Genomic DNA, 115,343 nt, shown 5'->3' with positions numbered 1-115,343 from the left:
TCTTTGGGAATGGCTCCTTCCGGAACGTGGATATGAATGTCATGTTTCTCATGGAAAGACGGATCAATGTTCAATTCCTTGGCGCGGGAACGGATGTAACTGAATGCGGCTTGGGCCGATTCTTTCATCACGTCTCCCAATTTCCCCGTCAATGTGAGCTTTCCGTTTCCGGGCAACAAGGAGACTTCCACGGACAACGTGTCCCCGCCCGCTTCCGTCCAAGCCAGGCCGGTCGCAATCCCGACCTGATCCTTTTCTTCCGCCCGTCCGTAACGGAAACGCTCCGGTCCCAAATATTTTTCCAAATTATTGGATGTAATGACCACTTTCTTTTTCTTGCCGGAGACAATTTGTTTGGCCGCTTTCCGACACAAGGTTCCGATCGTTCTTTCCAGATTCCGGACGCCGGCTTCCCGCGTGTAGTTGCGGATCAATTTCAACAATGCCCCCGACTGGATTTGCATGTTTTCTTTGGTCAATCCGTGTTCTTTTAACTGTTTGGGGAACAGATGGTCTTTGGCGATATGCTCTTTTTCAATTTCTGTATAGCCCGAAATGTATAAGACCTCCATCCGGTCAAGCAACGGACGGGGAATATTGTGGATCACATTGGCCGTGGTGATAAACATCACTTTGGACAAATCATACGGAATCTCGATGTAGTGATCGCTGAATGCCTGGTTTTGGTTCGGATCCAAGACTTCCAAGAGCGCGGAAGCCGGATCACCTCTGAAATCCATGGACATCTTGTCAATCTCATCCAGCAAAAAGACCGGATTGGTGCTTTGTGCTTGTTTCATTCCCTGAATGATCCTGCCCGGCATGGCACCGACATAAGTGCGGCGATGTCCGCGAATCTCCGCCTCATCCCGCACGCCTCCCAATGAGACACGGACAAAATTCCGTCCCAGCGCACGGGCAATGGAACGTGCCAAGGAAGTTTTTCCGACTCCCGGCGGGCCGGCCAGACAAAGAATGGGGCCTTTCATTTTCTTGACAATTTGCTGCACAGCCAGGTACTCAAGCACCCGTTCCTTTACTTTTTCCAATCCGTAATGGTCCTCGTCCAGCACTTTTTCTGCTTTCTCCAGGCTGAGATCGTCTTCGGTTTCATGAAGCCACGGCAAATCCAATAACCAATCAATATAATTGCGAACCACACCGCCTTCAGCGGAACTGGTCGGGATTTTTTCCAAACGGTCAATTTCCTTGTCAATCTTTTCTTTGATCTCTTCAGGCGCTTTTAGCTCGGACAGTTTTTGCCTCAATTCTTCCACTTCGCCCATGCGCCCTTCTTTTTCTCCCAGTTCCTTTTGAATGGCTTTCATTTGCTCACGCAGATAATATTCTTTCTGCGTTTTTTCCATCTGTTTTTTGACCCGGGAGTTGATCTTTTTCTCCAACTCCAGAACTTCTTTTTCATTATGGATGAGTGACAACAATTTCTCGAGACGTGCTTGAACGTTCAACGTTTCCACAATCGTTTGCTTATCTGCAATCTTCAGCGGAAGATGCGATGCGATGATATCCGCCAGCCGTCCCGGTTCATCAATATCCGCCACGACCGAATACGTTTCCGGCGAAAGCTTTTTGGACAAGCGCAGGTATTGTTCAAAATGCTCCAACACAGCGCGCATCAGAGCCTCCGTATCCAGGCCGTCTTCTTCTTCTTCTGCCAATTCTTCATACCGGACGATGTAACAATCTTCATCATCCATGTATTCAATGATGCTTGCCCTTTTCAAACCTTCCACAAGCACCCGGATGGTGCCGTTTGGCAGCTTCAACATTTGACGAACCTTTGCAATCGTACCGGTCCGGTAGATATCGTCTTCGGTGGGTTCCTCTATTTGAAGCTCCTTTTGCGTTGCAAGCAAAATCAAATTTTGGTCGTCCACCATTGCCTTTTCCAATGCTTGAACCGACTTTTCTCTTCCTACATCCAAATGTAAAACCATGGTGGGAAATACAACCAAACCTCTCAATGGCAAAAGAGGCAATACATGTTGTTCCCCTTCTTTTACAGCCATACATGCACCTCCGTTGCTGTCAACACAAGGAACAGGATGCCAGCTTTGTACGATTTTATCTTATTCATTCTCTTTTGTCTACGACACGAGGGCAACCGCCGGAAGCCGCCCGCAGCCGGACAAAAACATTCTGCATTCCTTATTATACCGGAGCAGAAGTGGGTGAAAAGAGAACCGGCATCTCCACGGATTTTTCCCGGCCAAAAGCAAGTTCAAAAACCGTCTCAATGCGTTCAACAGGAATGACTTCAATCCCTTCCAACTGCATAAAAATCGACTGCATGTTTTCTTTGGGAATCAACACTCTCTCGGCTCCTGCCTGCTTGGCGGCTTCCACTTTGGCAATGATGCCTCCCACGGGCTTCACATATCCGTGAATGCTTAATTCTCCGGTCATGGCCATTTTGGGGTCCATCGGAATGCCTTGAATGGCGGAATAAATTGCCGTTGCCATGGCGATTCCCGCTGAAGGGCCATCCACCGGCACACCACCGGGAAAATTGATGTGCAAATGGTAATCATCCGGTTGCAACCTCATTTTTCGCAGAACCGTCATCACATTTTCCACCGAACCCCGGGCCATGCTTTTCCGCCGCAGTGTCCGCTGCCGGTTGGCCATTTCCTCTTCTTCAACCACTCCTGTAATCCGGACGGTTCCTTGATCTTTTGCTGCGCGGGTTGCCGACACTTCAATTTCCAAAGTCGCCCCCATGTGCGGTCCGAGAACGGCCAATCCGGTGACGAGCCCCACTTGTGCTTTTTCCGGCATTTTCAATTCCGGCCGCGGATTTAACTGACTGCTGTTTACAACCCATTCCACGTCACGGGCTTCCACCCGGTTGCGCTGTTCACTCAATGCCACGCCCACTGCGGTTTGGACAATATTCACCGCATCGCGCCCGTTCATCGCATAACGCATGATCACCTGAACGGCTTCCGGGCTGTAATCAAAATGAATCCTCTTCAAGGCGTCGGTGGCAATTTTCTCGATTTCATGCGCCAACAGCGGTCGAAAAAAAATCTCCATGCAGCGTGACCGGATGGCCGGAGGAATTTCTTCAGGAGGTCGTGTGGTTGCACCAATGAGGCGAAAATCAGCCGGCAAACCGTTTTGGAAAATGTCATGAATATGCCGGGGGGTATTGGTGTCTTCTTCATTGTAGTAGGCACTTTCCAAAAACACCTTGCGGTCTTCCAACACTTTTAACAGTTTGTTCATTTGCACGGGATGCAATTCCCCGATTTCATCAATAAACAACACCCCGCCATGCGCCTTGGTCACCGCTCCCGGTTTGGGTTGGGGAACCCCGGCGACTCCCATGGCTCCGGCTCCCTGATAAATCGGATCATGCACGGAGCCGATCAAAGGATCGGCAATGCCCCGTTCATCAAAGCGGGCCGTGGTCGCATCGATTTCAATGAACTTGGATTTTTCATTAAAGGGAGAGAAACGGTTCTTTTTCGCCTCCTCTAAAATCAAGCGCGCAGCCGCGGTTTTCCCGACTCCGGGCGGCCCGTAAATCAGGACATGCTGTGGATTCGGCCCGCACAACGCCGCCTTTAACGAACGAATGCCCTCTTCTTGTCCGACAATGTCCTCCAGTTTGGCCGGCCTGGTTTTTTCCGCCAGGGGTTCGGTCAAAGAGACCTCGCGCATCGACCGGAGCCTTTCCAATTCTTTCCGTGATTCTTTATTCACCGCACTGCGGCTGGATTGTTGGCTTTTTAACAAACTCCAGAAATAAATCCCGATAATGATGGAGAAAAACACTTGTAAAAACATAAGTAAAGAAGTCCAGCTCATAGGCCCCTTCCTTTCCTCCCTGCAATTTGGACAGACATCGTCCGCTTTTTCTGTATTATGACCGCAGGAGGAAAGGGATACTCATGCTTTTGCAATAGCCAAAAAGCACCAAAACCTTTGCATCAACGACTTTTCATGTACATGTCAAAAGCCCAGTGCAGCATCGGGATGACCGGGTAATCCCACTCTCCCATAAATTGACAGGCTTCTCCGCCAAAGCCCATTTTAAATTGCAGCAACTCAAATAACCGGTTGTTTTCATCCAAAACCGTGGAAATTCCCCGGAAATCAAAAATGGTGTCGCCATGCCGGTAAGCATCCTGAATCATCTTCCAACGCAACAAGTACGCGGACGGATCCTCGTACGAATCACTACGCCGTGCATTGTACAAATCCCATGTATGCCCGTCCACTCTCACAGCCAGCGAGGCGCTTAACAACTGATTGTCTTTTCGTGCCAAATAAAGCCGGATCCGGTAAGGATTTTCCAATATCAATGTTTCAAACATTTTTTCAAAATAAGAAACATCGCGGACATTGGATTGTTCCCTTTTGGCCGTCAACGAGAGCAACTTGTGAAACTCCGGCAAATCGTTTTCAGTTCCCAAGTTGACATGCACTCCGCTGTTTTCCGCTTCCCGGATCCTTTGTTGCCAATCCGGATGGAAACCCGAAAAAATCTGTTCCAACGATTTTCCTTTCATGTTCAGGCGAAAGACAAACTGTGGTTGCACGGTGTCGAAACTGTCTTCTCCGCCGTTTTGTCTCCATCCCATCTCCACCAGTTCCTGTTTTACATACTCCACCGCATTAAAGACCTGATCCGGCAAAATGTCGGTCAAACGTTTATTTTTCAATCCATGGGATTTAAATTCCTGAACAGCTTGGGAAATCCGGTTCGCAGACCACTTTTTGCTGACAAGCGGCGGATCCATTTTCACGGAGAATACATTACGGTTTTTCAAATGGTGAAACAAAGGATGGAACCAGTCGGTCAGGGAATAACTTGAAAACCAATCGATCATCGGTCCTCGGGGTATGTATGCCAAATATTTATTTAATCCGGGTACCTTCCTGTATAATACAACAGCTCCGCCCACCAATTTGCCGTCTTTTGTCACCCATCCCAAAAATTCATGTATCCATTTCCATTCGGATTTCAAGTCCGCCCAAGACGGGTACTGTAAGAAATTTCTGTAAGGTTGTGTCTCAACGAAATCCAGAAATTTTTCTCGCTCCACTGAAACGATTTGTAACAAATTTCCTCACCCCTTTGTTAATCGAAAAAGCAGCTCTACCCGCAACGTAGAACTGCTTCTAATTCGATCAGAAACTACTACATTTTAACATATCATGAACCATAGAAAAAAGCATCTGCTATTTCTTCAGCAGATGCCCAAATCCCATTGTTCCTCAAGCAGATTCTTCTTTTTTTGTCGTAATGACGCGCCCTTCACTGGTATAGAGTTTCGGGCTTCCTCCTTGCACCACCGTGTCCTTGGTGATGACACATTTGACGATATCATCGCGCGAAGGCAATTCAAACATGACATCCAACATGATGGACTCGATGATCGCCCTGAGTCCCCGGGCACCCGTTTTGCGCTTGATGGCCTCTTTGGCAATGGCCTCCAGCGCGTCTTGTTCAAAGGACAATTCGACATTGTCCATTTCCAACAGTTTTTTGTACTGTTTCACCAGTGCATTTTTGGGCTCGAGCAAGATGCGCACCAGCGCTTGCTCATCGAGCGGTTCCAATGTAGAAATGACCGGAAGCCTTCCCACAAATTCCGGAATGAGACCAAACTTCAAGAGGTCTTCAGGCAACACCAGCTTCAGATATTCGCCCGGTTTCATGTTGACGTTTTGCTGATCCATTCCAAAACCGATCACTTTCTTGCCGATCCGCCGTTTAATGATCGTTTCCAATCCGTCAAAAGCGCCCCCGCAAATAAACAAGATGTTGCTGGTGTCAATTTGGATGAACTCCTGATGCGGGTGTTTGCGCCCTCCTTGCGGTGGCACACTGGCAACGGTTCCTTCCAAAATCTTCAGCAACGCCTGTTGGACACCCTCACCGGACACGTCACGGGTGATCGACGGATTTTCAGATTTGCGGGCGACTTTGTCGATTTCATCAATGTAGATGATTCCGCGTTCCGCTTTTTCAATATCGTAATCCGCCGCTTGGATCAATTTGAGCAGGATGTTTTCCACGTCTTCCCCGACATAACCCGCTTCCGTCAGCGACGTCGCGTCCGCAATCGCAAACGGGACATTCAGGATGCGGGCCAATGTTTGGGCAAGGAGGGTTTTCCCGCTCCCCGTCGGCCCCACCATCATGATGTTGCTTTTTTGCAGTTCAACATCATCGGATTTCTGCGAAGAATTGATCCGTTTGTAGTGGTTGTAAACCGCAACGGACAATGCTTTCTTCGCTTCTTCCTGACCAATGACGTATTCCTCCAGAATGGAGCAGATCTCCTGTGGTTTGGGCAAGTTTTGCAAATCAATTTCTTCTTCATTGCCCAATTCTTCTTCCACGATTTCATTGCACAATTCAATGCATTCGTCACAGATATATACACCAGGTCCGGCGACCAGCTTGCGCACCTGATCCTGGGATTTTCCACAGAAAGAACATTTCAATTGTCCTTTTTCTTCATTGAACTTGAACATCTTCTCTCTCACCCCTTTCAACGATTGGTGGCCATCACCTGATCCACGATGCCGTATTCCTTGGCCTCTTCGGCACTCATGAAATAATCGCGGTCCGTGTCCCGGGCGATCTTGTCAATCGGTTGCCCCGTTCTTTCAGACAAGATCCGGTTGATTCTCTCTTTGGTCTTCAGGATCCAGTCTGCATGAATTTTTATGTCTGTCGCTTGTCCCCGGGCGCCTCCCAACGGTTGGTGAATCATCACTTCGCTGTTTGGCAGCGCCAAGCGTTTCCCTTTCGCACCGGCGGCCAGCAAAAAGGCTCCCATGCTGGCGGCAAGGCCGACGCAAATGGTGGAGACTTGCGGCTGAACATGATTCATGGTGTCGTAAATCGCCATTCCGGCGGTTACGGAACCACCTGGTGAATTTATGTACAAATAAATGTCTTTTTCCGGGTCTTCCGCACTCAAAAACAGCAATTGGGCAACAACCAAATTGGCCACATTATCATCGATGGGGCCTCCCAAAAAGATAATGCGGTCTTTCAACAGTCTGGAATAGATATCGTAGGAGCGCTCTCCCCGATTGGTCTGTTCTACCACCATTGGCACCAAAGGCATTAAAAACACCTCATTTCGGAGTGAAAAATTTGAAAAACAAGGCACGTTTTCACGTGCCTCACTTCATCTCCTATCATCATTATGCCTTATTTTTACTGTTCGATACAAGTAGATCGATCGTTTTCTTCATGCGAAGTTGATCCTTCACGGAATCAAGGGCACCTTGATTTTCCAGAATGCGGCGAACTTCATCCGCTTCGCGGCCCATTTCCTCAGCCATTTGTTTGATTTCTTCTTCTACTTCTTCATCTTTGACTTCAATTTGCTCTTCTTTGGCAATGGCTTCCAAAACGAGATCAGCGCGAACGCGTTTTTCCGCATCTTCTTTGAACTGGTCTTTTAACGCTTCTTGATCCTGGCCGGTGAATTGCGCATAGGTTTCCAGGTTCAAGCCTTGATACATCAAGCGTTGTTCAAATTGGCGCAACATGTTTTCCGTTTCGTTTTCAATCATCACTTCCGGAATTTCCACCGTTGCATTTTGCGCCGCTTTTTCCACCAGCTCATTGCGGATGAAGTTTTCTTTGTCTTTTTCCGCTTTTTCTTTCATGTTTTTCTCGATGTCGGCTTTCAATTCTTCCAGCGTGTCAAACTCGCTGACATCTTGAGCGAATTCGTCATCCAGCTCCGGCAGGTTCATGCGTTTAATTTCATGAAGTTTCACTTTGAATGTAGCCGGTTTTCCTTTCAAATCTTCAACATGGTATTCTTCCGGGAAGGTGACTTGAATTTCTTTTTCTTCTCCGGCTTTCATGCCGATCAGCTGGTCTTCAAAACCGGGGATAAACGTTCCGGAACCGACTTCCAGCGTGTATTGTTCCGCTTTACCGCCTTCAAAAGGTTCTCCGTCGACAAATCCTTCAAAGTCAATGATCACACGGTCGCCTTTTTCCACGGCTCCTTCTTCCACCGGTTCCAATTGACCTTGTTGTTTTTGCATGCGTTCGAGTTCTTTTTCCACATCTTCGGGTTTCACGGCGAATTTTTCTTCGTCCACTTCCACTTCCAACCCTTTATACTCGCCGAGTTCCACTTCCGGCTTTACGGTCACCGTCGCCTTGAAGATCAACGATTTGCCTTTTTCCAGTTGCTCAATGTCGATTTCCGGACGGTCCACCGGCACGATTCCCGTTTCTTCCACAGCTTCTTCATAAGCTTTGGGCAGCAGGATATCGAGGGCGTCCTGATACAACACTTCGACACCAAACCGCTTTTCGAAAATGGCACGCGGCACTTTCCCTTTGCGGAATCCGGGGACATTCACTTGTTTGACCACTTTTTTAAACGCTTGATCCAGTGCGTCTTGAACCGATTGCTCATCTGTTTCGACCGTAAGGATACCTTTGTTTTTTTCTGTTTTTTCCCAGCTTGCCTTCATTACACAGTTACCTCCTGCATCACAAATCTATCATATGGTATGATCAGTCCGATTCACTAGTATCGCTCCCCGCAATAACCACTTCATTATAACACAGTAAAGCAACTTTTCAATAAACATCCATGAACAGGAAAAAAGCCCCTATGAACCCGGGGAACTTACTATTCATCATTATGTATCCCATACCAACAGCCACTATGTTAAACCATGTGATCTCATCTTGTAAAGAAGATCAACAATTAACTATAAATATTCGTTTCATCTTTTCCATTTCCTCTTTTTATCCGTGATCCCGGGACAAAAAATGCCGGACAGCCCGGATGGCATCGAATGAACGACAACCCCCGCGGTTATCCGGGTCGGCCCGGACATAAAATACATCAGGTGGCTCTTGTGAAAAGAGCCACATTCCCTTTCTTTTTAAGAGATTTTTCCAACCGCTTCCTCGTATTCCCGCTTCAGCTCCGCCACCACTTCCTGAACGGTTTGGACTTTCCGGATCTGACCCACTCCGTGGCCGGCCGACCAAATGTCTTTCCATGCTTTGGGACCGGTTTCATTCATTTTGGAGAAATCGACGGTTCCCTTTTTCTCCAAGTGCTCCGGATCCAAACCGGCTCTTTCGATGCTCGGTTTCAAATAGTTGGCATTGACACCGCTGAATGCGTCGGTGTAGATGATATCATCCAAGTCTGACTCAATCAGCATGTTTTTGTAATCTTCACTGGCCAAACTTTCAACCGTCGGAATGAAACGCGTCCCCATGTAAGCGAGATCCGCTCCCATTACTTTGGCTGCCAGGATATCGCGGCCGTTGGAAATACTTCCGGCCAGAATCGTCTTTCCGTTCCAAAATTTGCGCACTTCACCAATGAACGCAAACGGGTTGATCGTCCCGCCATGCCCCCCTGCGCCGGAACAAACCAGAATCAATCCGTCAACACCGGCAGACGCGGCTTTTTTGGCATGAGGCAAAGTGCTCACATCCGAAAACACCAATCCGCCGTATTCGTGCACAACATCCACCACGGGCGCCGGATTGCCGAGGGACGTGATCACAATGGGCGGCTTGTATTTTTGGATCGCTTTCAAATCTTCCTCATATCTCCGGTTGGTCCGGTGCACCACCAGGTTGACCGCCCAAGGGGCCACGGTTTGGTTTTTTTCCAATTCTTCGATGGATTCCGTAATTTTTTTCATCCAAACATCCAAATCTTCGGACGTCCTTGCATTTAACAAAGGAAATGAACCGACGATTCCGGCTTTGCAACACTCGATCACCAATTCCGGGCCGGATACCAGAAACATCGGCGCTGCAACCACAGGCAAAGTTAATTGTTCCAAGTTTGGCATGTTTCATCGCCTCCTCTTCTACATCTTACCCGAATCTGAAAATATTTTCAGCCTAAACGTAAGGTTTTATTTTTTCTGTTAATTTTTTAATTTCCGTTTCCAAGTTTTTGATCTTTTCTTCCAACTGTAAAAGCTGTTGTTGCTTTTCTGAACGCCCCGTCCTCCACTTTTGAATCCGCTCAAACAAGAGCAACAGGCTGGGATCATGCATAACCGTCCAGATGACCGCATCCTCAAACGTTTCTTTCCTTCCCGGCATTCCGTGGTCTTTTCCGTTTCGCAAATGTTCATCCAAGAGCTTTTCGATTTTGCTGTTGTTTGGGCCGCCGGATTGCCGGAAGAAAGCTTCGATTCGCTCTTCCATGGTCATTTTGCGCTCTTTCAACGCCATCCCCCTTCCCGTCATCCCGTCAAGCTCTTTTGGAACGGAACACTCTCCATAACAGGTAAACACTCAGCGCCGATGCCCCCCACAGCATTCCTTGCATCAACCATTTGATCGACTGGACTGACTGCATCCATTCATTTCCAAAAGCAAGAAAAACTGCCGATCCCACGAATAAGCCGCTTGCCAGCCAAGCCAACGCCATCCGGTTGACCATCTTGTTCATTTGCCGGACCAAATGATCATCGGTCCGGTTTTCCACCACCACTTTCCAGTCATTCCACGCAAGCCGCTCCAGGATTTTGTTCAGCCTGCGCGGCAAAGTGCCGGTCAGCTTCGCCACTTCACTGATCCAACTGGCATTGGCCCGGTAGTTAAACCTCCGCGACAACCAGCTTTTCAAGATTTGCACATCGGCCGATTCCACAACCGTGTGGTAACTGATTTCCGGGCACAACCACCGTGCCGTCCCTTCTGCGGCCGTGAATCCTTTTGCCCACAAAGCCATGGCATTGGGAATGCGGCAATGGTTTTTCACCCCGATCACAATCGCCTGGATCAAGAGATTCCCCCAATTGTATTTGCCCGCCTGATCACTGTTCACATAGTGCACAAAATGGGAACGCAACTGATCTTTTAAGCGGATCGGATCGGTGTAAGGCGTCGGTTGGATAATATCCAAAACGGCTTCCGCCGCATCTTCCGCCTGATTCAAGCGGGTGTGAAGCAACATGCGGAAAATGGCTTCGGTATGGAGGGAATCCACCCGCCCAACCATTCCCCAGTCAATCACATACGCCTTTTTCGTGTGCTTATCGATCATGATGTTGGAACCGTGCGGATCACCATGATAATATCCTTCGGAAAACGTTTTGACATAATAATGGGCCAAATCGACCATCCGCATAAACCGTTCTTCAAACGTGAGAAAATCCACCGGAAATTCTTTGAGATTCCAACCGTCCACATACTCCATCACCAGGACATTTTTTGAAACCTTGTACACTTCGGGGACGGAAATGGTCTCAAAATCCTTCATCATCTCCCGGTGCTCTTTCATGGTCCGGGCTTCGGCCAGCATGTCCAGTTCGTTGGTCGAACTGCTGTAATAATCACGGACCAACCCGTTTAAATCCACTGAAGCTGCGTATGGGGGAGGGAGCCTTTTTTGCAACCGGCCGGCAAATTTTTGGATGATGGAAATATCGATTTCAAACAGTTTGTCCACGATGGGGCGGACCACTTTGACGGCACAAACCCGTCCATCCTTTAATTGTGCACGGTACACTTGGGCCAATGAAGCGGATCCGACCGGTTCCGGGTCAATCCACTCAAACTCCTTTAATCCTTCCGGAAGCCCGTCTTCCATCACCGCGGCCATATAGCGGAAAGGCATGGGAGGAACTTCGTTTAACAACTCCGAAAGTTCCGTCGTCACCGGCTCGGGAATGATTTCCTGCCGGGAAACAAGAACTTGTCCCAGTTTGATAAAAGTGGGACCCAGTTCCTCAAAAACCATCCGCAGCCGGCGTCCGAACCGGTGCAGTTTTTCTTCTTCTTCCCGGGTCCGCTTTTTAAAAAACAGCCGGAACAACCCGCGGTCTTCCAACAAGTGAAGCAACCCGTGCTTGGCAAAGATTCCGGCAATGGTGCGATACCGTTGACTTCTCGTGATTTTCAAACGCATTTCAAGAATTTCCCGCCTCGCCTGATCCAACTCCAAATCCGAAACCTCTTTCGCCGACACGACGGACACACCCATCCCCCCTTCCAAAGATTAAGACAGGCGGACACCGGGTCCGCCTGATCCAATGCAAAATTATTCATCCGTCAAGCCGACATCTTTTTCGCTGATGGAATAAATTTCATCCGGCGTTTTTCCGCGCGCCCGCCGGAGCACTTCCATGCGTGTTTGAAACTGTTTCATTGCAAAAGCAACAATGTCATCTTTTTTGAGATCAAACGGAAACGGATCCATCGTACCGAAGATTTCATCCACCACACCAATTGCATGCGGAAGCAGCAACTCCATCCGTTTGACAACCACATCCCATATGTGATCATGCTCTGAAATGAGCCGCTGCAAAAGATAGCTCCCGTAACTGATATGCCGGGCTTCGTCTCGTTTCAAATTCGTAACGGCTTCAAACATCCCGGGCATGGCCAGTTGTCCCTGGAGAGCGGTATAAAATGCATGATAACCGGATTCGGCCAGGATTCCTTCCACCACCATGTTATAAGTAACCGAAGCTTCCGCCTGCGCTTCCGGTGACGGATCATCAATCAGACGTTCCATCGCCTGCGGCAGGTACTCGTAAAAAATTTTCTTAAAGTGGCTCTGATGATAAATCGTCAAATCCCCGGCCCCGCCGACCACTTCATCCAAAAACCTCCGGAATACCTCGGTATGTTTCGCTTCTTCAAACAGAAATGTCGTCAAATACAATTCCTCTTCCAAACGTCCTTCCATGGAAATCACCCGGATGAGCGGAAGCAAATCCCGGGTTACTGCTTCTTCCCCCGCCTGAAACATCGCCCCCAAGCGCAGACTCGCTTCTTTTTCTTCATCCGTGAAAGTTTGCCATGTTTCCTTATCTTGGGTAAAATCAATGTCTTTCGGATCCCACACCCCCAGCTTCTTCGCTTTGTGGTATAACCGCATGGGCAAAAGCGAATGATCCAATCCCTTTTCACCGGTTGTTTTCAGTTCCCGCATGATCGATCCCCCCTCAATGAGTCAAACAAGATGTCACCGCTTACAACAAGCCTTCGCGCCCCTCCTTATCGCATCCAACCATTTCAATTAAATGTTATTTTATTTGAAATATTTGGACAATCCCTGATATTCTGGGTTATAATACCCCTAAAACCAAGGTTTTTAGGGGGTTGGCCATGAAAAAAGAGCAACTGCTCGATCTGATCTCCGGCAGATATCCGGAAGGTTTGGCACGTTGGCATTTGAAATTATCCAAGTGGAATGCCCCGGATGAAGAAAAAGCCGCTCTGTCCCGTCTTTTCTCTTTCCTGCTTGATCACCTGGATCTCGCACTTTCCGACGAAAGCGCTTTGATGAGCCGGTTGCAACAATGGATGATGGATGAAACGCCGGTCGCTGATCCGAACCATTGGTTTTTTGCCGTCGGATCCCTGGAACAAATCCTCATGGAATTCGTCATGGAATCGCAAGATTCTTCGTTTGTCCAACAGGCCTTTCACAAGATCCACACACTGTGCATGAACATCAACCAAGCCCTGATGCAATGGCCGTTTTTGACACTCCGCGCTTTCGATTCTCCCCGCATCCGGTCTTATTCCCCATTGGTTGAACTGCTGCAAGGATTAAAAATCCGGCCGGATGTCCGGTGGAACAAAATAGCGGTGCTCACTTCCGAAGGAAAAGTCCTGGACCTGGCCGTTCACCACCCGCGGAACAACCGTTGGGTTGCGGCATACCCCACGGACAGACAAACTTTATTTGTCCGCCGCATCCTCCAAGGAAAAGACCGGGGATTCACCGAACCCGTCAACCAACATCTCTCACTGGCCATTTCGGGCAGCAAAAATGCTTTGTCCCGGTCTTATGCCCGGGAAATTGCGGGTTGGATCCGGCACGCCCTGCGGTTTTCCCGACAATATACCAGCGGCCCGTTATATGACACCCTCCGGCAATATGAAGCGATTCTGGAATTTGATGACACGTTGCTTTCCACCAGCGGCGTCAAGGAAACCTTGCTCACCAGCATGAAACAAATCTGCCGCCTGACCGGCTTTCAACGCAGCGCCTTTTTTTGGTACTATCCCTTATTAAAAAAGGTGGAAGGCATCTGCTCGTATAATGTGCCATTGGAAGAAATCCAACGGATTCATGAGTCCGAACAAAATGTGCCCGGGATTTCCAAATTGTTCGATGTCAAACGCCCCGTGTATTTCCGGCAGGTACACCATCTGCTGCCAAAACATCACATCCGGCATTTCCGTTTGACTTCCCTTTTGGTCGCTCCTTTATATGAAGAACACCATCATGTCACCGGCGTGCTTTTGTTGGACCAGAACGGACAACAATTTGACGTTTCACAAACCACCATCGAAATCATCCGCTCCCTGTTGACCCGCGTGTCCCGGAATTTACGCACCAAACTTTATGCCAACGCGTCTCCCCTTCAACTCTCCTCCCCGCTCACCCACCGGGAAAAACAAATTCTCCGGTTCAGCGCCAACGGATTAAGCACCAAACAGATCGCCGCCAGACTGAAAATCAGCGAACACACCGTAAACGAATATATCCGGTCGGTCTTTAAAAAGTTGCACGCCAAAAACCGGGCCGAAGCGGTTGCCAAAGCCCTGCGCCAACGGTTGATCAAATAAAAAGGACGGTTGAGCTGCGGGTTCAACCGTCCTTTTCTCATATTCGCCCTTTTATTCATCCAGCCTTTCAATAATGGTTGCATTGGCCATGCCGTATCCCTCGCACATGGTTTGCAGTCCGTACCGGCCGCCGCTTCGTTCCAATTCATGCACCAGGGTCGTCATCAACCGGGCTCCCGAAGCTCCAAGCGGATGTCCAAGTGCAATCGCCCCGCCGTTGGGATTCAGCTTTTCCGGATCAGCGCCCGTTTCACAAAGCCAAGCAAGCGGCACCGGCGCAAAGGCTTCATTCACTTCAAAAAGATCGATCTCTTCCAATTGCAATCCCGCTTTTTTCAGCACCTTTTCCGTTGCAGGAATGGGTCCGGTCAGCATCAGGGTCGGATCGGACCCGGTCACCACACGGGACAAGATGCGAAAGCGGGGCTTTAACCCCAGCTGTTCCGCTTTTTCGCGGGACATCAACAAAATAGCCGCCGCGCCGTCACTGATTTGGCTGGAGTTGCCGGCATGAATTTTTCCGTTCTCCACAAAGGAAGGAGACAAAGCGGCCAGTTTTTCCATGGAAGTGTCTTCCCGCGGCCCTTCGTCCTGATCAATCACCTGTTCGCTTCCGTCGGGCAACCGGACGGCAACCGGCATGATCTCTTGCTTGAAACGCCCTTCTTTGCGTGCTTGTACCGCTTTTTCATGGCTGCGGAGGGAAAATTCGTCCAGCTGCTCCCGCGAAAACCCCCATTTGTCGGCAATGCGCTCCGCCGAAATGCCCTGATGGATCATCTCATACCGGGAAGTAAGCTTTTCACTGAAGACGGCGCCTTGAAAATTGGAAGACATCGGCACGCAGGACATGCTTTCCACGCCAGCCGCCACGACCACATCCATATCCCCGCTCAAAATCGCCTGGGCCGCAAAATGGACGGCTTGCTGGCTGGAACCGCATTGCCGGTCGATGGTGACCCCGGGCACTTCCACCGGAAATCCGGCGATCAATGCGGCCAATCTCCCGATATCTCTTGCTTGTTCGCCGGTTTGCGTCACACACCCCATCAACACATCTTCCACCAGTTCCGGAGGGATTCCGGCCCGCCGGACCACCTCTTTCAACACCATGGCCGCCAAATCGTCCGGGCGGATTCCGCTTAAAGTGCCGTTCCGCCGCCCAATCGGCGTACGAACTGCTTCGATGATAACTGCCTCCCGCATGGTCTATCTCTCCTTTGTTCTTTTTTCACGTTTCATCAGGCTTGGTTTTTGTGTTGGTTTCGCAAAAGAAACTTCTGAATTTTCCCGCTGGCGTTGCGGGGAAGCTGCTTGACAAACCGGTATTCTCTCGGCCGTTTGTAACGGGCCAGTTTTTCGCTTTGCCGGCAAAACCGTTCCAGTTCATCCGCCGTCACCCCCGGATCTTTTTTAACGACATACGCCACCACCCGCTCCCCCCAAGTTTCATCCGGTTCCCCCAACACCGCCACATCCAACACCCCGGGATGCTCATACAGCACGTCCTCCACTTCCCGCGGATAAATATTTTCCCCGCCACTGATAATCATATCATCCAAACGGTCGGCCACCCACAAATATCCGTCTTCGTCCAGATAACCCAGATCCCCTGTATGATACCACCCTTGATGCAGCGCTTTGCCGGTCTCCTCTTCTTTCCGGTAATATCCTTTCATCATGCAAGATCCCCGGACGAGAATCTCCCCGGTCTCACCGGGTTTGAGCACGTCCTCCGGATCCGACGGCACTCCTTCCTTCACACGCACCACCCGGACTTCATGGTTTAAACAAGGCTTTCCGGCGGAACCGGCTTTGGTGATCTGTTCCACTTCCAACAAGAAGGTGACCGCCGGCCCCATTTCCGTCATTCCGTAGGCTTGAACCAAACCGATGCCGAGCTTCTCCCGGCAACGTAGAATCAATGCCGGAGCCATGGGAGCCCCGCCATAGAATCCCAGCCGCAACGACGACAAACGGTACCGGGACAAATCTTCCTGCAACAACATGTTCCACATGGTGGGAGCGGCAAAGAAAACGGTGACCTTCTCCTCCTGCACCAGTTTTAAAACCCGTTTCGGATCAAATTGGCGCATGATCACCTGGCCGGCTCCGATATGCACTCTCGGCAAAAACGCACAATGCAGTTCGGCACAGTGAAACATGGGAGCGGTCACCAGCCCCCGGTCTTTCGGGGTCAAACGCATCATCGCCAAAATGATCAGACTTTGCTCAATCATGTCGCGGTGCCGGTGCATCACGCCTTTGGGCCGGCCGGTGGTCCCGCTGGTGTACATGATGCCGCAAAGGTCCTCTTCCGACACCTCCGCTTCCGGCCGGGTATCCGGAGCCATCCGGATCCGTTTTTGGTAGCTTTCCGCATAACAAGGAGGGTCCCCGTCCGTCATCCAAAACGAGATCCGGGGGAATCTCCCGTGAATCTTTGCGATATGACTTTCCAGCTCTTTTTCAAATAAAACGATTTTGGGTTCGGCATCATGCAAAATATAAGCCACTTCTTCGGCCGTCAAACGGAAATTGACCGGGTTGAAGACCGCGCCGATTTTGGCGCAGGCAAAAAAAGCAGTGGCCAACTCCACGGAGTTGTATAGGTATGTGGAAACCCGGTCCCCCTTTTTCACCCCGGCTGCCAAGAAAGCCCGGGCCAGCCGGTTCACTTCCCGGTCCCACATCCGGTAAGTCCAGCGCCGGTTCTTCTCCACATCAAACAGCGCTTCCTTTTCCGGATACTTTTGAACCGTTTGCTCCAGGATCTTCCCGATGGTTGGGTACATGAACGAAGCGGACCCCCTTTAAAAAAGTGAATCAACCTTTGATATATTTCTTCCGCAATTCCATTTTGAAAAATTTCCCTGCCGAGGTGCGCGGAATAGAGTCCGTGAAAACAAACTCATCCGGCAGCCACCATTTGCTGAACTTCGAAGCCAAAAACGCACGCAATTCCTCTTTGCCGGCTTTTTTTCCTTCTTTCAGCACGACGACCGCCAGCGGGCGCTCCTGCCATTTGGGATGCGGCATGGCAATCACCGCGGCTTCCTTGACCGAAGGATGGGCCATCAGTTCATTTTCCAAATCCACCGAACTGATCCACTCTCCCCCGGATTTAATCAGATCTTTCGTCCGGTCGGTAATCTTCATGTAACCTTCCGGATCAATCGTTGCAACATCCCCGGTTTGAAACCAGCCATCGTCTGTCAACACCTCTTTGGCATCCGGACGGTTATAATAACCGGCCGTCACCCAAGGCCCCCGGATTTGGAGCTCTCCCATCGTTTTCCCATCCCAAGGAACTTCCCGGTCCCCGTCCATCACCCGGATCTCGACAAACGGAACAGGAGTTCCCTGTTTCAATTTGTATGCCAATTGCTCCTCGGCAGGCCTTTCTTTTAAATGGGGCTTCAAATGGGATACAGTTGCCACCGGCGTGGTCTCGGTCATTCCCCATCCGTGCACCGCCTGCAGGCGATGCCGTTCCAATCCCCGGATCAACGATTCAGGCGGGGCAGCCCCTCCGATCAAAAGCTTGAGATCCGGATCCAGATCCCACCGGTCCGGCTTTTCGTCCAGCTTGTTCAACACATCAAACCAAATGGTGGGAACCCCGGCCGCAAAAGTCACTCTTTCTTTTTCCATCAAGTCCAGAAGGTTTTCGGCATCCAGGAACGGACCGGGAAAAACTTGCTTGGCGCCCAACATCACCGAAACAAAAGGAAGCCCCCAGGCATTGACATGAAACATGGGAACAATGGGCATCCCGGCATCCTCACTTGAAATCCCCAACCCGTCTTTGAGCCCCAACATAAAGGAATGCAGCACCAAAGCCCGGTGGGAATAAACCACGCCTTTCGGCTTTCCGGTCGTTCCGGAAGTATAGCACATCACCGCGGCGTCATTTTCGTCCAGCCCGGCATAAGAAAAGGTGTCGCCGGCGCTCCCGAGGAACTGTTCGTAATCTTCACCGAAAGAAGGAACCGGTTGGCCGGTGAGCGGGACAACAATGATTTTTTCCACGTCAATTTGATCCCGAAATTTTTCCAGAAGGGGCAAGAGGATATCATCGACGATCAGAAACCGGTCCCCCGCATGCCGGATGATATAAGCAACTTCCGTGGGATGAAGGCGCAAATTCAGCGTGTGCAAAACCCCGCCGGCAACCGGAACGCCAAGGTACGCTTCCAAATGAACATAATGATTCCACATCAAAGTGGCCACACGATCCCCTTTTTTCAAGCCGGCTTTTTCCAATGCTCCTGCCAACATCCGGGCACGCCGGTAAAAATCCGCGTAAGTATATCGATGCAATGATCGGTCCGGCATTCGGGAGACGATTTCAACAGAACCATACAAATCGTTAGCCCTTTCCAATAAATGCGAAAGCGTCAGCGGAAAAATCATCATGGTGGCACGCATTCCTTAAAATCCCCCCCAGATTCCTTGTAATCCATCATCCAAACAATAAGCAAATCCAATGCCAACGGTGTGCGGAAAAAAGGGCCGGAAAATCCTTTACTCCCTTTCTCCCGAAACGGGATGATTCCGAAAAACCGGACACTTGTCAAAGGTCGGTGTCCGGTTTCCGGACAGCAGGATGGTTCCCCCGGGACCGTTCGTTCAAAACGCATTCGGCAGTTGGTATTTTTTTAATTTTTCGTATAAGACGGAGCGGCTGATTCCCAACAAACGGGCCGCTTTCACTTTATTGCCTCCCGTCTCCAAAAGCGCCTGGCAAATTGCATTTTTTTCTGCTTGTTTCAGCAAACCATCCTCCTTTTGGCATGCGGTTTTTTTCAGGTCCCGCAGGGGAGAGGGGAGATCCTGCCACCGGATGCAACCGTGCCCGGCAAAAATCATCGCCCGTTCCAAAGTGTTTTTTAATTCACGGACATTGCCGGGCCAATGATAATTCAACAAAATTTGTTCTGCTTCGGGATCGATTCCGGTGATGGCGGTCATCAGCTTTTGATTCAGTTCTTTGACAAAGTGCCGGCACAACGGCAAAATATCCTGCTTCCGTTTCCTTAGCGGCGGGATGTGTAGTGCAATGACGTTCAACCGGTAAAAAAGATCCTCCCGGAACGTTCCCTTTCGGATCATCTCTTCCAGGCTTTGATTGGTCGCGGCGATGATCCGTACATCGGTTTCAATCCGTCTGGTGCCGCCGACCCGGTAAAATGATTTTTCCTCCAGCACCCGAAGCAGTTTGGCTTGCAGTTTCAAGGACATGTCGCCAATTTCATCCAAAAACAACGTTCCGCCATCCGCCAATTCCAATTTTCCGGGCTTTCCTTTCTTTCCGGCTCCGGTAAATGCCCCCTCATCGTATCCGAAAAATTCCGCTTCCATTAAATGTTCGGGAACGGCTGCACAGTTGACGGTGACAAACGGTCCGTTTCTGCGCGGACTGTCACCATGAATGGCATGGGCCACCAGCTCTTTCCCGGTTCCGCTTTCCCCGCGGATCAGGATGGTTGAATCCCCGGCGGCCGCTTTTCGGGCACACCGCTTTAACCGCTTCACTTCCGGATCGCTTCCAATCACCTGTTTCCAAGTAAAAAGGGACGGATTGGCCTGCCACTTTCTTCCGGTTTCCGCGTTTTGCCCCTCGTCCAGCTGTTCCAACCGCTTTTTGATTTGATTCCAATGCCGGTATATCACTTTCCCGGCCACCCCCGCCACCTTCCCGCTTTCAAAAACCGGGTAACAGTGAACCAGATACCGGATGCCGTTGGCTTCCAACCATCCGGACACCTCCTCCTTTCCCGTTTTCATCGTGTTTGTCAGCTTCAATCCGGGAAGCATTTGGCCGATCGGTTTTCCCAGCCATTCTTCCCCGGAACAAGCCATGAGTTCGAGCAGGCTTTGGTTGGCAAAAACCATTTTCTCCTCTTCATTCACCAAAAACCAGCCGTCACTTCCTTGTTCCAGGATCCTCTCCATCATCCGGCACCAGGAAAACGCCCTCCTGAGAAGGTCCGACCGGGAAAGCGAACCGGTGACTTGTCCTTCCCGGTTCAACACAAAAACCGTTTCCACCTGACTGTGAACCATTTTTTCCAAGATTTCTTCCCAAGCGGGATTGTAAACAGCAAACGAGTCATCCTGCGGAAAATGATCTTGGATCGGGGCATGAAGCGGCAGCTTTCGCAAAACCATTTGAAGCAAATGGTCCCGGGTGACGGCGCCCAGGAAGGTTCCGCGGGGATCCACCACGGGGATGGCCTCTGATGGGGAACAGAGCAATTTTTCGGCAGCATCCAACACGCTATCCTCCGGATAAAGAAAAACATCCACCTTCTTTAAGATTTCCTGCAGTCGAATCATACTCTCCTCCCGGTAAATTCAGAAAATACTAATTTCATTTTAACAAAAAACCGCTCCAGGCTGTGAAATCGGCTGATCTGCTTCATAAAATGAATTTTGTCCGGATCACAGAAAATAAAATCATAGTAAATCGATGAGAAATTATGAAAATAACAATTGACCCGGATCAAGATTTGTAATACATTAATTTCAAAAGAATATAATGAAACGAACAATTCTTTCAAAAACGGATTGTTTCACCCATTTCCATGCCTTTGCCGAATAGTCGACAAATTCACTCAAGATTGTCAAGAATTCTTTGGCTTGTTTTCAGCTGCAAAGGGGATTGAACAATGAAAGTTTCAACCCGTGGCGAATACGCCTTGCGCACCCTCATTCTTCTCGCACAGCATCCCGCGGTCATCCCCGGTGCCGAAATTTCCGAAAAAACCCGGGTGCCTCTCAATTATCTGGAACAGATCCTGCTTCAGCTGAAAAACCTTGGTTATGTCCAGAGCAAGCGGGGAGTCCGGGGCGGTTATTTTTTGCATAAACCGCCCGAGCAAATCATCATTGGAGAAGTGATCCGGCAGCTGGAAGGGCCATTGGCCCCCATGGGATGTGTCAGCGTGACCGCTTATGATCCCTGTCCACTGGAGGAAGGTTGTTTGTTGAAACCTTTATGGGCCTTCATCCGGGACACCGTTGCCCGGTGTTTGGAACAGACCACTTTAAAAGACTTGCTGGAAGGTCAAATTCCGAATGTCAAAGGGGCGTGAAAACCAAGATGAGACCGTCTGCTGTTTCGGATGAACAAATGCTGCGCATTCAAAAATCATTGGAAGGGCTCGAATACGGGACCGTCGTCATCACAGTCCATGATTCCAACATTGTGCAGATCGACCGCACGGAAAAACACCGTTTCTCGTTGAAAAAATCCCGTCCCTCCCCGGACCGGGCAAATCACAACCAAAAAAGCGTTTAACAGCCGACCAGAAAACTGGAGGCCCCACACCCTGTTTGGACTCAGGGATGTCGGGGCTTTTTTTCATTTTTTAAGCAAGAGGTGAAACGTTTCATGCGTCTGCGATTGATTCCTGTTGCTCTACTCATCACATTACTCTTTCTGACCGCCGGTTGCCGTCCCGGTGAAGCAAATAAAAACGAAATCCGGATCGGTTATCAAAAATTCGGGGTTTTAAGCATCTTGAAAGCCCGCGGATCCTTGGAAAAACGCTTCGAATCCCAAGGGGTCCGGGTAAAGTGGGTCCAATTCCCGGCCGGACCCCAACTTCTGGAAGCCCTTCATGCCGGAAGCATTGACATCGGGGAGACGGGAAACACCCCTCCCATCTTTGCGCAAGCGGCGGGCACCCCGCTGGTGTATATCGGAGCCGGAAAGCCGCGGCCCGAGGCTGAAGCGATTGTCGTCCATCATGACTCACCCATTCATGACATCGGGCAATTGAAAGGGAAGAAAATCGCTTTGAACAAGGGATCCAATGTTCACTATCTGTTGCTTAAAGTATTGGAAAAAGCCGGGCTTTCGTATTCGGATATCCGGCCGGTCTATTTGCCGCCAGCGGATGCCAAAGCGGCTTTTATCAGAAAAAGCGTGGATGCATGGGTCATTTGGGATCCTTATTTTGCCGATGCCCAGACGGATTTGAATGTCCGGATCCTCACGGACGCAAAGGGATACACATCCAACCGCTCCTACTATTTCTCGTCCAAAGACTTTGCACAAGAGAATCCGGACAAGATCCAAATCCTTTTGGATGAATTGCAAAAATCAGCCGAATGGTTTAACCAAAACCCCGATCAAACCGCCAAATTGCTCGCCGAACAAATCGGGATGGACTTGAAGCCGGTCGATATCGCCATCCGGCGGGCGAAATACGGGATTGAACCCGTCAGCCCGGACATTGTTCAGGACCAGCAACAAATTGCCCGGGCTTTCCATGAAACCGGCCTGATCCCCCAATCCGTCCAAGTCCGCGATGTGATTTGGTCACCTAAATAAAATGGAAGGATGAGATTGATGAAACTTTTTTGGTTTCTCCCGACCCATGGAGACGGACGTTATTTGGGAACATCGATCGGAGGGCGCGCCACCGAGTATCCTTATTTGCTCCAAGTGGCTCAAGCCGTGGATCATCTCGGATTCAGCGGGGCGCTCGTCCCCACCGGACGATCCTGTGAGGATGCATGGATTGTGGCGTCCTCTCTGCTTTCGGTCACCAAACGGATGAAATTTTTGGTCGCGGTTCGTCCGGGCATCATTTCCCCTTCAGCTTCTGCGCGCATGGCCGCCACTTTTGACCGTTTGTCCAACGGACGGTTGCTCTTAAATGTCGTCACCGGGGGGGATCCGGTGGAACTGGCCGGGGACGGCATTCATCTCGACCATGACACCCGCTATGAATTGACCGACGAATTTTTAACGGTCTTTCGCCGGATCATGCAAGGGGAAAAAGTTGATTTTCACGGGCGCCATCTCCATATCAAAGGCGGAAGCCTGCTGTTTCCCCCGGTTCAAAATCCGCATCCGCCTTTGTATTTCGGCGGCTCCTCTGCTGCGGGAATGCAAGTGGCCGCAAAACACGCGGATGTTTATCTCACATGGGGAGAACCCCCGTCCCAAGTTGCTTCCAAAATTGAGCAAGTCCGCAAGCTTGCCGCTCAACAAGGAAGAACCGTAACGTTTGGCATTCGCTTGCATGTCATCATCCGCGAAACCGAAAAAGAGGCGTGGAAAGCGGCCGAAGAAATGATCCGCCATTTGGATGAAAAGACCATCCGCAATGCCCAACGTATTTTTTCCCGCTTTGATTCCGTCGGCCAACAACGCATGACCCGGCTTCATCATGGCAAAAAATCCAATTTGGAAATCAGCCCCAATTTGTGGGCCGGAATCGGACTGGTCCGGGGCGGCGCCGGCACAGCGCTGGTCGGGGACCCGCAAACGGTTGCCAAGAGGATCCGGGAATACGCCGATTTGGGAATCGAAACCTTTATTTTGTCCGGCTACCCCCATCTGGAAGAGGCCTACCGGGTTGCGGAATGGCTGTTCCCGGAACTGTCCCTTCCGGCCGGTTCTCTTTACTCCCGGCCGCACGCCGTGAGCCCGTTCGGGGAAATTGTGGCCAATCATCATCTTCCGCAAAAGAAAGGAGAGGTGAAATGAACACCAAAACCATCAGGCCTCATGCACGCAAATTTCACTTTCTCCTGTCTTGGCTGGTTCCGGCCCTGCTGATTGTGCTCTGGCAACTATTCAGCAGCATCGGCTGGATTTCCGACCGGACCTTGCCGGCACCCCTTACGGTGATTGAAGCGGCTGTCCGCTTAACCCGGTCCGGGGAATTGCTGCAGCACATTGCCGACAGCACGGTCCGCGCTCTTTTGGGATTGGGTATCGGCGGCGGAATCGGGCTGCTGCTGGGATTTTTAAACGGAATCTCCCGGGTGGCTGAAAAGCTTCTGGATTCCACGGTGCAAATGTTGCGCAACATTCCTCATCTCGCTTTGATTCCGCTTGCCATCATGTGGTTTGGCATCGGGGAAGAATCCAAATTATTTCTGGTTGCCCTCGGGGTCTTCTTCCCCGTCTATTTAAACACGTTTCACGGCATCCGCCACATTGATCCCGGATTGATTGAAGTGGGCAAAATCTATCAACTCACCCCCGGGTATTTTTTCTGGCACATTCTTTTGCCCAATGCGTTGCCTTCCATCCTCATCGGGCTCCGCTATGCCCTGGGAATCATGTGGCTGACCCTGATCGTGGCCGAAACCATCTCCTTTGATTCCGGCATCGGCTACATGGCCATGAATGCCCGGGAATTTATGCAAATGGATGTCGTGGTGTTAAGCATTCTGCTCTATGCTCTGCTCGGAAAAGCGGCAGACCTTTTGGCGAAAATGTTGGAGAACCGTTGCCTGAAGTGGCGGGAAACCCAATAACCATATGCAATCGCAGGAGGTGTTTCACCTGAACCGTCAACCTTTCGGAACCCGGCTCAACTTGAAAGACTTGCAAAAACAATACGACGGCCGTTTGATTCTGGATCACATCAACCTTCAAATCACCCCGGGAGAATTCATCGCCGTGGTTGGCCGCTCCGGCACCGGAAAAAGCACATTGCTCCGATTGATTGCCGGAATCGAAAAAACCAGCGGGGGAAAAATCATTCAAGACGGAGAATTCCTGACCGGAATCAATTCAGCGGCCCGCATGATGTTTCAGGAATCCCGCCTGTTGCCTTGGAAAAAAGTTTTCCAAAATGTTGCCCTCGGCATCCGGGACAAGCGCCATCGAAAAGAAAAAACCGAATTGATGTTGGAAAAAGTGGGACTCGATCAGTATAAAGATGAATGGCCCCGTATTCTCTCCGGGGGACAACGGCAACGGGTGGCGCTGGCCCGTGCCCTGGTCAGCCGCCCCCGCCTTTTGTTGTTGGATGAACCCTTGGGCGCTTTGGATGCTTTCACCCGGATCGAAATGCAAAAATTGATTGAAGAACTGTGGCAAGAACAAAAATTTACTGCTCTGTTGGTGACGCACGACGTCGAAGAAGCGGTGACTCTGGCAGACCGGGTCATCTTGCTGAAAGACGGCAAAGTCGCAACGGACATTCCGGTGACTCTTCCCAGACCCCGCCAAAGGGACGATGCGCGTTTCTCTTCCCTGACGGGCCGTATCCTGAAGGAAGTCATGGACACTGCCCAACCCTGCCGGAACGAATCATCCGCATCTTCCCACTCCCCTGTGAATCCCGCAAACAAGCTTCCCGAGCCTTCGCGCTTATAATAAATATGCCAGACACAGCGTCTGGCATTTTTTATTTGCCAATCATTTACTTTTATTAACAATAAAAATAAAATTAGATTATCATTTTCATAAAGATTTTCTTTTAACAATATGTTATGATGCTAAAGGGTTTTTTGAGAATCCCTTCATAAAATGACCTGAAAGAAAGGAGGATCAACATGTCTCAACAAGAACAAGCCATATCCGCCAAGAAAATCCCTGAAACCAAAAAAGAGCATTCCATAGATTTTTCTTTACCGATTTGGAAGACGATGATCCCGTTTTTGATCCCGTTAATTTTTAGCAATGCATTGCAATCTTTAGGCGGAACGGTCAGCTCCGTTCTGATCGGAAAACAGTTGGGCGAAAATGCTCTGGCAGCCGCCAGTACGGTATTTCCGCTGACCTTCTTTTTGATCTCCTTTGTGATTGGCCTGGGAAGTGCCAGCTCCGTGCTCATCGGGCAAGCTTTCGGAAGCGGGAACACGGAGAAAATGAAAGAAACTGTCGGCACTTCACTCACTTTTAGTTTTATTTTGGGAGTCATATCTTTAATCATTGGTTGGTTATTTTCGGACCAATTGCTCTCCCTCATGGGAATCTCGGAGGAGATTAAAAACGATTCTTCCAAATTCATGCATGTTCTTTTTCTCGGATTGCCCTTTTTGTTTCCTTATGTGATTTACACCACCTTGTTGCGGGGAACCGGCGATTCGAAAACGCCCTTTTATTTTTTGATCATCAGCACATCCCTGACCATTTTGCTCACCCCCCTGTTTTTGTTCGGATGGGGCGTTCCGCAGATGGGGTTGGAAGGAGCGGCGCTGGCTCAAATCATCGCCAGCCTGGTGACGTTTATCCTGTTGATCCTTTATTTGTTCAAAGTGCGACACCCGCTTGCCTTGGACAGAGATACATTGAAAATGCTGAAATTGAACCCGCAAATTTTGCGATTGATGGTAAAAATCGGGTTGCCGACCAGTATCCAAATGGTTGTCATCTCCGTTTCGGAATTGGCCATTGTCACGTTTGTCAACCATTTCGGGGCAAAAGCCACGGCGGCCTACGGAGTCATTAACCAAGTCATCAACTATGTGCACATTCCGTCCATGAGCTTGTCGATCGCCGTGGGAATCTTCGGCGCCCAACTCATCGGGGCCAATCTTCAAGAAAAACTGACGGAATTAATCAAAACCACCGTATGGTTGAACTATGTGGTCGGCGGCTTTTTGACCATTCTCATCTATGTGTTCAGCCGCCCGATCCTGTCCATGTTCTTGACGGACCCGTCCACCATTGACATCACGCAAAAATCTCTGTTCTTCACCTTGTGGGCGTTCACCGTGCTCGGCCATGCGGTGATTTTATCCGGATTGATGCGCTCCAGCGGCACCGTTTTCTGGCCCACCACCATCATTATCGCAACCATCATTTTGGTGGAAATTCCATGTGCGTTTGTCTTCTCCCGGCTGTTTGGCTTATACGGGGTCTGGATGGCTTATCCCGTTTCCTATTTCGCCACACTCCTCGGACAATACATCTACTACCGGAAGTATTGGAAAGGGAAAAGACATCAACAATTCTTCGAACAGCCGGAACCGGCCAACGGATGACTTCTGCCAAAGAAGAGCCCGTGAATTCAAGATTCACGGGCTCTTTGTTTTTTATTTCATTTCGCTTTTAAAACGCGGGAACAAAATGTTGTTTTCCAAATGAATGTGCTGGAACAAATCCGCTTCCAACCTCTCAAGCATGTGAAAGGTCAGTGCATATGTCCGGCACGCCCCATCCGGCAGTGTGTACCCATTGGTAACCTCTCATTTTCTTGAGGAGCTCCCCGGCCTCACTGTGCTCCGATTCCAAAACAAACATGTGATCACCGTGCCGAAGGACATTTCCGAAAAGGCCAAACGGGCCATTGAAAGAATGGTTTCCATCGGATAAACCATAAGCTGTTTTCAAGAACATCCGTGAAGCGGAAGCCGCCCGGTAAAGACAGCCCCTTTTCCAGGCTGATTTCCGGCAAACAGATCCCCTTGGTGGGCATGAAGGATCCGTTTTGCAATCGTCAGTCCCAAGCCGGTTCCCCCGGTTTTGGGATTTCTTGATTTTTCCGCCCGGTAGAAGGGCTCAAAGACATGGGGCAAATCCTGCTCCGGAATCCCCGGTCCGGTATCGGCAACCGCAAAAACGACTTGATTTCCTTCCTTGCGCCATTGCACGCAGATTTCGCCCCCGGAAGGCGTGTAATAAAACGCATTGTCCATCAGATTGAGCACGGCCCGTTCCAGTAAGTGTTTGTCCCCCCGCACCAAACATTTTTCCGTTTGCCGCTGCACGCAAATCTCAATGTTTTTGGTTTGTGCGACCAGCCGGAATTGATCCACGATTTCTTCCATCCAATCTCCAAAATCAAACGTCTCGCCCCGAACCGCGGACGACGGTTCCTGAAATTCCGTCTTTGCATAAGCAAACAGATCGGATATCAACCGCTCCAGCTGTTCGGCTTTTTGCCTGCACACATGGATATACCTTTCCATTTTCTCCGGGGACCGGACCAACCCTTGCTCCATCCTCCATAAACTGCCCCGCAAAACAAACAGCGGCGTGCGCAGGTCATGGGCGATGGAGGAGATAAAAAAGCGGCGTTCCTCTTCCAATTTTGCCTGTCGGTTCAGCGACTCCCGGAGGCTGTCCCCCATCTTCTCAAATGCCGTCCGGACCTCGGCCACTTCCGTCAACCGGGAGGCAGGCAGCCGGAAATCCAAATTCCCTTTTGCAATTTGTTTGGCAGCTGCACTCATGCCCGAAAGGGGCTTCAGCACATATTTCCCCATCAGCCATCCAATGAGAAAAATCGTGGCAATGACCCCAAAAACAGCGGATAAAACCGCAAATACCTGCTGGTGGTTGTTCAAATACAGATGAACCACTCCCCGGACTTCTCCGTTTTCGATCACGGTCATTTGCCGGCTGTTCCATGGGTTGGGATGCGGACGGCCCGTTTGAAAGATTTTTTGGCCGGACGGATCGGTGATGAAAACGGGAATCCCGGAAGATGCATACTGTTTTTGGAAGGCTTGTTGCCACCCGGGATCTTTCCACTCATCCGCATGCTGCGTGATGTCCCGCATCATTTGGTCAGCCAAAGCCCTTTTGGACTCGGTTTGATGTGCCACGACCGGCTCAAGCACATAGTCCGTGAGGATGTAAAACAATCTCGGCAACAGCACCATGGCCAACAAACCGGCAAAAAGAAACTGGCGGATTCGCAATGTTTTCATGGCTCATGCCCCTTCAAAACGGTACCCGACTCCCCAAACATTGACAATCCATTTGGGATGATTGGGATCTTCTTCGATTTTTTCACGGATTCGGCTGATATGCACAACCACCGTATGTTTGTCCCCCACCCCGTCCCAAAATTTCTCAAGCAATTGATCGTAGGTGAACACTTGGCGGGGATGTTCGGCAAACAAGAGGAGAATGTCAAACTCTTTCGGCGTCAGGGAAACGGGTTTGCCATTTACGAAAACCTCATGCGCCCAGACATCCAAGCGGAGCGGGCCATACCGGAGAACCGCTTTTTGCGGGGAAGCTTGTTTCCGGTAACGGCGAAGAACCGCTTTGACCCGGGCCACCACTTCCACCGGCGTGGCTGACTTGACAATGTAATCGTCCCCGCCAATTCCGAGCCCCCTGATTTTATCCATGTCTCCGTTGCGGGCGCTTAAAAACAAAATGGGAACATCATTGTTTCTCCGGATTTCGCGGCACAGTTCAAAGCCGTCCTGCCCGGGCATCATCACATCCAAAAGGATGCAATCCACCGGCACCTGATTCAACAGTTTAAGCGCTTGTCCCGCATCGAAAGCCTTTTCCACCCGATAACCCTCATCTTCCAGAAAATCCTGCATCAATTCCACGATTTCTTTATCATCATCCACTACCAATATGGTCTCTTTCCTGTCCATGGCGAACCTCCATGCATCCAAAAATCAACTTCATCTTAACACAGCCACTCTGCCCGTTTGAAAAGACAAGCAATTCCTGATGGATTCGTGACCGGTCTGTGACTTTTTCACAAATTTATTTGTGATGAAAAAAATGTATCTTATACCCGTGCAAGGTAGTTTATCTGACCATTTCAATCAGAGAGGTGATCTTATGTTTTTAACCGTACACCCGGCAACCCATGCTCCCTTTTTTCCTTTTTTCATTTTTCCCATTGCATTCTTCTGCCTGCTGATCGCGGCGATTTTGATCTTCCGGTTCATGAACCGCCGTTCCGGTTGCCGCTCTCATTCCACCGGCATCCATCTGGAAGCCGAAGAAATTTTAAAACTCCGCTTGATCAATCATGAAATCAGCGAAGAAGAATACCTGAAAATGAAAGAACTGCTGAGGAAATAACCGACCGGCCGGCAGAACAAAAAAGGAGTCAGGAAACTTGCCCTGACTCCTTTTCTCATCAGAGAAACCATGCTACCGGTTCCCCGGTTCAAACGGAATTTCATTTTCAATGCCCCGTTTCATCTCTTCAATGGCTTTTTGTGATGATTCATCAAAGACAATGTCCCCGTCACCGGAGGCTGAAACCTCTTCCTTGACGGTCAAGGGAACATCCCCGGCATTGGGAACAAGGGTGTACCAATCGTGAACCGAATCGTAAACTGTGGCAAACAGGTAGATTTTCCCGGGGATCAACATCCGGTCCCCGTCAATAGTAAAGAAATCCCCGTTCTCATCATATCCGGCTTGTTGGTTCACCGTTACTTGGCCCACCGCTTTTCCTTTGAGGGTTTCGATCACTTGCACGTCAAACCGGGTTTCAGGAATGGCGCCCGTTGGGTTGCTCCCGGATTTTTCAACCACCTTGCCGATGAAAATATCGCTGGTAAACCCGGAAAGCTTTCGCGGGTCATCGATATCCGTCACATAAGAAGCGGCCGCATTGATCACTTCGGGCTCCTGTTTGGAAAAATGTTGATACGCGACGATCACACCGGTGAAAAGAAACAGCAGTGACGCCGCCACGAAGACATAGCGCTTTTTCATCTTAGTCCCTCCATTTGGCATAATAATCTTGCCGGTCATGGTGAGTCGGTGTGTTATAGGGGTTACAGGTGGAACATTTATACATTAAGATTTTCCGGTAGCTGTATTCTTCATGATCCCCCAAACCCAGAGCATGCCCCATTTCATGGGCGGCCACGCGGGCTTGAACGGGTGTCGTATACTTGTCCATGTAATAGATATTCAAATGAATGGTATCCGCTCCGGATTTCGGCGTGTACAGCCCGTCCCAGCTTGCCGTGGAGTAATTGGCATCATAAAAGATCAAATCCGGTGAGCTTGCCGGATAAATGGATATCGTCGTCAGCTGGTTCCAGGCATAATCCGCATGGTCGACCGCCTTCAGATACCGGGAAGAATTTTTATATCGAATCGCTCCATTTTTCACCGAATCCGAGTCAATGTAATGAGCTGCATATCCGCTCGGAAACAAGCCGAAAAACACCGTCAAAGCCAGAAGCAAAAGAAAGGTGATTTTTTTCAATCCATGAACCTCCTGCTTGTCCATCGATGATCTAATGTGATTTTATCATAAAAATATTCTAAATATAAATAAAAATATATCCACCTTCAATGATGTGTTCCTTTTCCTGTTCAAAATCCGGCTGTTTCCGGCTCATGGTTCATTTTTCTTCCTATAGCTCCATTTCATGATCTTCCGCAAACGCTCCCCATTTTCCTTTAAACAGTCCGTCCACCAATAAACATCGTCTTGACTCCGACGGCTCTTCATGTATCATACATGTATTCCAATCAAATCTTGGCAGAAAGGGAGAACAAGGATGTCCGATCACACCAACCCTAGAAGAATCCTTTTGGATTTGGCCGTGACGTTGGATGGTTTTATTGAAGGGAAAAATGGAGAAATTGATTGGTGCATCATGGAACCGGATATGGACTTCATTTCCTTCCTGAATCAAATCGACACGATTCTGTTTGGCAGAAAAAGTTATGAAATCTGGGAACAATACCGCCCGCACGCCGAAGCACCGGAGATGGAAAAAGAAATTTGGCAACAGATTCAACGCAAAAAGAAAGTTGTCTTCTCCCGGACACGGACGAAAACCGGCCCGCAAGCAACGTTCATCCATGGCCCTCTTTATAAAGAAGTCATGAAAATCAAAAACCAGCCCGGCAAAGACATTTGGCTGTATGGCGGCGCCGATCTCATCGCCTCGTTCATCGATTTGGGGCTGGTGGATGAATTCCGGTTGTCCGTTCACCCTGTTGTTTTGGGAGAAGGAAAACCGTTATTTACCGATTTGAAAAAGCGGCTGAATTTAAAACTGGTGCAAACCCGGACGTTTTCTTCCGGTGTGGTGCAACTGATCTATCATCCAAAAGACAAATAAAAACCATACGCTTAAAAGCGTATGGTTTGGATTGGGTTTTGTCATTTTTCCGCGTGAATGGTGATATGCCCGAACGTTTCGGTTTGGTTAAACAATTTAATCATAAAAGAGAGCCTTTCTTTGGCCTCCCCGGACTTCGCCGCATTTTGCAAAATCTCAATGGTTCGGTCCCACCCCTCGTCATACAGGAGACCATCCAGGGTTAACAGGGTCATCTCCCCTTCTTTGAATTCCACCTTGGAAAAGGGGGTTTGGGCATAGATGCCCTCCCATTTTTTCCGGTCCAATGGTCTGACGATCAAATTCAATGCATGATGCAACAGCTTGACAACAACCGGGTTGTCCGGCAAGGGAACATCCATGATATGTTTCACCATTTTCAACATTTCTTCGGTCGGCTGCCGTTTGATCAACAAATCGTGGGTTCCCAGTTTGCCGCCTTTTTTCAAAACCCGGTAATACTCATTCAAAGCTTTGATTTTATCCTGATCAGGCAGCATTGTCAGCATGGCCTCATTGATCACACCATCAAACGTTTCATCCGCAAACGGCAAATCTCTGGCATCGGCCCTTTGCAGGGTGATTAAATGCTCCACCCCCGCCTGTTTGATATTCTTTTCCGCCTTTTTCAAACTGTCTTGATGCAGGTCCACGCACACAATGCGGCAACCGTATGTTTTGGCCAGATGCACCGCCGTGGTCCCCATGTTTCCCGCGACTTCCAAAAGACAGGAATGTTCATCCGGTTGCAGATGATCAATGATTTTCTGCGTTCCTTTTCTTCCCCCGGGCCGGAGAACCGTTTTCCCCAGACTTGCCAGAAACAGATGCCCGGGCAATTTTGCTGTTGGTGCCGGCATTTTTTCACCTCGTTTTATTTCCTGAACCTTGATCAGGAGGTGTCCTTTGCCTTTATCTTAATTAAATGGATTGTGCCCTTCCGTTAAATCCATCACACTTGTCTTCCCGGGATTCCTCCGTCCGGGTTGACCCGAAGACCCGCTTTCTCTATGATGGGGAAAAAGAAAAACTCCCGCTTGGGATGGTGTGATCTTATGTGCGGACGCTTTTCGCTGGCCATGGATTTCAACCTTTTACAAGAAAAATTCGGGTTCACGTTTCCCGATGAGTGGAACCCGCGATACAACATTGCTCCCAGCCAACCCGTCCTCACAGTGACCCGACAGGGAAACCGCCGTGTCGGACAACCCATGCGATGGGGGCTGGTTCCCTTTTGGGCCAAGGATCCCAAAATCGGCTACAAAATGATCAATGCCCGCGCGGAAACCTTGGACGAAAGGCCTGCTTACAAGCATCCTTTCCGCAAACAACGCTGCTTGATCCCGGCGGACGGCTTTTATGAATGGAAAAGAAGCGGAAAAACCAAACAGCCTTACCGGTTTCAAATCAAGGGCGGGGAACCGTTTGCTTTTGCCGGGCTGTGGGACCAATGGAAACAAGGAACAGACTTTTTGTATACCTGCACCATTATCACCACCCGGCCCAATGCCCTCGTCAAAGAGGTGCACAACCGGATGCCAGTCATCCTGAGGGAAGACGACTATGAAACCTGGCTGGATCCGGAAATGAACAACCCCGTTGTTTTGCAGTCACTGCTTGAACCTTATCCGGAAGAACAAATGGAATCCTATCCCGTGTCACAACGGGTCAACTCCCCCAAAAACGATGATCCGTCCCTCATCGAACCGGCTGTTCAGGGATAAGCCCCAGCAAACATAAAAAACCAGGGATGGTTTCCCTGGTTTTCGTTCGCTTTGCAAGCAAACATTAATCTTTCTCTTCTTTGTCGTTACTGAATGCATAACCGGCTCCGCCCAAGCCGGCGCCAATGGCAACCCCGATCGCCATCCAAAGCCCCAGGTTATCCATGGCCAACCCAATGCCGACGCCGATGGCAACGCCAATCGCCATGCCGAAACCCATTGACTTTCCCATTTTGTTCTCTTGGTCCTTTTGATCTTTGGTCATGTTGTTACCTCCAATGGAAAATATACCAAACCATCATACCGCTATGTATATACCCGAAAAATAAGAACTTGAACCATATAAGCATCCATACCCTTAATCATCCCATTCATCCACCCATCCGCAAACCCAATTCCACGCATGGATGCGTTCATAAGCAACCAACAGGTCAAATGGAAGCGTTTCTCCTTTTTCATAAGCTTCGGCCTGTTGGTGGTAAATTTGCAAATGCCGCTCCAGCATTTGTACAATCTCTTCCACCGGGCGCAAACGGGCTTTCCTGATAAAGGCTTCCAGGGAATCTCCCGGCATCGGCAACACATCCTGCATCACGGTCCCGTCACACCGGTCGAACGGCGGTTCCAGGGATTCAACCAAATCGAGGCTCCATAACAACGCAAGCAAACCTTCGATACGCCACGTCAAAAGATGCGATTGCAGGGCTTGTTGCTTCCACCGGATTTCTTCCGGGGAGAGACCGGAAACCGGAATCCGGAAAATCTCTTTCTCCTGCTGGCTCAAATGTTCCCACAATCCCTCTTCGTGTGCCCATTTCACCACCTCTTCCGGCGCAGGATGAAAAATCACGCCCTGCAACAAATGGAGCGCCAAAGCCCGCCAGGCCACATCCTCCGCCGGACGCACGCTCACTTCCCTTCTCTTCGGCTCAACCGGAAAACCGAAGATCATCACCACACGCTCCCCGCCGGGATCCATCACGACTTGTTTCTGCATCTCCGCCATCGGCCAACACCTCTTATGTTCTAAAAATTCACCTGTGCCATTTTAACCAAAAACATTTTATTTTCTATTGATTTCATTATCCTTGAATAACAAAGACATATCAATTAATACATCATCCTCACCATGGCGGAAATACATCAATCGATAGAAACCCAAGAAAACAGCCCGCTCCTGTCAACCAAAGCGGGTTTCTTTAAACAAGACAAAAAATAATACAGCAAATATCTCATTGAATCCTTTTTACGCTATCAAATTCAATAATTCTTCTCTTTGGATCTTCTTGTCACTGTCCGGCGGATAATTTTTAAGCAGGTATTCCTTTAATCGCTCAGCCCATTCTTCTTGGTAGCCGTTTACTTTTCTTATTTCTTCCATAAACACCTCATCAATAAATTCGTCGTGTGCAATATTAACGGTTTGAGGACATTGATTTAACTCACCATCATAAACATAGGCTTGTCTTGTGGCGCAAGCTGCTGCATACAATACACAGTCAAACACTTGCTTTACTTGGGGATCACCTGATACCGGCATCTCACAGTCGATTTCTTCAATATAGAGAACAAATAACCCTTGATCTTCATCGTCTTCTAACTGGTCATACAATTCGTCACCACGATACTTCTTTCCCTCCACCCATTCCCAGCACATATTCATCGTTTCTCTGATTTGAGAATACCATCGGCAATTGACCAATTTATCAATTACTCTCTCTGTCAATGTTAATACGAATGCCACTTTTGCATCGTCATTTACATGATTGCACCAACGCATTCGTTAACCCTCCGTATCCATCAATGATAATATTTATACCATTTCTCCATCCTGTTTACTTCCAATTCAGAGCCATGCTGATCATCAATGATCAAGCCATATCACTGAGGACGGGAACCCTGCCATGGTGGAACAAGGATATATCAAAACCCAAGAAAACAGCCCGCTCCTTCAACCGGAGCGGGTTCTTTTCATCAGGCCGGAAACGGTGCCCCCATGACCCATTGAATCCTTTTTACGCTATCAAATTCAATAATTCTTCTCTTTGAATTTTCTTGTCACTGCCTGGCGGATAATTTTTAAGCAGGTATTCCTTTAATCGCTCAGCCCATTCTTCTTGGTAGCCGTTTACTTTTCTTATTTCTTCCATAAACCGGTGATCAATCATCTCATCATTTATACTTTCAATCGGTTGAGGAAGTTCATTTTCCATCTTATCAAATTTAAACCCTGACCATATCGTGTAACATACTGCATCAAAAACACACCAAAAAGCTGACTCTGCCTGTAAATCTCCCTGAAAAGGATCTGTTTCTATTATCCCGATAACAAATAACCCTTCATCTTCATCATCCACTTCCATATAAAGATCACATCCACTCACCTTTTTTTCCTCGACCCACATCCAACACAGATCCATCGTCTCTTTCACAATCTGATACCAATCATTATAAGGAGTTAAGTTATTCAATATTTTTTCTGACAGTGCTAAATAATAAGCCGCTTTCGCATCCATTTTTACTTTCTTATACCACTTCATCCCTGTTGCCTCCTCAAATGCAGATCAGCAAACCGGATTTGCCATCAACTTTTCTGCGGTCAATTGAGCTTTTTGTTTTTTATGACAGATATCATGCTTTCTCGATGAACCACCTTGTGATTCACCATTAAAAACTGAAGGAGTTTCTCTGAGATCTCTTTATACCGGGCTCCGATGGAATGAAATTGCTCAATAAAATACAAAATGAAATCTTCGTCAACTTCTTCTATAGGTGCCGGAAGATATTTTTCACCGCGCTCCTGATAAGCTTTCCAAGTCGTATATGAAATCGCACTGACCACACAAATCCAAACCCTCTGCTTTACAGCATCTTTTTCTAACTGCATCAAGATAAAAAGCCCGGTTTCATCAATGTTATCCAAAAATTCATAGAGACAATCTCCTGAAATCCTTTTGGTCTCCACCCAATCCCAACATGCTTTTAAAGCTTCCGAAGCTTTTTCATACCCGTCAGAACCAGACAGCTTTTGGATAATTGTTTCTGATAAGGTCAGTAAATAAGCGACTTGAGCATCAGAACGCAATTGAGTTACTTTGGTGAACATACCGGGTTGCTCCTTCATCTGAACCATTTCCCATTTTCTTTATGTAAATTTTTTCCGAATCCTGAGTATTTCATATTCTTCCGTTCCCTTCCCATCTCAATGTATCGTCAAGTTTCCCCTTCAATAAAGACCTCGCCATATTATTTATAGTGGGGAAAAATCTTTTAAAAGCCGCATTCATCTTTAACAACATTGATATAATAATTTTCTTTGGCATCCAGCTTTCGTAAAAAGTCTTCAAGGGATTCCGCAATGATCACCCCTGCATAGTCAATCGGATGGATTCCTTCTCTAGTCTCTTGACTCAAATCAAAAAAATCAAGTCATCATTACCCAAGAAAAAAAACGGGAACAAATGTGGATCCTCTGCAATTTCCTCAACCAAAAAGTAATCTTCCCAAATATCTTCACCCAAGATCAAATCTGCGATGGAATGGGGACCCATAATCAGGTTATCAAAAGTCTTCTGATGAAAGCACATAAAGCCATATCCAATCTGCGAGTAAAATTCCCGTAACTCTTTTGGAAACGTTCGATTCAGTCTTTTTTCTGCTTCTTCAACTTCACTTCTATCAAGAGGATAAAATTTATGTTTATACTCTGGTGGTGCTTGAACCTTTTCGGATGGAAGGGCATATTTTTTCAAAAAAGAGAAGTCACACATTGTTCTGATCACCTTTCAAGATATGAGATCAATCATAATTTCACCGCATCATTTAGTTATGGCCCATAAAAACATGGTATCCCTGTTGCCATCTTTTACAAAACCATGGTCCGCTCCTGTCTCACCGGAAACGGACATCCAAAGAACTTTTTATGAAATTATGTTCAACAACTCTTCTCTTTTGATCTTCTTGTCACTGCCTGACGGATAATGTTTCAGCAGGTATTCCTTTAAACGATCAGCCCATTCTTCTTGATATCCGACTGTTTTTACTATTTTTTCCATAAACTCATCTATCGTCCTGTCACTTTCACCTTCAAGAGATTGCGGCAGATATTCTTTTTCATATTGATAGGCTTGCCAGCACGTATAACACACTGCATCCAATACACATGCCCAGACTAATTTAACTTGGGGACTATATACTTTATCGCTCTCATATGCCACCCCTTCAATAAAAATCAATCCTTCCTCATCTTCGTTCTCCACATTCTCATAAAGATCATCACCATGATTCTTCTTCTCTTCCACCCATTCCCAACAAGCATCCATCGAAGTCCTCACTATTGCGTACCAATCATAATTTTCTATTGGATCAAGAACTCTCTCAGTCATTGTTAATAAAAATGCCGCTTTCGCATCCATATTTACTTTTTTATACCATTCCATCTCTTATCACCTCCGATTCATGGGGGTTGTCACATGGAGGGAAACATTATTCAAGAACCTATTCGTCATCAACGTATAAATAATAATTTTCTTTAGCATCTAATTTTCGTAAAAAGTCTTCAAGGGATTCCGCAATGATAATACCTGTATAGTCAACGGGATGGATTCCTTCTCTAGTCTCTTAACTCAAATCGAAAAAAATCATGGAATCATTTCCTACATCAAAAAAGGGGAATCGGTGTGGTTGCTCTGCTATTTCATCCACTAAATAGTAATCTTCCCAGATATCTTCACCCAAGATCAAATCTGCGATGAATGGGGACCCATAATCAGGTTATCAAAAGTCTTCTGATGAAAGCACATAAAGCCATATCCCATCCGCAAGTAAAATTCCCGTAACTCTTTTGGAAACGTTCGATTCAGTCTTTTTTCTGCTTCTTCAACTTCACTTCTATCAAGAGGATAAAATTTATGTTTATACTCTGGTGGTGCTTGAACCTTTTCGGATGGAAGGACATATTTTTTCAAAAAAGAGAAATCACACATTGTTCTGATCACCTTTCAAAATATGAGATCAATCATGATTTCACCGCATCATTATATAACCCATAAAAACATGGTACCCCTGCTGTCATCTTTAACAAAACCAAAGCCCGCTCCTGTCTCACCGGAAACGGACATCCAAACAACTTTTTATGAAATTATGTTCAACAACTCTTCTCTTTTAATCTTCTTGTCACTGTCTGGCGGATAATGTTTCAGCAGGTATTCCTTTAAACGCTCAGCCCATTCTTCTTGATATCCATCTACTTTTGCTATCTCTTTTGTAAATTCATCAATTATTTCATCATCAACGGTTTCAATTGGTTGTGGAACAGCTATCGCATTTTCATATTCATAAGCCTGCCAAATCGTATATTCCATCGCATAATTAAAACATAACCAAATCACCTCTTGCTGAGGATCTTCTGCAAACTCATAATACATGGCGACTCCCTGAGCTTCATCATTTACAAAAACTTCATAAATATCATCGGCATGATGCTTTTTTTCTTCCACCCATCCCCAGCACATGCTGATTGCCTTTCTTACATCTTTTTTCCCTTCAGCTACCTGATTAATGATTTTTTCAGTTAAACAGAGTAAATATGCCACTCCAGCCTCACTATTAATATTCATATACCATTGCATAAATCTTCCTCCAAGTAATTCCTCAAAAATCCCGCGCTCCATAAATAACGGAATAGAATTAATCCTCAACCTCTTATAAGTAAATCGTACATAATAATCTTGTTCGGCATCTAACTTTCTTAAAAACTCTTCCAATGAATTTGCAACCTTCAGACCTGTATAATCTACGGAGTGATTTCTGTTATCTGTTTCCAGACTCAAATCCAAGGAAATCATGATATCATCGCCAACCTCAAAAAAAGGAAATAAGTGTGATTCCTCTGCGAATTCATCTGACAGATAATAATCTTCATAGACATTTATACCCAAAAGCAGATCCGCCACGGAACCCGGATCCATAATCCGATTGATGGACATCCGATCTTTGATTGTCCACATAAAGCCGTAACCAATCTGCAAATAAAATTCCCTTAACTCTTTTGGGAACATTCAATTGAGTCTTTTTTCCGCTTCTTCCACTTCACTTATATCAAGAGGATAAAATTTATGTTTATACTCTGGTGGTGCTTGAACCTTTTCGGATGGAAGGACATATTTTTTCAAAAAAGAAAAGTCGCTCATTGCTCTGATCACCTTTCAAGATATGAGATCAATGATTTCACCGCATCATTAGATAACCCATTGAAACATGTTACCCCTGCTGCCATCTTTTACAAAACCAAAGCCCGCTCCTGTTTCAACGGAAACGGACTTCCAAACAACTTTTTATGTAATCAAGTTCAACAACTCTTCTCTTTGGATCTTCTTGTCACTGCCTGACGGATAATGTTTCAGCAGGTATTCCTTTAAACGCTCAGCCCACTCTTCTTGGTAGCTGTTTACTTTTTTTATTTCTTCCATAAATTCATTTGGCGTATTTTCATCATTGACCGGTTCAATAGGTTGCGGAACTTCATTTTGCTCACCAGCAAGGATATATGCTTGTTTTATGGTGTATGATACGGCATCCAGAACACACCAAAAAGCTGACTCTGCTTGAGAATTTCCTGAAAACGGATCTGTTAAAGTCGTGACAACAAACAATCCCTCGTCTTCATCGTCTATCTCCAAATACATGTCGAGTCCACTTAACTTTTTTTCCTCGATCCATTTCCAACACAAATCCATGGACTTTCTTATTGCCGGAAACCAATCAAATTTAGTTAATTTATCTAAAACTTTCTCAGATAAAGCTAAAAAATAAGCCGCTCTCGCATCCATATTTACCTTTTTGTACCACTCCACACTCTATTGCCTCCCAAGTTCGTTACATTGTTCCATAATATCGGCCGCAAAATCGGAATCAACTTTTCAGCATTTGATATTCTATCGTTCAATCAGGTGCCACTATATTTTTTATAATGGGGGAAAATCTTTCAAAAACCCGATTTATCATCAACAACATTGATATAATAATTTTCTTTAGCATCTAACTTACGTAAAAAATCTTCAAGGGATTCCGCAATGATCACCCTTCCATAGTCAGCCGGATGAATTCCTTCTCTTGTCTCTTGACTCAAATCGAAAAAAATCAAGTCATCATTACCCAAGAAAAAAAACGGGAATAAATGCGGTTCTCCGATCTCTTCCATCAGATCATAATCTTCCCAAATGTCTTCACCCAAGATCAAATCTGCAAGGGAATCGGAATCCATGATACGGTTATCAAAAGTCTTCTGATGAATACACATAAAGCCATATCCAATTTGCAAATAAAATTCCCTTAACTCTTTTGGAAACGTTCGATTGAGTCTATGTTCCGCTTCTTCCACTTCACATATATCCAGAGGATAAAATACATGTTTATACTCTGGTGGTGCTTGAACGTTTACGGATGGAAGGACATATTTTTTCAAAAAAGAAAAGTCGCTCATTGCTCTGATCACCTCCAAAAAATGAAATCGAATCATTCAATGATAACCTATGGAAACACGTTACTTTTCTTTCACCTTTAACAAAAACAAAACCCGCACCTTTTGACCGGGCGGGCTTTCAAAGAAATCCATGAAACCGATTTTTACGCAATCAAGCTCAACAATTCTTCTCTTTGGATCTTCTTGTCACTGCCTGCCGGGTGGTTTTTTATCAGGTATTGTTTTAACCGCTCAGCCCATTTTTCTTGGTAATCATGAATCTGGCAAATTTTTCTCATAAATTCGCCGTCTGTAAATTCATCATTTACAACTTCAATTGCTTGCGGAACATAGCCTTTCTCTTCATACTTACAGGCTTGCCAAACCGTGTAGGCCACTGCATCGATTACACAGAAAAACGCAAGTTCATCTTCATCGTCATCTAAACCAGCATCGACTTCATTTATGTGAATTGAAAATAACCCTGCTTCTGATTCTTCATCATCAAGCCTTTCATAAAGATCATGTCCACTCCATCCTTTTTCCTCAATCCAATCCCAACACATGTTCATGGTTTCTTTTACATGAGGAAACCATTCATAATGACTGATTTTATCCAATACTTTTTCTGTTAAAGATAAATAAAAAGCCGCCTTTGCATCTTCACTAACATGATCATACCATTTCATAACGACCCCTCGATCCAATCCGGATGATATTCAAAGGATTATGAATATATATACCATCCCCAGGATAATCCATCTTTTGTTGTAAAGAAATATCTCATAGTCCTCTTTTGTCTTTCTTTCATTGCTGATGATACAATCATCAAGAGATATTTTTAAACGACGTTTACTGACATCCCACTTTAACAGAGTGAGAAATTTTGAATAAAACGATTCGTGAGGTTCGTTTTTCTGTTTGGTTTGAAGAAGATGATTTTTTAGATCTCCAAAGTCAATCGTATCAGGACTTGGTTGGGTTCCATGAGAAATAATTGCAATTTGTCGGAAATCGGAAGGGAGTTGAATCCCAAAATTTTTTTCTATCTGATCAATTGATTGCTTATCAGCAGGCACCTTGCTTTTCTGCATTTCATAATGTGCATCTCTAAGCTTTCAAATTTGGATCAGAGGTTCTGCAGAAATCTGAATAGCAAGCTGTTTACACTGTTTTGTTAAAATAACTGTTTGACCTTTCTTTGTCCCTTTTTTCAGTTCGGATTTCCCGTGCAATTTTTTCTTACTTATTTCTCTCTTCCTGCCTTTTGATATTTTCCAGAAAACGATGCATTGCTTGTTTGCTCTTTAAGATGACAACCGTTTTGCCAGCACCGGATTTTTGAAAAGCTTCTAATCGCTCCATCATTTTTCTCCGGCGGGAATCATAAGTGGTAAATACATACTTTATGAAATCCTTATTCCATCTTTCCGGACACCCTTCTCCCATACGCCGCGCTTTCCCCATGTTCACCAAAAAGCGCCTGATCACACGCAACAGGCACAGATATCGGGGCAGTTCCAAATAGATTATTGTATCCGCATGTTCTGCCCGGATCTCAAACGTACGACTGTAATTCCCTTCCACAATCCATTGGCATTGGTTCACAATTTCTTGCTGAGCTGCGACGAACTCCTCCGGGGAAGACTCCACCCAGCCCGGTTTTCAATAGAAAGCATCCAAATGATAAACACGGATCTTTAAGATTTGCCCTAATTTCCGCGCAAACGTCGATTTCCCAACTCCGGATGAAACCCCGATCACCAACCACATGCCACCCCCTTTTCCCGTTTCCGGCCACAGAACCGGCCATTCCGGTTCAAGACCACACTTTGCAAGATACACGACAGCGCCACTTCCCTCCGCTTTGATCGTCGAAAAACCTCTCTAACAAAAATGATTCACTCTTTTCGGCACTTCTTTTCGTTTTTTATGTGCATAAAAGGTTACAAAAAAAGCACATTTTGTAAAGATGATTCGGCAAACAACGCTGTTTTACGCACAGACCATCTGAATCCGGCTGACAACAGCCAGGCTTTGCTTTGCATGCACACAAAAAAATAACAGCCTGAAAAGGCAGTTATACCAGCACCGCACCGCGTTTTTCCGTATGGATTCGTGAAACTCCGCCAATTGGCGGCAGCTTTCGGTTGGCACCCGTATTCTCTCTCCATCCAACCGTATGTACATTCCATCTTCTTTCGCTTCTTCATACGGATATTTGTCCAGCAACCAGAGTGCATTGATTTCGAAGTCTTCTATATCGGTGACAAAGCTGCATCCGCAATAAATCAACCCGATTTTCCGTCCTCTCATCCGCCGATATTCTTCAATGTTTCCTTTTCTCTCTTCTTCCATCATCCGTACGTAAAAATCCACGGCTTTCGGTGGAAAGCCCAAAATCGTCCCCAAAATCCGGTCGGCTTCTTTCGCGGATAGCGTTCCGCTGCGTTTCACTTCTGCGTGGAATAATCAGCTCGTTTTGAAAGAACAAGTAAAAAGGTCAAATCATAATCTTTATCCCCGACATACGGGTAATTGTCCAGCAAATACTCCATGTGTCCCGTTTTCCATCTTTCAAGGGGAATTTCCAAGAAGGCCGGTTTGTACCCTTATAAGAACGCATCCACCGCACGCAAGTTCATCGCTCCCCCGCTTACAATTGTGCGGGTATTTTATTCGTTATAGCCGCTATGATTCCTGCATGAAAAAACGCCCGTGACGGGCGCCAACCGTTCAACCGTCGTCTTCCCCGCATCCGTCGTATTCTTCGTATCCGCAGTTGCTGCAATACACGTAGCCGTCCCGGGACTTTCCCAATGTTTGTTCACCACAGCGAAGGCAAAGGGGTGCCATCTTTCAAGCCTCCTTCCGTTTGTGGCGGGTCTCGGATCGGCATTGTGAATAAAATTAATAATTTTCTTTATATTTTTATTATAACCCATTCAATACCGGATATTAAAAACCTGGAAATGTCAGCCGGGCCCGTTTTTCATCACAGTGGAGAAGTCTGTGCTTCGTGTTGGCAGGTTCCCCTTCACAGACACAAAAAAACGTTTGCCCCGTCCATATAGGGAAGGGGCAAACGTATTCCCTTGATCATTTTGGCGTCCCAGGAGAGATTCGAACTCCCGACCGACGGCTTAGAAGGCCGCTGCTCTATCCAGCTGAGCTACTGGGACATTTTTCTAATTCGCTGTGACGACACAAAATATTTTACAACAGATTATTCTTTCCGTCAACCACTTTTTTTATTTCAGCGAAAAAAACAGGCAAAAGGAAAAGGAATTATCGTTACGACAATTCCCCTTCAAATCCCCGCTCGGTAATCGGAGTTCCATCGGTTTGGTAGAATACCACTTTGATCTTCCCGTCTTTTTTCTCCAAAACAGCATAGGTCGGCACAGTAAAGCCCCGGGGTTGCGTGATGCTTCCGGGATTGATCAGCAAGACGCCGTCTTCTTCTTCACACACCGGGAAGTGGGAGTGGCCGAAACAAGCAATTTGTGCTCCCGCCTCCTGCGCCCGGTATTTGACGGGAAGCAAAGATTCTTTCACCCGGTACCGGTGGCCGTGCGTGACAAAAAAGCGAAGGGAATCCGCTTCAAAGACCTCTTCCTCGGAAACTTCTTCCCAATCGCAATTGCCTCTCACCACAGTCAACGGCACAGAGGGAAGTTCCGATCGGCCGGTGCAAAAATCTCCGCAATGGATCACATGATCGGCTTTCACCCGGTCCACGATTTCATTCAACCGCTTCGCCCGGCCGTGTGAATCGCTGATGATCAACACTTTCATCATCATTCCTCCCCTTATGAAAAATGATACATGTTCTTCATCTCTTCGATCAACAGACGAGTGGCTTTCCCGCGGTGACTGATGGCGAATTTTTCTTGATTGCTCAGCTCCGCCATTGTTTTGTGAAGCGAAGGCACATAAAAAAGCGGATCATAGCCGAAACCTTGATCGCCTCTCGGCTCCCGGGTGATCTCCCCGTGGCACGTTCCTTCCACGGTTTTGGTCGGTTCACCGGGCACGGCCAGCGCCATGACGCAAACGTAGTAAGCCTGGCGTTTCTCTTGCGGGATGGATTCCATTTGCTTCAGCAATTTCCGGTTGTTCTCTTCATCTGTGGCATTTTCTCCCGCATAGCGGGCCGAATAAACGCCAGGCTCCCCGTTTAGCGCCGGAACCACCAGCCCGGAATCATCTGAAACCACCGGGGCATTCAAATGCCGGGAAATTGTTTCCGCTTTTTTGACGGCATTGCCTTCAAAAGTATCCTGATCCTCCACAATGCCGGGCAAATCTTGAAAGTCTTTCAACCCTTTGACATCCAGGTTCAAATGCTCCAAAAACAGTTCCCGGAATTGTTCCAGTTTGTTTCGGTTTCCCGTCGCAATGATGATATACGGAAAAGGCCAGTTTCTTTTCATTTTTCTCTTCCTTTCCCTCTCAGTGGTTCATGGGAAAGCCCATGAACAATAAAAAAGCTCATGGGCCCGTTTTGATTATTTGGTTGCCGAAGAACTTTCCTCCGAAACGGTTTCCCCCACCAGTTCGGCGTCGCTGCCCAAGATTTCTTTTTGCATGCGAATCAATTCAGACGTTCCTTTTTTGGCCAGCTCTAAGAGTTGGAAAAGCTGGTCGCCCGAAAAAGGAGATTCTTCGCCGGTTCCCTGGATTTCCACATATTTGCCGAGACCCGTCATGACTATATTCATATCCACAATGGCGGAGGAGTCTTCTTCATAACAAAGATCCAAGAGCACTTCTTCCCCGACGATCCCCACACTGGTCGCAGCCAAAAAGTCTTTGACCGGCATCTCTTTTAAAACACCGTTTTTCACCATGGGAGCCAGTGCATCCACCATGGCAACAAACGCTCCGGTAATCGCCGCGGTACGGGTTCCGCCGTCCGCCTGGATCACGTCGCAGTCGATCCACAGGGTTCTTTCACCGATGGCGGATAAATCCACAACGGAACGGAGCGCCCTTCCAATCAGGCGCTGGATTTCCATCGTCCGGCCGCTGACTTTCCCCCGGCTGGATTCGCGAACGGTCCGTTGATGGGTTGCTCTCGGCAACATCGAATACTCCGCGGTAATCCACCCTTTACCGGAATTTCTCAAAAAAGGGGGGACTCTTTCTTCCACCGTCGCCGTGCAAATGACCCGGGTATCCCCCACAGTTATGTAAACGGAACCTTCCGCCGTCTTGATAAAGCCTCGCTGCATTTCCACTTTTCTTAGTTCATGATTTGCGCGTCCATCGGTTCTCAATGATGCTTCCCTCCTGTGCCAAGTTCCTTTAGTATAGCATACCCTTATCCCAAATTCCGAATGAGAAAAGAAAAAAGGAATGAAATTTGACTCATTCCTTTTGCACCTGCATCAGGATTTATTTGGATTGACAAAGACCGGCCGGGCCACGGGCTGGCTGACGGTTCCTTCCCCTTCCACGGCAACGCTTTGTTTTCCGTTCACGGTCAATTGCACTTTATCCGCATCGGTGTTTTCCGTCAAGGACAACACGATCGTTTGGATGGCGTCTTTGGAAGCGGTGTTTTTTCCGTACTGTAACAGTTGCTCTCCCAGGTCCGCCGAAACCACCTTGCCTTTGACCTGAACTTTATTCACCGCCAGGGTGTTGTCCAGCGCCGCACTCAAACCGGAATCATATTGCGGCCCTTTGATCAGCTCATTCATCACCGTTTCGCCGATTTGGTCTGATGGACTGACCATCCGGGTCACCGGTACATAGTAAATCTCGTTATTGGGCAATTGCCCCATGAAATACAGGATGACCGGCATGCTCCGTGTCAGGTCCGTTCCTTCGGCCACCTCCAGATTGATCCCGTCTTTGCGGGTCAAACCTTGAGCCGGTGTCTTTTTCTTCGGCATGACCGCAAGCGGTTTCCCATCGACCCAGATATTCACCTCATCAATGGTGGAAAAACCCGTCAACGTCCAAGTCACGGCACTTAACAAATCTTCTTCTTCATCCTCTTTGTAGTTCAAAAATTCCTTTGAAAAGTCAATGGTTGCAACCCCGTCTGAAATATTTAACGCCTTCACCTGCGTACCTTTGGGCAAAATCGGAGTCAACCCTTCCGGCAACATGGATACTCCCGGCCCTTCCTTCACCATGAACTTTAACACTTCTTTGGCAATCCCTGTGGAAGCCGGAAGATTCAAGGTATAAGGCGCGACGTGGCCGTTATTCGTTTTGTAATAAAGTTCGACTCCGGTCGTCTTTTCCTGTTTGTCATCTTTCTTTTCCTGGCCGGCCCCCACCGGCGTCGCGTTGTCCAAATTGGCATTGGCCGGGGGCGGGTCTATGGGCTTGGTGGATTCTTTTCCCGGTCCGAACATGCATCCGGTCACCAGCAAAGGAATGAATAATAGAAAGACGGCTGAGCGTATGAATCTTTGATCCATGAACAATCTCCCCCCAAGGACAAGTCATTTATTACATGTATACGGGCATGGGGGGAATTTAGCACTTTCCGGGACAAAATTTTATCCCACTGAAGGGAAATAAAGCTCCACTTGTTCCACCTTGACCGGAAAACCGAACCAGTCTTCGGCGATCTTCGAAAAGCTTTCCGTCGACCCCGTCGTAAAGAAACGGTGTTCGGGGGAATGCTGATCCGACAGCAATTGTTGATGCTGCAAAATTGTGCTTAACTCCACCGCGGTCTCTTCCGCCGAACTGATGATGGAAACCGATTCGCTCACTGCTTTTCGGATGGAATCCGCCAAAAGGGGATAATGCGTGCATCCGAGAATCAGGGTATCCATCGAAGTATTTCTGAGCGGGGACAACGTGTCGGCAACAATGTCATCGGCCAAAGCGGTATGGCGATACCCGCTTTCCACCAACGGCACAAAGGCCGGACAAGCCAGACTGTGAATGGTCAAGTCGGGATGGATTTTGCGCAGAGCCTGTTCATAAGCCCCGCTTTGAATCGTTCCCTGCGTGCCGATCACGCCAATCGTTTGGTTTTTCGTCGCTTTAATGGCCGCCCGCGCCCCGGGATCAATCACTCCCAGAACCGGAATGTCCACCTGTTCTCTCACCAAATCCAGCGCTGCGGCGGTTGCGGTGTTGCACGCGATCAAAATCGCTTTGATCGGATGACTCATCAAAAACCGGACAATGCCCATGGTAAATCTCCGGACTTCTTCTTTGCTTCGGGGGCCATATGGACAGCGTTTGGTATCCCCCACATAATAAATGGTTTCCCGGGGCAACTGCCGCATCACTTCACGGGCAACGGTCAACCCGCCGACTCCGGAGTCAAGGATGCCGATGGCCCGGTCTCTGGTTTGCTGCATCATACAAAAATCCAACTCCTATCCCTCTGTCTCAACCGGATATGTTATCATATTGTTTTTTCCAAGAATTGGAACACGGGCAACAAAAACCTCCATTCGGTGCATGAATGGAGGAAAACCTCAATCTTTTTTCATTTCATGATACAAAACGGATAAATGTTTCTGAATTTGCTCTGTCTCTTCGGATGACAAATGCGAGAGAATGTCAGACAAGTACTGCCGACGGGCTGCCAATACTTCTTCAATGATTTTGCTCCCTTTATCCAATAAACGGATCCGCACCACGCGCCGATCACGTTCATCCCTTATCCGTTCCACCACTTTGTTTTTCTCCATCCGGTCAATCAAATCGGTCATCGTACTGCAAGCCAAAAACATTTTTTGGCTCAATTCCCCGATGGTTAAATCCCCGTTTTCCTGAAGCAACAACAAAGCGGAAAACTGGGGAGGGGTCACCGGAAACCGGTCCAGGATTTCCCTTCCTTTTCTTTTGACAATCACACTGATTTCCCGCAATAAAAATTCTATTTCTGCAAATCGCTCGTAAGAGACCGGTTTTTTCTTTTCCATAAGTCTCTCCTTTATTCCAAACTTTCATCATACCCTTATCAAAAAAGTATATATAAAATTATACTCCTTGACAAACCAAATCCAGTAAACAAAAAACTGCAAAACAATGACACATCTGATAAAATGGTGTCTCGGTAACATATGTTTCAAGGAGGTTGGACGGTTGAACCAAACACCATTTCTGCAAGAAAAAAACGGGGATTTATGGCTGATCGAAGATGAACGGGAAAACATGAAGGTAAGTTACCGGATTAAAGAAGTTGTATTTTCGGAGAAATCCCCTTTTCAACATGTCATGATTTTGGATTCATATGATTTCGGGCGCATGCTCGTTTTGGACGGCGTGGTGCAAACCACTTCCCTGGACGGCCACATTTATAATGAAATGATCACCCACATTCCGCTTTCCATCCACCCGAATCCCGAGCGCGTGTTGATCATCGGGGGCGGGGACTGCGGAGCCGCCAGGGAAGTATGCAAATATGAAAATGTCAAAGAAATTGACATGGTGGAAATTGACGAGCTGGTGGTGGATGCCTGCAAAAAATACCTGCCGGCGGTTTCCGGAAACCTTTCCGATCGCCGGGTGAACTTTATTTTTAATGACGGGATCAAACATGTGGAAAACATCCAGGATCACTACGATGTGATCATCGTGGACTCCTCCGACCCCGTGGGCCCCGCCAAAGCGCTTTTTGAAAAGAGCTTTTATGAAAACATTCACCGGGCTTTAAAAGAAGACGGATTGATGGTGTGCCAAAGCCAGTCCCCGCTGTTTCACCGCTCCGTCATGAACCAAACCATCCGCCACATCCGGGATCTGTATCCGGCGGTCAAAGTATACACGGCAACGGTTCCCACCTATCCGGGCGGCTTCTGGAGCTTCACCCTGGGCTCCAAAAAATATGATCAAGTGTTTGTGAACCGCTTCGAAAAAGACACCAAATACGTCAATCATTCAATTCTGACAACCTGTTTTGACGTGCCGGCCTTTTTAAAACACGATTAAAGTAAAATGCACTTCTTCAGAGATAAAAAAATCCCTCCTGTTTAAAGGAGGGATTTTGCTTAATCGTTTTCCTGCAATTGATTCAATAAATTGCGCCAACCGTGAAGGTGCGCAAGTGCCGTCACTTCGCGCCGGATTTTTTCGTGGCGGCAATCGGCAAAATCGGCAAACACTTGCTCCAGATCCCCGATTTCCCGTTTGACCAAGGGGCAATCCAAGTATCCGAGCAAATGAATAAACCATTCATAATTGCCGTTTAATGCCTCTTCTTTTAACTCTTCAATGGTAAAGAGCTGATAAAAAGGGAAATGATTCAGGGCCAGAACTACATCAAAGGGAACATCCACCGGCAATTTGCCGGCAGGTTTCTCCTCCGACACCAGTTCGTTTAAAATTTGCCTCTTCCCTTCCAGGTATGGGCACGGCCTGTAGTGGACAAACAGATAAAAAATGCCCCATTGATCCTCCATCGGGATGCGGTACAAGGAGAAAATGGAACCGGAGTAATTCGTGTACCATTGCGACCACTGCCCTCCGTCCGCAGTGGCCGTCACCATCCGGTCGGTGCGCAAAAAAGGATTGAACGCCGCGCTGTTTTCCAAGTCAACCATTTCATGTTCGTAATGGCCGACGCCTATGTAAAAAGAAGACCATTTCAAACGCTCCTCCGTCAGCGGTGTCAACTGCCGCTGGCTGGTTCCTCTCCAAACTCGCGGGATCGTGTGATGAGGCAAGCGCATTTGCTCCATTTGCCAACCCGGCGACAAATAATAATCTGAAAAGCGACGGACTTCATCCAAATCGGCCGGAATGGCCAACGGATGTGAAACACATCCTTGAAAGATTGCAAAAATTTGATGTTCCACCAAAGGTTGATAGGCAAGCACAATACCGCGGGGAATACTCAGATCCTTTGCTTCGGCAAAAACGATCAAATCAGCTTCCCGATCCATGAACTGTGCCAGCTCATCCAAAAAAGCAGCTTCATCCAAAAACTCAAATCCCGTTTCCTGCCAACGCTGATCCCATTTCCAGCTTTGCAACCAGCCGGGTAGCTGCATAAAGATCATCCTTTTTATCAATATCCTTGAATTGTATTGAATACACAACTTTCGCCATTTGACAAATCCGCCCTCCATTTCTGATCTTTTTTAAGGGGGATTTTTCTCTTTTTTTACTGGCATTTTGGCGTCTTTTTGCAGTGATAGACCCTTCAACATTTTCCGAAAAAATTTATTCCGCCCGTTTTTCGTCGTTTACAATTCTCTCCAGTTTTTCATAAATTTCCAACAAGCGGATCAAATCGTCTTGGGACAAATTGGACAAATAATGTTTCACCACTTCTTCACTGATTTTTTTCGCTTTGGACAATATATTTTTTCCTTCTTCCGTCAGTTCAATGACAACCACACGACGGTCAAAAGCATCCTGGGAGCGCCTTACCCACTGGTGGGCTTCCAAACGGTCTATCATCAACGTCACCGCACTGGGCTTGACCTCCATCATGTTTGCAATGTCGGTCGCCCGGCATCGGTCGCTCGATCCGATATAATTCAATATATGAAACTGCGCCCGGGTCAAACCGATTTCGGATAACGCCGTGGTGATATGCTGTCCGATTCTCCGGGTAATGGCATATTGTTTCATTTGAATGTTGGTAATAATGTTCTCATGATCAAATGTCATCCGTCTCCCCGCTTTCCATCTCATTCCCATTGGTTAGGAAAGTTAATATTTAATTTTATTAAATATTAACCACCGGCCCGTTGTCAACCTGAACGGAAGCGATTACACCGCGATCACTGCCATGCATGAAATACCAGCCGGTCGGTCCGGGAAAGTTCCTTAACGGAACCGATGCCTGCTCCAAACATGGCGATTTTCATTTCCATCATCACCTGCCGGAGCCGGTCGATCAACATATCCTGCCGGTTATCGGCCGCATAGGGCAAAAGCGAACGTCCAAATCCGGCCAGATCTGCTCCCAACGCGATCGCCTTCGCGGCATCCACCCCGTTTTTCAATCCGCCGCTGGCAAGGATCGTTCCGGAAGGAGCCGCACTCCGCGCTTCGATCACACATTCCGCCGTCGGAATTCCCCAATTTTCAAAAGCTTGCGCCGCATTTTTCAACAAGGGGGTGGTCCGGTGTTTTTCCACCTGACTCCACGAAGTGCCTCCCGCTCCGGCCACATCCACAAACTGTACACCGCAATCAAACAGGGTTTTGACCAATTCGCCGTTGATTCCCCAACCCACTTCCTTGACACCGATGGGAAATGAAACGCGCCGGCACAGCTTTTCAATTTTCCGGAGGATGCCTTTGAAATTGACGTCCCCCTCCGGCTGAAACACTTCTTGCATCGAATTCAAGTGCAAAACCAGCGCATCGGCTTCCGCTGTCTCCACAAAACGGTAACATTCTTCTTCCCCGACCCCGTGATTCAATTGCACGGCTCCGATATTGGCAATCACCGGAATATCCGGGGCATGGCGCCGGACTTGAAAGGTGTGTTCCACCGCCGGCCGATCCAGAATCACACGCATTGATCCCAGCGCCATCGCCCACCCGCACTCCTGGGCCGCAATGGCCAACATGCGGTTAATCTCCCCCGTTTCTTCGGTCCCGCCGGTCATCGAACTGATGAAAAGCGGGGCCTTCAAAGGTTTCCCCAAAAAGGTACAGGAAAGATCAATTTCACGAAAATCCAGCTCCGGCAACGCCTGATGAACAAAGCGGTAATGTTCCAATCCGGTGGTCACTTGCCGGCTGGTCACATTTTCATTCAGCACGATTTCGATATGTTCGTTCTTTCGTTTCTGCACCCGAGACTTCGACTTCATAACGCAATCCTTTCCTCACAGGCAATTCCAACTATAGTTTAACGCAAGTCTTACTGGCTTCATGCAAAGTTCAACGTTTTTTAACCATTTTCTTCATTGAAATCCCGGTGGAAATATCCCATCACTTCCACGGTTTCCATGATATTGACAAACGCTTTGGGATCGTTTTCCATAATCACCCTTTTCACTTCCGCCAGTTGGTAGCGGGAAATAATCATGAACAAGACTTTCCGTTTTTCCCGGGTGTAGGCTCCCTCCCCGTCGACAATCGTGATTCCCCGCACCAATCTGGAAATCAGGCTTTTCCGGATTTCCTCACCTTTGCTAGTGATAATCATCAAGGTGACTTTCAAATGTTTGGTATGAATCATGTCAATCACTTTACCGGTGGCAAAAATGGACAACATGGTGTAAAGAGCCGTGTCCCAGTCAAACAGAAACCCTGAAACAAACACGATCACCGCATTCATGGTAAAGGTGAGCGTCCCCAAAGAAATCTCTTTTTTTCGGGTCAGCAAAAAGACAATGATATCCAATCCACCGGTGGAACCGGATGAACGAAAGATAAATCCGGTGCCGATGCCGGCGAGCACACCCCCGAACAGCGAGGACAAGATCGGGTCGCTGGAAATCGGTTCAACAGGAATCAACCACAAAGCCACCGAAGTGACGACCACCGAAAGAATCGTATTGGTGATAAACTTTTTTCCCAGCTTCATGTATCCGAGCAGAAGCAAAGGAAGGTTCAAAGCAAAGTTGATGACCCCGGTGTTGATCGGCGTCAACAAACTGATAATCATGGCGATCCCGGAAACGCCGCTGCTTAAAATCTTATGCGGCAACAAAAACACATTCCATGCAAAGGCAATCAAGATGGAAGAAAGGACAATAATCACCATTCGCAAAACCATTTCGCATCACTTTCACTTTCTGTTTTCTGATATTCACAGCCATCTAGTATAACATCATCTTTCTCCGGAAGATATCCTATTCTTCGATTTTCCTGATAAAAATAAACCCTCTTCTCCAAAGAGGAGAAAGGGCTTAGTCATTGTCTGGATCCATGGTATAAATCTTCACCGGTTTACCCGGTTCATAATAAGCGATCATCAACTGTTTTTTCAAGAGGAATTCGCCGGTCTTAAGGTATCTTTTCAAATCAAACGGCACCGACTCGATCACCGCATGCTTGAACAACTGCCTTTCGCTCACCGGTTGCTCCCCGAAATCTCCCGAGACTTTCTCCGGTGATTTCAGCGCCATTTTCAAATAAGCGGCTTGTTCCTCCTTGCTCAGCGTCCAGTCCCACCACACTTTGCGCGGACGGTGACGATGATTGAGATAATAGTCATACTTCATCAATCCCAAAATCACATCCGGCTGTGAAGTGCCCCTGCTTTTCAGAAAGGAAACCAGACGCAAAAAGAGATCTTCCAACTGATGCCCGATTCGTTGCCATCCCTGCTTCTCCCAGTAGTCGCCAAACTCCTGGAAAAAGTCAAAGGCAGAAGGAAACTCGTGCTCAATCAAATAGTTCAAGGTGTGGTCCATGCGATGCGCATTCCAATACTTTTCCAACACATCCTCCACGCGCTTGATGCGGACAATGTCGGCAAAGGAAAGGTCCTTGTTGCCCAAGATCTCATAAGGTGCCCGCTCCATGTAAACATACTCATACTGATCAGCCTGGATGCGAAGTCCCGTTCCTCTCAACATTTTCAAAAAGCCCAGTTGCAATTCTTCCGGCCGCAGGGCAAATACATCATTAAATGTCTTTTTAAACGTGTCATAATCTTCATGGGGCAATCCGGCGATCAAATCCAGGTGCTGGGCAATCTTGCCGCTTTCTTTGATCATGTTCACCGTGCGCGACAGTTTGGAGAAGTTTTGTCTCCGTTTCACCGCCAAGTTGGTCGGGTCGTTCGTCGATTGAACCCCGATTTCAAAACGAAAAATCCCCGGAGGCGCGTTTTCCGTCAAAAATTGCAACACTTCCGGCCGCATGATATCTGCCGTGATCTCAAACTGGAACACACATCCCTGGTGATGGTCAATGAGAAACTGGAAAATCTCCAGCGCATAATCCCGCTTGATATTAAACGTCCGGTCGACAAATTTGATCAGCTTCGCCCCGTTTTCAATCAAGTACATAAGGTCCGCCTTCGTCCGCTCGATATCAAAATACCGGACCCCCACTTCAATGCTGGACAAACAAAACTGGCATTTGAACGGACATCCCCGGCTCGTCTCGAAATAAATCACCCGTTTGGACAAATCGGGCAGATCTTCCGGAAACCGGTGCGGAGTCGGGATCTCATTCAAGTCCAACTTGGGCCGCGGCGGATTGAGAATCACTTCTTCCCCTTGGCGGTAAGCCACGCCCAACACCTGATCATACCGCTCTTCTGCGCTGATCTCCTTCAGCAAGTGATGAAACGTCGCTTCCCCTTCCCCCATCACAATAAAATCCACTTGCGGCAACCGGTCCATCCATTCACGGGTGTCATACGACACTTCCGGACCGCCCAGCACAATCTTTGTCTGAGGCATGATCTTTTTTATCATATCCAAAATCGGGATGGTCTCTTCAATATTCCATATGTAACATGAAAAACCGATCACATCCGGCCGGCGTTGAAACAGATCCGAAACCACATTCATCGCCGGATCCTTGATCGTATACTCCGCGATCTCCACATCAAATTCCCGGCCGCTGTACGCTTTTAAATACCGCAACGCCAAAGATGTATGAATGTACTTTGCATTTAACGTCGCCAATACCACTTTCATCTTCATCAACCTCTTCTGAATTCATATTCTGTTTTCCATTTCATCTTCTCTATCCTAAACAGAATACCACAGAAACAGACAAAAAGCCCTCCCGCCGCGTTCCTTTCCCGCCAAACAAAAAAACCGCCAACCGGCTTGATGTCCGGAAGCGGATTGTATGACCAAACCCCGATTCTGCAAATCTTCCATTTTCTCAAATCAATGCCCTTTCCCCAAACAACCGGCCCATCCAGGGGGTTTTTCTATATCAATATACCGTTTTCGTCCAAGTCCAACAAATGATTCTCCCATATTGACACTCCACACGGCTGAAGCCGTGGGATTCTTGGGTCGTTAGCGTCCGTAGTCCGTTTCCGTTTTGGACAACGCCCAAGTTCAGGGGTGTGTCATCACCCCGTCCCATGTGGTTAGAGTGTACCCACATGGGCGGCGTACCTGTTACCAGTACGCTAGGCTACTAACCCAGAATGGGCTTTAGCTATATTAATTGCTCCATTCAGATCAGCATGGCAGGTATAACCACACTTTTTGCATCTGAACTGGATGCCAATTCGATTCGCTTTTTCACGATGACCACATTTACAAGTTTGACTGGTGTAGTCCGGTTTAACTAATTCAAAGCAGATACCTACCATTTCTGCTTTGTACTTAATCATTTTCTGTAGCTGATAGAAAGCCCATGAATGAAGGTTTCTACCAGCTTCTTTTTTAGACTTTGCCCGATTTCAAATCTCCGTCAAATCTTCCATTCGAATGATACCAACACCGTTGGTCAATGCGAAATCTACGATTTGACGGCTGATTTTATGGTTCTGATCTTTCATCCAACGAGACTCTTTATCTTTTGATTTTTTGATGGCGGAAAGTTTTTTCAGTTTACCTAGCTTTCTTCGTCTAGCCGCAAAAAGTCTACGAACAAAAGCAACTTGATTTCCTTTGAAGAATAATGATTTTGTTCCAACACTGGCGACAGCTATGTATCTCAGTCCCAGATCAACTCCCATGACTTTAGTTTCCGTTGTTCTACTTCAAAAGTGATTGGAATGGCGATATACCATTCCTTTTTTCCTGTATAGCTCGCTGGCACCCTGTTTGACGGTTCCGTTTAGGATTCTCTCTAACCATGCTTGCTGATAAGGACGGGCTACAACGGGTACACCGATCCGCTTTTCCAAAGTTGGAAAGGAAACCGTATAGAAGTCTCCAACCTTTTCCATCTTGAGGTTCTGATTGTTGAAGCAACACCATAGCTTTTTGAATGATTTCGCGTTTTGCTTTTTCTTTTTTGACTTGACTTCCCGAATCGTCTGGTTCACTACAGCAGACGGAAATTTCCCATGAGAAAACTCTTTGAAAATCTTACTGGTTGCTTTGCTCACCTCTGGGTGAACAAGTAGCCCGATATTCTTGGTTTGGTGTTTATACGGAGACGTATCAGACATATTTTGTTTTATCCCATATCATTCCTGGTGCGTCAGGACTGTGTTGAACAAAACCAAATCTTTCATAATAGCTGAACTTTCCTTTGGCACTAAATAGCATCACCAAAAGGATGTCATTTTCTTTACACTGATCTAAAAGCCTGCATAGAATACGGGTTCCGATCCCTTTTCCTTGATATTTTGAACTTACAATCAAGTCGCAGATCAGGGCTTGATAAACTCCATCAGATATCACTCTTCCAAATCCGACCAGCTCGTCTTCTTTGTAAGCTGAAACAGAATACCAGCTGTTTGATATTGCCTGAAATAAACGCTCTTTAGTAAATGGATGTTTCCATCCCGTCGTTTGGTACAGGTCAAAAAATTGCTTACTGTTTGGCAAATCATCTTTTAATGTAATTAACATTGTTAAATTCCCTCTCTTTACTAAATTCCGAATATAGTTATGACATCAATTATTTTTGTTAGATCATAAGGCTTTATGACTCCATGGAAAAAACAGTATTAATGTTTGGTTTACACGTTCAGAAGCACAAGAACGGCAAAATTGAATAGCCTAAATTTCCTTTGGTTCCGGTTCCTTTTTCAGTTCAACCCGGACTCGTTTCCCAACCACCCAGGCTTTGATCCGGCTGTAAGATGGACGTTTTTGTCGGTTCCACGATTCCCTCCAACGGATTAGAACATGTGCATGCCTTTCGTCCGTTGTGATCCATTGAGAATCCCGGAGGGAAAGCAATGCAAATCCTTCCGGACTGCTGTATCCGATATAGCTTCCATCCGATCGCTCTGCCGTTGTCAGACCATCGGGATTTACTGCCAGCAAGAATGCCCGAAGCTCGTCGCCAACTTCCGGAAAAGGAGGAGTTGTTGGATTGAGATAGAGGAATTGACAGACCCAGTCAGAATCAACCGGTCTTTCCATCCAGGAGGAACTGACCCACCACGGATTCTCTCCTTCTCCCGACCAGTGGGCATGAATCCAAGGTCCGAAAAACTCTTCCGGTGTTCTTTCCGTCATGGCAATGTACGAACCCGGAATGACATTTTCCCCTTTCAGTTTCCCGTTTCTTTTGATCAGTCGAACCACAACATTGGTGTCCGCAATTGGAAGCGCTTTAAATGGCGTTACCACCCAACCGCCTTCTTTCAATTGATGTTTCCACGCTTCAGGAAGAAGATCCGGGGTTGTCCAAGCCACAATCCGGTCATATGGGGAACCCGCTGCCCAACCGTTGCGCCCGTCCCGGGTTTCAAATTGCACCTGATGCAAATTTTGGTCTTCAAACATCCGGCGTGCACGTCGGGTGAGTTTCGGCTCAATATCCAAAGAGACAACCTTGCCGTCGGGCCCGGAAAGTAAGGCGATCAATGCCGTGCTGTACGCGGAACCCGTACCGATCTCCAGGACCCGCTGTCCTTTTTGGACATCCAATAATTCAAGACTGCCACGGATCGCGCCATCAGATGAAATCTGCGGGATCAGGCTCCCGTCCTCCTTGCGTATAAACTTTTCACGATTTACGCGCTGAAACACTTCCGGGATCGTCGGCATAATCTTCTTCTTCCTCCTTTTCACGTCCAAGATCAGGAAGAGCCTTTTCATTTATATTGTTAATATTATATATTTTTAATATAATTTTTGTATAAAATACAAAGGAGACTCCCATGATCAGTTTCGGAAAAAGGTTGTTGGCATTATTTTTTGCCACTTTGTTATTTGCCATATATTATATGTTTCTCGGTATCATCGATGATCCTGCTTTAGACAGTTCGACGGTTGAAACAATGTTCGTTTTCTCTTTTATATATGGCGGTTGCGGAATCTTTACTTACGGACTGGCAGTCTCTTATGTAACCGACCGGCTTTTGCATTCAGTTCAGAACCCGTGGAAACACGGGATTGCATTGCTCTGCTACAGTTTGTTTGGATGGATGGCTGACCGGTGGATTTTACAAATCGATACAACCCATTGGATTGGATATTTCTCAACAACCGCTGCTTTATTTGTATTTGTTTGTGTGAAACTCTTTGAATTTCAAGAGAATCGGAAAAGTTGATTTGTGTCATTCAAACACTTCCACACCTTAATCTATGTGGATAGTACTTAGAAAGCAACAATCCATCATAAATATCCAGAAAATAATTTCTTATTGGTAAAATAGAATATAGGAAAAGGTGAAAATACAATGCAAGCGACAATTATACAGCGGGGGATCCTCCGGCTGGAAGGCCGATTGAATAATCCATGATTGACTTTGCTCTTTTTCGATCCCGGTTGAACCTGAGCCAGTGTTAGAAGAAAACCACGGTCCAGAAAAAAGGTAAGACTTACTGCGACAAAAAGAACCCAAGGAAATCTGTTTTTTTAGGTTATGAAATATTGAGCATCCCCTTTTCGCTTATGTACACTCTTTAAAATCTTTTCTTTGTTAATATTCTCTATATTCTATATAATATTTATGCCAAAAACAAAGGGGATTCTTATGATCGGTTTCGGAAAAAGGTTGTTGGCATTATTTTTTGCCGCTTTGTCATTTGCTGTTTACCATATGTTTTTATATATCATCATTTTTTCTGATGCCTCTTATCCTTTATGTTGAAATGTTATTTGTTCTTTCTTTTCTTTACAGCTCATGTGGTTTCTTTACTTACGGACTTGCAGTCTCTTATGTAACCGACCGGCTTTTGCATTCAGTTCAGAACCCGTGGAAACATGGAATCGCATTGCTGTCATATCTCTTCTTCGGTTTTATTGCTGACCAATGGATGTTTAAAGTAAATTTGCAAATGGAGGACAGCCCGAATTTTCTTCCTTTTTATTACTCAACGATCTCCGCTTTGCTGGTCTACATTTTCGTCAAACTGTTTGAATTTAAAGAACACAGGAAAAGAAAAGCCGATGGATTTCAGAATTGAACCAGAGGTATCTTTGCCACTCATTCATTCAAGCGGCTGTACACAAACAAACACAAGGGATAAGAAATCATAAAAATGGACAATGCAATCAAAACACCGGATTCGGTATCAATAAGATTCGCTCTTGAAGAAGCATACACAACCCCGACACTGATCAGACCGATTACATAAGCCAAAAATCCACTCTTGCCTTTGATCAACTGAGTTCTTTCATCATTCTTTCTGATATCCAGATTAGAAAATACATAAAGAACAACAGACACCCCCAATGACAAGGGCAAAAGAGCATCCATCCCGTTGTTCATTGCTTTCAAAACACCTGAAAAGATAATGATGACAGCGCAAATTCCCAGCCAAAGACGATCGGATCGTTTCCCTTGCATGATTTCTCCCTCCTCTGAGACCATTTTTCCGCAATCAAAAACTGAAAGGAAGCCCCAAGGCAACCGGATCCTTTGTTTTTTTGCGGTCAATCCTTCTGAAATGACAAGGAAGACATATTAAGTTTTTTCAATCACCTTGAGAATATTGAAGGAATATTCCGTATCATTTGACCCCCGGGATTTCTTTTCCGCCGGGGGTCGACGACCATTTTTCAGTCCAAGGTCAATGGCTTGTCCGAGAGCACAATGCCATCTTCATCGGCGTAAGCATACCAGCCTGGTTTCCAGTGAACGCCGGCGAAGGAGACGGTGATGTCCCGCTTGCCTTTTCCTTCTTTCTTGCTTTTGACGGGGCAGGTGCCTAGGGCCCGCACGCCGAGATCCATTTCATTGATTTCGGCTGAATCGCGAATGCAACCGTTGATGATGACGCCGGCCAGATTCCGTTCCACGGCGATCGTTGCCAGCCGGTCCCCCATCAATGCACAGCGGTTGGAACCTCCGCCGTCGACGACCAACACGGCGCCGGAGGGAACAGTTTGTAAAGCTTCTTTGACCAGCACATTGTCTTCAAACACTTTCACCGTATGAATCGGGCCGTTAAACCGCTTTTTCTTTCCAAAATTCAAAAAAATGTTTTCGCACACACCCAGTGACGAATAATGATCGCATAAATCCGCTGTTTTCACCACTTATCCTCCTTTCAGTTCTATTATATAAAAATATCCGATCCAAACGAGTCCCCTTCCCTTTCTTTCCCGGAAATCCTTGACAAATATATAAATTGTTTAAATAATGAGGGAAATTCAGCTTTCAGGAGGAATGCACCCATGCGCTTCTATTCTCTTTTTTCCATTTTTGTGTTGCTGATGGCGGGAAGCTTGGGATGTACCCCGAGCGAAGATGCCACGGCTCCCGGGGATCCTCATGCAACGGAAGAAAAAACACCGGAAGGAACCCCTCTGCGCAAAGCAGTGGCCAATCTGACCGACAGTGGGGGACATTCCGTGGGACAAGCGAGAATCACGGAAGATGAAAACGGCGTGCGAATCCATCTCACAGCGGATCACCTGGCTCCCGGCGAACATGGCTTCCATATCCATGAAACCGGCAAATGCGAAGCACCGGATTTCAAATCTGCCGGCGGACATTTTAATCCGGAAGGCAAAAAACACGGAAAAGAAAACCCGGAAGGAGCCCACGCCGGGGATTTGGACAACATCACCGTGAATTCGGACGGAAAGGTGAATGTCACCTTGACTGTGGACGGAGTGACGCTGAATCCGGAAGCATCCCATTCTCTGCTGAAAAGCGGGGGAACCGCACTGGTGATTCATGAAAAAGCGGATGACCTGAAGTCGGATCCTGCCGGAGATGCCGGGGACCGGATCGCTTGCGGCATCATCGAAGAAACAAAATAACAGGCAGGGCGGTGGAAGCCCTGCCTTCTGTTTTCAGATCATGCCAAACGCTTCGGCGATCAACCGATAAGATTTCAGCTTGGCTTCAAAGTCATGCATGATGGAAACCAGCATCACCTCATCGGCTTGATACGCTTCGCTCAGCCGGAGAATTTTTTCCTTGACATGAGCGGGATCGCCGACAACCACCCGTTTGCGGTTTTCTTTGATTTGGAACCGGTCAAACGCGTCATAGGGATAATTTAACGCCGTTTCCACGGAAGGAATCCCGCCCCGGGCTTCTCCTTTTTCGATCAAAAGCAGGGACAAATCGAGCGAGCTCGCCAGCTTTTCCGCTTCTTCCTCCGTTTCCCCGCACACCGCAAAAATGGAAACCATGGTCCGCGGTTTTTGGTTCACCCGGGAAGGTCGGAAATGTTCCCGGTAATACCGGGTCACTTCTTCCCCTCCGGCCCCGTTGATAAATTGGGCGAACGAATAACCTGCCCCGTATTCGGCCGCCAGCGACGCACTGCCCCCGCTGGAGCCCAAAAGCCACAATTCCGGAGCCGTTTCGATTTGCGGGGTGGCCAACAGGCCAGGGAACTTTTCATTTTCCTCCGTCAAATCATACAGATAAATGATCAAGTCTTTCAATTGCTCCGGATATGTGTCATGACCCAACGTTTTCTTTCCTTCCTGCAGGGCGCGGGTCGCCAGCGGCATTCCGCCCGGTGCTCTTCCCACCCCCAAGTCAATCCGGTTGGGATAAAGTGCCTCCAACACCTTGAAATTTTCTGCCACTTTATACGGGCTGTAGTGCGGAAGCATCACGCCTCCGGAACCGATCCGCATGCGGGAAGTTTTGGCCGCCAAATGGCTGATCAAAACTTCCGGGCTCGATCCGGCCAAGCTTTGGGTAAAGTGGTGTTCGGACACCCAAAAGCGATGATAACCCATTTTTTCGGTTTCTTGGGCAAACCGGGTCGTATCCGCCAAAGCTTCCACGGCATTTTTCCCCTCAGGGATCGGGGATTGGTCCAAAACACTTAATAACATAAACGGACATCCTTTCTATTGGTGGTTCGTCCTCTGAATACGAAGTCTGTTGCAGGGTGTGTTTCCGGTTTCTGCTACGGATTTACCTTTTGCACCCGGGCCATTGATTGCAAATCTTTGTCAGTAACCCAATGCAGTTGATCCAAAAAGGCCGTTTGGAAAGATCCGGGGCCCTTTTCTCCTGTTTCTTCAGCCGCCAATTCGCCTGCCACCCCATAGGCGGCGACACCGGTGACGACGGCCTGTAAATGGTTTGCCCCCACTGCGGTAAAGGCTCCCAATACAGAAGAAAGCAGGCAACCCGTGCCGGTTACTTTCATCAATAAAGGATGGCCGTTTTGCACCAAATAATGAGTGGATCCGTCCGTGATGAGATCTTCCTTGCCGGTCATTGCCACCACCGCTTTGAAGGATTTTGCACATGCGGCTGCATTTTCCACCAAACCGGCGGTTTCTTCCTCCTGCGCATCCACGCCTTTGGTCAATCCGGTCTGACCGGTCAATCCGGAAATCTCCCCGGCGTTTCCCCGGATCACCGAAACGTTTACTTCCGACAAAATTTTTTGCGCCATTTCCAGCCGGTAGGGGGTGCTGCCCACGCCAACGGGGTCAAAGATGACCGGAACCCCGTGCCGGTTGGCTGATTTGCCGGCAATGATCATGGCTTCCACCACGTCGGTTTGAAGCGTGCCGATATTTAAAACGAGCGCTTGCGAGAGCTTGGCCATGTCAGCCACCTCTTCCTTGGCATAAGCCATGACAGGGGACGCTCCCAATGCAAGCAACCCGTTAGCTGTAAATGCCGTCACCACCACGTTGGTGATATTGTGAATCAAGGGTTTTTGGCTGCGGATCCTGTTTAACAGATCTGCGTCGATCATTTCCATGCAACTCATCCCTTCATGAACAGACTATGTTTATTTTATCACGAAACCCTTGATTCCGTATCACCGGCTCACCATGACCGCCACCATACGCCCGCCCATTCGGGCACTTGCACCCAGCCGTTTTTTCTCACTTTGTCCGCCACTTCACCGCCAAAGAAAAAGCGTGTCAATTCTTCCGCTTCGTCCAGATCCCGGAATGTGTAATCAGTGCGGTTGACCGAATGGGAAAAACCGTATTCTTCTTCCAGAGCCCGGTAATACCGGCGTAAAAAATCCGGAGGATCCGGTTCTTCCGTGGCGGTTCCCATCGTTTCAAAAATGACGACGGTCCCCCCCCCGGTTTCAAGACACGCCGGATCTCCCCGATGATTTGGCTTAAATTTTTTCTCCATGTCGGATGATTGGAACTGGCCAGATAACAGATGCTCCATCCGGCCACCACCAAATCGGCTTGGTCATCTTCCATCGGAAGGCGGCGATGATCGGCCACCTGCACCTGCCAATGATCTAGGCCCTCCGCTTTCAGCTTTTCTGCCGTCACAGCCAGCATCCCGGCTGATTCATCCAAGGCCACGATACTGCGGGAAACTTTTGCCAGCGGCACGGTCAGCCTTCCGGTCCCGGCCTCTATGTCCACAATATCGGCTCCTTTTCCTGAATGGATTTTTTCAAGAAAAGGGATCACGCTTTTTTGTTTGGAAATCAACCGGTCATACATGGAAGCTTGTTCTTGATAAATCACGTCATGATCCGGCATCTTCATTCCCCTTTCTTCGCAAACGAACAATTGTTTGCAATTTTCGCCTTATCCGGGTAAAATAAAAAATGCGTCAATTTTTGCTTCTTTTTCCATCACGAAATATTTCATTTTATGGCAAATATTTTTTAAATTTTACGTTTCAGACATAATTATTATATCTAAAAAATTTAATTTATGCTAAAATATTACACAGATTACGGAAGCAAAGGAGTCAAAGTGTTATGCGAAGTTTGTGGAAATTATTTTCAGTCATGACCCTTTCGGGGGCCCTTCTCTTGACGGGTTGCGGCGGCAAAGAAAACGAAACGGCCGCAGATCAACCCAAACTCACTCCCACCCAAGTGATTGATAAATCCATGCAAACCATGGAAAAAGGCGGGCATACATACGATGTCAAAACGAATCAAACCATTACGGTAGCCTCCGGCGATGTGTCGCAAGCCATCAAAACCCGCAACACTTCCACCATTGATGTCACCATGAATCCGGTGGCCTTACACTTAAAAGGAAAAACCGAATCCAGCGGTGCGTCGGAAGAAATTGAGATGTTCCTTGCCGACAACGCCCTTTACAACAAAATCCCGCAAATGGGTTGGGTGAAAACCACCGTGGACACCTCCGCCATGGATGCCTCCCAGGATCCGATGTCAGGCATCAAACAGGTGGAGCAACTGTTTGAAAAATTGGGTGGAAATGCTCTTCCCGCCGGCGTTTCCTTAAATGAAGAAGGCAACCAATACGTTCTGTCCATTGATTTTACGGCCTTGAAACAAGACGGTCAAACCTTTGAGAGCATGATGAAAGATCAAGTCATCCGAGGCCTGCAAAGCTCGGGCTTCGACCCGTCCAAATTGCAAAATATGAAGTTTGAGAAATTGAATCAAAAGATTTATATCGACAAAAACAACTTCAAACAAACCAAGACCCTGCAAGAAATGCATATCCTGGTTACCAATGACCAAGATACCTTGAAACTGGAACAACAAATGGAAATGAATTTAAAAGGTGAGTACAACGGTAAAATCGAAGTGCCCGCTGATATAAAAAACAGCGCCAGACAAATTTAAAAAACCAACCGCTTTGCGGTTGGTTTTTTCGTCATTGATGTTTGGATCCCCGTCCGGAAGGGTATACAACTTTCACTTGGTTCTGTACTTCATTTCTTTTTTATTCAGAAAGGAAATGATATTGATGGAACTGAGAGAAGTCACGCTTTTAAATTTTGACAATACGTATCAGGAACAACCTCAACTTTCCCGTGTCGCCAATGAATGGATTGAACTTCAAGATATCCCCGGAACCAACCTCTATTGTTCCGGACAAGCATGGCAAAAGTTAACGGAACGGATTCCTGAAAAAACCGGCCGGGGCATCACCTTTATCGGGAACGGGAATCATCACTATGTCACCTATTTGTTTTTACAAAAATTCCGTCAACCGTTTACTCTTGTCCTTTTTGACAACCATACCGACAGCCAGCCGCTTACAGGAAGCAAGTTGCTTTCTTGTGGTTCCTGGGTCGCGGAAGCGCTCGGAAATTTGCCTTTTCTCCAAAAGGTTTTTTTGGTAGGGACCTGTTCAAAGTCCAAAGCGTTTCCGTCCCGGTTGAAAAACAAAATCGTTTTGTGGCTGAACCGGCAATGGGATCAACTCGTATCGGCCATTCCAACCGAGGATATCTATATCAGTATTGACAAAGATGTCCTGGACCGTGCCGACGCAATTACGAACTGGGACCAGGGAAACATGCGGTTGTCGGATTTGCTCGAGGCTCTTGGCCGCCTCATCCGCCGGAAAAAAGTACTCGGTGTGGATGTCTGTGGTGAACTTCCCGTTTCCCCGGCTGAAGTTTGGTCTCACCGCAACGAACTGAAACGAAATGAAACAGCCAATTTATCCATCCTTCAGCAAATCTTGTCCTCTTAAAGCTGAAAAGCGCCCGGACCATTGATGGCCGGGCGCTTTTTTTATTGATTCCTCATCATCCCCGCTCAAGCTGCTTTCTGCATTTTGGCCAACGGTTTCGGCAACGGCCAATCGGAAGGCGTGATCAGTGGTTGTTTCTTGTGGTCATGGGGACAAGTGGAATTCCATTTATTCCATCACTTTGGCGGTTCCTTCTTCACACGTGTCAATCACAATTTTTTTGTACTTGAAAAACCTTGCAACGATCAGGCAATGGCCCGTCTGACTGCAAGGTTTGGAATGGTTTTGTTTAACGCGTCTCTCCGGTTGCCAGATGGTACTTTTTCATCCGATACTGCAAACTCTGCCGGGAGATGCCAAGAGATTTTGCAGTCCGGGTGATATTCCCGTCATTTTCTTTCAAGGCTTCTTGAATCAGCCTTTTTTCCGCCTCTTCCATTTTTTCCTGCAAGGTTTGGCCGCGGAACCATTCCGGAATCCAACCGGTGGATTGTGTCGGAACCGATCCGGCCGCGCCGGAGTCATGCTCGTATTTTTTTCTCAACCGCAACGGAAGATGGCAAACATCCATCACCGCTTCATCCACAATCCGGTTCATCGCTCCTTCAATCACATGTTCCAATTCCCGCACATTTCCCGGCCAGTCATGCTGAACAAAAATCTTCCAGGCTTCCGGGCTGACCGCCCGGACATTTAAATGGAACCATTTATTGTATTTGTCGATAAAATGATGTGCCAACGGTTCCAGGTCTTCTTTGCGTTCACGCAAGGGCGGAATGTACAGCGTCACCACACTGAGGCGATAATACAGGTCTTTTCGCAACCGGTTGCGGTGCACCGCATCGACCGGATCTTCATTGATGGTGGCAAGAATGCGCACATCCACCTTTTTATCCCGGGTATCCCCGACCCTGCGGATGGTTTTTTCCTGTATGGCCCGGAGCAATTTGGCTTGCACCAAAGGATTCAACGCATGGATCTCATCCAGCAGCAGGGTTCCGCCATCGGCCTGTTCAAACAAGCCCGGCTGATCCACCGCTCCGGTAAACGCTCCTTTTTTGGTGCCAAACAGAATGCTTTCCGCCAGGCTGTGCGGGATCGCCGCGCAATTTTGCGCAATGAACGGCCCTTTCATGCGGGGACTGCCATTGTGGATGCTTTGCGCAAACAGTTCCTTTCCGGTTCCGGTTTCCCCCGCCAACAGCACCGAAGAAGAAGTGCGGGTCGCCCTTTGGGCTTCTTTGATGACAAAACGGATAGCTTCGCTTTGCCCGATAATTTGGTCAAACGTGTAAGTGGTGTTTTTGTTCCGCCACGCATTGTCTTTCATGACATGTTCCAGTTTGGTGATGTCTTTGGCCATTTCCACCGCCGCGATGATTTCACCGTCAACCCGGATCGGATACGTATCATTGATGGTGGTGATCTCTTTTCCTTTATTGTTGTAATACGTCTGTTTCACCCGCCGGGTTTCTTTTCCCGTCCGGACCGCTTCCAACAAGGTGCTTCCTTGATCACGGGAAAAGGAAAACACCTCCAAAACATTTTTATGGAGAACATCTTCACGCTTCATCGATTCGATTTCCGCCATTTTTTGATTGTAAATGATGGTCTTTCCGCTGCGGTCGATCATATGAATGCCGATCTCCACATCATCGATCAATTGCTTAAAAATTGCATCCATCTGCCTGGGAGACAGACCCTTCTTTCCTTGCGAACTGTTCATCTTCCTTGCCTCCCGCATCCGTCGGTCATGGAGTATATACTTTGATTATAAACGGATTTTCGCCGATGCAAAATATCTTGGCACATTTTTGGGTCAATACTTGTCATACGCAAAATTTATTTGCACCCGTTCTTACATAAAACCGCGCCATCCGGGCAACGAACTGACTGGCATGAAATTTGCTCTGTACTCTTACCGAACAGTTTTATCCCATCAAACTTTCCTCACCCATGAAAAATCAAGTTGAAAACTGGAGGGATCATCATGACCACGACAAACCGGTCCGGTCAAATCATTGACCAAACCAACCGCTATGGAGCACGCAACTATCATCCGCTTCCGGTCGTTGTCTCCGAAGCGGAAGGCGTTTGGGTGAAAGATCCGGATGGAAATAAATATTTGGATATGCTCAGTGCTTACTCCGCCGTCAACCAAGGACACCGGCACCCGAAAATCATTCAAGCTTTGAAAGAACAGGCAAACCGGGTCACCCTGACTTCCCGTGCGTTTCACAATGACCAACTGGGACCGTGGCTGGAAAAAATCTGCAAGCTGACGGGAAAAGACATGGCCCTGCCCATGAACACCGGAGCCGAAGCAGTGGAAACCGCCTTTAAAGCCGCCCGGAGATGGGCTTATGAGAAAAAAGGCGTGGAACCGGACAAAGCGGAAGTGATTGCCTGCACCGGAAACTTCCACGGACGGACCATGCTCGCCGTTTCGTTGTCTTCCGAAGCCGATTATCAGCGCGGTTTCGGCCCGATGTTGCCCGGAATCCGGCTTATCCCCTACGGCGACATCGATGCGTTAAAAGAAGCGATCCATGAAAACACGGCGGCCTTCCTGTTTGAACCGATCCAAGGAGAAGCCGGCATCAACATCCCGCCGGACGGATTTTTAAAGGAAGCGTATGAAGTCTGTAAAGCGCATCGTGTTTTATTTATGGCCGATGAGATCCAAACCGGGCTCGGGCGGACCGGCAAAATGTTTGCCTGCGATTGGGAAGGCGTGGTTCCGGATGTTTACATCCTCGGGAAAGCCTTGGGCGGCGGCGTGATGCCCATTTCTTGCGTGGTTGCCAACGAGGAGATTCTGGGGGTCTTTGAACCGGGTTCCCATGGTTCCACATTTGGCGGAAACCCTCTTGCCTGCGCCGTATCGATCGCTTCCCTTGATGTGATTACAGAGGAAAAATTGGCCGATCGTTCATTGGAACTCGGCGACTATTTCCAATCCAAATTAAAAGAAATTGACCATCCGGCGATCAAAGAAGTCCGGGGCAGAGGCCTTTTCATCGGTGTTGAACTGCATGAAGCGGCCCGTCCTTATTGTGAAAAATTAAAAGAAGAAGGATTGCTCTGCAAAGAAACCCATGAAAATGTGATTCGCTTCGCCCCACCGCTGGTGATCAAAAAAGAGGAGCTGGACTGGGCGATCGAAAAAATCAAATCGGTATTTGCCCGCTGATCATTTTTTCCAACACAAAAACTGCATGGAACCGGTTTTCTTCCATGCAGTTTTTTCATTATAAACGTTTCTTCCTGATGTTTTTGTTTTTGCTTCGGATCCCGTATTGGTACGCTTTGCGGATCGCGGTGGACTGGCTGATTTTCAGTGCTTTTGCCACTTCATAAGAACTGTTGTATTTCTGAAAGGCAGAAGAAATGATCTGCCGTTCCATCTGTTTCATGACCTTTTTCAATCCGCCGAGTTTTTCGGCATCCAAGTATTCGACAGCTTCCGCGAACTCATTTTGGGCCGTCCGCTTGCCACCGGATAAAAAAGGCAAATGTTCCGGAAGGATCACATCCGATGGCGTTGTCACCAGCAATCGTTCAATCAGATTGGCCAATTCCCGGATATTTCCCGGCCAATGATAGTTTTGCAACACCTGCATGGTTTCCCAGGCCATTTGCTTATGGGTTTGGTATTTGCGGTTATATTTCTCCATGTAAAAACGGATCATCGGCACAATATCCTGCGGCCGTTTCCTGAGCGGAGGAATCTCAATCGGCACCACGCACAAACGGTAATACAAATCTTCCCGGAATTTCCCCTCCGCCACCATTTTTCTCAAGTCACGATTGGTGGCGGCAATGATCCTTGTATTCACTTTGATCGTTTTCACCCCGCCCAGCCGGCGGTATTCCTGATCTTGCAAAACCCGGAGCAGTTTGACCTGCAACCGAACCGGCATTTCCCCGATCTCGTCCAAAAAAAGAGTTCCCTCATGGGCCAGTTCAAACAAACCGGCTTTCCCTTCTTTTTTCGCTCCCGTAAACGCTCCGGATTCATAACCGAAAAGCTCTGATTCCAAAAGTTCTTCCGGGATGGCCCCGCAATTGACTTTAATAAACGCACCTTTTTCATAGCGTTTGCTGTTTTTGTGAATCATGCGGGCAATCACTTCTTTCCCCACGCCGGATTCTCCGAGCAATAACACCGTCGTGTCGGTTTCGGCGACGCGTCCGGCCAGCTCCATCACTTGCTTCATCTCGGGGCTTTCAACAACCACCGGTTCATCGCCGGCGTGGAATTTGCGAAGCTGCGACAACTCTTCTTTCAGCCGGTTTAATTCGGAGATATCGCGGAGATTGGTCACCACCCGGATCACTTCACCTTCCTCATTAAACACCGGGCTTCCGGTCATCAACAACACTTTTCCCGTGGCCGTTTCCTGAACCATGGTGACCGGCTTTTTCTTTTTCATCACCTCAAAGGAAACCGATTTTTTCACAATCCCCCGTTTCTCCAGATAGCGCATATCCTTGCCGATATAATACTCCTTCGGGATGCCGGTCAACCGTTCGATCGCATCATTGGTTTTGCGGGTAATGCCGTTGGCATCCACAATATAAATGGCATCATAGGAATTTTGAATCGTGGCATCCAATTCATCCCGCACGGCTTTAGCTTCCTCCAATTGCTCTTCCATCTCTTTGAGTGCGGTCAGATTAACCACAACCAAGATGACCATCCCCTGGCAGGAATACAGATTCATTTGCAAATACCGCTCTTGGTGCTTGATGATCCAGCTGGCAGGCAAAGACGTTTTTTTCTCAAAAACCAATTGTTTTAAACCGGTTTGTCCGGTCCCCTCCAACCACCGTAAAATCTTGCCATCCGTATACAAAACTTTTCCCTCACGGTCAAAAACGGCGATTCCCGTTTCCAACTTCTTCATTTCTTGAATCTCCCCGACTTTTTCCATCTTGACGCCCCTTCCAAAAAAGGTCATCTATTAATAATTATTTGTTAAATTTGAATATTCCTCTATAAAAAAGGCTTACCGTGCCGAACATCCGGCCGGTAAGCCCAAACGAATCTACTTTCCAAGAAGTTGGGACGCAATAATATTCTTTTGGATTTCATTGGTCCCTTCATAAATTTTGGTGATTCTCGCATCCCTGTAATACCGTTCCACAGCGGTTTCCTTCATGTAACCGGCGCCGCCGAAAATTTGCAGGGCACGATCCGCCACCCGGTTATAGGTCTCAGTGGCATAATACTTGGTCATGGCTGCTTCCTTGATCGCTTTTTCCCCGTTTTCCAACTTCTTTGCAACGTGGTAGTTGAATGCCCGCCCCACTTCGGTTTCCGTGGCCATCTCTGCCAGCATCCATTGCAACCCCTGGTTTTCGGCGATGGGCCTGCCGAATTGCACCCTTTGTTTCATATACTCCGTGGCCAACTCAATCAATTTTTGGCAGGAGCCGTAAGCCCGTGCCGCCAGGGTGCACCGCCCTTCCGTCAAAATTTTCAAGGCGGATACATAACCGTTTCCCACTTCGCCAATCACATTTTCCTCCGGCACCTCACAATCTTCAAAGAAGATTTGTGCCGTGTGCGAACCCCGGAGTCCCATTTTTTTGTCGACTGCTCCGATTTTCAAGCCGGGGAAACTTTTTTCCACCGCAAAAGCGGTAAAACCTCCCTTCACTCCTTTGCCGAGATCGGTCACCGCAATCACTGTGAAAAGATCGGCATCGGGACCATTGGTGATAAAATGTTTCATCCCGTTTAAGATCCACCGGTCTCCTTTTTTCTCCGCCCGGGTTTTGATGGACGCGGCATCCGATCCGGCTTCCGGTTCGGTCAAGGCAAAGGCGGCCAACTTGTTCCCGGCGGCCAGATCCGGCAAATATTTTTCTTTCAAATGCCGGCTGCCCAACCGGACAATGCCGGTACTGCCAATGCCGGTGTGGGCACCGATGATGGAAACAAATCCGTTATGGGTGCGCCCCAGATTTTCCAACACCAGGCATTTGCCTGTCACCCCGAGCCCCAATCCGCCGTATTCCTCGGGAATCCCCAGACCGAAAAGCCCCAACTGTTTGGCTTTTTCCAGCAAATGTCCGGGAACCTGATCCTCTTCCTCAATCCGGTTGGCATACGGCTCCACTTCATTCTCCACAAAATCCTTTACTGTTTTGGCAATCTGTCGCAATTCATCCGGAAAGGTGATCATGGGAACCATCTCTCCTCCTCAGTCTTCAAAAGGCCAAGCCGGCAAATTCCGGTTTAACGGCCGGTCCACCCGGTAACCAAGCGCATATTCCCCTTGCATGATGGTATGGATTTCACGGGTTCCTTCATAAATCACCGGCGCTTTGTTGCGGAGATAACGTTCCACCGGATATTCATTGGAATAACCGTATGCCCCGTGAATTTGGACCGCATCATTGGCCGCCTCAAAAGCGGCGTCACAGGCAAACCACTTGGCCATCGAAGTTTCCCTTGTGTTCCGTTTTCCTTCGTTTTTCAACCATCCGGCCCGGTAGACCAGCAAGCGGGAAATGTCCAGGTTCCGGGACATTTTGGCGATCATTTGCTGGACCAATTGATGGCGGCCGATTTCCTTGCCAAAGGTTTTGCGTTCATGGCAGTACTTGACACTGGCTTCCAGACACGCCCGGATCAAACCGCAGGCTCCGGCGGCCACCGTGAAGCGTCCGTTGTCCAGGGCCGACATGGCAATCTTAAATCCTTCTCCCTCTTCCCCCACACGATTTTCCGCCGGAACCCGGACATCATCCAGAAACACTTCTCCGGTATTGCCGGCGCGAATTCCCAATTTTCCCTGAATGGCCCGGGCCGTGACGCCCTCAAAAGTGCGTTCCACGATAAAACAACTGATGCCCTTGTGTTTTTTTGAAGGATCCGTTTTGGCAAAAATCAGAAAATGATCCGCCACATCGCATAAGGAAATCCATGTCTTTTGTCCGTTTAACCGGTAAACATCCCCGTCTCTCACGGCGGTCGTGGAAATTGCCGCCACATCGGATCCGGCATCCGGCTCGGTGAGCCCGAAAGCGCCGATCTTCCCGCCACGGGCTTGGGGCGTCAAATACTTTTCTTTCTGCTCCTCATTGCCCCACTGCAACAACGTCAGGCTGTTTAAGCCGGTGTGAACCGAAACCGCAGTGCGAAAAGCAATGTCTCCCCGTTCCAACTCTTCACACACGATGGCCAGCGTATTGTAATCCATTCCGGCACCGCCGTACTTTTCCGGGATGCATACCCCCATGAGTTGCAATTCAGCCAGCCGTTTCAAAATTTTCGTCTCAAAATGCCCTTCGGCATCCCATTTTTGGATATACGGCCGGATTTCCCGGTCCACAAAGCGCCGGACCAAATCGGCAACCGCCTTTTGTTCCCCGGACAAAGCAAAGTTCATCACGGGTTGTCCCCTCCTTTTTTCGCTTCATCCCTCAACACCCGGCGTAATATTTTCCCGACGGCATTTTTGGGAAGGGAGGAACGGATTTCAAACTGTTTCGGCACTTTAAACGGTGCCAGATGCCCGCGGCAAAACGCTTCCAACTCTTGACTCGTTGCTTTGGCCCCCGGTTTGAACACCAAATACGCTTTGACCGTTTCGCCGCGGTACGGATCCGGCACCCCGACCACCGCCGCTTCCAGAACAGCCGGATGGGTGTACAGCACTTCTTCCACTTCCCGCGGATAAATGTTGTATCCGCCGGCAATGATCAAATCTTTTTTCCGGTCCACGATGTAAAAATAGCCGTCTTCGTCCATGCGGGCGATATCCCCGGTATATAGCCAGCCGTTTCGAAGGGTTTGTTTGGTTTCATCCGGCATGTTCCAATACCCTTTCATCACTTGCGGCCCGCGGATCACAAGTTCCCCGGTTTCCCCGATCTTTACCGTCCGGGTTCCGGTTTCCAGATCCACAATTTTGGCTTCCGTTCCCGGAAGGGGAATGCCCACACTTCCCGGCTTTCTCTGCCCGGAGCGAGGGTTGCTGTGCGTGGTGGGGGAGGCTTCCGACAAACCGTAACCTTCATACATCACGGCACCGGTCTTTTTCTCAAACGACTGAATCAATTCAACCGGCAGGGATGCCGATCCGCTGTTGATGATCCGGATGGCATCCACACCGTATTTTTCCGCTCCCGGATATGCGTTTAAAGCGACATACATCGTGGGCACCCCGGGAAAATAAGCGGGGCGGTGCTTTTGAATGGTTTTCAGCACTTCCAGCGATTCGAACCGGGGCAGCAAAATCAGGGAACTGCCGAGAAAAAAGCCGAAATTCATGGCGCAAGTCATGCCATACACATGAAAGAGCGGGATCACGGTTAAAATTTTGTCCTGCTCCGTCAGGGGGTTTTCGCTGGCATGCGCATGAATTTGCTGGACATTCACCACCAGATTTTGATGGGTCAGCATGGCGCCTTTCGAACGTCCCGTGGTTCCTCCGGTATATTGAAACACCGCCACGTCGCACTTAGGATCCACAGGTTCATCGGGAACCGGTGCCGCCTCATGGAGAAACGCTTTCCAAGAAACCTCATGCGAAAGCGGATTTTCCAACCGGAACGAATCCGTCTCCACGATGATCACTTTTCTCAACCGGGAAAAAGATTTTATTTTTTGGACACGCGGATACAACTCCCCGAAAACGATCAACACGTCCGCTCCGGAATCGGTTAAAATGGCTTCCAACTCCCGCCGGGTATACATCGGGTTGATCTGAACCACGACCGCTCCCCGCCGCAAGACACCAAAAAAAGAAACCACATAAGGCGGACAGTTTGGCAACATGATCCCGATCCGGTCCCCTTTTTTCACCCCGCAGGCCCGCAATGCGCCGGAAACCCGCTTGGACATGTCTTGCAACGTTTTGTAGGAAATCTCCCGGTCATAAAAATAAACGGCGGTCCGGTCCGGGTGTCGTTCCACTGTGCGGTCAAACATTTGCGGCAGAGACAGCGTTTCGTATGCAAACGGTTGTCCTTTGGCATGACTCACCCCGCCCACCACGGTTACCTTGTCCACCAAAGTTTCCCCCTTTTTCGCATCAGATTTTCTGATCCAGGATGGCAAAAGAGGCGCTGGCGACGGCAACCAGCTGATCATCCCCGTCATAAAGCCTGCACTCTGCCACCGCCGTCCGCTTGCCCAGATGCAACAACTCTGCCTGTGTCTTCAATCTCCCTTTGTGCACAGCACGGATGTAATTGATTTTCATTTCAGAAGTCACCGACATTTTACACGGCGGCAGTCGGGAGTAGACCAACGATCCCATCGTCGTATCCGCAATGTAGGCAATCACGCCGCCATGGACGGCTTGGTTCAAGTTCCACAAAAACGGAGTCACTTCGGTTTCAAATTGAAACGTTTTTTCGGATGTCCACTTCCCTTTGAAACCAATCATTTCATGAAGATGCGTTGAGACATTTTCCCGGACGTTTACAATCGCCTGTTCCACCCGCTCAAGCAGCAACTTTTCCATCTCGGTGCCGTTTTTTTGCACCTCTTCCCAAATGGACGGCTTCAATCAAACCCCGCCCCGGACATAAAGCACTTGCCCTGTGATGAAACTGGCTTCATCCGACACCAGGAACAAGACCGCATTGGCCACGTCAATGGGTTTGCCTGTTCTCCCCAGCGGAATGGTTTGTGCTGCCGCTTTTTTAAAATCTTCAAAGGGAACCCCGATCCTTTCCGCCGTTTGCCGGGTCATGTCCGTTTCGATAAAACCGGGGGCCACGGCATTGACATTGATGTTAAATTTGCCAAGTTCAATGGCCAGCGTTTTGGTGAACCCTTGAATACCCGCTTTAGCCGTCGAGTAATTCAATTGTCCCCGGTTGCCGAGCGCCGAAGTGGAACTGAAATTGACAATTTTCCCGTAGCGGTTTGGCACCATGAACCGTTGGGCCGCCCTGGATGCATAAAAGGTTCCTTTCAGATGCACATCCATGACGATATCCCAATCTTCGTCGGTCATTTTATGGACCAGATTATCGCGGATCACCCCGGCATTATTCACCAGGATATCCAACCGGCCAAACGCGTCCACAGTTTTTTGCACCACATCTTCCATTTCTTGCCGTTTCGTGATGTCGCAAGGGATCGCAATGGCTTCTCCTCCGGCTTCGCGAATTTTTTGCGCCGTTTCTTCACAGGTATCAGTATTCACATCCGTCACGGTGATCTTGGCTCCTTCTTCCGCCAGGCGTATCGCCGTTGCCGCGCCAATCCCTCTTCCCGATCCGGTGACAATCCCCACACGGTCTTTCAATCTCATATTTCATCCACTCCTTATTGAAAAAATCACGCTGCCGGGACGGAAAATTCCGCCTTGCCGGTGACAACCCGGTCCCCATTTTGCGTCGATGCCCAAATGTCACAACAAACCACTTGTTTTCCTTCTTCCCATCTCGTTTCTTTCACCCGTCCTTCACAGGTGATCTCATCGCCCGGACGAACCATTCCCGTAAACCGGACCCCGAATGTTCTCAAATCCCCGTCCGTCCCGATCAGGTCGGTCAGCATTTGCCCGACAAAGGCCATGGTCAGCATGCCGTGGGCAATCACTCCGCCCAATCCGGATTTTCGGGCATAATCGTCATCATAATGAATGGGGTTGAAATCTCCCGACGCTCCCGCATACATCACCAACTGGGTACGGGTGACCGGCGGTTTTTTGAACGGGCCGATCGGATCCCCCGGTTGAAATGTCCGCAACTTCATCCCTCCTGTCCCCGGTAAATCACGTTGGACCGGGCAATAAAGACCGTTTCTCCCGCTTCATCCACGCCTTTTTGCTCATACAGCAAAAAGATCATCTTCCCCAATTTCCCTTTCTTTTCATAAACATCTGCCAATTTCGTCGAGCAGTAAATCACATCCCCTGCATAAACGGGACGGAAGTATTCAAACTGTTGTTCCCCGTGAATGAGACCGTCCGTCTTGAGGGAAAACCCCGGAATCGTGCCATAGTCAAATGTCCGGAAAAACGTCGGCGGTGCGATGATCCGGCCGTGGCGGGTGGTTTGGGCATACGCCTCATCATGATACAGCGGATTGGGATCCCCGATCGCTTCGGCAAATTTGCGGATGGCGCCTTTTTCCACTTCATTTTTGACCGGAACGGATTCTTTGCCCACCCATTTCCGGAATGCATTCACATCCACTTGTCGTTTCCTCCCTTACCGTCATTTCCCGTGTTTGGCAATGGCCCGGGAGATCACGAGCCTTTGGATCTCGGCCGTTCCTTCCCAAATTTGATAGATCTTGGCGTCCCGGGTCCATTTTTCCACCGGATACTCCTTGATATATCCATAGCCGCCGAGGATTTGAATGGCATCCATCGTGGTTTCTACGGCGACATCCCCGGCAAACAACTTCGCCATACTGCCTTCGCCCCGGTGAAAAGGAATCTTCCGGTGCCGCATCCAACCGGCCCTCCAGGTCAAAAGCCGGGCGGCATCAATCCGGGTGGCCATGTCAGCCAGTTTGAAGGCAACGGCTTGATGTTCAATAATCGTTTTTTTAAATTGGATTCGCTCCTTGGCGTACTGCAGGGCATATTCATAGGCCGCCCGGGCAATGCCAATGGCGGAGGCAGCCACTCCCGGCCGGGTGTGCTCCAACATTTTTAATGCCCCGACATACCCCGGGACATATTCCGGATCCCCCGGTTCCCCGCCCAGCCGGTTTTCAACCGGAACCCGCACATCTTCCAGGATGATCTGTGCGGTATGGGACGCCCGGACCCCCATCTTCTTTTCTTTGCGCCCCATGGAAAAACCCGGCGTGTTTTTGTCATCAATGAGAAATGCCGCAATGCCCTTCCAGCCTTTGCTCCGGTCCAAAGTGGCAAACACCACGTGGATGTCCGCGATGCCCCCGTTGGTGATAAACTGTTTGGTCCCGTTTAATACATACACATCTCCTTCCCGCCGGGCCGTGGTTTGAATGGAAGACACATCCGAACCGGCCCCGGGTTCCGTCAGCCCCATGGCGCCGATCAAACAACGATCGGGATCACACAGCATCGGGATCCATTTTTTCTTCTGTTCGGTGGTTCCCATGGCCATGATGGCGGCTGCGGGCAGATGCGACCCGTTGATCGCCACTGCAATGCCGGCACATCCCCAAGCCAGTTCTTCGGAAACCAGCAGGCTGGCCACCGGATCTTCGATGCCTCCGCCGCCATATTCCTCAGGATATGAAAAGGTCGTCAACCCCAGTTTGTGCGCCTTTTTGACGATCTCCCAGGGAAACTCCTCGGTCTCATCATGGTAAGCCGCATGAGGGCGGATTTCTTTTTCAGCAAAATCATGTGCCAGCCGTCGGATTTCCTTCTGCTCCGGGGTCAGCTCAAAATCGATCATGTTCCGCCTCCTTCAAATCAACCGTTTATTTAATCAGCCAGCCGCCGTCGACTACAATGTCCGCCCCGGTGATGTACGAAGCATCGTCGGAAACCAAAAAGGCGACGGTCCCCGCCACTTCCTCCGGTTTCCCCACCCGTTTCAAAACGGTGTGGCGCTCAATCGTTTTGGCAAAACCGGGGTTATTCAAACTGTCTTCAATCAACGGGGTTTTAATAAATCCGGGGCTGACGGAGTTGACACGGATGCCGTAAGCGGAAAGCTCATAAGCAAACGCACGGGTCAGATTGATCACTCCGGCTTTGGCCGCGGAGTAATGGGCAAACAGCGTCCCCGGTTTCATTCCCGAAATAGAGGCAATATTGACAATGGCCCGGTTTTGTCCGCCCTTCATCCGTTTGGACAATTCTTTGGTGACCAGAAACACACTGCGCAGGTTGGCTGCCTGCACTCCTTCCCATTCCTCAACCGAAATATTTTCCAGCAAATTCAGTTTTGAACTGCCGGCGTTATTGACGAGAATGTCGATCTGGCCGAACTTTTCTTCAATAAAATCCGAAAGCCGTTTGACTTCCTGTTCACTTGTCACATCGGCCGAGTACGTGGTTGCATGCGACTCCCCGATTTCGCCGGCCACCCTTTCCAACTTGCTCAATGTCCGGCCGACCAGAACCACGTATGCTTCTTCCTGTGCCAACCGTTTGGCAATCGCTTCGCCTATCCCGCTTCCTGCACCGGTGACAACCGCCACTTTTCCGGCAAAGCGCAAGAAAACCCCCTCCTTGTCCCATGTCTCGTTATTTTTTAAATTGCAAATTTTATGCCAAATATAAATGGAGAATCTGCCGGCATGAAACCGCCTGTTGACAAGGAGTTTGGGAACCATGCGGATCCACCCGGTTCATGTCGTAAGTCCTTTTTACATTGGTTCAGTCATTTTTGCTCATGCAATTTTGACTTGATTTCCCCCGACAAAAAACTCCTGTTCCCCCACCGGGACAGGAGTCTTCAGCCATTCAACATCGATAGAGGATTGTTTGCGCGATCCCGATAAAATATTCGGATTCACGAATAATATGATTCATCACCACTTGCGCCGTCCTGTTCCCTTGAAAAGCAGCGCTTTGGTCGCGAATCATCCTGCACAATTTGATAAACTGCTCACTTTGATGGAGGCAAAACCGGATCAAATGATTCACACGGCACTCCAACTCCGGATTTTTTTTGCAGGGCAACCGGACCTTCGTCTCAATCCAGCGAACCACCAGCTGATGGGTATCCGTCAAAGCTTTTTCCCACTCATTCAATGCCTCCACATACCGGGATTCCAAATTTTTGACCAGTTCTTTGATCACAACAGTGTGTTCCGCCTCCTGCTGCTTCCAAAACTCGGCTTCATCCAGAATGCGAAGCGGCATTTTCTCCCCGTAATAAAATTGCACAAAACCTCCTCCTTTTTCCCTCCACGTCGCAAGTAAATATATATGCCTGAACAAGAAAGATATGCTTTGAAGCCATCAGCCAACCGGGATCTGCGCAAATCAAAACAGCCTTCCCGTTGTTTGGAAAGACTGTCCCGGTTTCGTTTTAATCGATGTGCTTCAATAGTTCATTTCTCTTGATTTTCTTGTTACTTTCCGCCGGATGGTTGTGAAGCAGATATTGTTGCAAGCGCTCTGCCCATTCTGCTTGGTATCCGTCGATTTGTCTGATCTGCTTCATAAATTCTTCAATCGTGTCATGATCAACCATTTCAATGGGTTGGGGAATGTATTTTTCATTTGCGTGATCATATGCCCGCCATATGGTATAACAAATGGCGTACATTGCACACACCCAAATCTGCTCTTCTTGCGGATCATCGGTCAGCTCAAGATAGATCGACACCCCCGTGTCATTTTCATTGTCAAACTCGAAATAAATATCATCCGCACTGTGTTTTTTCTCCTCCACCCATTCCCAACACATGCCAATCGTCTTTTTCAACTGCGGATAACCCTTTGTTCCTTTCAACCGGTTGATCAGTTTTTCTGTTAAAGCCAATAAATAAGCCGGCCCGGCGTCATCATGAACGTTTGAAATCCATTTCATGGGTATCACCTGTTTATCTTTTCATTTCTGATTTATGCAAAAACCTGCGGGCAGGAATCAATATATCAAAAATCAATTCATCAACTTCACTCAGTGTCTTCCCTTTTGATTCTTCCTGCTTCCCGCCGGATGGTTGTAAAACAGATATTGTTTCAAACAATCCCTCTCCACTTATGGTCATAAAAAAGCCACTCTGATCTGAGTGGCATGCACCAAATTATCCTTCAAATGTCCTTTTCTTTAAAAGTAACAATCCATTACCGATCAGCAACAAATCCATAAGCAACCAAGCCACGGAATAAGATTGCATATCCACGATAAACCCGAAAACGGCCGGAGCCAGGATGATGGCCACTTGGTTGAGTGTGAGCGCATAGCTGACCATCAATCCGTCTGCCTGAGGCGGGGCGTTCTCGGCCACTGCCAAAAGAAAGGAACTGAACCATCCGATGCCAAAAAAGCCCAGCCATGCCGACAAGAGAAAGAGAACCCACACAGGCAGAGACGCGGGAAGGAAAATCAAAACAGAGACGCCCAACACGGATGCCCAGATGGAAAGATGAAGCGGATATTTCCTGTTTCCGCCCCACCACTTGTCACTGATGTAAGCCAGCACAATCCTCCCTGCCATTCCGCTCAGCAAAGCCGTGGATAACAGCTGTCCCGCGTGAACCAGTTCCACATTGGTCTCATTGCTGAAGAAGATCATCAAATGGCCCACCAAAACCATTTGAAGGGAAACCATGATGATCCCGGTGCATAAAACCGGAAACATTTTTTTATTTTCGGCAATCTCTTTGATCTTTTCTTTGAATTGTGCATTGCGGTTGTTTTGGCTTTGGCGCGGAAGAGGCGGATCACGGTATAAAACCAAGAACAACAAGCCACCGAAGATGGCAAGGGACGCCTGGGTATATACCGCCGTTTTCCATCCGAAATGAAAAGACAAGAACGGAAGCAACATTCCGCCGATGGCCCCTCCGATGGGAATGCCAGCCTGCCGGATGCCCATGGCCAAGCCTCTTTCCCTTTCTGAGAACCAGCGCAAAATCACCTTGCTTCCCCCGGGTTGGGCCGTTCCATACCAAATCCCGACAATCCCGAGCAATCCCAACAACAAGAAGTAATTCTCCGTAAACGATACAAAGAAAAACGAAAGCCCCAACAAAACCGAACCCAAACTGATCAGCCAGCGTTCCCCGTATTGATCCAATGCATGACCAATAAAGAGCATCGACAATAAAGGGCCGATTTGGACGGCAGAAACCAACAACCCCGCCTGGAAAGTGGTCCATCCCCATTGTTCCTGCCAAATCGCGGCCAGCGGCCCGACTCCGTAAGTGACCAACGTTGCAGAAGCTTGAGACCAAGTTGCAATCGTCAAAATCAACCACCGATAATAAGCCGGTTGTTGAGATCCCATCGTTTCCCGTTGCAAAGGCAAACGGGTGTTCATTTTGGTTCGCCCCCTTGTTTTTTGATGAGACAAAAATAAAAGATTCACATCGGACCCACCGCAAGAAAGAAAGTCCGGTACATCCCGAAAGTCCCGTTTTCCGCCTCCAGCTCTTCCCTGCTCCGCATGTTTCCTGCCGGATCTTGTTGTTACTTCCGGACGGATAATTTTGCAAAAGATATTGTTACAAACGTTCCGCCCATTGCTCTTGGTATCCGTTAATTTTATTCACTTTGTCCGTAAACTGATCAATCATTTCATCACTTTCCAACTCCCAACACCTGTCCATCGCTTCCCTTGCTTCTTGAAACCATTCACGGCCGGATATTTTGTACACGATCTTTTCGGACAAAGCCAATAAATAAGCCGCTTTTGCATCGGTGTTTACTTTTTTATACCACTTCACTTTCTGCTGCCCTCCCTGTGTCATCCAACCGGCCGCCACCTTTAAAAACAAAAAATTTATATTTATATTTTAAATCAGATAAGTCCGCAAATCATCCCCTCTCCGATTTTCACGCTCAATAAAAAATCGAGAGCTGAATTTCTCAGCTCCCGGCTTTCCGATGATATGCATATCAGCAAATCAAACCATCTTCCACTTGCTCAAGAATCACCGCCCAATAGGTTTCTTCCTCTCCCAAAGCTTTTGGATCGAATTGATGAAATTGTCGTTTGATCTCCCCGACGATCCCCCGAATTCTTTCTTCATCCCCCGTCTCCATCGAATCGATCAGTTGCGGCTGGTGACGCAGATAAATTTTGAGAAACATCAGAAATGTGGAAAGGTCCGCGTTCATCCACCTTTTTCCTTTGGCAAAGAAGGAATCCAAATAATACAAACAATCCGTCTGGCAATGGATCCCGATTTCATTTCCTTCATTCTCAGCGATCATCAAATAGTCCTCACCCTCATGATCCCTTTTCATTTTGGGCTGATCATAAAAATGAAGATAAAAAGGGCTTCCTTTCACCTTCTCAGAATCCAGCGGCAACCCGACCGATGATAAGAACGTCAGAGTTGAATCGGACAAACCGGATTGGGGCAGCTGTTCATGATGAAACGGAACCAGTTGGTCTTTCCAAAACGCTTTTAATTCTTTAGTCAACTCAGCCATGGATCCAGCCTCCCTGTTTATGCATTCCAACACTTTTGAACATCTGGATGTCCCAGTCTGTTATTTCATTATTTCTTTGACTGATTTTTTAAGTTCATTGACTCCTTTCCTCCTTGACTCTCTGGTGTTTCCGTATTCAAAACTATAAGTAACTTTGGCATTTGGAAAATTTTTATCGATAAACGGTTGGCACATTCCACCCGGGATCACGCAAGGCTCCAGTTCCGAATAGATTCGGGTTACCTGCTCAGGATGTATTCCTTCTTGTTCCAATTCTCTGGCGATTTTTCTCTCAGAATGTCCATAACCACTTTCTTTTATGATGATTTTGTATTCGCCATTTTGGATATATTCAAAGACGGCTACGTTTCTTCCTGAGCTTAGATTGTTCTTTTTCCGGTAAGCTTGGACAATTTGACTTAAATCGGATTCTCCGTACTGTATTTTTCCAGTGAGATTGACATGAGGACTCCGCATCTCATCCGGAATGGTTTTGGAATCCAATACTTTTAAACATGAACCGGGGATTTCAATAGCGGCAAGATAACCTGCCGATGTACGGTTTCCCACACACCCGTCCACTTTCATGATGATGTTTTTGACAATCGGGGTTTTGCCCAGAATCGGCTCCAGTGAAGTGAAAGCTTTATTGACCGCCGGAGTGGCAAAATGAACCACTGCAACGGCACCAGCTCCAAAAACGCCGGCCATAATGGCATTAAGCACATTGATATTCCGGTTATGAAGGATATCATCTGCCACACTGGTTCCGGCACCCTCGACGGCTCCGATGAGCCCGGTTCTGGAAAACATTTTTTGAAACGGACCAGGCAACTTAGGAAGCAGTTGTTGTCCTCCCCGGAGAACAGCACCCAAGCCCGGGGTATTTTTCAAACCCATGATCAACTTTTGACCAATGCCGGATGCCAGTCCTTTGGCAAGACCTCCGGCAATGCCAAATCCCAAAACCCCAAGCACTCCACCGATGGCCGCCTCCATGAAAGTGTCCTTATTAATTCCGCCATTCAGACCGGCACTAACCAGAAAGGAAATCCCCATTCCCCACAGAATGGAAGCTCCCAATCCGGACGTGAGCGGAAAAAAACATAAGACAATGCCAATGACCAAAACAACAGCACAAGCAATATATTCTTTATATTTTTTCACCCATTCCCAAACTGTTGACAGCGCATCCACAACAACTTCCGCCATTTTGGAACAAATCTCAGTTAACCAATCCCAAAAGGCAGCGGCTTTCGCTTTGAGCCATTCCCATGATCCGGAAATTTTGTCCCCCAACCAGTCCACGATCTCTGACAATGGTTCGGTAATCTGATCCACAATTCCTTTCTGTTCATCGACCGGAGGGGACAAAACAGGCTGTTCCTGTTGAATCGGTTCTTTCTGTTCAAATTGGTCAAACTCGTCATTGACAGTGGGAACTTGAATGCCGTCTGCCAGCACCACACCTTGATGCCAAAAACCAATCCCTGACAATGCCATCAAACTAATTAAAAGATATTGAATCAGTCTCTTCGCCATTGTCCTTTGGTTACGAAAACCCGTAACCCCATTCCTCCTTTTCCTTTCAACCGAAGAAATGGATGATTATTAATTTTATGAAATTTCTGTCCTTATCACAAGATTATTTCATTATCCCCCATACAAAAGCACCTGCAACAAGCAGGTGCTTTAATCCACAAACTGTTTATCAACCACCTGTCCGAATACCCCGGCGTCCTGTCCAAAAACCTTCCGGATCGATCGAGCGGAGGGTTTTCAGTTCTTCTCCGGAAGGAGGCAGGGTTTCGGTAAGCGAGTCAAACCGCTTTAACGGCCAGTCGGTGTTTTCTTGCACTTGTTCAAAAGTGACGCCGGGATGAATGGTTGCAAGCATCAATTCTTTGGTTTCAGGATCCGGCTTTAAAACCCCCAAATTGGTGATTAAAGTGGATAATCCTCCCCGGGGCAATCCCACGGATTCCCGCCATCCGCTCCCATTGCCGAACCCGGGGGAAGTGATGTAGTCCACGCGGTCGGTGAGTCTCCGTTTTTCATGGTTCATGATGGCCAACAACCGGTTGGAAAGCGAGGCGATATCCGCCGCTCCCCCGCTTCCGGGCAGTTTCACCTTGGGAGTTGTGTTTCCTCCAAGATAGGAGGTATTGATATTTCCGTAACGGTCAATTTGCGCCCCGCCGATAAACCCGACATCGACACATCCTTGTTGCATGAGAAACATCAAGTGATTGGTGGAGGTGCACCACTGGGCTCCTGTCACATTGGGAGGATCCCCCATCGTGTATAACAGTTCATCGGAAGGCTCGTCCCGGACGATCCCGCATTCGAAAAATCCGATGGCGTCGGGAGCATGCAGTTTTTTGGCCACGGCAAAAGCCAGCATCGGGAGCCTCATCCCGACAAAAACAACATCTTTGTCCCGAATTTCCCTCGCTGCGGCAATCACCATCAGTTCTTCGGTGGTATAATCCATTTCTCCCACTCCCTCTCCGGCATTATTCGTAAGCATAGTTCACTTCTGCCGCCAACGCTTTTTTCTTTATCTTCAACCTCTCCCAACAGCTTCCGAGCAACCGGAGGTATTCCTCATGGGAAGAAACTGACAAAACCCATTGGTTCAACCACTTCCGAAAACCTTCTTCATCCTTGCTCTCTTGATGGTAATCGTGAAAGAAGGAATGATCCCGTTGATAATATCCCGGCATGGGGGAGGGATGGCAAAATCCCGGACAATGCACCACGGCCGACACTTTGAATCCGGGAACCAGCAATCGGTTGGGGTCGCTGGTGATCACGTCGCCCGGCACGATTTCTTCCGCCAGCAAAATCACTTTTTTGCTCGCCATGGCGGCTTCTTGCGCCACGCCAAAATTTCCCCAGAGGTGCGCATTTCCAAATTCATCCGCGCGCTGCACGCCCAAAATGGCAACATCCGGCGTCAGGGCGGGAACATACACCAGTTTTTCCTCCCCGAGCGGAGAAGTGCCGACCTGAAGCTTCGGATTGGTTTTGAGAAGATCCGATCCCAACAACGACCGGGTCGGCAAAAACGGAACTCCCATCGCTCCTGCCAACAGGGCCAAACCGATGGTAAAATTGCTGTGATCCTCCACTTTGAGGGGGCGGGGAACCCCTTTTTCCATCGCCCGGCGGTAATTGTAGCCAAGGCCCGCACTCACATTGCCGGACCACGCGGCAATCAGGCGGTCCACCGCGCCGGCACCAATCATCACATCAAACAAAATATCGGAGATGGGCGCAATTAACGTTAAATTTTCTTTTTTCTGACGAATCAACTCATAAGCAGCCGCAAACGGAATCATCGCCTCCAGACAGGCGCCCATCACAACCGATTCGCCATCTTTCACCAAGTCTGCCATGGCTTGCTCCAAACTCATGCGTTTGGTCTGACGCATTCATCTTTCACCACCCGTCACCTGAGTCATCCGTTTCAAACGTAAACTCTTGCCGTTTGCTTCACCACATCGACGGCTGAATCCGCGCAACCAACGGATCCCGTCCAACTTTAAGCATATCATCAGATTGTCCGTAAGACCAGAACACAAAAAAGCGATCAGGATTTCTCTCCCGATCGCTTGCAACCGTCTGAAAAACCGGTTTTCTCTTCAGGCTTTTTGCGCCGTCATCAGCCATACAAAACGGTTCAGCTGTTTGAAGGCCACGGTCAACCCCGCCTGTTGGAAAGCGTTTTCCAAACGGCTCACCACTGGATAAAACTCCCGTTTCAAATCCGTTGCCAGCTCGTGGAAACCGCGTTCTTCCGCTTCTTGTTGCATATTTCGCTTTGTCTCTTCATCCCGGAAAACAGTATCGGCAAACACGATTTTCCCTCCCGGATTCAAACGGCCGGCCAACTCGCGGAGTGCCCGGTCTTTCATTTCATCCGGCAAATGGTGAAAGGCATAAGTGCTTACAATCGCGTCAACAGGTGGGATCTCCGCCGGAACATCCAGGAAGTGTCCTTCATACAGCTCTAAATCCGGCACTTTTTCTTTTGCCTTTTTCCTCATCGCTTCCGATGGCTCGATCCCGATCACCCGGTAACCGGTTTTTAAAAGCAAACGGGACAAATTTCCGGTACCCACGCCAAACTCCAACACCAGACTTTGTTCCGGAAGTTGAAGAGCATCCACCACCGTTTTCAAAATGCCGGCATATCCTTCAAACACCTCTTTATATTCCTCATGGCCCCCGAAAACGGTTTCATCATAATGGTCGGCCCATTCATCAAACAAATCATTAAATAATGCTTCCGTCATATCCATGCCTCCCGGGCGAACGCCAATAATTCTCATCAAAATAGTTTGTTTTTATTTGATATTAACAGAATATACCTTTGGATACAATCCCTATCTTTGATGATATTCCTATGCCTGTTTGCCGGTTTCCGTGTCTTTTTGAACTCCCGCCATCCGCCCAAAAAAAGAGCCATTTCATCTTTGCGACAAAACGGCTCTGCTATGGATCTTTCAGTTTATCCGATTTAATAACTGATCAATGCCGCCATCAAAATTCCGGCTGCAATATGGAGTCTGGAAGAGAAAATCGCCACGGACACATTACCTTTGGGGATTTCCTTCAACACACTAAACGGCGCAAGCCAGTGGAACAGGAAAAAAATCGCCAAATGAAACAAAATCCCCACCACTCCCCAGATGATCAAATCCACCAGGTTCACGGAATTAAAAATGGCAGAAGCCACCACAATGACCAACCCCAACACTTTTCCGCCCAAATCATGGGCCGCCGCTTTGGCCGCCCGCACTTTGGTGTCATCCTCTGTATCCGCTCCGGCACGGATCAACTCGATTTCACGGTAAGGCGTTGACCACAAAAACAACAAATAACCCAAAAGTACAAGCGGAATGGAAACGCCGAGATAATAGATAAAATTCAAAAAATATCCCCATTGAGCCACTGTTGTTCCTCCTCTCTTCCGGCTTCTTTCCATTATACAAATTTTTCGTTCCCGGGCCTGCTTGTTTAAGATTCGTTTCCGCTTTCCTTTTCCCCGCGCAAGATTTCCCGGACTTCCATCAAAATTTCCCCCAACCGGTTTTTTCCTTTTCCGTCGGGGCCGCATCCCCAATAACGATCCACCGGTGTCTTTTCAACAATAAGTTCATCTCCGGTGGACAACAAGATTTCCCGGATCTCCTTGTGGGTTTGAAACTTTTTGAGAACGGCTTTCCGCATGATGTCATCTTTCACGTCTTCCCAATCATCCCGCAAAGGCAACCGTCGATCCCTGCCGGTATTGGCCGCTTCCATCGGACTTTTTGCCAACCGGACTTTTTCTTCATATGGCGTCCCGGCAAATTTTTGCGCCTGAAAATAATGCTCACTTGTCGGCCACCATTTCCCATCCAACCTGAAGCCGTGCGGAGAAAAATTGGAAAAACAGCCATATGGTTCATTTACCCGGTAAAAATAAATCGTCATGATGCCACCTGCCCTTGAGCAAAAAATAGACCACTCAAATTATATCATGCAGATACGAATAAGGATTAGCTTTATGATCTCTGATCATATGATTTGCCAGAAATATAAAACCGAAAATGTCCAAAGTAATTGACATCCTGTGATGAATTGTTAAACTGTAAATGTCCAATTCTTTTGACACGGGTGATACGGTTGAAAAACAAAATCAAAGAAATCCGCAAAAAGCTGGGGCTCACTCAAGAGCAACTTGCCAAGGCTTGCGGAGTGGCGAGACAAACAATCAATTGCATCGAAAACGATAAATACGACCCCACGCTGGAATTGGCATTCAAATTATCCAAAGTTTTAAAGGTAAAGGTGGATGAGTTATTTATCTATGAGTAAATTTCACACAGGTTATACCATTACCATGAAAGACATTGTAAGGGAAGGCCATCCGATTTTGCGCAAACGGACCCGGGAAGTGAACGTACCTTTGTCCAAACAGGATCAAGAAACGTTAATCTGTATGATGAACTTCTTGAAAAACAGCCAAGACCCCGTGTTGTCCAAAAAGTATCAACTGCGGGCAGGTGTCGGCTTGTCCGCCAATCAAATCGGCTTGAACAAACGCATGTTTACGGCTTACTTCGCGGATGAGGAAGGGACGGAACACGAATATGCCCTCGTCAATCCAAAGATCATCAGCCATTCCATTATGATGGTGTATTTGCCGCAAGGGGAAGGCTGCCTCTCCGTCGACCGGGAAGTAAAGGGCTTTGTCCCCCGTTACGAATGGGTCAAGGTCAAAGCGTTTAATTTAGAGGGCAAAGAAGTCACCTTGAAATTGAAAGGTTATGCTTCCATTGTCATTCAACATGAGATCGATCACCTGAACGGAATCATGTTTTATGATCGCATCAATAAAGAAAACCCTTTTCAAGTGCCGGACGACTGCCGGAGCCTTTTTTAACATCTGTTCAAAAAGAAATTGCCGGTTGAAACACTTCAACCGGCAATTTTTTATCAGATTTCTTCAAAACGACCGTAACCCACAGCCGTCTTGGCCCCGGCCCCGGTCCAACTCATCGCTTCTTTCAACCAATGAACCACTTTGTCCACATCTTTTATGTTTTTTTCCTCACAGGGAGCAACCGCAAAGAGAAATGGCTGATTTTCGTCCACGGCCAAAAAAGGAATGGGAATGGGGTTCTCCCGTTCTCTCGGAGAAATATTTCCCGGATCCGTGTAGTATGTTGAAAAGTGTGGGGTCATCACATCTTCCACCAACCGGATTGGAGTTGCCGGAATGGCATCAAAAAAGAGGACACTTCCTGCTTGGCGGTTCTTATCGTTTTGTTCCGAACCAGTCCGGTCACTGCCAAAGATGTGTTGAATATCTTCTTGATTTTTATCATTCTCCTCATAAAACTCCGCCCAAGTCCGGACAACTCCTTTGACCGAAGAACCCGGCAAATAGGGAACCCCCAGTGTCGGATGCCAGTTCAACCCGTTTTCAACTGGATTCGGTCGTCCCATACCCGGAACAAATCGGGAAACGGTTTTCATCCGGATCAGCTTCCCCTTTTTTTTATTTACCAATTGCTGCAAACGGTATTTCGCCCTTTCAATCTCTTCCGCGTCCCCAACTTTACCGATTTTAGCAATTTTATTATTCCACTGTTGTTTCCCGGTTCCTTCCAAAGCCAATTTTCTGATGAATTTTCGATTTTTACTAAGTCTACAGTTCCATTGATCACAAAATTTTTCATACCATAATCCTGCATTTCCTTTTTCCTTCATTAATGCACGGATATCAGGCTTCGACGAACCCAAATGATATAAAGGTATAAAAAATTGGTTTTCTTGTTTATTGCTTCTCATCTTTCTCCTCCCCGGGCTCTGACTTTTTCAGTTCGGCCACAGCGATCTTGCGATGCCACTCCAAAAACGCCAACGTCTCCATCAACGCCCACTGATAATCTGCCCGGGATTTCCGGCTTAATTGCAAAAGCAGATCTTTATCCTCTTCAAACTCGGAATGCGGATGCTTTTTACAAATCCACTTGTTAATATGCTGATACAACCATTCATGGGGATCATCCGCCTTATCTTTGGCTGCCGAACGCAACTGGGCCAAAGCCTGCCCCAATCCGTTGATCAGAATGGCTCCCGCCAAATTCACCACATAACCGGCGTACTCATCCCCCTGTTTTCCCGTTTTGTCTCTTTGTTTTACCTCGCTTACCACGCTCAATGAATAAGCAGCGCGCTGTTGCTCCAAAGTTCTGTCACTCATTCTGTCCGCCTCCCAACACTCGGGTCACTATCCAACCTTGGCCGATCGTTTCATTTCCCCCGACTTGGAGGTAATGGCTATCTTTCAGATAATCAGTAAACTCCTTCAATTTTTCCTCGTTACCAAACCGGGCCACAAACATCGTATAAAAAAGCGTATCCGGCGGAATCACTTCTTCCTGCCACAAGTTATTGCTTTTTTTCGTTCCGGACTCCAATTCATTCCGGAAATTTACCGGCAACCCGTAGCGGGCAAAGTAAGCAAACTCATCGTCATTGATGATCGAAAGCCTGTTTTTCAACTCTTTATGTAAAAAAGGATGACGGATCAATTTCTTTAAATACGGAACCAAGCGGTCTATCAGGTCCGTTTCTTCCCGAACCTTAAATGTTAACTCTTCCAGGAAGATTGGTTTATCTTTTTCATATACACCAGCAGCAATCATTTCCCCGTTATTAATTTCCGGAATTTCGAGCGGAAAAGAATTCTGTTTATCCAACACCCCGGCCATTTTCATATCCCGGTAAAACCGTTTCAGTAAATAAGGGCTTGTCACCCAACGGTAATGCCCGGTCAAGGAACGGACGGGAAGCAACAACAGACGTGCATCCGCCACCCCAAAGGCGCCCGCATGATCTTGTTTACCAAATAAATCTTCCAAACCTTTTTCCCCTTTTTCCTCCAACCATTTTTCTCTCAAAGCCCCTTTCAAACCGGAGCCCGGAATGGTCGGACTGCCGGTGGTTTTCTCCCGGGCGACCGGCAAATCGATGACACTGTATACTTGTCCGGCTCCTGGATGAACCGGTGTTTCAGCCAACATTCCCAAGATGTATCCTTTCATTTCGCTTCTCCTCTCTTCTTCCAGGTTCCGATCACCATTTGTCCCATCCCGTATTCCTGGTATTCTCCCGTTGTCACTCCATGTAAATGCTTAAATTTGACCAACTCCTCCGGATCCGCCTGATAAAACCAGGTGCTTCCGGACGGAAGAAAAGTCATCAGCGTCCGCGGCCATGTTCTGGCCACATTCCAACCGCCGATTTGCACCGCTTTGCCGATGCCGGCGGAAAGGCAAACAGCGGATGAAAGATGTTCCCTGATTTCCGGCGGTCCTTGGTTCACCGCTTCTTTCATATCCGGATACCGGCCGGGCGTCAGCAAAGTCACCGTAAAATAACCATTTCCATCTTGGTGAAATTGTTTATCTTCAGGGATGCCAGGAAAACCGGAATCATCTTCCGCATCTTTTTCTTCCACCGTCACTTCCGCAAAACGGCCTTCCCCGCCCAACGGAATCATGAACTTCTCCGGCACTTGCCATTTTTCATCCATTCCGAAGACTTCCACCACGACTTCCAGATCCCGGTCCGGACGAGTGTGTGTGACGGCATACAGATGATGATCCTCAGCCGTCCGGTTGGGGCCCCGCTTGATCCCGACACGCCGCTCCGGTTTCCAATAATCTTTTGGACAGAGAAACGAATCCGGTTCGGGAACGCCTCCCTCCAGAATGGCCTCCATCCCTTCACAATCGACCCACCAGTCCTCGATCCATTTACCATCCGGCAGATGACGGTCCGGAGACAAAAAGAATTTCTCTTGCAAAAAGTCGCTTTCACCACTTTTTTCTGTCGGGGAAAGCCGGGTCAACCGCTCTCTGGTGCCGTACAACACCAGCGGTACCGGGTCGTATCGTTTTCCATGCATTTGCAAATATGGTCCGGACAATCTTAAATTTCCCAGTGAATCCGGCTGTGCCCAGACTTTCCGCTTTTCCTCCAAGGAAAGCCCGTGGGTATCGATGTATTCGCCTCCCAGCTCTTTGGGCCACTTTCTTCCGGGAACCCACTGTTTGATAAAATAGGCCATTGCCGCCCGGATGGCACCTTGCAAAGTGAAGATTGAAGGTGGAAACACTCCTTGCGGCGCCACCCCCGTCTCCTCCATATTAAACGGGGTTCCATCCCGGAAAAACAAAGTGTCCAATGCACGAAAACGCCATATCCACTTTCATTGGTTATGCATCTTTTTCGAATCCTTTCTGTGCCAAAAACTTCGCCAAGATCGCTCCATCTGCTTTGAATTCGTTCGTCTCTTTGAGTCGGACGGTGTCCCCCTCCATCGATCGCTTCACGACAAAGCAGACTTGGAGCAACCGATCCATTTGCTCTTCGATCTTTTCTTTCTTCTCATCGGTCCATTTTCCGGAATCTCCCAAAATCCGGACATAGTCTGAAATCAATAACCGTTTGACCTGTTTCCGGTCGAGAACCGCTTCCACCTGATTTTCCAACAATGACTCATACATGGACAATTTATATAAAAAGCTGTTGGACAAAAGCGGATCGTCTTTCTTTTGCAGGCTTTCCCGAATGTCATCAAACACGGTCCGGTTCGTTTCCCAATCCAACACAAAATGCTCCCAAGGTGCCGACCACTGTGTGGCAATCCCCGAGCTTGTCCAAACCCCGACGGCCAAGCTGTCGCGGCCGGTCCCGCTTTTGGCCACATCATCCAGCAAGCGGTGCCCTTCCTTCACCACTTCTTTCAACGGAACCTTGTAATGGGCAAAAAGGATCGCGGCCGAACCCGTTGCCGTTTTCGCTGCAATATGATCCTTGGAAAATACTTTTTCAAACGCCTTTTTATACCGCTTGGAAAGATCGACAGCGGCCGGGATTGCCTGATCCAGCGGAAACATCGCCATCAAATCGTCCCCGCCGGCATAAATCGTCACGCCGTCATACCGGTCACGAATGTAATCGGCCAAGCCCGGCTCCTTTTCATCCCCCAGTGAAAAAACGGACAAAGCCTGACTGACCTTCCATTCTTCACGGGTGTCCTTTAAAGCTTGCAACAAGTCTCCCAACTTGTCCCCGTCCATGACAAGGAGTGCATAATAATTCGCAAACGGTTTTCCCAACTGTTTGTTCAATGCATCCAAATGCTTCTTCAGATCTTCTCGGGCCTGTTTATCGTTTTCGATCAGCTTGTCCAACTCGTTGGGATAAAAAGCCTTGGCATCCAGCGTCAAAAATGCTTCCGCCCCCGCTTTTTCCGCTTCAGCCCGTAAATTGGGAAAGTGATTTTTGGCGGCAGGACTTTTCAAAATTCCGTATTCCCTCGCTTTTTTCGCAAAATCAACGGCAAGGTCGGGACACTCATGAAGTGCCTGTTTCATCCCGGAATGAGCAGACAAATGATATACCGACGGAAAAGAAACAGCATGATCCGTCCATTTCCAACCGATCGCCTCTTGGGTGACACGTGGGAAAAGGCGCTTGATGGTGCCAATCGCACTCAACCGTTCAGTTTCTTCCTTAATTTCCAAGGCATGGGTTTGTCCCAGATGGTCCTTAAAGCACCTCCAAAAAACACTTTGTTTTTTCCTCTCTTTGGCCCGCACATACCCGGACAACTCCTGCAACCGGGAAATGAGCATGCATTTGTCTCCCGGTTCATCTGTGGGAAGATAACTGCGCCAATACTTCCGGTAATTTAACTGACTGGGGCTATCAGCCACCACCCATGTGATTTCCCACCAGTTTTTCACTTGGCGTTCCCAAATCTCCCTGGTGTTTTTACCCGCAGATGCCGGTCTCGCCACAAACCGCTTCCAAACAGCATCCGCGATCCTTTCCCATGCTTCAAGCACCGCCTTTTCACATGCTTCCGGACGGAAATCTTCCGGGATGGAGGCGGTAAAGCGGTTGGGCAATGACCCGATCCACGGTCCGTCCACACGCATCTCCTTCAAGCCGGATTGTCGAATCGCCTTTACCAGCGGATCCTCATACACTCTGGGAAACACGATTTCTCCCTTGTTTTCCGTAATATAAGCCATGGCACATCCTGACAAATAAGACAACAAAAAAGAGCCGGCCAGCAAATCCCGCGTCCGTCTGGCCTGCGCCACAAAATCCTGTACCGGACCGATGGAAAAATGAAGCAATCGTTGATCATTCATAGCCGCATACCCTCCGGTAATGTTCCTCTTTTAATTGATCTTTAAATGATTGAATGGCTCCGGCAAAGTCTACGGGTGGATAATCCTCAAAATATGTTTGTCTATTTCTCTTTTTTCTCAAATGCAATTCTTTCGGAAATTGAGTGGTTAAAAACAAAAAGGCTGAGTGGTATCGCTGCTTGACTTGAAACACCCTTAACCAAACCGGCGAAGGAGTTCGATCATATTCTTTATCTTTCGGCTCCAATGTACCGCCTTGAGTACGTTTTGGAAGACCAAAGATGACTGCATTTCTTTTATTTTTGGAACAAAAATTTTTGATAATATTGTCTGCAGTCTTCCGTACATCATCAGCACATTTGTCATTGACAACTGATACAAATAATGATGAATGATGATCCAGGATGGTATGGCTTTGTTCATCGTTCGGATCACAGTTCACCACGAAATTATTCCAGCATCTTGTTAAATTCTCTTCCCAATCTTCAAATGATTTGGCGTTATGTAAAATCGGGAAATCATTATCGATCATGGATTGAAGCTTTTCACAATTCTTCGCTTCCCATTTTTCCAAAGCAATCATCCCGTATCCGCGACGGACTTTTGCTCCCACACCCCCAAAATGGCCGAGCAGCCAAATGCTGGCCAGCAGTCCCCGCCAATCCGGATCCGGCTTTTTACCCTGTTTGAAATTGGGTCGTAATAAAAATTCAATTTCAAAACTTTTATCCTTATAAAAATCTGAGTTTCCTTTTCCCTTGGGTTTTTCTAAAAACCGCATCAAAAAAGCCGATTGTCCGGCTTTTCCATTGGCACCGCCAAACAGATACTCTTCTTGCGTGATCCCGAGTGGTTCCACTGTTTTCTTATAATGCGGATTGGCAGCCCGGTACCAATACCGTAGCGCTCCTTTGATGGAAGGAATGCGAAGCTCGACTATCGGTTTTTTTCCTTTGTTATATGCACCATGTAATTTTAATGGAGTCATCACACGAAACCTGGCTGTGATCCTGGGATGCTTCATGTGCTCAGCCCTCCTTTTTTTCAGGGAGTGCATGGATATATGTAAAGATATGGCCTAATAAAGTTGAGGGATAGTTTGCAAGCACAAGCCAAATAAAATCAAAATCATCGATGAAATCCTTATCACTTTTTTCTAACCATCCGTTTTCCCCTTTTTTATAGCTATAAATAATTACAGGCACCTGTAAATTCTCATTTTTGATTAATTCCATTATTGCTTTCATCCTTAAATCTGGTGAAATTTCTTTTTTACCCTGTTCTTCTTTTACTTTTGGATCATAGTAATAAACAACAATCTCTTTATCTTTCAGTTTCTCTTTTATCTCTTCTTTAGGTACTTGATTAGCATTTTTGTCCAAAGAAAAGTACTCAGGTATTCTCACTCCTCGCTTGATCAGCGCGGGATTTAGATATTCCTGCATCTTATACAAATCTTCCTCTGACCCGAGAACCAGTATCTTCGCTTCTTTATATCTCCGTTCATTTTCCATCAACTGCTCTAAGTCATCTACTCTTTTATTCAATTTGTTTTCTTTTACAAATCGATCCCATTTCTTACTGAATTCTTCTTCCACTTCTGCTTTTTGTTTTTCAAATTTATCCATTGATTTTTTCTTCAAGTCCTCATATTCTTGCTCAGCTTTGTCTTTCAATTTCTTACAAAACGAAAAAAAAGATGCTCCGAGGAAAAAGGCAGCTAATCCCCCAACAACATATAAAAAGGTTAAAAACTTATCCCATTCTCTTTCTACGAATGCACGGTTATCATCCATGTCCTTATCTGCTGAATTTTTAAATTCCTTGATCTGCTCTTTTAAAAAGTTGTACTCATCATTTTTGGTTTTCAGCTTTTCGACTTCAGAGCGAAGGCTTTCCACTTCTTTTCTTAACGCTTCCACATCCTGAGATTCTTGAGCTTGTCCTTCTGCCGGAATCAGAAAAACTCCGGAAAGCATCAGGACTGTCAGTAAAAGCAGAAAGTGTTTTCGCATCTTTCTCCTCCTCTCACATCGACAAAAATTTTGTTTTAATATAATAAAACATAAACATTTAAAAATTATCCAACGCTTTTTGTAAAAAAACCTCTTTTCTTTACAAATCAGTCAAAATCAAAATGAATTTGATAAAATTAAATTCCTTCTCTTTAGCGAAAAAAGCCGGATTTCATCGTTTATAAGCTTGTTGCCACTTTGCAACCACATAAATATTTCACAACATCCGATTTGTCACTGTTTCAAATCCTCACATAAAAATTAATAAACCAAAAAGATACCGGATCGATGTCATTCCCCGCAAGAATTTGAAGAATACGGAGAAAAAATGGTTAAATCCTTTTGGATCAAGAATCATAGCAATCGAATTTTGATGAAAATTTTTGTATATATTATATTTTCATAATATAATCGTTTTATGGCTTACGGGAATCAAAAAGAAGGGGGGAAGTCCAATGAAAATCCAAGGCAACGCCACTTTTAACAGCTCCAAAAGCCAAGTCAATATTGCCAGTGATCAGGCAACCATTCACGCCTCTTATTCCCAATCATCCCAAGAAGACCTCATGGAAAAATTATGGATCGCTCTTCAAAAGTTGCACGAAGCATTGGTAAACGTGCCCAACCCTGACAAAGAACTGGTAAAACTGAGTGCCACGACGGAGGACCTCTTGGAAGAAATGAAAAACGATGAAGTCTCCAAGAGCAAACTGACACGCTTCCGGGAAAAAATTGAAAACATCCATCCAGAGCTTCAATTGGGTTCCACTTTGCTTGCAGCCATCAGCACCGCCAGTGATGTAATTCAAACGATCACAAATACATAGAAAGAGTGATGAACATGGAGAAAATCAATACCAAAGAATTAAAGGATTATTTGTATTGTCCGGAATACTGGTTCAAACGAAAGACGGATAATGAATATCAATGGAATATTGATATATCTGCTCAACGAAGGCGATATGAAAAACGAAAAAAGCGTTATGAGCATTATCAAAAGCTAAAAAAGGACCTCTTTTACGCCAAGAAAAGAGCAAAGACGAAAAAGCGTAAACGTCACACCAAAAAGAAAAGACCAAATGAGCCAATCATTTTCCTAGGTTCCTTACTCCTGGCTATGTTGGTCCTCAAATCGTATGTGTTATATATCTTTCTGACCGGATTAGTAATCGGGGTGCTCTGGTGGCTCCATAAGAACTGGAAACAGTGGACGGTCCGCATCCTGGAGAAACAATTGGATCCATACCGGCTGCTTTTGAAAGAATTAAAAATCAACCCTTCATTGGTTCTCTATGATTTTTCATCAAAACCTCCCCTTGGTACCAAACTGGAGGTGACTTATGAAGGAAACAAATTTTATATCCACTTGGATCGTTCCAATGATAAAATCCCCGGCTATCTCCGGTACAGCAAAAAAAGTGATCTCATTGAATTGGCCGCCCAAATGAAAATCTTCCATTCACATTTTTTCACAGATCACATCATCGGCCAAATTAAATATCAAAACGAAACCAAAACAATTCTTTGGAAAAAAGAAAAAAAGCTGACGAAAAAAATGAACACTTTATTAAGTGGAGTCAATGAGATTGTTCATCAAGTGGAAGGCGGCCTGCACAAAAACTCAAAACCTTTGCCCTTTCGCTGTGCGCAATGCCCCATTCAGTCCGAATGTCAATCCTGCACTATCTATCCAAAAGCCAGAACCTCTCCGAATGAAGCAGTGGAAAAAACTTATGAACAATTCGTCGAAACTGCCTCCAAATTGCTTTCCACCTCCAAAAAACACTGGCAAAACGATGCAAAAGAACTGTTCAACGTCATCCAATCCTCTGCGTCCATTCAAAAAATAATCCAAAAGCACTGCACTTCCAGTCGTTCCTTTGACATCGAAGAGTTAATTGAAACAGCCGCGTTCCACAAAACCCGATTATTTAACACCACATTAAGCAAAAAAGACGAATTGTCCTTAGCTTACCAACTGCTCCAATATATTGCTTATAAAGGGCGCAGCTTCAAGCAAAAAACCATGGAAGATTTGGCGGGGGCTTATGGTTTCACCAAATGGTACGATCACCGAACCCACAGTGATCAAACCATCCGCTCCTTTTTCAACACCGTCATGAACCGGTTGATCCAAACCATTGAATCTGAATTGCAAAAGCAAATTCCCAAAGAAAAAATGGAACAAGTCATTTTCAACCTGAACCGAAGCCAACTGAATATTGCCTCGGATCTTGCAACCATTCGTGCAAAAATGCGTGTGGATGATGACTTTAGAGATGAAGAGGAAGAAGATGCAGATAAAAAGGATGGAGAAATGGAAATCTCGACGAAAAAGCAGTTTGCAAACCATCTGCGTTAAATAACAGACCTCCGTCTTGTTCAGACGGAGGTTTTGCACTAAAATAAAGAAACAATTTGTTAATTCATTATTTTTTCATAAAGGAGCAAAAATTATGCTTTCAACCAATCGAATTTATATCAGAAAGTTAGAACTTTCCGATGCCGAAGCGTTGTATGAATTGAGAACCCGCAATCTGAAATATTTCCAGCCGTTTGAACCCATCCGGCCCGACGCTTATTACACGTTGGAAGGGCAAAAAGAAAAAATCGAAAAAAACCTTCGGAAGTGGGAAAACGACTCGGGATACAGTTTCGGTATTTTCCTGGCCTCCACGGATCAATTGATCGGCCAAGTCAATCTGAGCCATATTGTTCGCGCAGCTTTTCAAAATGCCACCATCGGTTATTTGATGGATCATTCGATGCAAAGAAAAGGATATACAACAGAAGCCGTCACTTTGGCTTTGGACTTCGCTTTCAACCAAGCCGGTTTACATCGCGTTGAAGCCGCGATCATGCCTCGAAACACCGCTTCCATCCGGGTGGTCGAAAAAGTGGGCTTTCTTTATGTCGGTCTCTCCAAATACTATTTACAAATCAACGGTGTCTGGGAAGACCATCACATCTATGCCATCACGCAGGAAACGTGGCAGGAGAAATCATTGAATAACTAAATGCTGAAAACAATGACCGCAAATCGTTTATTTCCTTTCCTTTAAATAGCGGACCGGAACATGATCTGTCAACCAAACCCCATTGGCAGAACGAAAAAAGACATATCCTTCCTCATGCATCTCCTTTGCCAGAACAACCAAAATGACAGGTTTTCCGTGTCTGCTTCCCACCTTACGGGCTGTATCCGGATCCCCGGACAAATGCACATGATGCCGTTTTCCTTTCACCAGCCCCTTTTGACGGATGGAATGAAGAAAACGTTCCGCCGTTCCATGATACAACCGTTCGGGCGGTTGCACCGGCTTGAGATTTAAATCCACCACGATGGAATGCCCTTGATTCGCCCGGATCTTTTGTCCGTCTTCACTAAAAGCAAAACGCCGCTTCTCATTCGTCGCCACAATCCGCTCCAACACCGTCCGATCCATCGGAACCCCATGGTTGCGGCATGCCATCAAAAGCTGCTCCACATCCACCCATCCATTTTGATCCAACTCAAGACCGATCATCTCCGGCTTATGACGTAAAACTTTGCTCAGAAACTTACTCAGACGGACATCTGATTTTAACAAAACCATCAAGCTCCTTTGAACGAAAAATGACAAGTTGAATATAAACAATTTTACGAGCTGGGACAATCCTAAAAAAGAACCCGACAGATATATTGGAAAGCCTCCGTCTTGTACAGACGGGGGTTTTATTTTTGGGCAATCATTCGTTCTAATAAATCGAATTGTATAATTTAATTTATAATTAATAAAAAATATTTATTCGTCCGAATATATATTTATAGATAATATTAGGAGGTTTCCTCATCTATGTTTATCATCGGAAAAGAATACCAGCGCAGAAAACTTCACGAACTCTATGGTGGACAACGTTATGGAGGCATTTCTACTCCAAAAAATTACCCATTTATCATGCTTTTCACAGGAGAGTCTGGACAAAACTACGGCTATAAAGATTATTGGGAAGACGGTGTTTTTTATTATACAGGCGAAGGACAAAAAGGTCCGATGCAATTTACGAAAGGTAATAAAGCCATTCGAGAACATAATGAAAATGGCAAAGACCTTTATTTATTCCAGTATGTTCGAAAAGGAGTCGTAGCGTTTGTCAATCAGTTAACTTACATCGGACATCATTTTGAAAACGATGGCCAACGTGAGATTATTGTTTTTCACCTCGCAATTTCGGATCTCGTCAATCAATGGGATGAAACCCCGATAGAATCCGAAGATTTCAAAACCAACGACCTTCATACCTTAAAAAAGATAGCACTTGATCAGCAAATAAAAACACAAAGTAGCACCATCTCTGAGGGGAAAGTGATTTACCGAAAAAGAACACTCGCGGTCAAAAAATACGCACTCGCCAGATCGAAAGGGAAATGCGAAGCATGCGGCCAACCGGCTCCTTTTATCAATAAAAAGAATGAGCCCTTTCTTGAGGTTCATCATTTAAGACGCTTATCCGATGGTGGATATGACCATCCCGAACATGTCGCAGCCATTTGTCCAAACTGCCATCGACGCGTACATAATGGGATCGATGGCAAAGATTATAACGAGAAGTTAATCCAAAAGATCCATCAAAAAGAAAAAAGGTTAAACATCAACTGTTAGTTATAAGAAAAAACAGCAAATATCCCTCTTGATCTAAGGCCACAAAAACCTTGATCTTGTCACACCCTGTTTTTTGAATAAACAGGGTTTTTTATTTTGATGCCTTATGATAAGATCAGATTATAAATATCATATATGGAATATTAAATCACATATGTGATTTAGCGAGGTGGAAAATGTCTGTTAAATCTGCAGAACGAGTGTTACTCATTTTTGAGCTACTGGCAAATAACACTGAAGGCCTGACCATTAAAGAGATTAGTGAGAAACTCACCATCCCACAAAGTAGCACTTCCAATTTGGTTCGTACTCTTCTTCAGGCAGGGTACCTCACTCAAGATTCGCTCAAACGTTACCAATTAGGCCCCAAGCTGATCCAAATTGGAACCGTTGCTATGGATTCGTTGGATATCTCATCACAGGGAAGGCTGTATCTTAAAAAATTGATGGAAGAAGTGGAAGAAACGGTTTTTATGGCCGTCCTCTCTGGGAAAGAACTGGTCTATGTTGCCAAAATTGACAGTGATCGTTCGATTCGTACCACCGCGCAACCAGGTTATCGGAAACCTTTATATTGCACGGGTTTAGGCAAAACTTTCTTAGCATTTTTGCCAGAACCAGATCGAAAAGCATTGTTGGATGAAATCAAACTGACTCCGATCACACCCAAGACGATCACAGACAGGGAAACATTGGAAACACAACTCGAAACCTTTGCAGAACAAGGATACGCCGTGGATGATGAGGAGAATGAAGAAGGCTTGTTCTGCCTGGCTGCCCCTATCTTTGGCGCTGACCACAAGATACAAGCAGCTATCAGTGTTGCAGGGCCGAGAGAGCGAATGCTTCACCGTAAAGAACAAATCATAGAGAAACTTTCACAAACTGCATTGATCATTTCAAAAAACATTGGATATTCCCATGCACTTCACAAATAATTGGAGGCTTTTGAATGGATGTTGTCAGTATTGGAGAAACAATGGCACTGTTTACTCCCGATCAACGAGGGCCTATGAGATACGCCCGAAATTTTTCATTAAAAATGGCTGGGGCTGAAACCAATACATTGATCGGGTTAGCCAAGCTAGGGCACAAGACGGGTTGGATCAGTCGGATTGGAAAAGATGAATTTGGCGCCTTTCTACTCCATTCAATTCGCGGAGAAGGTGTCGATACAAGTCGTGTCACTGTGGATGATCAAGCTTTGACGGGCATCTTTTTTAAAGAAATTCGAAATGAAAAAGATGTTCGTATCACCTATTACCGGAAGCATTCAGCAGCTAGCCGCATCCATCATGAGCAAATTGACGAAGACTACATCGCCAGCGCACGTTTCCTCTATCTTACCGGGATCACACCTGCATTAAGTGAATCCTGTCGGAAAGCGATATTCTATAGCATGGACGTGGCAAAAAAACATGGCGTGAAAATTGTTTTTGATCCTAATTTGCGTCTTAAGCTTTGGAGTAAGAAGGAAGCAAGAAAAACGCTTTTATCGATGGCAGAAATGGCAGATCTGGTCCTCCCCGGTTATCAGGAAGGAATATTTCTAACGGAAACCACAGATATCAAAGAAATGGCCGATGTTTTCCATCAACTCGGAAATGAAATCGTGATCATAAAATGTGGAGAAAAAGGCGCCTACTATTCCCTTCACAATCAATCGGGATTTATTCACAGTTTTCCAGTGAAAAAAGTGATCGATCCCGTTGGGGCCGGAGATGGTTTCGCAGCGGGTGTGCTCTCAGGCTTGTTGGATGGACTCTCTATTTCCCAGTCGGTTGAAAGAGGTTGCGCCATTGGAGCCATGGTGACTACTGTTCCTGGAGATATCGAAGGGCTTCCAGATCGCGAAACATTGGAAGCGTTTTTAAAATCCGTGGACCAAGAAGATATTGAACGCTAAATAAAGGAAGGAGCTGATGGAGTGAACACTTACGCTCGCATTGTTGAGAACAAAATTGTCGCGATCATCCGCGGGGCTCATCCCTCCGATGTGATTCAAATCATCCATGCGCTAAGGGATGGCGGGATTCATGTCGTCGAAATCACGATGAACTCCCCCAAAGTGTTATCTGTTTTGGAAGCGGCTACAGACACCTTTGGTGACCAAGTTGTGATTGGAGCGGGTACGGTCTTGGATGCAGAAACCGCTCGTGCTGCGATCCTGGCTGGTGCCAAATTCATTTTATCTCCCACAACTGATGAGGAAACCATTAAAATGACCAAACGATATGGGATAATTAGCATTCCTGGTGCTTTGACACCAACGGAAATCCTTCGGGCTTATGAATATGGTGGAGATATTATCAAGGTTTTCCCAGCTACGTTGGGACCTCGATATATCAAGGACCTGCGTGGTCCCCTTCCTCAGATTCCTCTCCTTCCTACAGGCGGAATTGATCTAGATAACATCGCTCAATTTATCGAAGCAGGCGCCGTCGGTTGTGGCATCGGGAGTTCGCTCGTCAATCCCAGACAGGAAATTAATGAGGAATCACTAAAAGCGATCACGTCCAAGGCAAAACAATTTGTCTCAGCTGTAAACCATATTCATAGATAAAGGAGCGAAGTTTAATGAAAATAACAGGTTATAAATTGTTTCAAGTTCCACCCCGCTGGCTGTTTTTAAAAGTAGAAACCGATGAGGGACTCATCGGTTGGGGAGAACCAGTGATTGAAGGCCGGGCAGAAACCGTCAAAACTGCCGTTAAAGAACTAATGGAGTATTTAATTGGACAAGACCCTCTTCGGATTGAAGACCATTGGAACCTTATGTACCGCTCTGGTTTTTACCGAGGGGGACCAATATTAATGAGTGCCATTGCTGGCATTGATCAAGCCCTGTGGGATCTGAAAGGGAAATATTTTGGCATTCCCGTTTATCAATTGCTAGGTGGCGCTTGCCGGGATTCTATCCGTATTTATTCTTGGATTGGTGGCGATCGTCCATCCAATGTAGCAGATGCAGCCAAAAAAGCGGTCGAATCCGGTTTTACCGCTGTCAAAATGAATGGTACTGAGGAACTGCAAATCATTGATTCTTATGAAAAGATTGACCAAGCCGTCGAAAGGATCGCTGCAGTTCGAGAAGCTGTTGGCCCATCCGTCGGTATTGGCATTGATTTTCATGGTCGCGTCCATAAGCCGATGGCCAAAATTTTAGCCAAAGAGCTCGAACCGTATCGTCCCATGTTTATCGAAGAACCCGTATTGCCAGAAAATAATGAAGCATTAAAAGAAATTGCACAGTCTACCCATATCCCGATTGCTACGGGTGAGCGAATGTTCTCGCGCTGGCATTTTAAAAATCTTTTAATTGATGGTTATGTAGACATTATCCAACCAGACCTTTCTCATGCCGGGGGAATCACCGAATGCAAAAAAATTATTTCCATGGCTGAAGCATTTGATGTAGCCGCTGCCCCCCACTGTCCATTGGGCCCCATTGCTTTGGCAGCTTGCTTGCATGTAGATGCGACCTGCTATAACGCCTTTATCCAAGAACAAAGCTTAGGCATTCATTATAACCAAGGTAGTGATTTGCTTGATTACCTTGTTAACAAACAGGTTTTTGCATATAAAGACGGATATGTTCAGATTCCAAACGATCCCGGACTTGGTATCGAGATTGATGAAGAACACGTCAGAAAAATGGCAAAGATCGAACACAACTGGCGCAATCCCGTCTGGCGACATCGAGATGGTAGCATTGCCGAATGGTAAAACAAAAGGAGAAAGGAGCAAGAACAGACATGAATCAACGGAAAAATCGAAACAAACCGACACGGGTACGTTACGCCATTTTGGCACTCATTTTTGTAAACGTTGTCATCAACTATATGGATCGAAGCAATATCTCCGTGGCCGCCACGGCGATCAGTCAAGATTTGAATTGAATTCGGTCCAATTGGGACTCATCTTTTCTGCCTTTGGTTGGGCGTATGCCGCTCTCCAAATTCCAGGTGGATGGTTGGTAGACCGACTTGGTCCCCGAATCATCTATAGTCTTTCTTTGTTTACTTGGTCCTTAGCGACCCTTTTTCAAGGCTTTACCAGAGGGTTTGCTTCTTTGTTTGGGCTTCGTTTTGCAATTGGGGCATTTGAAGCCCCAGCCTTTCCGATCAATAACAAAATTGTGACCAGTTGGTTTCCGGATCGTGAAAGAGCTTCGGCCATTGGAATGTACACCTCGGGTCAATTTGTTGGTTTGGCATTTTTAACTCCATTGCTTGTGACGATCCAACACTTCTTAGGTTGGCGAGGATTATTGATTGTAACCGGTCTGATCGGGATCATTTGGTCTGCCATTTGGTATTTGATTTACCGCAATCCTTCCGATAGTCGAAAAGTTAACCAGGACGAACTGGACTATATCAAAGAAGGAGGCGGATTAATCGATACAAAAGATTACCTAACCAACAAAGATAAAAAGAAATTTCAATGGAGTGATTTAAAAGAAGTCTTTACCCATCGCAAGCTTTGGGGGATTTATCTTGGACAATTTGCAGTCACTTCCACCTTATGGTTCTTCTTGACTTGGTTTCCCACATACCTCGTCGAATATCGGGGACTGGGCTTTATTCAATCTGGTTTTTTAGCTTCTATTCCCTTTTTAGCAGCTTTTGTAGGTGTATTGATTTCTGGATTCTTGTCTGATTATTTGGTAAAACGAGGCATTTCCATGGGGGTTGCTCGCAAGACACCAATCATTGTCGGGCTGTTCCTTTCCATTTCCATTATAGGAGCCAACTTTGTAAACAGTGCTGCTCTCATCATTTTCTTTATGACCATCGCTTTCTTTGGAAATGGACTCGCATCCATCACCTGGGTGCTCGTCTCTTCCCTTGCCCCCAAAAACCTGATTGGGTTAACCGGTGGTGTTTTCAACTTTATTGGTAACCTTTCTTCCATTGTGGTCCCTCTGGTCATTGGATTCTTAATCAAAGATGGCAATTTCGCTCCAGCGCTGATCTTTATTGGTACCATGGCTTTAATCGGTGCATTATCTTATATTTTTCTGGTTGGAAAAGTGGAACGGATTGCTGTCCATGAGGAGAATCCAGCAAGCTCTTCTGCTTCATCTTTATAAGTTCTTTCTTAAAGAGGCTGTCTAATCAGCCTCTTTTTCTTTCATTTTCTAGTACACACATTTTCTCCCGAAATCCTCCACAATAATGAGAAAACAAAACAAAAACAGCATGAGAAGGACCAAAACGCCGGAAATGAAAACCCATCGCCTTTGATTCTGTTTTACAACCCTTTTACCGGGGAGTAAGATGATTTCAATCTGAATAAATCTCTTCATAAAAATCGCTGAATCCCATGATGGGAGCGGGGGAACCACCTATTCCGGGGTGAATCCCGGGCAAACCGTTTGTCCGGGTAGGGTGACTCTCAACACCCGAATCCGTCAGCTAACCTCGCAAGCGTTCTGAGAGGAGGAGTGACATCGTGCTGAAGCCACGGTTTCTTTTGTGGTGCAAAAAAAGCCGCAGGAAGTCTTCCTTCTTGCGGCTTATTGTATAAGGCAAGGTGGTCATCAATATATTTCCTTAAAAAACAAAGTGATTCCAAGATCCCATGAGACCCGTTAACGTATTTTTGAAAAAGGAAGTGAATGACTTTGAATTATGTTTTGCGTTTTGAGGAAATGGATCGCCACAGCTTGCCGATGGCCGGGGGAAAAGGAGCCAATCTGGGAGAATTGGCCAAAGCCGGATTTCCGGTGCCCCCTGGGTTTTGCATCACCACCGGCGCTTACCGCCGGATCATGGATGAACAAGATGAGCTCAAAAACTGGTTGGATCGCTTGAATGAGCTGAAACCCGATCAGTTGGACGCCATTCGTTCAATCGGACAAAAAGTGCGGGAATTTTTTGAGTCCCTGGAATTTCCCGCTTCAATAAAATCTGAAATCATCGGGGCTTGGACGGAATTGGGAACCGGGCATGCCTATGCCGTCCGCTCCAGCGCAACGGCTGAAGACTTGCCCCATGCCTCTTTTGCCGGCCAGCAGGAAACTTACTTAAACGTCAAGGGAGAAGAACCGCTTTTAAAGGCCGTCAAAAAATGCTGGGCCTCCCTTTTTACCGACCGGGCCATTGTCTACCGCCTCAAAAACGGTTTTGATCATCACTCCGTTTCCTTGGCCGTCGTCGTCCAACGGATGGTCTTTCCGGACGTGTCAAGCATCCTGTTTACCGCCGACCCGGTCACGGGACACCGGCGCACGGTCTCCATCGATGCCGGTTTCGGATTGGGGGAAGCACTGGTTTCCGGGATTGTAACCGCCGATTTGTACAAAGTGCGGGACAACGAAATCATCCAAAAACAAATTGCCAAGAAAGAAAAAGGGGTTTTTCCTCTCCCGGAAGGCGGTACCGAAGTCCGGGAACTTTCTCCGGAACTTCGCCAAAAACAGGTGCTCCCGGATGAAAAAATTCTTGCCTTGGCAGCGCTGGGAAAAAAAGTGGAGAAACATTTCGGCTCGGAACAAGATATGGAATGGTGTTTGGAAGGCAATAACCTTTACCTGCTTCAGAGCCGGCCGATCACTTCCTTGTATCCGATCCCTACCCGAAAAAATGAAGGCTACCGGGTATATCTGTCCGTGGGGCACTCGCAAATGATGACCGATTATATGAAACCGCTCGGGATCTCTATGTTCCAGTCCCTCATCCCCTTTGATGATGAAACGACGCCGTTTGTGGAAACAGGGGGACGTCTTTTCTGGGATTGTTCCAGTTACTTGTTTTTAAAGCCCGTGCAGCAGAAGATCCTGCAAAGCACCCTCGCCGATGACAGCATCCTGGTGCTGAAAAAAGTGATCCAAAGTGAAGACTTCCAACGATTCACGCCAAAGCGGGGTGCATTGAAACAAGCTTTGCGTCCCATTAAAGTAATCATGAGTATCTACGGAAACATCATTCCCAGAATGATTCGGACATGGTACTTTGAAGATCCGAATCAGATTGTGAAGCGGGCCTATTCCACTTTTGAACAAGTCCTGGCCCGCTTCAAAAAGGAATTGTCCAAACACGCCGGGGCCGAACGCATCCGGTTGATCCGGGATCATACCTTGTTCAAAACCATTCCCGATCCGTTGGCCTATACCTACACCGGAGTGATCGCTCTGGCGGTGATCAAAAGGAAAATCAAAAAATGGATGGGCGAAGAGGCTTGGGATCACGCCATTGAAAAGTCTCCCCCCGGTAATATCACCAGCGAAATGGGGCTGATGATCGGGGATTTGGCGGATGCAGCCAGACGTTATCCCGACGTGGTCCGCTATCTGGAGCAAGCAGAAGACCACAATTTTTATGAAGGGCTTAACCATGTGGAAGGCGGTGCAGCTTTCCAAGCCGAACTGGACCGGTTCATGAAAAAGTTCGGGATGCGGGCACCCGGTGAGATCGACATCACCCGGGTCCGCTACAAAGAAGCGCCCGCCATGCTCATTCCGTCCATTCTCAGCCATATGAAAAACAATGCCCCCGGGGAGCACCGCGAAAAATTTAAACAAGGGGAAAAAGAAGCACAGGAAGCCATCCAGTCCTTGCTGGAAAAAGTCAAAGCAACCCGCGGCGGAGCCCGGAAAGCCAGAAAACTTTCCCGGTGGATCGCCATTTTCCGAAATACGGTGGGTATCCGGGAATTGCCCAAATATATTATGATCCGCTATTTTGAGCTGTACCGGGAAGCGATTTTGGAAGAAGCGCAAAAACTGAGTGAAAAAGGTATCCTGAAACAAAAAGAGGATGTCTTTTACCTCACGCTTGACGAATTGATCCGACTGTTGGAAAACCGGTTGGCTGGGGACGAAGCTATCAGACGTATCGACAGGCGCAAAGAAGAGGAAAAAGTATACCGGAATTTCACGCCTCCCCGGATCATCACCAGCGAAGGGGAAACCTTCAATGGAGGTGTGGAAAACAAAGATGCCCCGCCGGGCGCTCTGGTGGGCATTCCGGCATCAGCCGGGGTGGTGGAAGGGTATGTCAAAGTCATCCGCCGGTTGGAAGAAGGAACATTAAACAAAGGAGAGATCCTGGTCGCTCCCTACACCGATCCTGGTTGGACCCCCTTGTTCCATTCCGCCAAAGCGCTCATCACCGAAGTCGGGGGAATGATGACCCACGGATCCGTCGTTGCCCGGGAATACGGCATCCCCGCGGTCGTCAGCGTGGAAAAGGCAACCCAAATCTTAAAAGATGGCCAATACATCCGTGTTGACGGAACCAACGGCTATGTCGAAATCCTGGAGGATAAAAAGGAATAATTTCACCAAGCCAAAGCCCGCTCCTTCTTCACCGGTGCGGGCTTCTTTACAACAATTATGCAATCAAGTCCAACAACTGTTCTCTTTTAATCTTCTTTTCACTTCCTGCCGGATAATGTTTCAGCAGGTATTCCTTTAAACACTTGGCCCACTCTTCTTGGTAGCCTTCTGTTTTTGCTATTTCTTTTGTAAATTCATCAATTATTTCATCATCAACAATTTCAATGGGTTGTGGGACAAAACAATCATCACCATACTCAAATTTATACGCCTGCCAGATGGTGTACTCCAATGCATAATTGATGCATAACCACATACCTGCCTGCTGAGAATTTTCCTCATCCACTTCATCTTCATAAAACATGGAGACTCCGCCATCTTCTTCATTTTCAAATACAAGGTAAAGATCACCGCCATCATATTTCTTCTCTTCGACCCATGCCCAGCACATATCAACGGCTTTTCGGGCATCAGCGGGACCTTTGGTTACTTGATCCAAGATTTTCTCTGTTAAACTCAATAAATAAGCCACCCGAGCCTCTTCATTGATTTGGGTGTACCAACTCATGGCACCTCTTTCACCCTTTCCCGGGAGTATGAATCTGCAAATATGCAGCTTCGGCCTCTTCATTTACCTTTTCATACTTCACCCTTGATGGATCGTTGACATGACTTTTAAACACATCGGAACGATTTTTTCATTTTTTAAGGACTCTGTGTGCTAAATCTTCCCAAATTAGTGCATCGTCAAGTTTTCCTGTTTCAAAGAAATGTTTAAAAGCTTGAATCATCGGATCATATTCCACCAACCATTCCTTGTTATAATCCGCTCCCACTCCTTGGGTTGTGATCATTTCAAATTCTTCATCTCGTGTTTGAACCTCAGGATTTGCCAAACAATATTGTATGCGATAATCAAATTCTATCGGGAAAAATGATACTGCGTACAGTCGGCGACCATCGATTTCATTTCCCCCGGTGACGGTCATGTCGCCAAAATCCGGGTTGGTTAAATATAAAGTATCAAAGTAATCACAACCCACTTGGTCCCCATCCACTTGATCCAAGTAACTTTTGATTTGTTTCCAATCCGGATTTTTAATCTTTTCTTTCCCGCCACCTGGCTTAGTTCCCATTTACTCATTCGATCACCTGTTCAATCATACTTTACCGATAAGGCGATTTTTACGGCCTCTTCAAGTTTATTTTCAGCTACAAATTCCTCAATTCGCTTCGATTCTTCATCCCAATCCGGGCCATACGCATAAATGAAACGGGCAAATGCGATGATTACATCTTTGTCCAGAGATCCCAGCATGAATGCTTGGTGAAATAAGTCAAATGCCAAATCAACTCGCAATAAATACACAATTGCTGGATATGATTTAATAATGTCTTCGATTTCATCCTTGGATGCCGATGTTTCCAAATACCCCCTGATTTCGCCAATCATTGCCTCGCATTTTTTCTCCAACAGTGGATAATTCCTCGAATCAATGTCATATTCTTCAGATTCAGTGATTTCCAGCAGTCTTTTTAATCGGGAGTACAGACAGTTCATCTATTATTTTCCCCCATTTACAAATCCACTTGCATTTTTAACCAAGCCAAAGGCCTGCTCCGGTGAAAAAGAACAAGCCTCACTTATACTTCTATTCAATCATACATTTATACAATCAAAGCCAACAATTCTTCTCTTTTGATTTGCTCGTCACTTCCGGCTGGGTAATTTTTAAGCAAGTGCTCTTTTAAACGCCGGGACCACTCTTCTTGGTAGCCTTCTGTTTTTTTGATTTCTTCCATAAACTGAATATAGGTGGAATCGTCATTGACGGATTCGAGTTCTTGCGGACCATGATGTTCCTTGTTTTCAAATATTAATGCTTGCTTTAAGGTATAAGATACGGCAAAGAACAAACACCAATACGCCGATTCCGCTTGCAAATCATCTTGGAAGACACCGTCCAAAGTTGAAAGAACATAAAAACCCTCGTCTTCATCCGTCAGTCCATCATACATGGCATAAGAATCATGCATCTTCGCCTCAACCCATTCCCAACAAAGATTGATGGATTTTCTGATAACCGCATCCCAATCATCACCAAAATCCAATGGTTCCGATATTTTTTCTGACAACGTTAAATAATAAGCGGCTTTTGCATCCATGTTTACTTTCTGATACCATTTCCCCATCAAGATCCCCCGTCACATTGATAATTTTCAAAATCCACATTCTCCAGAAAGCCAATCTGATTTTTTCATTAAAAATTCACGTGGAAAGGATTCGGTCAAATCCATCCATGATTTCCAAAAATTCATAAACGGTTTCCCAAGTTGGATTGGAAAAAACTTTGAATTTATCTTGAATGCTTAATCCTCCATCGTCTTTATAAAATTAACTTCAACAATTCTTCTCTTTTGATTTGCTTATCACTTCTGGCAGGGTAATTTTTTAGCAAGTATTCTTTTAAATGTTCAGACCATTCTTCTTGATAACCATGAATTCGCTTTATTTTTGCCATAAAATCCATTTCTATCGATTCATCACTCACCAAGTCAAGGATTTGCGGAAGATAATCTTTCTTTTCATACTTATAAGCTTGCCACACTATGTAACAAATTGCTTCCAGAATCGTATGGAGAATGAGCATGAATTGCGGGCTTTCCGCCACTTCCTTCTCTCCTTCAATAAAAATGAGTCCGTCTTCTTCGTCATCAAACTGATAATACAGATCATCTGCACCATACTTTTTCCCTTCAACCCATTCCCAACACATATCCATCATGTTCCGAATCAATTGATGCCACGGGTAACTTCTTGTCAAAACCAATATCTTTTCCGATAAGCACAATACATAAGCTGCTTTTGCATCCTCACTGAGATGTTCATACCAAGCGATGGCAAGTCCCGCCTTTCCAACTTTTAGAATTCCAAACATGATACCGGTCAAGCGATCATCGGAGGGACGATGAAAGCTGGCGGAATCGTGGGAAGAGAAGTTGTTCGGAGAGTGATCCGAAAAGAATAACCACCCTTCCCTTCCAAATTTTCCGATGGGCATGCGCTAAGAAAATCAAAGAAAGTGATGAACCAACCTTTTTTCATCGCATAGGCCCTGAAAAAGCGTATGGATTTTTTCTATAAGTTTCCGCTAAATTCGGATCATACAAAAAAGCGTTCATGATGGTCAACGCGTTATGAAAATTTACTTTCCCTTTTTCCATGATGAACTTTAAATCAACACCTTCAACATTGAAATTAGAGATGCTCCGATCCTTCATCCACTGATCCATCGTTTCCTGAAGCCGATCGTCCAATTTTTTCAGGTTTTCTATGATAAAGGATGTTTTCGATTCCTCAATTCCTTCTTCTTCAATCAAAACAGATTTAAGTTGATTTTCATCAAAACTCAGCAAAAGTTCTCCCTCCTGAGCTAACGTTCAAGATAATAAAATAAGAAAATCATCCAAACGATAAGTATAATTAATTATAGTTTAAAAAATCAGGAGGTAAACAAATGCTTGAATTCAATGAGAGAAAATTAATCAGAGTTTTACAAAGAGAAGGATGGCATGATCATGAAATTGAAGCGATGATATCCCTTTTAGACAAGGTGACAGATCGGCTTCAAAAGCCTTTTGATGAATGGCTGGATCATCAAGCCGTCTCTGATGAACCACTGGTTGAAGGGTTGAGTATACAAACCATCATGAAGTTGCGGAAGTGCCATTTTTTGGATGCTTTGACGATCATGGATACCTACTTGGACCACCCTGACTTGGCAAAACAATATAAAAATCTTTTTCAAAGCGCAGAAGTAAATGAATAAAGCGATCAAAGAATTGGTTTCATGATTGAACTGAAGATTGAGTAAACTTAACGCCAAAAGAAATCCGCCTGTGATTATGTACTTAAAAGAAGAGGCGGAAAAGCGGAAGTGAATAGGGATGTTTATGAAAGACTTTCTGGTCTTTGACAAGTGCTAATCTAATCAAGATAAGTCGGAAGTGAGCAGAAGGATTTGGAAAATCAACCGGACCTCATGATGAACATTGTGTTTGCCCAAAGAAGGAATTTAAGAGCAAGGTGGAACAACCCAGGCGGCGCAATCGATACAGATTCTTCCAAATTAGCAATATCAAATTTTTTTCAGATCAGTTTCAACAACTCTTCTCTTTTAATCTTCTTGCCGCTTCCGGCCGGGTAGTTTTTAAGCAAATATTCCTTTAAACGTTCGGACCATTCTTCCTGGCAGCCATCCACTTCTCTGATTTTTTCCATAAAGAGCTCGATGGATTGATCACTTTCGCTTTCCAGCATGGGGGGGAAAATAATCTTGCTCTGTTTGATAAGCTTTCCATATCACATAACAAATGCCGTCAAATATGCAGAAAAACAGAGATTTTAGTGCAGGATTATCAACCACTCCCGGATAGTGCTCAATGAAAACCAGTGCATCATCTTCATCAGCAAACACGTCATAAATCTCCACCGCACTGTATTTACGATGTTCAACCCATTCCCAGCACATATCCATCACGTTCCGAATCAGGCGATGCCATGAGTAATTTCTTGTCAAAACCAACATCTTTTCCGATAAGCACAATACATAAGCCGCTTTTGCATCCTCACTGAGATGTTTATACCATGCGATGGCAAATCCCGCCTTTCCAACTTTTTAAATTCTCGAAGAAAAGTCTCACATCACTCTGATTATTTCCTTATTGGATATATAACTTATGACAGGATTCCCCTTCAAGGTGATCAAGCCAAAACGAAAAAACGTATCTTTTTACCGGTGCAGGCCTCTTTTTATGATCACCAAAACAGAATTATGAAATCAATTTCAACAATTCTTCTTTCTTGATCTTCTTGTCACTGCCTGCCGGGTGGTTTTTAAGCAGGTACTCTCTTAAGCGTTCCGCCCATTCTTCCTGATAGCCGTCTACTTTCACTAT

The 115,343-nt window shown here is 47.0% G+C and carries 122 protein-coding genes, 1 tRNA gene, 3 pseudogenes and 1 riboswitch (1 of these 127 cut by a window edge); of the genes and pseudogenes, 29 read left to right on the top strand and 97 right to left on the bottom strand.

Annotation, left to right across the window (positions count from 1 at the left end):
• From lon to ATH33_RS02065, 10 genes are all read right to left on the bottom strand, one after another.
• Nucleotides 1–2,030: the 5' portion of an endopeptidase La gene (lon, locus tag ATH33_RS02110; protein WP_037993552.1), read on the bottom strand. Its footprint begins 319 nt before the window's first position; 2,030 of the gene's 2,349 nt are visible here — the first part of the coding sequence; it begins with the start codon at nt 2,028–2,030; its stop codon lies beyond the left edge, outside the window.
• 142 nt (nt 2,031–2,172) lie between these two features.
• The gene (lonB, locus tag ATH33_RS02105) at nt 2,173–3,834 is read right to left on the bottom strand and encodes an ATP-dependent protease LonB (protein ID WP_037993553.1); all 1,662 of its coding nucleotides are present in this window, start codon (nt 3,832–3,834) and stop codon (nt 2,173–2,175) included.
• 122 nt (nt 3,835–3,956) lie between these two features.
• A complete protein-coding gene (locus tag ATH33_RS02100) occupies nt 3,957–5,075 on the bottom strand; it encodes a lipid II:glycine glycyltransferase FemX (protein ID WP_231564566.1) in 1,119 nt (372 codons plus the stop codon).
• 172 nt (nt 5,076–5,247) lie between these two features.
• Entirely contained in the window at nt 5,248–6,513 is a 1,266-nt protein-coding gene (clpX, locus tag ATH33_RS02095; RefSeq protein ID WP_121873999.1) for an ATP-dependent protease ATP-binding subunit ClpX, read from the bottom strand.
• 17 nt (nt 6,514–6,530) lie between these two features.
• On the bottom strand, nt 6,531–7,115 hold the full coding sequence (gene clpP, locus ATH33_RS02090) for an ATP-dependent Clp endopeptidase proteolytic subunit ClpP (protein WP_037993559.1): 585 nt from the start codon (nt 7,113–7,115) through the stop codon (nt 6,531–6,533).
• A gap of 79 nt (nt 7,116–7,194) precedes the next feature.
• Nucleotides 7,195–8,493, bottom strand: a complete 1,299-nt coding sequence (gene tig, locus ATH33_RS02085) for a trigger factor (protein WP_037993561.1) — start codon at nt 8,491–8,493, stop codon at nt 7,195–7,197.
• Between the two features lie 420 nt (nt 8,494–8,913).
• On the bottom strand, nt 8,914–9,846 hold the full coding sequence (locus ATH33_RS02080; protein ID WP_037993563.1) for an NAD(P)H-dependent flavin oxidoreductase: 933 nt from the start codon (nt 9,844–9,846) through the stop codon (nt 8,914–8,916).
• A 52-nt stretch (nt 9,847–9,898) separates the two neighbouring features.
• On the bottom strand, nt 9,899–10,231 hold the full coding sequence (locus ATH33_RS02075; RefSeq protein WP_231564560.1) for a hypothetical protein: 333 nt from the start codon (nt 10,229–10,231) through the stop codon (nt 9,899–9,901).
• Nucleotides 10,232–10,256: 25 nt separating this feature from the next.
• Nucleotides 10,257–11,993: an ABC1 kinase family protein gene (locus tag ATH33_RS02070; RefSeq protein WP_037993565.1), complete on the bottom strand. Its 1,737-nt coding sequence runs from the start codon at nt 11,991–11,993 to the stop codon at nt 10,257–10,259.
• Between the two features lie 57 nt (nt 11,994–12,050).
• Nucleotides 12,051–12,947, bottom strand: a complete 897-nt coding sequence (locus ATH33_RS02065) for a R2-like ligand-binding oxidase (protein ID WP_037993567.1) — start codon at nt 12,945–12,947, stop codon at nt 12,051–12,053.
• Nucleotides 12,948–13,123: 176 nt separating this feature from the next.
• Between ATH33_RS02065 and ATH33_RS02060 the strand changes: the two genes are divergently transcribed.
• A complete protein-coding gene (locus tag ATH33_RS02060; RefSeq protein WP_121873998.1) occupies nt 13,124–14,596 on the top strand; it encodes a LuxR C-terminal-related transcriptional regulator in 1,473 nt (490 codons plus the stop codon).
• 51 nt (nt 14,597–14,647) lie between these two features.
• On the opposite strand, the gene ATH33_RS02055 is transcribed toward ATH33_RS02060, so the two are convergent.
• The 4 genes from ATH33_RS02055 to ATH33_RS02035 all read right to left on the bottom strand — a co-directional run bounded on the left by ATH33_RS02055 (nt 14,648) and on the right by ATH33_RS02035 (nt 20,938).
• Complete coding sequence (locus tag ATH33_RS02055) at nt 14,648–15,802, bottom strand: thiolase family protein (RefSeq protein WP_121873997.1); 1,155 nt, start codon at nt 15,800–15,802, stop codon at nt 14,648–14,650.
• 35 nt (nt 15,803–15,837) lie between these two features.
• Entirely contained in the window at nt 15,838–17,391 is a 1,554-nt protein-coding gene (locus ATH33_RS02050) for a fatty acid--CoA ligase (protein WP_049719888.1), read from the bottom strand.
• Nucleotides 17,392–17,422: 31 nt separating this feature from the next.
• Entirely contained in the window at nt 17,423–19,027 is a 1,605-nt protein-coding gene (locus ATH33_RS02045; protein WP_037993574.1) for a long-chain fatty acid--CoA ligase, read from the bottom strand.
• A 201-nt stretch (nt 19,028–19,228) separates the two neighbouring features.
• On the bottom strand, nt 19,229–20,938 hold the full coding sequence (locus ATH33_RS02035; protein ID WP_062842942.1) for a sigma-54-dependent Fis family transcriptional regulator: 1,710 nt from the start codon (nt 20,936–20,938) through the stop codon (nt 19,229–19,231).
• Between the two features lie 332 nt (nt 20,939–21,270).
• On the opposite strand from ATH33_RS02035, the gene ATH33_RS02025 reads away from it, so the two are divergent.
• From ATH33_RS02025 to ATH33_RS01995, 7 genes are all read left to right on the top strand, one after another.
• Complete coding sequence (locus ATH33_RS02025) at nt 21,271–21,696, top strand: RrF2 family transcriptional regulator (RefSeq protein ID WP_037993578.1); 426 nt, start codon at nt 21,271–21,273, stop codon at nt 21,694–21,696.
• 8 nt (nt 21,697–21,704) lie between these two features.
• Complete coding sequence (locus ATH33_RS02020) at nt 21,705–21,902, top strand: YezD family protein (protein WP_037993776.1); 198 nt, start codon at nt 21,705–21,707, stop codon at nt 21,900–21,902.
• A gap of 93 nt (nt 21,903–21,995) precedes the next feature.
• Complete coding sequence (locus tag ATH33_RS02015) at nt 21,996–22,940, top strand: sulfonate ABC transporter substrate-binding protein (RefSeq protein WP_121873996.1); 945 nt, start codon at nt 21,996–21,998, stop codon at nt 22,938–22,940.
• Between the two features lie 18 nt (nt 22,941–22,958).
• The gene (gene ssuD, locus ATH33_RS02010; protein WP_062842939.1) at nt 22,959–24,104 is read left to right on the top strand and encodes an FMNH2-dependent alkanesulfonate monooxygenase; all 1,146 of its coding nucleotides are present in this window, start codon (nt 22,959–22,961) and stop codon (nt 24,102–24,104) included.
• Nucleotides 24,101–24,883, top strand: coding sequence for an ABC transporter permease subunit (locus ATH33_RS02005; RefSeq protein ID WP_049719881.1), 783 nt, complete (start codon nt 24,101–24,103; stop codon nt 24,881–24,883). Before ssuD ends, ATH33_RS02005 begins: the two co-directional genes overlap by 4 nt.
• Before the next feature lie 4 nt (nt 24,884–24,887).
• Nucleotides 24,888–25,730: an ATP-binding cassette domain-containing protein gene (locus ATH33_RS02000; protein WP_082240571.1), complete on the top strand. Its 843-nt coding sequence runs from the start codon at nt 24,888–24,890 to the stop codon at nt 25,728–25,730.
• Nucleotides 25,731–25,909: 179 nt separating this feature from the next.
• Nucleotides 25,910–27,343 carry an MATE family efflux transporter gene (locus tag ATH33_RS01995; protein WP_069201527.1) on the top strand — a complete coding sequence of 478 codons (1,434 nt, stop codon included), beginning with the start codon at nt 25,910–25,912 and terminating at the stop codon, nt 27,341–27,343.
• A 51-nt stretch (nt 27,344–27,394) separates the two neighbouring features.
• Here ATH33_RS01995 and ATH33_RS01990 read toward each other — a convergent pair.
• From ATH33_RS01990 to ATH33_RS01980, 3 genes and pseudogenes are all read right to left on the bottom strand, one after another.
• Nucleotides 27,395–27,596: pseudogene (locus ATH33_RS01990) on the bottom strand (hemerythrin domain-containing protein); the annotation flags it as partial.
• 92 nt (nt 27,597–27,688) lie between these two features.
• The gene (locus ATH33_RS01985) at nt 27,689–29,014 is read right to left on the bottom strand and encodes a sensor histidine kinase (RefSeq protein ID WP_049719880.1); all 1,326 of its coding nucleotides are present in this window, start codon (nt 29,012–29,014) and stop codon (nt 27,689–27,691) included.
• A 3-nt stretch (nt 29,015–29,017) separates the two neighbouring features.
• Nucleotides 29,018–29,704 carry a response regulator transcription factor gene (locus ATH33_RS01980; RefSeq protein ID WP_037993586.1) on the bottom strand — a complete coding sequence of 229 codons (687 nt, stop codon included), beginning with the start codon at nt 29,702–29,704 and terminating at the stop codon, nt 29,018–29,020.
• 193 nt (nt 29,705–29,897) lie between these two features.
• On the opposite strand from ATH33_RS01980, the gene ATH33_RS01975 reads away from it, so the two are divergent.
• Nucleotides 29,898–30,143, top strand: coding sequence for an SHOCT domain-containing protein (locus ATH33_RS01975; RefSeq protein ID WP_037993588.1), 246 nt, complete (start codon nt 29,898–29,900; stop codon nt 30,141–30,143).
• 72 nt (nt 30,144–30,215) lie between these two features.
• Here ATH33_RS01975 and ATH33_RS01970 read toward each other — a convergent pair whose 3' ends face one another.
• Both ATH33_RS01970 and ATH33_RS01965 read right to left on the bottom strand, forming a co-directional pair.
• Entirely contained in the window at nt 30,216–30,788 is a 573-nt protein-coding gene (locus ATH33_RS01970) for a hypothetical protein (RefSeq protein WP_037993590.1), read from the bottom strand.
• Between the two features lies 1 nt (nt 30,789).
• Nucleotides 30,790–31,290 carry a snapalysin family zinc-dependent metalloprotease gene (locus ATH33_RS01965; RefSeq protein WP_037993592.1) on the bottom strand — a complete coding sequence of 167 codons (501 nt, stop codon included), beginning with the start codon at nt 31,288–31,290 and terminating at the stop codon, nt 30,790–30,792.
• A 298-nt stretch (nt 31,291–31,588) separates the two neighbouring features.
• On the opposite strand from ATH33_RS01965, the gene ATH33_RS01960 reads away from it, so the two are divergent.
• Entirely contained in the window at nt 31,589–32,158 is a 570-nt protein-coding gene (locus ATH33_RS01960; RefSeq protein ID WP_037993593.1) for a dihydrofolate reductase family protein, read from the top strand.
• Nucleotides 32,159–32,199: 41 nt separating this feature from the next.
• On the opposite strand, the gene ATH33_RS01955 is transcribed toward ATH33_RS01960, so the two are convergent.
• Nucleotides 32,200–33,018 (bottom strand): class I SAM-dependent methyltransferase, encoded by an 819-nt coding sequence (locus ATH33_RS01955; protein WP_121873994.1) that lies wholly within the window; start codon nt 33,016–33,018, stop codon nt 32,200–32,202.
• A gap of 195 nt (nt 33,019–33,213) precedes the next feature.
• Here ATH33_RS01955 and ATH33_RS01950 point away from each other — a divergent pair, with 195 nt between their 5' ends.
• Nucleotides 33,214–33,882, top strand: a complete 669-nt coding sequence (locus tag ATH33_RS01950) for an SOS response-associated peptidase (protein WP_037993594.1) — start codon at nt 33,214–33,216, stop codon at nt 33,880–33,882.
• Between the two features lie 64 nt (nt 33,883–33,946).
• On the opposite strand, the gene ATH33_RS01945 is transcribed toward ATH33_RS01950, so the two are convergent.
• The 25 genes from ATH33_RS01945 to ATH33_RS01840 form a co-directional block, all read right to left on the bottom strand.
• Nucleotides 33,947–34,147, bottom strand: a complete 201-nt coding sequence (locus ATH33_RS01945) for a glycine zipper domain-containing protein (RefSeq protein ID WP_049719877.1) — start codon at nt 34,145–34,147, stop codon at nt 33,947–33,949.
• Between the two features lie 93 nt (nt 34,148–34,240).
• On the bottom strand, nt 34,241–34,888 hold the full coding sequence (locus tag ATH33_RS01940) for a DUF4272 domain-containing protein (protein WP_121873993.1): 648 nt from the start codon (nt 34,886–34,888) through the stop codon (nt 34,241–34,243).
• Nucleotides 34,889–35,128: 240 nt separating this feature from the next.
• The gene (locus ATH33_RS01935; RefSeq protein ID WP_121873992.1) at nt 35,129–35,662 is read right to left on the bottom strand and encodes an Imm6 family immunity protein; all 534 of its coding nucleotides are present in this window, start codon (nt 35,660–35,662) and stop codon (nt 35,129–35,131) included.
• A 235-nt stretch (nt 35,663–35,897) separates the two neighbouring features.
• Nucleotides 35,898–36,422 (bottom strand): Imm6 family immunity protein, encoded by a 525-nt coding sequence (locus tag ATH33_RS01930; protein WP_037993601.1) that lies wholly within the window; start codon nt 36,420–36,422, stop codon nt 35,898–35,900.
• Nucleotides 36,423–36,481: 59 nt separating this feature from the next.
• Nucleotides 36,482–36,988 carry an Imm6 family immunity protein gene (locus ATH33_RS01925; RefSeq protein WP_037993603.1) on the bottom strand — a complete coding sequence of 169 codons (507 nt, stop codon included), beginning with the start codon at nt 36,986–36,988 and terminating at the stop codon, nt 36,482–36,484.
• A gap of 164 nt (nt 36,989–37,152) precedes the next feature.
• Nucleotides 37,153–37,296 carry a hypothetical protein gene (locus ATH33_RS13480; protein WP_156097703.1) on the bottom strand — a complete coding sequence of 48 codons (144 nt, stop codon included), beginning with the start codon at nt 37,294–37,296 and terminating at the stop codon, nt 37,153–37,155.
• On the bottom strand, nt 37,293–37,652 hold the full coding sequence (locus ATH33_RS01920; protein WP_052186624.1) for an SMI1/KNR4 family protein: 360 nt from the start codon (nt 37,650–37,652) through the stop codon (nt 37,293–37,295). The genes ATH33_RS13480 and ATH33_RS01920 overlap by 4 nt, the downstream gene beginning before the upstream one ends.
• Before the next feature lie 150 nt (nt 37,653–37,802).
• Nucleotides 37,803–38,321: an Imm6 family immunity protein gene (locus ATH33_RS01915; RefSeq protein WP_037993606.1), complete on the bottom strand. Its 519-nt coding sequence runs from the start codon at nt 38,319–38,321 to the stop codon at nt 37,803–37,805.
• A 300-nt stretch (nt 38,322–38,621) separates the two neighbouring features.
• The gene (locus ATH33_RS13930) at nt 38,622–38,867 is read right to left on the bottom strand and encodes an SMI1/KNR4 family protein (RefSeq protein ID WP_049719873.1); all 246 of its coding nucleotides are present in this window, start codon (nt 38,865–38,867) and stop codon (nt 38,622–38,624) included.
• 147 nt (nt 38,868–39,014) lie between these two features.
• Nucleotides 39,015–39,941 carry an Imm6 family immunity protein gene (locus tag ATH33_RS01905; protein WP_062842931.1) on the bottom strand — a complete coding sequence of 309 codons (927 nt, stop codon included), beginning with the start codon at nt 39,939–39,941 and terminating at the stop codon, nt 39,015–39,017.
• Nucleotides 39,942–40,073 carry a hypothetical protein gene (locus ATH33_RS13810; protein WP_255347150.1) on the bottom strand — a complete coding sequence of 44 codons (132 nt, stop codon included), beginning with the start codon at nt 40,071–40,073 and terminating at the stop codon, nt 39,942–39,944.
• Nucleotides 40,074–40,217: 144 nt separating this feature from the next.
• A complete protein-coding gene (locus tag ATH33_RS01900) occupies nt 40,218–40,736 on the bottom strand; it encodes an Imm6 family immunity protein (RefSeq protein ID WP_037993611.1) in 519 nt (172 codons plus the stop codon).
• 131 nt (nt 40,737–40,867) lie between these two features.
• Nucleotides 40,868–41,365: an SMI1/KNR4 family protein gene (locus ATH33_RS01895; protein WP_037993612.1), complete on the bottom strand. Its 498-nt coding sequence runs from the start codon at nt 41,363–41,365 to the stop codon at nt 40,868–40,870.
• Nucleotides 41,366–41,508: 143 nt separating this feature from the next.
• Nucleotides 41,509–42,033, bottom strand: coding sequence for an Imm6 family immunity protein (locus tag ATH33_RS01890; protein ID WP_121873991.1), 525 nt, complete (start codon nt 42,031–42,033; stop codon nt 41,509–41,511).
• Between the two features lie 30 nt (nt 42,034–42,063).
• Complete coding sequence (locus ATH33_RS01885; RefSeq protein ID WP_037993617.1) at nt 42,064–42,438, bottom strand: SMI1/KNR4 family protein; 375 nt, start codon at nt 42,436–42,438, stop codon at nt 42,064–42,066.
• 148 nt (nt 42,439–42,586) lie between these two features.
• Entirely contained in the window at nt 42,587–42,997 is a 411-nt protein-coding gene (locus ATH33_RS01880; protein WP_309485135.1) for a P-loop NTPase family protein, read from the bottom strand.
• Between the two features lie 12 nt (nt 42,998–43,009).
• The gene (locus ATH33_RS13895; protein WP_309485136.1) at nt 43,010–43,189 is read right to left on the bottom strand and encodes a hypothetical protein; all 180 of its coding nucleotides are present in this window, start codon (nt 43,187–43,189) and stop codon (nt 43,010–43,012) included.
• A 150-nt stretch (nt 43,190–43,339) separates the two neighbouring features.
• Nucleotides 43,340–43,801: a hypothetical protein gene (locus ATH33_RS01875; protein ID WP_062842930.1), complete on the bottom strand. Its 462-nt coding sequence runs from the start codon at nt 43,799–43,801 to the stop codon at nt 43,340–43,342.
• Nucleotides 43,802–44,449: 648 nt separating this feature from the next.
• Nucleotides 44,450–44,526: transfer RNA gene (locus ATH33_RS01870), tRNA-Arg, on the bottom strand.
• Nucleotides 44,527–44,638: 112 nt separating this feature from the next.
• On the bottom strand, nt 44,639–45,142 hold the full coding sequence (locus ATH33_RS01865) for a metallophosphoesterase family protein (RefSeq protein WP_037993619.1): 504 nt from the start codon (nt 45,140–45,142) through the stop codon (nt 44,639–44,641).
• A gap of 14 nt (nt 45,143–45,156) precedes the next feature.
• Nucleotides 45,157–45,780: an XTP/dITP diphosphatase gene (locus tag ATH33_RS01860; RefSeq protein ID WP_037993622.1), complete on the bottom strand. Its 624-nt coding sequence runs from the start codon at nt 45,778–45,780 to the stop codon at nt 45,157–45,159.
• A 75-nt stretch (nt 45,781–45,855) separates the two neighbouring features.
• Nucleotides 45,856–46,626 carry a ribonuclease PH gene (gene rph, locus ATH33_RS01855; RefSeq protein ID WP_037993623.1) on the bottom strand — a complete coding sequence of 257 codons (771 nt, stop codon included), beginning with the start codon at nt 46,624–46,626 and terminating at the stop codon, nt 45,856–45,858.
• 111 nt (nt 46,627–46,737) lie between these two features.
• On the bottom strand, nt 46,738–47,784 hold the full coding sequence (locus ATH33_RS01850; protein WP_121873990.1) for a GerMN domain-containing protein: 1,047 nt from the start codon (nt 47,782–47,784) through the stop codon (nt 46,738–46,740).
• Between the two features lie 81 nt (nt 47,785–47,865).
• Nucleotides 47,866–48,687 (bottom strand): glutamate racemase, encoded by an 822-nt coding sequence (gene racE / locus ATH33_RS01845; protein WP_037993627.1) that lies wholly within the window; start codon nt 48,685–48,687, stop codon nt 47,866–47,868.
• Nucleotides 48,688–48,804: 117 nt separating this feature from the next.
• Entirely contained in the window at nt 48,805–49,254 is a 450-nt protein-coding gene (locus ATH33_RS01840) for a MarR family winged helix-turn-helix transcriptional regulator (RefSeq protein WP_037993629.1), read from the bottom strand.
• A gap of 163 nt (nt 49,255–49,417) precedes the next feature.
• Here ATH33_RS01840 and speE point away from each other — a divergent pair, with 163 nt between their 5' ends.
• Nucleotides 49,418–50,263, top strand: coding sequence for a polyamine aminopropyltransferase (gene speE, locus ATH33_RS01835; protein WP_037993630.1), 846 nt, complete (start codon nt 49,418–49,420; stop codon nt 50,261–50,263).
• Nucleotides 50,264–50,322: 59 nt separating this feature from the next.
• Here the strand turns inward: speE and ATH33_RS01830 are convergent, their stop codons facing one another.
• From ATH33_RS01830 to rraA, 11 genes and pseudogenes are all read right to left on the bottom strand, one after another.
• On the bottom strand, nt 50,323–51,324 hold the full coding sequence (locus tag ATH33_RS01830; protein ID WP_037993631.1) for a hypothetical protein: 1,002 nt from the start codon (nt 51,322–51,324) through the stop codon (nt 50,323–50,325).
• A gap of 172 nt (nt 51,325–51,496) precedes the next feature.
• Entirely contained in the window at nt 51,497–51,949 is a 453-nt protein-coding gene (locus tag ATH33_RS01825; RefSeq protein ID WP_037993632.1) for a MarR family winged helix-turn-helix transcriptional regulator, read from the bottom strand.
• Between the two features lie 113 nt (nt 51,950–52,062).
• Complete coding sequence (gene fni / locus ATH33_RS01820; protein WP_037993634.1) at nt 52,063–53,106, bottom strand: type 2 isopentenyl-diphosphate Delta-isomerase; 1,044 nt, start codon at nt 53,104–53,106, stop codon at nt 52,063–52,065.
• A gap of 80 nt (nt 53,107–53,186) precedes the next feature.
• On the bottom strand, nt 53,187–54,017 hold the full coding sequence (locus tag ATH33_RS01815) for a YitT family protein (protein WP_037993637.1): 831 nt from the start codon (nt 54,015–54,017) through the stop codon (nt 53,187–53,189).
• 133 nt (nt 54,018–54,150) lie between these two features.
• Nucleotides 54,151–55,896 carry a B12-binding domain-containing radical SAM protein gene (locus tag ATH33_RS01810; RefSeq protein WP_121873989.1) on the bottom strand — a complete coding sequence of 582 codons (1,746 nt, stop codon included), beginning with the start codon at nt 55,894–55,896 and terminating at the stop codon, nt 54,151–54,153.
• A gap of 449 nt (nt 55,897–56,345) precedes the next feature.
• Nucleotides 56,346–57,338, bottom strand: a pseudogene (locus ATH33_RS01805) (RNA-guided endonuclease TnpB family protein).
• On the bottom strand, nt 57,331–57,744 hold the full coding sequence (locus tag ATH33_RS01800; RefSeq protein ID WP_037993642.1) for a GNAT family N-acetyltransferase: 414 nt from the start codon (nt 57,742–57,744) through the stop codon (nt 57,331–57,333). Before ATH33_RS01800 ends, ATH33_RS01805 begins: the two are co-directional and overlap by 8 nt.
• 150 nt (nt 57,745–57,894) lie before the next feature.
• Complete coding sequence (locus ATH33_RS01795) at nt 57,895–58,893, bottom strand: protein-L-isoaspartate O-methyltransferase family protein (protein ID WP_052186626.1); 999 nt, start codon at nt 58,891–58,893, stop codon at nt 57,895–57,897.
• A complete protein-coding gene (locus ATH33_RS13475) occupies nt 58,853–59,065 on the bottom strand; it encodes a hypothetical protein (protein WP_170151215.1) in 213 nt (70 codons plus the stop codon). Before ATH33_RS13475 ends, ATH33_RS01795 begins: the two co-directional genes overlap by 41 nt.
• 1,213 nt (nt 59,066–60,278) lie before the next feature.
• A complete protein-coding gene (locus ATH33_RS01780) occupies nt 60,279–60,641 on the bottom strand; it encodes a DUF2178 domain-containing protein (RefSeq protein ID WP_131470832.1) in 363 nt (120 codons plus the stop codon).
• Between the two features lie 212 nt (nt 60,642–60,853).
• The gene (rraA, locus tag ATH33_RS01775; protein ID WP_037993650.1) at nt 60,854–61,330 is read right to left on the bottom strand and encodes a ribonuclease E activity regulator RraA; all 477 of its coding nucleotides are present in this window, start codon (nt 61,328–61,330) and stop codon (nt 60,854–60,856) included.
• A gap of 141 nt (nt 61,331–61,471) precedes the next feature.
• On the opposite strand from rraA, the gene ATH33_RS01770 reads away from it, so the two are divergent.
• Nucleotides 61,472–62,062 carry a superoxide dismutase family protein gene (locus tag ATH33_RS01770; protein ID WP_037993653.1) on the top strand — a complete coding sequence of 197 codons (591 nt, stop codon included), beginning with the start codon at nt 61,472–61,474 and terminating at the stop codon, nt 62,060–62,062.
• Nucleotides 62,063–62,095: 33 nt separating this feature from the next.
• Here ATH33_RS01770 and ATH33_RS01765 read toward each other — a convergent pair whose 3' ends face one another.
• The 3 genes from ATH33_RS01765 to ATH33_RS01755 form a co-directional block, all read right to left on the bottom strand.
• Entirely contained in the window at nt 62,096–63,100 is a 1,005-nt protein-coding gene (locus tag ATH33_RS01765; protein ID WP_037993655.1) for an LLM class flavin-dependent oxidoreductase, read from the bottom strand.
• Between the two features lie 74 nt (nt 63,101–63,174).
• Nucleotides 63,175–63,996 carry a hydroxyethylthiazole kinase gene (thiM, locus tag ATH33_RS01760; protein WP_082240577.1) on the bottom strand — a complete coding sequence of 274 codons (822 nt, stop codon included), beginning with the start codon at nt 63,994–63,996 and terminating at the stop codon, nt 63,175–63,177.
• A gap of 157 nt (nt 63,997–64,153) precedes the next feature.
• Nucleotides 64,154–64,744: a class I SAM-dependent methyltransferase gene (locus tag ATH33_RS01755; RefSeq protein ID WP_309485137.1), complete on the bottom strand. Its 591-nt coding sequence runs from the start codon at nt 64,742–64,744 to the stop codon at nt 64,154–64,156.
• A 224-nt stretch (nt 64,745–64,968) separates the two neighbouring features.
• Here ATH33_RS01755 and ATH33_RS01750 point away from each other — a divergent pair, with 224 nt between their 5' ends.
• Both ATH33_RS01750 and ATH33_RS01745 read left to right on the top strand, forming a co-directional pair.
• Complete coding sequence (locus tag ATH33_RS01750) at nt 64,969–65,814, top strand: DUF6612 family protein (RefSeq protein ID WP_049719864.1); 846 nt, start codon at nt 64,969–64,971, stop codon at nt 65,812–65,814.
• 124 nt (nt 65,815–65,938) lie between these two features.
• Nucleotides 65,939–66,673 carry an arginase family protein gene (locus ATH33_RS01745; RefSeq protein WP_062842924.1) on the top strand — a complete coding sequence of 245 codons (735 nt, stop codon included), beginning with the start codon at nt 65,939–65,941 and terminating at the stop codon, nt 66,671–66,673.
• A gap of 289 nt (nt 66,674–66,962) precedes the next feature.
• On the opposite strand, the gene ATH33_RS01740 is transcribed toward ATH33_RS01745, so the two are convergent.
• Entirely contained in the window at nt 66,963–68,399 is a 1,437-nt protein-coding gene (locus ATH33_RS01740; protein ID WP_082240578.1) for a sigma-54 interaction domain-containing protein, read from the bottom strand.
• 264 nt (nt 68,400–68,663) lie between these two features.
• On the opposite strand from ATH33_RS01740, the gene ATH33_RS01735 reads away from it, so the two are divergent.
• On the top strand, nt 68,664–69,866 hold the full coding sequence (locus ATH33_RS01735; RefSeq protein ID WP_121873988.1) for an ornithine--oxo-acid transaminase: 1,203 nt from the start codon (nt 68,664–68,666) through the stop codon (nt 69,864–69,866).
• Nucleotides 69,867–69,924: 58 nt separating this feature from the next.
• Here the strand turns inward: ATH33_RS01735 and ATH33_RS01730 are convergent, their stop codons facing one another.
• From ATH33_RS01730 to ybiA, 21 genes are all read right to left on the bottom strand, one after another.
• Complete coding sequence (locus tag ATH33_RS01730) at nt 69,925–71,610, bottom strand: sigma-54 interaction domain-containing protein (protein WP_037993661.1); 1,686 nt, start codon at nt 71,608–71,610, stop codon at nt 69,925–69,927.
• A 114-nt stretch (nt 71,611–71,724) separates the two neighbouring features.
• On the bottom strand, nt 71,725–72,867 hold the full coding sequence (locus tag ATH33_RS01725; RefSeq protein ID WP_121874122.1) for an acyl-CoA dehydrogenase family protein: 1,143 nt from the start codon (nt 72,865–72,867) through the stop codon (nt 71,725–71,727).
• Between the two features lie 18 nt (nt 72,868–72,885).
• Complete coding sequence (locus tag ATH33_RS01720; protein WP_037993795.1) at nt 72,886–74,076, bottom strand: acyl-CoA dehydrogenase family protein; 1,191 nt, start codon at nt 74,074–74,076, stop codon at nt 72,886–72,888.
• Complete coding sequence (locus ATH33_RS01715) at nt 74,076–75,701, bottom strand: long-chain-fatty-acid--CoA ligase (protein ID WP_121873987.1); 1,626 nt, start codon at nt 75,699–75,701, stop codon at nt 74,076–74,078. The genes ATH33_RS01720 and ATH33_RS01715 overlap by 1 nt, the downstream gene beginning before the upstream one ends.
• A 22-nt stretch (nt 75,702–75,723) precedes the next feature.
• Entirely contained in the window at nt 75,724–76,203 is a 480-nt protein-coding gene (locus tag ATH33_RS01710; RefSeq protein ID WP_121873986.1) for a PaaI family thioesterase, read from the bottom strand.
• A complete protein-coding gene (locus ATH33_RS01705) occupies nt 76,204–76,956 on the bottom strand; it encodes an SDR family NAD(P)-dependent oxidoreductase (RefSeq protein WP_037993662.1) in 753 nt (250 codons plus the stop codon).
• A 26-nt stretch (nt 76,957–76,982) separates the two neighbouring features.
• Nucleotides 76,983–77,402 carry a MaoC family dehydratase gene (locus tag ATH33_RS01700; RefSeq protein ID WP_037993663.1) on the bottom strand — a complete coding sequence of 140 codons (420 nt, stop codon included), beginning with the start codon at nt 77,400–77,402 and terminating at the stop codon, nt 76,983–76,985.
• A complete protein-coding gene (locus ATH33_RS01695) occupies nt 77,399–77,845 on the bottom strand; it encodes a MaoC family dehydratase N-terminal domain-containing protein (protein WP_037993665.1) in 447 nt (148 codons plus the stop codon). The genes ATH33_RS01700 and ATH33_RS01695 overlap by 4 nt, the downstream gene beginning before the upstream one ends.
• 21 nt (nt 77,846–77,866) lie before the next feature.
• The gene (locus tag ATH33_RS01690; protein ID WP_121874121.1) at nt 77,867–79,045 is read right to left on the bottom strand and encodes an acyl-CoA dehydrogenase family protein; all 1,179 of its coding nucleotides are present in this window, start codon (nt 79,043–79,045) and stop codon (nt 77,867–77,869) included.
• Nucleotides 79,046–79,073: 28 nt separating this feature from the next.
• Nucleotides 79,074–79,817, bottom strand: coding sequence for an SDR family NAD(P)-dependent oxidoreductase (locus tag ATH33_RS01685; protein ID WP_037993804.1), 744 nt, complete (start codon nt 79,815–79,817; stop codon nt 79,074–79,076).
• Nucleotides 79,818–80,064: 247 nt separating this feature from the next.
• Entirely contained in the window at nt 80,065–80,490 is a 426-nt protein-coding gene (locus tag ATH33_RS01680) for a DUF2935 domain-containing protein (RefSeq protein WP_037993666.1), read from the bottom strand.
• Nucleotides 80,491–80,635: 145 nt separating this feature from the next.
• Nucleotides 80,636–81,139: an Imm6 family immunity protein gene (locus ATH33_RS01675; RefSeq protein WP_062842923.1), complete on the bottom strand. Its 504-nt coding sequence runs from the start codon at nt 81,137–81,139 to the stop codon at nt 80,636–80,638.
• A gap of 217 nt (nt 81,140–81,356) precedes the next feature.
• Complete coding sequence (locus ATH33_RS01670) at nt 81,357–82,595, bottom strand: MFS transporter (RefSeq protein ID WP_242062447.1); 1,239 nt, start codon at nt 82,593–82,595, stop codon at nt 81,357–81,359.
• Nucleotides 82,596–82,779: 184 nt separating this feature from the next.
• Entirely contained in the window at nt 82,780–83,001 is a 222-nt protein-coding gene (locus tag ATH33_RS01665; RefSeq protein WP_138615063.1) for an Imm6 family immunity protein, read from the bottom strand.
• A gap of 172 nt (nt 83,002–83,173) precedes the next feature.
• The gene (locus ATH33_RS01660; protein ID WP_037993671.1) at nt 83,174–83,713 is read right to left on the bottom strand and encodes an SUKH-4 family immunity protein; all 540 of its coding nucleotides are present in this window, start codon (nt 83,711–83,713) and stop codon (nt 83,174–83,176) included.
• A gap of 60 nt (nt 83,714–83,773) precedes the next feature.
• Nucleotides 83,774–85,255, bottom strand: a complete 1,482-nt coding sequence (locus ATH33_RS01655) for a nucleic acid/nucleotide deaminase domain-containing protein (protein ID WP_121873985.1) — start codon at nt 85,253–85,255, stop codon at nt 83,774–83,776.
• Nucleotides 85,256–85,424: 169 nt separating this feature from the next.
• Nucleotides 85,425–86,207: a CoA-transferase subunit beta gene (locus tag ATH33_RS01650; RefSeq protein ID WP_052186636.1), complete on the bottom strand. Its 783-nt coding sequence runs from the start codon at nt 86,205–86,207 to the stop codon at nt 85,425–85,427.
• A 22-nt stretch (nt 86,208–86,229) separates the two neighbouring features.
• Nucleotides 86,230–87,150 (bottom strand): CoA transferase subunit A, encoded by a 921-nt coding sequence (locus tag ATH33_RS01645; protein WP_037993678.1) that lies wholly within the window; start codon nt 87,148–87,150, stop codon nt 86,230–86,232.
• A 210-nt stretch (nt 87,151–87,360) separates the two neighbouring features.
• Complete coding sequence (locus ATH33_RS01640) at nt 87,361–88,014, bottom strand: class I SAM-dependent methyltransferase (RefSeq protein WP_121873984.1); 654 nt, start codon at nt 88,012–88,014, stop codon at nt 87,361–87,363.
• Nucleotides 88,015–88,238: 224 nt separating this feature from the next.
• Nucleotides 88,239–88,673, bottom strand: coding sequence for a DUF350 domain-containing protein (locus tag ATH33_RS01635; RefSeq protein WP_062842922.1), 435 nt, complete (start codon nt 88,671–88,673; stop codon nt 88,239–88,241).
• A 65-nt stretch (nt 88,674–88,738) separates the two neighbouring features.
• The gene (gene ybiA / locus ATH33_RS01630) at nt 88,739–89,197 is read right to left on the bottom strand and encodes a riboflavin biosynthesis intermediates N-glycosidase (protein ID WP_062842921.1); all 459 of its coding nucleotides are present in this window, start codon (nt 89,195–89,197) and stop codon (nt 88,739–88,741) included.
• A 192-nt stretch (nt 89,198–89,389) separates the two neighbouring features.
• On the opposite strand from ybiA, the gene ATH33_RS01625 reads away from it, so the two are divergent.
• Nucleotides 89,390–89,581 carry a helix-turn-helix transcriptional regulator gene (locus ATH33_RS01625; RefSeq protein WP_037993685.1) on the top strand — a complete coding sequence of 64 codons (192 nt, stop codon included), beginning with the start codon at nt 89,390–89,392 and terminating at the stop codon, nt 89,579–89,581.
• Nucleotides 89,574–90,149 (top strand): peptide deformylase, encoded by a 576-nt coding sequence (gene def, locus ATH33_RS01620; RefSeq protein WP_049719846.1) that lies wholly within the window; start codon nt 89,574–89,576, stop codon nt 90,147–90,149. Before ATH33_RS01625 ends, def begins: the two co-directional genes overlap by 8 nt.
• Nucleotides 90,150–90,202: 53 nt before the next feature.
• Here def and cmr6 read toward each other — a convergent pair whose 3' ends face one another.
• From cmr6 to ATH33_RS01585, 7 genes are all read right to left on the bottom strand, one after another.
• Complete coding sequence (gene cmr6 / locus ATH33_RS01615) at nt 90,203–90,787, bottom strand: type III-B CRISPR module RAMP protein Cmr6 (protein ID WP_170151214.1); 585 nt, start codon at nt 90,785–90,787, stop codon at nt 90,203–90,205.
• Between the two features lie 259 nt (nt 90,788–91,046).
• Nucleotides 91,047–91,475 carry a type III-B CRISPR module-associated protein Cmr5 gene (cmr5, locus tag ATH33_RS01610; RefSeq protein WP_121873981.1) on the bottom strand — a complete coding sequence of 143 codons (429 nt, stop codon included), beginning with the start codon at nt 91,473–91,475 and terminating at the stop codon, nt 91,047–91,049.
• Entirely contained in the window at nt 91,468–92,319 is an 852-nt protein-coding gene (gene cmr4, locus ATH33_RS01605) for a type III-B CRISPR module RAMP protein Cmr4 (protein ID WP_121873980.1), read from the bottom strand. The genes cmr5 and cmr4 overlap by 8 nt, the downstream gene beginning before the upstream one ends.
• Nucleotides 92,316–93,464, bottom strand: a complete 1,149-nt coding sequence (locus tag ATH33_RS01600; RefSeq protein ID WP_170151213.1) for a type III-B CRISPR module-associated Cmr3 family protein — start codon at nt 93,462–93,464, stop codon at nt 92,316–92,318. The genes cmr4 and ATH33_RS01600 overlap by 4 nt, the downstream gene beginning before the upstream one ends.
• Nucleotides 93,465–93,495: 31 nt before the next feature.
• Nucleotides 93,496–95,445, bottom strand: a complete 1,950-nt coding sequence (gene cas10, locus ATH33_RS01595; RefSeq protein ID WP_121873978.1) for a type III-B CRISPR-associated protein Cas10/Cmr2 — start codon at nt 95,443–95,445, stop codon at nt 93,496–93,498.
• Complete coding sequence (locus tag ATH33_RS01590) at nt 95,438–96,433, bottom strand: RAMP superfamily CRISPR-associated protein (RefSeq protein WP_211330146.1); 996 nt, start codon at nt 96,431–96,433, stop codon at nt 95,438–95,440. The genes cas10 and ATH33_RS01590 overlap by 8 nt, the downstream gene beginning before the upstream one ends.
• A 40-nt stretch (nt 96,434–96,473) precedes the next feature.
• Nucleotides 96,474–97,460: a coiled-coil domain-containing protein gene (locus ATH33_RS01585; RefSeq protein WP_121873976.1), complete on the bottom strand. Its 987-nt coding sequence runs from the start codon at nt 97,458–97,460 to the stop codon at nt 96,474–96,476.
• 455 nt (nt 97,461–97,915) lie between these two features.
• On the opposite strand from ATH33_RS01585, the gene ATH33_RS01580 reads away from it, so the two are divergent.
• The 3 genes from ATH33_RS01580 to ATH33_RS01570 all read left to right on the top strand — a co-directional run bounded on the left by ATH33_RS01580 (nt 97,916) and on the right by ATH33_RS01570 (nt 100,477).
• On the top strand, nt 97,916–98,287 hold the full coding sequence (locus ATH33_RS01580) for a hypothetical protein (protein ID WP_037993692.1): 372 nt from the start codon (nt 97,916–97,918) through the stop codon (nt 98,285–98,287).
• A 347-nt stretch (nt 98,288–98,634) separates the two neighbouring features.
• A complete protein-coding gene (locus ATH33_RS01575; protein ID WP_147437058.1) occupies nt 98,635–99,822 on the top strand; it encodes a hypothetical protein in 1,188 nt (395 codons plus the stop codon).
• Between the two features lie 94 nt (nt 99,823–99,916).
• Nucleotides 99,917–100,477, top strand: a complete 561-nt coding sequence (locus tag ATH33_RS01570) for a GNAT family N-acetyltransferase (RefSeq protein ID WP_170151211.1) — start codon at nt 99,917–99,919, stop codon at nt 100,475–100,477.
• A 27-nt stretch (nt 100,478–100,504) separates the two neighbouring features.
• On the opposite strand, the gene ATH33_RS01565 is transcribed toward ATH33_RS01570, so the two are convergent.
• Nucleotides 100,505–101,050: an RNA 2'-phosphotransferase gene (locus ATH33_RS01565; RefSeq protein ID WP_374057891.1), complete on the bottom strand. Its 546-nt coding sequence runs from the start codon at nt 101,048–101,050 to the stop codon at nt 100,505–100,507.
• Between the two features lie 246 nt (nt 101,051–101,296).
• Here ATH33_RS01565 and ATH33_RS01560 point away from each other — a divergent pair, with 246 nt between their 5' ends.
• From ATH33_RS01560 to ATH33_RS01530, 7 genes and pseudogenes are all read left to right on the top strand, one after another.
• Nucleotides 101,297–102,103, top strand: a complete 807-nt coding sequence (locus ATH33_RS01560) for an HNH endonuclease (RefSeq protein WP_062842915.1) — start codon at nt 101,297–101,299, stop codon at nt 102,101–102,103.
• A gap of 176 nt (nt 102,104–102,279) precedes the next feature.
• A complete protein-coding gene (locus ATH33_RS01555) occupies nt 102,280–103,041 on the top strand; it encodes an IclR family transcriptional regulator (protein WP_062842914.1) in 762 nt (253 codons plus the stop codon).
• Nucleotides 103,042–103,055: 14 nt separating this feature from the next.
• Nucleotides 103,056–104,009, top strand: coding sequence for a sugar kinase (locus ATH33_RS01550; protein WP_062842913.1), 954 nt, complete (start codon nt 103,056–103,058; stop codon nt 104,007–104,009).
• A 21-nt stretch (nt 104,010–104,030) separates the two neighbouring features.
• Nucleotides 104,031–104,666 carry a bifunctional 4-hydroxy-2-oxoglutarate aldolase/2-dehydro-3-deoxy-phosphogluconate aldolase gene (locus ATH33_RS01545; protein WP_049719838.1) on the top strand — a complete coding sequence of 212 codons (636 nt, stop codon included), beginning with the start codon at nt 104,031–104,033 and terminating at the stop codon, nt 104,664–104,666.
• 14 nt (nt 104,667–104,680) lie between these two features.
• Nucleotides 104,681–105,829: a galactonate dehydratase gene (gene dgoD / locus ATH33_RS01540; RefSeq protein ID WP_062842912.1), complete on the top strand. Its 1,149-nt coding sequence runs from the start codon at nt 104,681–104,683 to the stop codon at nt 105,827–105,829.
• A 29-nt stretch (nt 105,830–105,858) separates the two neighbouring features.
• Nucleotides 105,859–107,195, top strand: a pseudogene (locus ATH33_RS01535) (MFS transporter).
• Nucleotides 107,196–107,407: 212 nt separating this feature from the next.
• Nucleotides 107,408–107,549: riboswitch (cyclic di-AMP (ydaO/yuaA leader) on the top strand.
• Between the two features lie 174 nt (nt 107,550–107,723).
• Nucleotides 107,724–110,384 carry a phosphoenolpyruvate synthase gene (locus tag ATH33_RS01530; RefSeq protein ID WP_121873973.1) on the top strand — a complete coding sequence of 887 codons (2,661 nt, stop codon included), beginning with the start codon at nt 107,724–107,726 and terminating at the stop codon, nt 110,382–110,384.
• 55 nt (nt 110,385–110,439) lie between these two features.
• Here the strand turns inward: ATH33_RS01530 and ATH33_RS01525 are convergent, their stop codons facing one another.
• The 6 genes from ATH33_RS01525 to ATH33_RS01500 form a co-directional block, all read right to left on the bottom strand.
• Entirely contained in the window at nt 110,440–110,952 is a 513-nt protein-coding gene (locus ATH33_RS01525; RefSeq protein WP_037993716.1) for an Imm6 family immunity protein, read from the bottom strand.
• A gap of 130 nt (nt 110,953–111,082) precedes the next feature.
• On the bottom strand, nt 111,083–111,520 hold the full coding sequence (locus ATH33_RS01520) for a hypothetical protein (protein ID WP_121873972.1): 438 nt from the start codon (nt 111,518–111,520) through the stop codon (nt 111,083–111,085).
• 20 nt (nt 111,521–111,540) lie between these two features.
• Nucleotides 111,541–111,945 (bottom strand): hypothetical protein, encoded by a 405-nt coding sequence (locus ATH33_RS01515; protein WP_037993720.1) that lies wholly within the window; start codon nt 111,943–111,945, stop codon nt 111,541–111,543.
• Nucleotides 111,946–112,052: 107 nt separating this feature from the next.
• Entirely contained in the window at nt 112,053–112,577 is a 525-nt protein-coding gene (locus ATH33_RS01510; RefSeq protein ID WP_037993721.1) for an Imm6 family immunity protein, read from the bottom strand.
• A gap of 194 nt (nt 112,578–112,771) precedes the next feature.
• A complete protein-coding gene (locus tag ATH33_RS01505; protein WP_181733357.1) occupies nt 112,772–113,323 on the bottom strand; it encodes an Imm6 family immunity protein in 552 nt (183 codons plus the stop codon).
• A 163-nt stretch (nt 113,324–113,486) separates the two neighbouring features.
• Nucleotides 113,487–113,801: a hypothetical protein gene (locus ATH33_RS01500; RefSeq protein ID WP_037993724.1), complete on the bottom strand. Its 315-nt coding sequence runs from the start codon at nt 113,799–113,801 to the stop codon at nt 113,487–113,489.
• Nucleotides 113,802–113,902: 101 nt separating this feature from the next.
• On the opposite strand from ATH33_RS01500, the gene ATH33_RS01495 reads away from it, so the two are divergent.
• Complete coding sequence (locus tag ATH33_RS01495; protein WP_037993727.1) at nt 113,903–114,214, top strand: hypothetical protein; 312 nt, start codon at nt 113,903–113,905, stop codon at nt 114,212–114,214.
• A gap of 320 nt (nt 114,215–114,534) precedes the next feature.
• Here the strand turns inward: ATH33_RS01495 and ATH33_RS13805 are convergent, their stop codons facing one another.
• Nucleotides 114,535–114,666 carry a hypothetical protein gene (locus ATH33_RS13805; protein ID WP_277922325.1) on the bottom strand — a complete coding sequence of 44 codons (132 nt, stop codon included), beginning with the start codon at nt 114,664–114,666 and terminating at the stop codon, nt 114,535–114,537.
• A 19-nt stretch (nt 114,667–114,685) separates the two neighbouring features.
• Entirely contained in the window at nt 114,686–115,039 is a 354-nt protein-coding gene (locus ATH33_RS01490) for an Imm6 family immunity protein (protein WP_121873970.1), read from the bottom strand.
• Between the last annotated feature and the right edge of the window lie 304 nt (nt 115,040–115,343).

This window comes from Thermoactinomyces vulgaris, assembly GCF_003688725.1.
In the GTDB taxonomy this organism is placed as follows: Bacteria; Bacillota; Bacilli; order Thermoactinomycetales; family Thermoactinomycetaceae; genus Thermoactinomyces; species Thermoactinomyces vulgaris.
The sequence above is the reverse complement of the archived record's forward strand: the minus strand, read 5'-3'. Positions and strand labels throughout refer to the sequence as shown.

Bases quoted from the DNA above. Each gene is read 5' to 3' on its own strand.
- ATH33_RS01885 (WP_037993617.1), bottom strand. From the start codon at position 42,438: ATGCAGAAAAGCAAGGTGCCTGCTGATAAGCAATCAATTGATCAGATA.
- ATH33_RS01745 (WP_062842924.1), top strand. From the start codon at position 65,939: ATGGAACTGAGAGAAGTCACGCTTTTAAATTTTGACAATACGTATCAG.
- ATH33_RS01925 (WP_037993603.1), bottom strand. From the start codon at position 36,988: ATGTTCACCAAAGTAACTCAATTGCGTTCTGATGCTCAAGTCGCTTAT.
- lonB (WP_037993553.1), bottom strand. From the start codon at position 3,834: ATGAGCTGGACTTCTTTACTTATGTTTTTACAAGTGTTTTTCTCCATC.
- ATH33_RS02060 (WP_121873998.1), top strand. From the start codon at position 13,124: ATGAAAAAAGAGCAACTGCTCGATCTGATCTCCGGCAGATATCCGGAA.
- ATH33_RS01865 (WP_037993619.1), bottom strand. From the start codon at position 45,142: ATGAAAGTGTTGATCATCAGCGATTCACACGGCCGGGCGAAGCGGTTG.
- ATH33_RS01505 (WP_181733357.1), bottom strand. From the start codon at position 113,323: ATGTTTGGAATTCTAAAAGTTGGAAAGGCGGGACTTGCCATCGCTTGG.
- ATH33_RS01800 (WP_037993642.1), bottom strand. From the start codon at position 57,744: ATGTTAATTACATTAAAAGATGATTTGCCAAACAGTAAGCAATTTTTT.
- ATH33_RS02015 (WP_121873996.1), top strand. From the start codon at position 21,996: ATGCGTCTGCGATTGATTCCTGTTGCTCTACTCATCACATTACTCTTT.
- cmr5 (WP_121873981.1), bottom strand. From the start codon at position 91,475: ATGAGTGACAGAACTTTGGAGCAACAGCGCGCTGCTTATTCATTGAGC.
- ATH33_RS02005 (WP_049719881.1), top strand. From the start codon at position 24,101: ATGAACACCAAAACCATCAGGCCTCATGCACGCAAATTTCACTTTCTC.
- ATH33_RS01740 (WP_082240578.1), bottom strand. From the start codon at position 68,399: ATGAACAGTTCGCAAGGAAAGAAGGGTCTGTCTCCCAGGCAGATGGAT.
- ATH33_RS13475 (WP_170151215.1), bottom strand. From the start codon at position 59,065: ATGGCAAATAACAAAGTGGCAAAAAATAATGCCAACAACCTTTTTCCG.
- ATH33_RS01930 (WP_037993601.1), bottom strand. From the start codon at position 36,422: ATGAAGTGGTATAAGAAAGTAAAAATGGATGCGAAAGCGGCTTATTAT.
- ATH33_RS02070 (WP_037993565.1), bottom strand. From the start codon at position 11,993: ATGGGTGTGTCCGTCGTGTCGGCGAAAGAGGTTTCGGATTTGGAGTTG.
- ATH33_RS01550 (WP_062842913.1), top strand. From the start codon at position 103,056: ATGGATGTTGTCAGTATTGGAGAAACAATGGCACTGTTTACTCCCGAT.
- ATH33_RS01705 (WP_037993662.1), bottom strand. From the start codon at position 76,956: ATGAGATTGAAAGACCGTGTGGGGATTGTCACCGGATCGGGAAGAGGG.
- ATH33_RS01950 (WP_037993594.1), top strand. From the start codon at position 33,214: ATGTGCGGACGCTTTTCGCTGGCCATGGATTTCAACCTTTTACAAGAA.
- ATH33_RS01660 (WP_037993671.1), bottom strand. From the start codon at position 83,713: ATGGCTGAGTTGACTAAAGAATTAAAAGCGTTTTGGAAAGACCAACTG.
- ATH33_RS01945 (WP_049719877.1), bottom strand. From the start codon at position 34,147: ATGACCAAAGATCAAAAGGACCAAGAGAACAAAATGGGAAAGTCAATG.
- ATH33_RS13805 (WP_277922325.1), bottom strand. From the start codon at position 114,666: ATGGAAAAAATCAGAGAAGTGGATGGCTGCCAGGAAGAATGGTCCGAA.
- ATH33_RS01560 (WP_062842915.1), top strand. From the start codon at position 101,297: ATGTTTATCATCGGAAAAGAATACCAGCGCAGAAAACTTCACGAACTC.
- ATH33_RS01815 (WP_037993637.1), bottom strand. From the start codon at position 54,017: ATGGTTTTGCGAATGGTGATTATTGTCCTTTCTTCCATCTTGATTGCC.
- thiM (WP_082240577.1), bottom strand. From the start codon at position 63,996: ATGAGTTGCATGGAAATGATCGACGCAGATCTGTTAAACAGGATCCGC.
- ATH33_RS01895 (WP_037993612.1), bottom strand. From the start codon at position 41,365: ATGAGCGACTTTTCTTTTTTGAAAAAATATGTCCTTCCATCCGTAAAC.
- ATH33_RS01755 (WP_309485137.1), bottom strand. From the start codon at position 64,744: ATGCCGGATCATGACGTGATTTATCAAGAACAAGCTTCCATGTATGAC.
- ATH33_RS02080 (WP_037993563.1), bottom strand. From the start codon at position 9,846: ATGCCAAACTTGGAACAATTAACTTTGCCTGTGGTTGCAGCGCCGATG.
- tig (WP_037993561.1), bottom strand. From the start codon at position 8,493: ATGAAGGCAAGCTGGGAAAAAACAGAAAAAAACAAAGGTATCCTTACG.
- ATH33_RS01940 (WP_121873993.1), bottom strand. From the start codon at position 34,888: ATGGCGGAGATGCAGAAACAAGTCGTGATGGATCCCGGCGGGGAGCGT.
- ssuD (WP_062842939.1), top strand. From the start codon at position 22,959: ATGAAACTTTTTTGGTTTCTCCCGACCCATGGAGACGGACGTTATTTG.
- ATH33_RS01645 (WP_037993678.1), bottom strand. From the start codon at position 87,150: ATGCGTCAGACCAAACGCATGAGTTTGGAGCAAGCCATGGCAGACTTG.
- ATH33_RS01995 (WP_069201527.1), top strand. From the start codon at position 25,910: ATGTCTCAACAAGAACAAGCCATATCCGCCAAGAAAATCCCTGAAACC.
- ATH33_RS01840 (WP_037993629.1), bottom strand. From the start codon at position 49,254: ATGGAAAAGAAAAAACCGGTCTCTTACGAGCGATTTGCAGAAATAGAA.
- ATH33_RS01510 (WP_037993721.1), bottom strand. From the start codon at position 112,577: ATGGGGAAATGGTATCAGAAAGTAAACATGGATGCAAAAGCCGCTTAT.
- cmr4 (WP_121873980.1), bottom strand. From the start codon at position 92,319: ATGAAAGGATACATCTTGGGAATGTTGGCTGAAACACCGGTTCATCCA.
- ATH33_RS02065 (WP_037993567.1), bottom strand. From the start codon at position 12,947: ATGCGGGAACTGAAAACAACCGGTGAAAAGGGATTGGATCATTCGCTT.
- ATH33_RS01960 (WP_037993593.1), top strand. From the start codon at position 31,589: ATGTCCGATCACACCAACCCTAGAAGAATCCTTTTGGATTTGGCCGTG.
- ATH33_RS01700 (WP_037993663.1), bottom strand. From the start codon at position 77,402: ATGAAGTTGCGGACATTTCAACCGGGGGATCCGATCGGCCCGTTCAAA.
- ATH33_RS02045 (WP_037993574.1), bottom strand. From the start codon at position 19,027: ATGCGTGCCACCATGATGATTTTTCCGCTGACGCTTTCGCATTTATTG.
- ATH33_RS01750 (WP_049719864.1), top strand. From the start codon at position 64,969: ATGCGAAGTTTGTGGAAATTATTTTCAGTCATGACCCTTTCGGGGGCC.
- ybiA (WP_062842921.1), bottom strand. From the start codon at position 89,197: ATGACGATTTATTTTTACCGGGTAAATGAACCATATGGCTGTTTTTCC.
- clpX (WP_121873999.1), bottom strand. From the start codon at position 6,513: ATGTTCAAGTTCAATGAAGAAAAAGGACAATTGAAATGTTCTTTCTGT.
- ATH33_RS01655 (WP_121873985.1), bottom strand. From the start codon at position 85,255: ATGGCGAAGAGACTGATTCAATATCTTTTAATTAGTTTGATGGCATTG.
- ATH33_RS02025 (WP_037993578.1), top strand. From the start codon at position 21,271: ATGAAAGTTTCAACCCGTGGCGAATACGCCTTGCGCACCCTCATTCTT.
- ATH33_RS01830 (WP_037993631.1), bottom strand. From the start codon at position 51,324: ATGCAGCTACCCGGCTGGTTGCAAAGCTGGAAATGGGATCAGCGTTGG.
- ATH33_RS01975 (WP_037993588.1), top strand. From the start codon at position 29,898: ATGTTTTTAACCGTACACCCGGCAACCCATGCTCCCTTTTTTCCTTTT.
- ATH33_RS01970 (WP_037993590.1), bottom strand. From the start codon at position 30,788: ATGAAAAAGCGCTATGTCTTCGTGGCGGCGTCACTGCTGTTTCTTTTC.
- ATH33_RS01905 (WP_062842931.1), bottom strand. From the start codon at position 39,941: ATGTTCCCAAAAGAGTTAAGGGAATTTTATTTGCAGATTGGTTACGGC.
- ATH33_RS01555 (WP_062842914.1), top strand. From the start codon at position 102,280: ATGTCTGTTAAATCTGCAGAACGAGTGTTACTCATTTTTGAGCTACTG.
- ATH33_RS01590 (WP_211330146.1), bottom strand. From the start codon at position 96,433: ATGACTCCATTAAAATTACATGGTGCATATAACAAAGGAAAAAAACCG.
- ATH33_RS01920 (WP_052186624.1), bottom strand. From the start codon at position 37,652: ATGTGTGACTTCTCTTTTTTGAAAAAATATGCCCTTCCATCCGAAAAG.
- ATH33_RS01780 (WP_131470832.1), bottom strand. From the start codon at position 60,641: ATGCAAGGGAAACGATCCGATCGTCTTTGGCTGGGAATTTGCGCTGTC.
- ATH33_RS01770 (WP_037993653.1), top strand. From the start codon at position 61,472: ATGCGCTTCTATTCTCTTTTTTCCATTTTTGTGTTGCTGATGGCGGGA.
- ATH33_RS01585 (WP_121873976.1), bottom strand. From the start codon at position 97,460: ATGCGAAAACACTTTCTGCTTTTACTGACAGTCCTGATGCTTTCCGGA.
- ATH33_RS01495 (WP_037993727.1), top strand. From the start codon at position 113,903: ATGCTTGAATTCAATGAGAGAAAATTAATCAGAGTTTTACAAAGAGAA.
- ATH33_RS01580 (WP_037993692.1), top strand. From the start codon at position 97,916: ATGAAAATCCAAGGCAACGCCACTTTTAACAGCTCCAAAAGCCAAGTC.
- ATH33_RS01640 (WP_121873984.1), bottom strand. From the start codon at position 88,014: ATGACGGAAGCATTATTTAATGATTTGTTTGATGAATGGGCCGACCAT.
- ATH33_RS01980 (WP_037993586.1), bottom strand. From the start codon at position 29,704: ATGGACAGGAAAGAGACCATATTGGTAGTGGATGATGATAAAGAAATC.
- ATH33_RS01765 (WP_037993655.1), bottom strand. From the start codon at position 63,100: ATGTTATTAAGTGTTTTGGACCAATCCCCGATCCCTGAGGGGAAAAAT.
- ATH33_RS01520 (WP_121873972.1), bottom strand. From the start codon at position 111,520: ATGGGAACTAAGCCAGGTGGCGGGAAAGAAAAGATTAAAAATCCGGAT.
- ATH33_RS01675 (WP_062842923.1), bottom strand. From the start codon at position 81,139: ATGAAATGGATTTCAAACGTTCATGATGACGCCGGGCCGGCTTATTTA.
- fni (WP_037993634.1), bottom strand. From the start codon at position 53,106: ATGAAGTCGAAGTCTCGGGTGCAGAAACGAAAGAACGAACATATCGAA.
- ATH33_RS02050 (WP_049719888.1), bottom strand. From the start codon at position 17,391: ATGTACCCAACCATCGGGAAGATCCTGGAGCAAACGGTTCAAAAGTAT.
- ATH33_RS01955 (WP_121873994.1), bottom strand. From the start codon at position 33,018: ATGCCGGCACCAACAGCAAAATTGCCCGGGCATCTGTTTCTGGCAAGT.
- clpP (WP_037993559.1), bottom strand. From the start codon at position 7,115: ATGCCTTTGGTGCCAATGGTGGTAGAACAGACCAATCGGGGAGAGCGC.
- ATH33_RS01860 (WP_037993622.1), bottom strand. From the start codon at position 45,780: ATGAAAAGAAACTGGCCTTTTCCGTATATCATCATTGCGACGGGAAAC.
- ATH33_RS01515 (WP_037993720.1), bottom strand. From the start codon at position 111,945: ATGAACTGTCTGTACTCCCGATTAAAAAGACTGCTGGAAATCACTGAA.
- ATH33_RS02035 (WP_062842942.1), bottom strand. From the start codon at position 20,938: ATGATTCGACTGCAGGAAATCTTAAAGAAGGTGGATGTTTTTCTTTAT.
- ATH33_RS01670 (WP_242062447.1), bottom strand. From the start codon at position 82,595: ATGAACACCCGTTTGCCTTTGCAACGGGAAACGATGGGATCTCAACAA.
- ATH33_RS01795 (WP_052186626.1), bottom strand. From the start codon at position 58,893: ATGCCGACGATCCCGGAAGTGTTTCAGCGCGTAAATCGTGAAAAGTTT.
- ATH33_RS02055 (WP_121873997.1), bottom strand. From the start codon at position 15,802: ATGCGGGAGGCAGTTATCATCGAAGCAGTTCGTACGCCGATTGGGCGG.
- ATH33_RS01985 (WP_049719880.1), bottom strand. From the start codon at position 29,014: ATGAAAACATTGCGAATCCGCCAGTTTCTTTTTGCCGGTTTGTTGGCC.
- ATH33_RS01935 (WP_121873992.1), bottom strand. From the start codon at position 35,662: ATGCGTTGGTGCAATCATGTAAATGACGATGCAAAAGTGGCATTCGTA.
- ATH33_RS01525 (WP_037993716.1), bottom strand. From the start codon at position 110,952: ATGAGTTGGTACACCCAAATCAATGAAGAGGCTCGGGTGGCTTATTTA.
- ATH33_RS13810 (WP_255347150.1), bottom strand. From the start codon at position 40,073: ATGAGCGACTTTTCTTTTTTGAAAAAATATGTCCTTCCATCCGAAAAG.
- ATH33_RS01530 (WP_121873973.1), top strand. From the start codon at position 107,724: ATGACTTTGAATTATGTTTTGCGTTTTGAGGAAATGGATCGCCACAGC.
- cas10 (WP_121873978.1), bottom strand. From the start codon at position 95,445: ATGAATGATCAACGATTGCTTCATTTTTCCATCGGTCCGGTACAGGAT.
- ATH33_RS02000 (WP_082240571.1), top strand. From the start codon at position 24,888: ATGCAATCGCAGGAGGTGTTTCACCTGAACCGTCAACCTTTCGGAACC.
- dgoD (WP_062842912.1), top strand. From the start codon at position 104,681: ATGAAAATAACAGGTTATAAATTGTTTCAAGTTCCACCCCGCTGGCTG.
- ATH33_RS01735 (WP_121873988.1), top strand. From the start codon at position 68,664: ATGACCACGACAAACCGGTCCGGTCAAATCATTGACCAAACCAACCGC.
- ATH33_RS01720 (WP_037993795.1), bottom strand. From the start codon at position 74,076: ATGAACTTTGCTTTGTCCGGGGAACAAAAGGCGGTTGCCGATTTGGTC.
- ATH33_RS02020 (WP_037993776.1), top strand. From the start codon at position 21,705: ATGAGACCGTCTGCTGTTTCGGATGAACAAATGCTGCGCATTCAAAAA.
- ATH33_RS01730 (WP_037993661.1), bottom strand. From the start codon at position 71,610: ATGGAAAAAGTCGGGGAGATTCAAGAAATGAAGAAGTTGGAAACGGGA.
- ATH33_RS01725 (WP_121874122.1), bottom strand. From the start codon at position 72,867: ATGATCACCTTTCCGGATGAATTGCGACAGATTGCCAAAACAGTAAAG.
- ATH33_RS01650 (WP_052186636.1), bottom strand. From the start codon at position 86,207: ATGGATTATACCACCGAAGAACTGATGGTGATTGCCGCAGCGAGGGAA.
- ATH33_RS01915 (WP_037993606.1), bottom strand. From the start codon at position 38,321: ATGGAATGGTATAAAAAAGTAAATATGGATGCGAAAGCGGCATTTTTA.
- def (WP_049719846.1), top strand. From the start codon at position 89,574: ATGAGTAAATTTCACACAGGTTATACCATTACCATGAAAGACATTGTA.
- racE (WP_037993627.1), bottom strand. From the start codon at position 48,687: ATGATGCAGCAAACCAGAGACCGGGCCATCGGCATCCTTGACTCCGGA.
- ATH33_RS01850 (WP_121873990.1), bottom strand. From the start codon at position 47,784: ATGGATCAAAGATTCATACGCTCAGCCGTCTTTCTATTATTCATTCCT.
- ATH33_RS01890 (WP_121873991.1), bottom strand. From the start codon at position 42,033: ATGAAATGGTATGATCATGTTAGTGAAGATGCAAAGGCGGCTTTTTAT.
- ATH33_RS01810 (WP_121873989.1), bottom strand. From the start codon at position 55,896: ATGAAAGTGGTATTGGCGACGTTAAATGCAAAGTACATTCATACATCT.
- ATH33_RS01825 (WP_037993632.1), bottom strand. From the start codon at position 51,949: ATGACATTTGATCATGAGAACATTATTACCAACATTCAAATGAAACAA.
- ATH33_RS01570 (WP_170151211.1), top strand. From the start codon at position 99,917: ATGCTTTCAACCAATCGAATTTATATCAGAAAGTTAGAACTTTCCGAT.
- ATH33_RS13930 (WP_049719873.1), bottom strand. From the start codon at position 38,867: ATGTGTGATTTCTCTTTTTTGAAAAAATATGTCCTTCCATCCGAAAAG.